Source organism: Candidatus Symbiopectobacterium sp. NZEC151 (assembly GCF_025962655.1).
GTDB lineage: Bacteria > Pseudomonadota > Gammaproteobacteria > Enterobacterales > Enterobacteriaceae > Symbiopectobacterium.
Map to the genome: position 1 here is coordinate 115,343 of NZ_JAGFPE010000008.1, position 115,343 is coordinate 230,685.

Genomic DNA, 115,343 nt, shown 5'->3' on the forward strand with positions numbered 1-115,343 from the left:
GCGCGATCGCATGGTGGAGCGCTGGCTGCGCTCCAATCGGGCGCAGCTCTCGCAGGATGTGCGACAGGTTTACTATCTGTCGATGGAGTTCCTGCTGGGCCGAACGCTGTCGAATGCGCTGCTGGCGATGGGATTGTACGAGGATCTGAAGCAGGCGCTGGACGACATGGGGCTGGATTTGGATGAGCTGATCGAGGAAGAGAACGATCCCGGGCTGGGTAACGGTGGCCTCGGGCGTTTGGCGGCCTGCTTCCTGGATTCGCTGGCGACGATGGCGCTGCCCGGCCGTGGTTATGGCATTCGCTATGAATACGGCATGTTTGCGCAAAAGATTGTTAACGGTCAGCAGGCGGAATCGCCTGACTATTGGCTGGAATACGGTAACGCCTGGGAATTCCCGCGTCACAGCACGCGCTATACGGTGCGTTTTGGCGGGCGCGTGCAGCAGGAAGGGAGCAAGGCGCGCTGGGTGGAAACCGAAGAGATCATTGCCAGCGCCTACGATCAGATAATCCCCGGCTATGACACCGATGCGACCAACACGCTGCGGCTGTGGGGCGCGCAGGCCAGCAGTGAAATCAATCTGGGCAAGTTCAATCAGGGTGACTACTTTGCCGCGGTGGAGGACAAGAACCACTCGGAGAACGTGTCGCGGGTGCTTTATCCCGATGATTCAACCTACTCCGGGCGCGAGTTACGTCTGCGCCAGGAGTATTTTCTGGTGTCTGCCACGGTGCAGGATATCCTCAGCCGTCACTGGATGATGCATAACACCTATGACAACCTGGCGGATAAATTTGCCATCCACCTCAACGATACCCATCCGGTGTTGGCGATCCCCGAGCTGATGCGCCTGCTGATCGATGAACACAAATTCAAATGGCTGGATGCCTGGCAGGTGGTGACGAGCGTCTTCTCTTACACCAACCATACGCTGATGCAGGAAGCGCTGGAAACCTGGCCGGTGGACATGTTGGGCAAGATTTTGCCACGCCATCTGCAACTGATTTTTGAAATTAACGAGCACTTTCTTGAAGAAGTGCAAAAGAAATTCCCGAAAGACAACGGCCTGCTGGCGCGCGTTTCCATCATTGATGAAACCAACGGTCGCCGGGTGCGCATGGCGTGGCTGGCGGTGGTCGCCAGCCACAAGGTGAATGGTGTGTCGGAATTGCACTCCGATTTGATGGTGCAGTCGCTGTTTGCGGATTTTGCGCGTATCTACACCGATCGTTTCTGCAACAAGACCAACGGCGTTACGCCGCGACGCTGGCTGGCGCTGGCGAATCCGTCGTTGTCGAAAGTGCTGGATGACGCGATTGGTAAGAACTGGCGTACCAACCTCAGCCAGTTGGAAGATATCAAGCCGCAGGCGGATTTCCCGGCGTTTGTGCAGAAGGTGCGTAAGGCGAAGCTGGCGAACAAGCAACGTCTGGCGGAGTACGTGGCCGAGCATCTGGATGTGGTTATCGATCCTGAGGCGTTGTTCGACGTGCAGATCAAGCGCATTCATGAGTACAAACGGCAACTGCTCAATCTGTTGCACATCATTACGCTGTATAACCGCATCAAGGATGAACCCAAGGCCAAGCGCGTGCCGCGCGTGGCGATTTTCGCGGGCAAAGCGGCGTCGGCCTACTACATGGCGAAGCACATCATCAACTTGATCAACGATGTGGCGGCGGTGATCAACCACGATCCCGACATGCACGACAAGCTGAAGGTGGTGTTTATTCCCAACTACAGCGTCAGTCTGGCGCAAGTAATTATTCCTGCTGCCGATCTGTCCGAGCAGATCTCGCTGGCGGGGACCGAAGCCTCCGGCACCAGTAACATGAAATTTGCGCTTAATGGGGCATTGACCATCGGTACACTTGATGGGGCCAACGTGGAAATGTTGGAGCACATTGGCGAAGAGAACATGTTTATTTTTGGCAACACCACGGAACAGGTGGAGGCGCTGCGCAAGAACGGCTACAACCCGCGTGAAATTTACGAGAAGGATGAGGAACTGCGTCGGGTGCTTACGCAGATCGCTACCGGCGTTTTCAGCCCAAGCGATCCCAGACGCTACGGCGATCTGTTCGATTCGTTGGTGAATTTTGGCGACCATTGGCAACTGTTGGCGGATTATCGCAGCTATGTCGATACCCATGACCGGGTGGACGAGCTGTATCGCAACCCGGATGAATGGGCGCGCAGGAGCATCCTCAATATCGCCAATATGGGTAACTTCTCGTCTGACCGCACCATTCAGGAGTATGCCGACGATATCTGGGATATCAAACCGATACGGCTGTAACTTCCCCCCACGTCATCCTCGTCTTTTCTCACGTCATCCTCGGCGAAAGCCGGGGATCTCTGTGAGGATAAACGCGTTTCTTCGGCAAGAGATTCCCGCCTGCGCGGGAATGACGGTGGGGGGCGGGATCACCCGCGTGATTACTCTCCTGTACCGTAATACAGTTTCCCGATTTTAATCAGCGGCCTGCCCTGCGATTTGCGGTGCAGATTGCTGTCGCGCAGAGAATAAACGCAACCGCAGTATTCTTGCTGATAAAACTGCTCCCGCTTGCTGATCTCTATCATGCGCGCAGAGCCGCCCCCTTTACGCCAGTTGTAATCCCAGTACACCATGCCCGAGTAATGCGAGGCGGCACGCTGGCCGCAGTCATTAATTTGCTGCATGTTTTTCCAGCGTGAGATGCCGAGTGAACTGCTGATCACGCTAAAGCCGTTTTCCGCCGCATACAGCGCGGTGCGCTCGAAGCGCATATCAAAACACATGGTGCAGCGCACGCCGCGCTCCGGTTCCCACTCCATGCCTTTTGCCCGTTCGAACCAGTTATCCATGTCGTAATCGGCATCGACAAACGGCACCCCGTGCTGCTCTGCGAAGCGAATATTCTCTTCCTTGCGGATGAGATACTCCTTCTGCGGATGAATATTGGGGTTGTAGAAAAAAATGGTGTAGTTAATTCCTGATGCCTGAATGGCTTCCATCACTTCCCCTGAACACGGGGCGCAGCAGGAATGCAGCAGGAGTTTGTCTGCCCCGTTTGGCAGCGTCAGTATCGGGCGTTTCAATGCAGTGCTGGTCATATATTCTTTTATCTGGCTGGCTATACTTGCCTGAAGTGTAGCATTGCATACGTGCAGGATGGCTAACGGCTTCATCCGGTGCGTTTTCTTGCAACGTCGGCTGCGCGTTTTTTGCGCAGGGCGATTTTCATGATCTGTCTCATTTCCAGTGTAAATTCCCACCCTTTTTCTGGGGAAATAGGTAGAATTTCCGGCCCTGATAACCCCCTGTGTTGAAGAGTTGACCGTGTCCACAAGCCTGATTGTTCCTGAACGCCATCTGTTTTCTTACCCGCGCTACTGGGCCGAGTGCTACGGCACTGCGCCATTTTTGCCGATGAGCCGCGCTGAGATGGATGAACTGGGCTGGGACAGTTGCGATATCGTGCTGGTGACGGGAGATGCCTATGTGGATCATCCCAGCTTCGGCATGGCGATCGTCGGCAGGATGCTGGAGTCGCAGGGGTTCCGAGTTGGGATTATTGCCCAGCCGGATTGGACGCAGAAAAACGACTTTATGCGTTTGGGCAAGCCGAACCTGTTTTACGGCGTGACGGCGGGCAATATGGACTCGATGATCAACCATTACACCGCCGATCGCAAAGCGCGCCATGATGATGCGTATACGCCAGATAATATCGCCGGTAAACGTCCGGACCGCGCCACGCTGGTTTATACTCAGCGCTGCAAGGAAGCTTTTAGCGATGTGCCGGTGGTGCTGGGCGGCATTGAAGCCAGCCTGCGCCGCATCGCCCATTACGACTATTGGTCGGATAAGGTGCGACGTTCGGTGCTGGTGGATGCCAAGGCCGATCTGTTGATCTACGGCAACGGCGAGCGGCCGCTGGTGGAAATTGCACACCGCCTGGCGGCGGGAGAACCTATCAGCTCGATTGTGGACGTGCGCAATACCGCCGTGCTGCGTAAAACCGCGCTGCCTGGCTGGACGGGGGTGGATTCCACGCGTCTGGACAGCCCTGGCCGCATTGAGCCTATCCTCAATCCCTACGGTGATGATTTGCCCTGCGTGGCGCACACGGTAAAAGGCTCCACCAGCGGCAAGCCCATCACCGTGCGGGCACACAAGCCAAAGCCGTGGGAAAAAACCTATGTGCTGCTGCCCTCGTTTGAAAAAGTGATAAACGACAAGGTGATGTACGCGCACGCCTCTCGCATCCTGCATCATGAAACCAATCCGGGCAGTGCGCGTGCGCTGATGCAAAAACACGGCGACCGCTATGTGTGGATTAATCCACCGGCCATTCCGTTGCAAACGGATGAGATGGACGCGGTCTATGCCTTGCCGTATCAACGGGTGCCGCACCCCTCCTATGGCACATCGCGCATCCCGGCTTATGACATGATTCGCTTTTCCATCAATATCATGCGCGGCTGTTTTGGCGGATGTGCGTTCTGCTCGATCACCGAACACGAAGGGCGCATCATTCAAAGCCGTTCGCAAGAGTCGATTGTGCAGGAAATTGAAGCGATCCGTGATGAAGTGCCGGGATTCACCGGCATTATCTCCGATCTGGGCGGACCCACCGCCAATATGTACATGCTGCGCTGCCAGTCGCCCAAAGCGGAGCAAACCTGCCGCCGCGCGTCTTGCGTCTATCCTGAAATTTGCGCGCACATGGATACCAACCATGAGCCGACCATTCAGCTCTATCGCCGTGCCCGCGCCCTTAAGGGCATCAAGAAGGTGCTGATTGCCTCTGGGGTACGCTACGATCTGGCGGTAGAAGATCCACGCTATATCAAGGAATTGGCCGAGCACCACGTGGGCGGCTACTTGAAGATTGCGCCAGAGCACACGGAACAAGGGCCATTATCGAAGATGATGAAGCCCGGCATGGGCAGCTACCACCGTTTTAAAGAGCTGTTTGATACCTACTCGCGTCAGGCGGGAAAAGAGCAGTATCTGATCCCGTACTTTATTTCCGCTCACCCCGGCACGCGCGATGAGGATATGGTCAATCTGGCGCTGTGGCTGAAAAAGAACCGCTTCCGGCTGGATCAGGTGCAAAACTTCTATCCTTCACCGCTCGCCAGCTCTACCACTATGTATTACAGCGGTAAGAATCCGCTCAGCAAGGTGGATTATCACAGTGAAGAAGTGGTGGTGCCGCGTGGCGATCGCCAGCGCCGTTTGCATAAAGCGCTGCTGCGCTATCACGATCCGGCTAACTGGGCGCTGATCCGTGAAGCGTTAACCGCGATGGGCATGAAGCACCTGATCGGTAATCGCCGTGAATGTCTGGTGCCAGTGGTAACGGTTGATGAGCGCCGCAATGTCAAACCCGCTCACAAACGAAATGCGGCGCAGGATAAAACCGCGCAGCCCGCGCTCACCCGTTTCACCGGGGAAGGTCGGCGGCCTGCGGTGAAGAAAAGCGTTGGAAAAGCCAGCAATAAGCAGGGGCAGGTCGGAAAGCGGTGAGTGAGCCATTACCTCACGCTTGCGTCACGGCCTGATAAAGCCACTGTAACCGGACGCGCAGAAACTGCACCGCCTGATGTTTGCGTGACAGCAGGGTTTCCACGGGGATGCCGGTTTCCTGCGCCAGCTGTTTGAAGCTGTAGCCCTGCAATTCGGTTTTTTCAAAGGCTTCTCGTTGCAGCGGCGGCATCTCTTCCAGTGCTGCCGCCAACTCTTCCCATACCAGTTGGTACAGATAGGCATCCTCCGCGCTGTCAGGTGGGCTGAACAGAATATCGGCCAGTTCATCGCCTTCCGGCCAGCTCTCCGTTGCCATTTCTGTAAGCGCTATGTCGTGTTGCTTGCGCGAGCGATCGACCAACTCGTTGCGCGCAGCACGAAATAGCCAGGCAGAGACGTGCTCTATCGGGTCGAGGTAGCTGTCGGCTTTGATCAGCCGATAGCTGATTTCCTGAAAGATATCTTCCGCTTCCGCCGTGTTGCGCGTGCGTCGGGCAATAAACGCACGCAGTCGTCGTTGACAGGCTTCCAGCGCGGTGAGCAGAACGTTTTGCCTTTGCATGGCGTTCGCCATTACTCCGTTTTTCCGCTTTGGTCGGCGGGTTTTTCGCTTGGCACCGGGGCGTCATCCTGACTGTCATGACACGCTTGATGTCTACCACGACGGTGCGCGAAAGGGCCGTGATGAAAACGGTGACCGCAGTGGTCCCCCTGTGGGCCAAATCCCCGTTGGTGGAAAAAGGCGTCACGCTGTTCCTGACTCATGGCTAACCAACGCTCACGCATTTCGCGCCCGTGGCGGCCAAAAAATCCGCGATAGCCGATGCCACCAAACAGTATCTTACACAGGATCAGCAGCCCCAGCGCCTGGAAAAAGCCAATGCTTTGGACGCCAAAAATGGCGGGCAGCAAGGCATTCCACAGCAGCATCACCAGTGTGGCAATCGCCACAACCGCCAGCAGCCCAATACCCAGCATTTTAAATTTACGATCGTGCATCTCATCTACTCCGTGTTGTTCTGATAAAGAGGTAGACGAATCAGGCGGAGAAATATTTGCATCAGGAGGCAAATTTTTTAAAAAAAAGGGGCTGGAGCGAAAGGCGGTGCGTCGGAATAGCGGTGTGATGCCGTTAGGCAGAGAGCATTAGCCGTTGACGCAGTGGGCAGGAGCGAGGCTGTTATCCGCGAGCGGATCGTCTAAGGCTTCAATCTTGCCTTGTTCTGTCAGGTGGTAGGTGACACCGGCAACAATGCCGTTTTCCCCTTCGTACACGGTGATAAAACGCAGGCGTTTACCGTCATGGTAGCTGAGTGCTGCACAGCCACCGACGCCCAGCGTGAACTGTTGCACGCTGCCGCTAGAGCAAAACACGCTGTCGGCACCGCTGGCCTGTAGCGTGACGTTATCGCCGCTGTTGGTGATGCGACTGCCTGCCCCCTGCGTGTGGATATGACTGCCATCGCCGGCATTCGCCACGCGCGTTGACGCGCCTTGGCTGGCGAGGTAATTGCGTCTGCCGCTGCTGGTGATGTGAGTGCCGCGACCGGCACTGCTGATTTTGGTCGCATTGCCGCAGTTGGCAATGCGCGCACGATCGCCCAACGCGCTGAGGCGGCAGTTCTGCCCGGTATTGCTCATTTTGGCGGCAAAGCTGCTGCTTACCAACTGGCAGCCGTAGCCTGCGTTGGCGATACTGCCGTTATCGCCAGATTGGCCGATAAAGTTGCCGTTGCCGGTGGCGGCCAGGTTGCTCTGAAAGCCGGAGCAGCCGATATTCAAAGCATGATCGCCGCTGGCAAATTGCAAGGTGCACGACAGCATCGGCGTGAAGCGGCCAGTGGCGTGGCCGCGCGGGGTGATGCGCAACTGCTCTGCCTGACTGTGCGTGAGTTGCGCCGCCATCGCTCTGGCACTGCCGATCTCCTGTTCAAGAAACGCCAGTGCGCCAAAGCTGTGCGCATAGGCATAATCCACCAGACTTTCCAGCCAGGCGCTGTGACCCTCGCCAATCAGCGCCTCATGAATTGCCTGATAGCTGCCGCCCGTTGGAAAACGTCGCAGGAACCAGCGATACACGTCGCGGCTGACGTGCAGCGCGCGCAGCTGTTCACGCGTAATGTGTGGTTCTCCGTGGGTCGGCATCATGGGCGCTCCGTTAGTGCCTGTGGTAGCCATCGACCATACTGCGGAAGGTCTGGGTCGGCGTGCGCCCGGTGGTGCACAGATAGAGATGCCCACAGATAAAGAACACGCTGAGTACCGCCAGCATAAAATGCACCGGCAGCAGCCAGGCTTTCACCAGGACCCATCCGGCGGGCAGCCACAGCGGGTTATGCAACACAACGCCTGAGAGCAGCAGTAGCGGCACCAGACTGTACATCACCCCCAGATAAGCCACCTGCTGTAGCGGGTTGAATTTGGCGCGCGGTGTGGCCGGGAACGGATGGTCTTCGCCTTTGATAATGCCGTAGAGATAAAAGCGCACTTGCAGAAAAGCCCGCTGGCCCCATCCTTGCCGCTCGATAACGTAATGGTGTCCGTTGCCGCCCAGCGCATTAATCAGCACAAACGCCAGCCAGCACACCAGTAACAGATAGCCGCACAGGCTGTGCAGCGACACCAACAGCGCAGTATCGTGCACGCCGAGCAGCGCAAAGTGGTTGATGAAACCGCTCGCCAGCAACAGGATAAACAGCAGCGCGTTGCTCCAGTGCCACAGGCGTACTGCACGCGAGTAGAGATACACCTTCTCCTCGTGTCCGGCGGCATGCGGTGCAGCGAAGCGGTAACGCAGGAAACCGTGCAGCGCCAACACGCCCAGCATGCCGACAAACGCCACGCCAGCCAGAATCAGCCAGATAGGCCAATAGTCGGGGGTGTAGAGATAAACATACTGATACAGCTGGGACTGAAATTGCTCAGCGTTAGCCATGATATTCATACGTTCACCTTCTTCACTTCGTGGGGGCCCGGCCGACGATAGAGGTGCGGTTTGCCCACATTTGGCAACTGATACTCATAGTAGTCGTGTGTTTTCAGCCAGTTTTGCACCACCTCGCTGTCCTCCCGTCCGAAGATCAGGGCATTTTGCGGGCAGGCACTGACGCAAATCGGCGGGAACCCTTTCATCAGGCGCGATTCCAGACAGAAGTCGCATTTATCCGCCACATGGGTCACTGGGTTCAGGTAGCGCACCTGATACGGGCATGCGGAGATGCAGTAGCTGCAACCAATGCACTTGGGCTTATCCACCCGCACGATCCCGTTGCTGTCGTCGCGGTAGGACGCACCCGTCGGGCAGACGGTAATGCACGGCGCATCTTCGCACTGCTGGCAAGAGTGACGGAAAAAGTGATAAGTATTACCGGATTCAGGCGGCGTCATCGCAATGTGCGCAATGCTCATGCGCGCCGCGCCGGTAGGCACCTTATTGACCTTATGACAGGCAACGGTACAGATATTACAGCCGTTGCACTTCACTTCATCATGGATCATGGCATAGCGCACGGGGGCGCCTTTTTCCGCTTTACCCAATGCCGAGAAAACCGGTGCGCTGAAAAAAATCACCGACCCCATGCCGAGGACAAATTTACGGCGTGAGCATGTCATCTTCCATGCCTCCCAGAAAGTACGTTATTCATTGTGATCCACGCATACCGGGCGCGCGGGCTAGGGGTTCTCATATTGTTCCACCTCAATCCATTCACAGAGCCCTTGGGCTTTGCCAACACTCATGTAGCGGTCGCTGTACAGATAGATGGCACCGTTGGAGGCTTCTACCGGGTGAATATCCTGATAAGCCTCGGTGTCGGCGAGAAAGCGCAAGGTGCTTGCGATCTTGTCGTCATCAAATCCATACGGGTGCAGCGCCAACATGCCGGCCTTGAACGGACGCGGATAGGTCTCGCACTCAAAGCGGACGGTCTGCGCCAACGTAGCGCAGGCATCCTGCTCGTGCGTAAAGACCAAAATCCGCGCGTAGTTATGGCTCATGTAACGGTCGGAGTAGTAGAAACAGGTGTCCTGCTGCGCTATTTCGACGATATCTCTGCCTTGTTCTTCGGCACGAATCTGCATCAACAGGACATCCAGCTCCTCTTCGCTTAACGCGCAGGGCGGCGCTAACAGCTCGCACCGATCCACCACCGCACCGTTGGCAGAGCAGCCACGCAGGTAATCCGCCAGAACGAGGTGGGGGGCTTTGGGCTCCTCCTCTACCGGCGTGGTTTCCTGCGCTGTCGGTGCATCGCGCAGTGCGTTGCTTAACGGCAGCAACAACCTGCGCCGGCGCAGGTCCGGTGCATCGCTGTCTGCAACGTCCTCTGTGGCGGCAAGCGCCGCATCCGGCAATTCATCAGCAGGCGTTGTTTGGCTATCCACAACAGTTTTCATGATTGATGCCTTGTACTCAGGCCGGCAACAGGTTGTGCGCCGCCAAATCGTCTGCGATTTCTTTCAGGTCAAGACGCTCCAAAACGGCACGCGTCGGGCAGCCCAGTTCAGGGTCCCAGCCCATGGCGCTGTAGAACATCGTCAACGATTTCTGCACGTCGTCGCGATCCATCTTGTCGGTGCCCTCGCTGAACGCGGGCAGTTTCGGATCCTTATCGAACACCCAGTCACAGATCTGATCGTGCTCACGGCGCATATCCATGGTGTTCATCAACTTGACGGTGTAGGCGCGGTGTAACGTGAAGATGCGTTCTGCCGCCAGATCGAGGCTGGCTTCGGTGGTATCTTCGCCGGTGACGGCAGCAAAGAATTTCGCCTCCATCGCCAGATCGCCGCGGTAGTTACGGCTTTTGTGCGGTGATACCGTCATCGGCCACACCCAGTTACACAGCGTCACGGCGTCGTGCAGGCAGCTTCTCAGCAGCGTCCACTTGGCGTAATCAATCTTGTAGCGGTTGATGGGGGTGTAGCTTTTGGTTTCGTCAAAAGCGTCAGCAGAGCCGAACAGCTCAGCGGCGATCTCTTTTTGCAGCTTGAGCGGCAGGCCGCTGCCAATGTAGTTAATGTGGGTGTGCGTCATGGCATCGCGGTTGAACATGCAGTTGACGATTGTCCCCACCTGCGCCGAGGCTTCGTTGGCATGGTGCACCGGGAAGCCCATGGGCGACCACAGCTTGTTTTTGGCGTAATTCCAATATTCGGGCCCGAGATTCCAGCGCTCTGCGATGAAATAGGAGCCGTCGGACAAATGGCTGAACTCGCCAATGCGGTGGGCCAGACGATGGTAGATATCCTTGATAAAGTTCGGATCGCCTTCTTCCATCAGCTTCCAGGGAATGGACGCATACTCTTCGGCGGGCAATACGCGTTTGAACACGCCGTGGGTATGACAGTAGGTGAAGTCCCGGTGCAATTGACCGTAGTTACACCACAATCCCATGTCGTCGAAGATGCTCAGACCGACCAGGTTTCCGACCACGTTGCCATCGCCTTTTTCCGCGATATCTTTGGGGCCGTTGGGGAAGATGGTGGTGTGTACAAAGTTGGCTACACAGGTGTTTCCGCCGGTGGTCGGGCCGCCAAACTGCTTGGCCTGCGGCACGTTAAGCTGCGACATACAGCGGATCGGGCAGGAGTGGCATCCGCCCATTTTCACCGTGTATTTTTCCGCTGCGGGTCCCAGATCGAAGGTGGATTTCATGGTGCGGAAACCGACGGTGTTCTGGTTGCCCGGCGGGATTTCGCCGGTTTCAATCGGGCCGCCTTCCGCCGCCTGCCAGTACAGGCCTTTACGCGCGGTCCAGCGTGATTTCGGGTCAGAATATTCAGCCCATGCTTGTGGTGTGCTCGGGACAACGTGGTTATTGTTGGCACCGATGAGCTGCGTCATCATGTATTCGTTGAGCGCTTTGAGTTCTTCGCGATTCGCGACGTTAACGCCGTGGCTACCCCACACCGCGATGGCTTTGAGATTTTTGGAACCGAGCACCGCACCTACGCCTGCGCCACCGCTGTGGTTGCGGCTATTTAGAATGCCGGAGAGCGGCACCAGATTTTCCCCGGCCGGGCCGATAGCCGCGACGCAGGTTTCTTCACTGGTGGCGCGACAAATTTCTTCGGTGGTGGCTCGCGTGCCTTTTCCCCATAGGAAAGCGGCATTTTCAATGTTAACTTCATCGTTCTGAATATTAATCCAGACCGGTTTTTCTGCTTTGCCTTCAATAATAATGGCGTCGTAGCCCGCATATTTCATGTAGGCGGCAAAGAACCCCCCCATATGCGCATCAACAACCAGATGGCCCCGGGTAAAGGTCGACAGTGAGGTAATATTGACGCGCGAACTGCACGGTGCGCCGGAGCCGGTCAGCGGTCCGACGGCGAAAACAACTTTATTGCCCTCATCGAAAGGTTTTGTTCCGGCTGGCACCTCGTCGTACATGATTTTATAGCCAAAGCCCATCCCGCCAACCATCTTTTTATATTGGCTGGAATCTTCTTTGCTGATGGTGCCGGTGCTCAAGTTGATACGTAATATATTACCTGTCCAACCGTTAATCATAATTTTTCTTCCTGCGTATGAAACGCCGCGTGAATAAGGGGATAACGCCCGTTGCCGTTATCAGACGGTAATCTCTTTCCACTCGATAATGGATAATGCCCCGGTCGGACATGCCGTCGCGCATTCACCGCACAGAATGCATTTGCCCGATTTTTTGGTCTGCGGGTTAACGGTTGCCATCATCCAGGGGCAGGCGGTGGTACAAGCGGCGCAGCCGATGCAGCGTTTAGTGTCCACGGCGATGCTGCCATGCTCTTCATTGAAGGCGATGGCCTTGATCGGGCAGACCTTCATGCATTCGGGGTCTTTACACTGCCGACAGGTGTCAGTGGTGAAATTGAGATCGCCGTACAGGCCGCCGCCGGAGCCCAGCCCACCGTCGCCGTAGTAGAAATGGCGATGGATTTTGACGCGTGAGAAATAGGAACCAACGCTACCGTCATTAAACGACGTGCAGGCAGTTTCGCAGCGATGACACCCGGTGCAGCGGGCACGGTTTGTCACCAGCACGCCTTTGGGGGTGGTCGTCAGCCCGATAACGCCGCTGTCGATCTGTTCCTGTCGGCATCCCAACAGTGAAAGCAGTGCTGGCGCAATGGTGATCCCTGCCAGGCCTTTGCCTGAAATACGCAGGAATTCGAGTCTTGTTAGTCCCAGATCCAATAAAGGACGCTCAACCTGATTAGGCATTTAATTTTCATCCTCCGCATACCCGAATACATGAGCACGGAAATCAACGCAGTACAAAACACACAACAAGGCGGCAAGAAATAACGTGACAGTGAACACTAACCGTTGTATAAAATAGTTAATAACGATATCTCATCACAACGGCTTATTACCCGCGTCTGTTTTGCGAACTGACTTACGATGCAATGTTGAATAGGACGGAGATCATGACTTGCCATCAGGGCTAATAATATAGTACTTGATATGCAATTTATTACTCCGTTAATCATTAATAAGAATGGGTATTTTATTGTTTTTATTCTGTGAGCTATATCGTAGAAAAATAAATAGCCCTTTATTTTTTGTGGTTATTGATTATTATTCTTATTTACATCCTGCCAGATATAACTCTTATTCATCACTTTTCTTCTTGTGATAAATATATTCCCCGATTTTATATTCTCTTAACAAAATAAATCACATTGTGCGCAATGTTTATTAGCATTCGTTTATTATTTACTGTTATGACCAGAATTAATTCCTGATGGATCGTTCAGTTTTGATTTGAGCGCGAGAGGCACTATTGAGTGGAGTAGCAAAAAATGACCATGGCGATTATTTTGAAGGGAGAAAGACGCCATAAACGACGAAATGTTACCACATGCTGCGTATAAAAAACGAACAGGTTACCTTTCGGTAACCTGTTCGCTGGAGGAGCGGTGTGGCAGGAAAATTATTGTGCGGCAACCTTCGATTGACGATAGGCGCTTAACCAGTCAGTGACGCGCTGTTTCTGCTCATCATTGAGCCACATGCCCAGTTTGGTACGACGCCAGATGGCATCTTCCACGCTGACAACCCACTCTTTATCGGCCAGATAGCGCAATTCAGCTTCGTAGAGATCGTGTCCGAAGTTTTCGCCGAGGTCATGAATGCCGGTGGCGTTCGTCAGGATTAGCTCGCTGTGGGAACCGTAGGTGCGGGCATAGCGACGCGCCAGCGATTCCGGCAGGTTGAAACGACGGCGCAACGCAGCGGCGTACTCATCGCGCGTACCGGCCAAATCGCCACCGGGCAGCACCGCGTTTTGTGTCCAGGCCTGACCACTGTGAGGATAGTATTTTGCCAGCTTCTCCATCGCATGTTCTGCCAGCTTGCGGTAGGTGGTCAGCTTGCCGCCAAACACCGACAGCAGAGGCGCTTTACCGTGCTCATCCGCCACTGACAGCGTGTAATCGCGGGTAATGGCCTGCGGAGAATCCGACTCGTCATCGCACAGCGGGCGTACGCCGGAATAGGTCCATACGATATCATCACGCGTCAGCGTCTTTTTGAAGTGATCGTTGTAGACATCCAGCAAATAGGCGGTTTCTTTGTCGTCGATCTTCACGTCATGCGGATCGCCGTGGTATTCCACGTCAGTGGTGCCGATGATCGAGAACTCATCCTGCCACGGAATCACAAACACGATGCGGTTATCTTTATTTTGCAGAATGTAGGACTGCGGTTCGTCGTGCACGCGGGGCACGACAATGTGGCTGCCTTTGATCAGGCGAATGCCATAAGGGGATTTCAGCTCCAGCCCGTGATCGAAGAACTCTTTCACCCAAGGGCCCGTGGCGTTGACCAGCCCTTTCGCCTGCCAGGTGTGGGTTTCGCCCGTCACGCTGTCGACGGCATCGATGATCCACAGATCGCCTTCGCGACGCGCCCGCGTCACTTTGGTGCGGGTGCGCACTTCGCCACCACGTTTTACCACTTCCTGCGCGTTCAACACCACCAGACGCGCATCGTCTACCCAGCAGTCTGAATATTCGAAACCGCGCGTTAATTCGGGTTTCAGCACCGAGTCTTTGCCGAATTTCAGGCCGTGGCTGGCGGGCAGGCTGACACGTTTGCCCAAATTGTCATACATAAACAGCCCGATACGGATCATCCAGGCCGGGCGCAGGTGTGGCTGATGGGGCAAACGGAAGCGCATTGGGAAGATGATGTGCGGTGCCATCTTCAGCAATTTTTCACGCTCGGAGAGCGCTTCGCTCACCAAACGAAACTCGTAATGTTCCAGGTAGCGCAGGCCGCCGTGGATCAATTTTGAACTGGCAGAGGAGGTGGCGCTGGCGAGATCCTGTGCTTCCAACAGCAGCACCGACAAGCCACGGCCCGCGGCATCGGCTGCTATGCCTGCGCCGTTGATGCCCCCACCGATTACGATAAGGTCTTTGGTTTCCACGCGTTCTCCTCCGTGTCCAAAAAAAGGTCAAAATGTTCGTTTTCGAGCATTATCATAATCGAAAACAAACACCACAGCCAAGGATTAACCAAATAAAAACATTTAGGCGTGATGCAGATAACATATTGTTGAAGGTTGTCACATAAAGTATAGGGGATTGGTGCGAGGAAGGGCGCGTAATTGGCGGAGAATGCGGTCATTTCTCGCGTTGGCGAGGAATGACCGTCGAGGCGCTATTTTTGCCCGTAGTAGGCGTTCGGACCGTGTTTGCGATTAAAGTGCTTATGCTGCAACGCGCTGTCGAGTGGGCGCAGATGAGGGTTCAGCGTGCAGGCGAGCCAGGCCATGCGTGCTACCTCTTCCAGCACCACCGCATTGTGCACCGCTTCTTCAGCGTCTTTGCCCCAGCAGAACGGCCCATGCTGGTAGGCAATAATGCCGGGCGTGTGCAGCGGATTACGCTCTCCCAGCGTCTGGGCAATGACCACACCGGTATTTTTTTCGTACTCCTGCTCCACTTCTTGCGCCGTCAGCGGACGGGTGCAGGGAATATCGCCAAAAAAATAGTCGGCGTGCGTGGTGCCGAGCGCAGGAATATCCAACCCCGCCTGTGCCCAGGCGGTGGCGTGAGTGGAGTGGGTGTGCACAATCCCCCCCATTTGCGGATAACGACGATACAACTCCAGATGCGTCGGGGTATCCGAGGAAGGGCGATAACGCCCTTCGACCTGATTGCCCTGTAAATCGATCACCACCATATCGTCGGCCTGCATCACCTCATAGGCAACGCCGCTGGGTTTGATAACCACCAGACCGCGTTCGCGGTCGATCGCACTCACATTCCCCCAGGTATAAGTCACCAGACCGTGTCGAGGCAGGGCCATATTGGCTTCAAAGACCCGTTGCTTCAGTTGCGCTGTCATGCGGCTTCCTCCACGTGCAAACCGGCGCGTTCCATGCGCTGTTTCACCCAGTCGCGCGCCGCGATCACTTCCTTAATGGGGTCCGGGGCATTTTCGCTCCACATCTCAATCAGATAAGGGCCGCGGTAGCCGCTCTCTTTCAGCGTGGTAAAACAGCGTTCGAAATCCACGACGCCAGTGCCAAAGGGGACGTTTTTGAAGACGCCGGGGCGGGTATCTTTCACGTGCACCGCGACAATGTGGCCCTGGCCCGCGCGCAGTTCCATCTGCACATCGTTATCCCAGGCCGAAAGGTTACCGATATCGGGATAGAGCTGAAACCACGGGTTGTTCAGGTAGTTGGCATAGCCCAGCGCTTTGCTGATGGAGTTCATCAGGGGATAATCCATGATCTCCATGGCCAGCGTAACCTGTGCGCGGCTCGCCATTTCTACCGCTTGTTGCAGACCGTCACGAAAACGCTCACGGGTAATCTCATTGGCTTCCTGATAATAGACATCGTAGCCGGCCAACTGAATCACGCGAATCCCCACATCCTGCGCCAGCGCGATCGCTTTATGCATGATGGCAAGCCCTTGATTGCGAATAGCGTCATCCTGCGAGCCCAGCGGGAAGCGGCGGTGCGCGCTCAGGCACATGGAAGGCACCCGAATGCCGGTAGTGGCGATGGCATTGACCAGCGCCAGACGCTGTTCACGATCCCAATCCAGCCGGGCCAAGCGCGCATCGGTTTCATCCAGCGACATTTCGACGAAATCAAAGCCCAGTTCGCGCGCCAACTGTAAGCGTGCCAGCCAACTTTCACCGGGAGGCAGCGCTTTTTCGTAGATGCCCAGCGGCACCGCTTTTGTCAGCATGTTGCTTCCCTTAGCCCCACAGTTGGGCAATTCGGCGTTTAAACTCACGGGCGGCCTCGACCGGGCTTGCCGCATCGCGGATGCTGCGTCCGGCGATAAAGACGTGAATCGGGATGCCCTGAAACAGCGGCAGATCGTCCAGCGCCAGACCGCCGGTGACGGTGACTTTAAAGCCCATTTCGGCCAGGCGCTTGATGGCGCTGATGTCGGTTTCGCTCCAGGCGACGCCAGCGGCCTGTGCATCCCGGCTGCGGTGATACACCACTTGCTGAATCCCTGCCGTGCGCCAGGCTTCCGCCTGTTCCCAGGTCCAGAAACCGGTCAGTTCGATCTGCACATCGCCGTCGAATTCGCGCGCTACCGCCAGTGCGCCCGCGGCGGTGTTGATGTCAGCGCAGCAGATCACGGTGACCCAATCGGCATTGGCTTCAAAACACATACGTGACAGAATTTTCCCCGCGTCGGCAATTTTGGCATCAGCCAGCACAATCTTGTGCGGATAGAGCGCTTTCAGATCGCGCACGGCGCGCACCCCTTCGCCCACGCATAAAATGGTGCCGACTTCGATAATGTCCACCTCTTCGGCGATCAGACGGGTGGTGTTGTAGGCATCGGACAGCGTCTGGTTATCCAGCGCAACTTGTAACATCGGTAACTGTGGCATCGGGGACTCCTTATTCCGTCGCGGCCAGCGTGGCGCGATCGATCAGATCCAAAACATCCTGCTCGGTGCGGCAGGCGCGCAGGCGATCAAAATTCGCCTCATCCTCAAACAGATTAACGATCTGCATAATGCCCACCTCTTGGTGAGCGGTAGCATCCTCGGCGGCCAGCGTGATCAGCAGATCCACCGGATCGTTATCTTCATGGTTGAACGGCAGCGGGGTTTTTAGTGTCACCAGCGCGAAGCCGGTTTTCTTCACCCCTTCCTCCGGGCGTCCATGGGGCATGGCGAGCCCGGGAGCGATAACAAAATAGGGGCCAAAACGTTCGACGCCATCGAGAATCGCCTGGTAGTAGCGCGGCTCAACCACGTCAGCCGCGACCAGTAGATCGACGCCGATTTTGACCGCTTCCTGCCAGGTGGTGGCCTCCGCTTGCAGGCGGATTGACCGGTTTTCCAGCAGCGAATCGCGCAGCTTCATGGAAACTCCTTACGCTTTGGCGTCCTGAGGGAAGTGGGCATTGATCACCTCCATCAGCTTGGGACCAAACTCGGCGGCAGAGAGCATATTGCGCACCCCGACGACGTACTTGTTGCCGCTCACGGTAATCTCATCCGCCACGTGGGTTGAGGCGATAATGATGTCCGCGCCGCTCAGCTCTGCTTTATATTCCCCGACGGCACAGCTATTGACGGTGTGTGCCACCCCTTGTTGGGTCAGGAACTGATCCACCTTCATCTTCATGATCATGGAACTGCCTTGCCCACAGCCGCATACGGCCAGAATCCGAACTGTCATGGTGCTTTCTCCAGCGTCATTGCGCGGTGGTTTGCGCGAGTTGTTTTTCTGCATCTTCTTCAGCGCGCAGCGTGCGGCTGGCAAAGTACATGTAGGCCACCGCGATGAGGATCACCACGCCCATAAACCACAGGCCCAGCGTCATGCCTTGCATCAGCGGCGGTGCCAGAATTGACCAGTCCGCCATGCCCATCCAGGCCGACAGTCCGGTGAGTTTTATCGCCCATACGCAGCCAAAAATCTCAATCATCCCCATCACCAGACAGATTTTCAGCGCCGCGCGCCAGCCGCCAAAGTGGTTGGCAAACACGCCGATGGTGGCGTTGGAGAAGAACATCGGGATAAAGCCGGGGATGATCATGATGGGCGAACCAATCCCAATCAGAATGCCAACGGCGATCAGCTGGCCGATGGTGCCCCACATAAAGCCCCATACCACCGCATTGGGGGCGAAGCTGTAGATGGCGGCGCAGTCGATGGCCAGCACGGCACCGGGGATCAGGCGCTGAGAGATGCCGTTAAAGGCTTCGGACAGCTCGGCAACGAACATGCGCACGCCCTGCACGATGATGAAAATGGCTACGGCGAATTGGAAACCGGTTTGCAGGATATAAACGGTCCAGTGGGTCTTGCCTGCCATCTTCTGCACCGTATCGATACCGAACGACAGCAGGATTGCGCCAAAGAACACGGTCATCACGATGGCGGTAGAGACGATGTTGTCATGGAAGATATTTAACCAGCCGGGCAGCTTCAGATCTTCGACGCTCTCTTCCTTTTTCCCCAGATAGGGGGCGAGCTTGTAGGCCAGCCAGGAGGCGAACTGCTGCTGGTGGCCAATGGAGAAACCGCAGCCGTCGGTTACTTCCTGCGTCGGCTTGTACATCATGTTGGAGGTGATCCCCCAATAGAGCGACACCAGCACGGCGCTGCACAGGATGGTGGTCCACATCGGGTAACCGAGAATATAGAAGAACACCGCCAGCAAACCCGCCTGCTGAAACATGATATGGCCGGTGAGCATAATGGTGCGAATGCCGGTAATGCGGCGCAACAGGACATACACAATGTTCAGCGCCAGCGCCAGCAACACCGCATAGCCGACCCAACTGTAGGCATCGCCCATGCGTTCGATGGTGGCCATCATCGAGGCGTAGGTGTCAGAGATGGCACCGTTGATTTGGTACACCTCGGACATCTTGGCGACCACGGGTTTGAAGGTGCCGGTCAGGATGCCTGAACCTGCTTGTAACAGCATAAAGCCGATGATCGTCTTGATGGTGCCCTTGATGATCACCGTGGCGCTTTTGCGCAACAGCAGGTAGCCGAGAAAGGTCACAATGCCAAGCAGTAAGGGAGCGTTGGTCATGACCTGATTAAAGAAAATGGTGAAGATGTTGTAGAGAGTTTCCATGGAACACTCCAATCGATTTTTATTATTACCGTTTTACTGCTATTGCCTGCCATCGCAGCCTGCTGACGAGCAGCGGCGTTGTGGCTGGCATAACCGGGCGTAGGGACTTCAGTAATCACGAGTAATCGTATTGAGATTTTTGTTGATTGTTTGTGATTAAACTCGCAATTCTCATGGCGCTTAAGATCATTCGATAATCATCTTTTATTTTTATTATTAAATTCAATGCATTGAGTTTTTATTCTTTTGCGTTATTTGATCTTGGTGTGAATTTTCATGATTTTTTTATCATCTTAAGTGATTGTAAGTGCGATTTAACGGTGATAGATTGACGTTAAGTTGTCGTGTTTAATCTTTTTATGATTACTTGTGATTTATTTAATTGCCGATTAATGATGAGGTCACGCCATGAGCAAGATAGAAACCATTACCCGCGAATCCTGGATCCTGAGCACCTTCCCGGAATGGGGAACCTGGTTGAATGAAGAGATCGAACAAGAGCAGGTTGCCGCCGGCACCTTCGCCATGTGGTGGCTGGGCTGCACCGGGATTTGGTTGAAATCCGAAGGTGGGGCCAATATTTGCGTCGACTTCTGGTGCGGCACTGGCAAGCAGAGCCACGGTAACCCCTTGATGAAAAACGGGCATCAGATGCAGCGCATGGCGGGTGTGAAAAAATTGCAACCTAACTTGCGCACCACGCCGTTTGTGCTGGACCCGTTCGCCATCCGCCAGGTGGATGCCATTTTGGCGACGCACGACCATAACGACCATATTGACGTCAACGTCGCCGCCGCCGTGCTGAAAAATTGCAGCCCGGAGGTTCCCTTTATTGGTCCGCAAAGCTGTGTGGATCTTTGGGTGGGCTGGGGCGTGCCGCGCGAGCGTTGCATCGTGGTGAAACCGGGCTCGGTGATCCGCATTAAAGATATTGAAATCCATGCGTTAGACGCGTTCGATCGCACCGCGTTGATCACCTTGCCGGTGGAACAAAAAGCGGCGGGTGTGTTACCGGATGGCATGGATCTGCGCGCGGTGAACTACCTGTTCAAAACCCCCGGTGGCAACCTGTATCACAGCGGTGATTCCCACTACTCCAACTACTACGCGAAACATGGCAACGAGTATGATATTGACGTGGCGTTGGGCTCATACGGAGAAAACCCGCGCGGTATTACCGACAAGATGACCAGCGCGGATATGCTGCGTATGGCTGAGGCGTTGAATGCCAAGGTGGTTATCCCCTTCCACCATGATATCTGGTCGAATTTTCAGGCCGATCCGCAGGAGATTCGCGTGCTGTGGGAGATGAAAAAAGACCGTCTGCAATACGGTTTCAAACCTTTTATCTGGCAAGTCGGTGGCAAATTCACCTGGCCGTTGGACAAAGACAATTTGGAATACCACTACCCGCGCGGCTTTGATGACTGCTTCACCACGGAACCCGATTTGCCGTTCAAATCTTTCCTGTAATTTGCGATGTAGTGCGCGACGTGGCAAACACGTCGCGCTATGCCTGCCATACTTCGACGCGAATTATTGAGGGCATATGATGATTGCTGCGCATTTATGATAAATTATGATGTAAACTTTTCACGTCGACGCCATGACGCGCCGCTTCTTGTTACCGGACGACTTATGACTGAATCTCAGCGCCATCATGCCATCATTGATTTTCTGCAACGCCAGGGGCAATTCACCGTCTCTGACTTGATCGCCAACTTTGACGTTTCTCCTGCCACTGCGCGACGTGACATCAACAAACTCAATGAATTGGGCAAACTGCGCAAAGTGCGCAACGGCGCTGAAGCCGTTAACCTGCCGCGCCCGTCCTGGACGCCGCTCAATATCTATCAGGCGCAGAATCTGGATGAGAAAATGCGTATCGCGCAGGCAGCGGCGGCACTGTGCCATCCCGGTGACAGCGTGGTGATTAACTGCGGTTCAACGGCGTTTCTGCTGGGGCGTGAGATTGTCGGGCGTGATATTCAGGTGATTACCAACTATCTGCCATTGGCGAATTTCCTGATTGAACAAGAGCATGAAAGCGTGGTGATCATGGGCGGGCAGTACAACAAGAGCCAGTCGATCACCCTGGCACCTCAGGAAGGGGATGCGAGCTTGTATGCCGGCCATTGGATGTTCACCAGCGGCAAAGGGTTGACCACGGAAGGGCTGTACAAAACCGATATGCTGACGGCGATGGCAGAGCAAAAGATGCTGAGCTATGTCGGCAAACTGGCGGTGGTAGTGGACAGCAGCAAAGTGGGCCAACGCGCAGGCATGCTGTTTAGCCGTGCCGATCAGATTGACGTGGTGATCACTGGGAAGCAGGCTGACGCCACTATCGTAGAGCAACTGCGAGCGCAGGGTGTTGAGGTGATACTCGTATAATAGACATTATGTCCGGAGACTGAGTTATCCTTGTATCTCTGTCAGTAGCGTGAGTGTTTCGTGCGCGCTTACCAACGCCAGTTTCTGCAACCGTTGTTGCGCGCCCGACACGAGGCGCTCAATCGCCGCCGCCTCGTGGCTCCAGTCCAGGCTTTTCGCGATAAATCACGCCGCTACGCGGTGCCTTCGGCGTTCGTGTCCGCTGATCGGGCCGTTCCCAACGCGTTCCCGACGCGGTGGGAACTTTCGCCGCATCCCTGCGGCTCACCCGGCGGCCACGCCCACCTCAGCGTGATTCTTTACGCGAGCAAAAGACCAAACCCCATCTTCTGCATCGGCCATTATCAGGATCTTTACTGAGTTAGCGCGTTAGTAATTTTCTCGAAGCCCTCAAATGGGCAGAAGCCTTTGTCATTGGTCGGACACTCGCTAAGCGTTAGCGTTACACGCTGCGGGGGATTGGCGCGGTTGAGCGGTGCCAGCGTGGCGAGCTGTTCAGTCGATTGATACACGTATTCCACTTTCAACAGCGCCTTGTTACTGGCGTTATCGCGCCAGCGTTGGAACACCACCTTGCCGCCGATCGGCGTGGTTTCCAGTTGGTGCGGCAGATGGTACGGCTTCACGCCCAGCGCGGAGAACAGCGACGCGACGTTTGAATCGTGGCCGACCAGGAAGGTGAATTTGGGCTGCTGCTCGCCAAACGAACCGGCCAGCGCTTTGACCAGATTGGCCGAGACCGCTTTGGCAACCACCGGTGCACTAAACACCACGCTGTTGTAGTACTCTTTGATCGACACTAAATCAGCCAGTTGCTTCTCATCTTTGATGCGTCCCCAGCCGATCTGGTTAATCGGTGTGCCTTCGTAGTATTGCAGGATAAAGGCATCGGCAATTGAGGTGCCGGTTCTCAGCGGACCAACCACTCCCGGCTCTTTGCCAGCCTCGATCTTCACGTCAGTTTCCTGCGCCATCAGGTCGCACTGTTTATCCTGCTTGCAGTTGGCGGAATCCTTGTAACGGATGATCTCGGCCATCTGCTGGTATACCGGTTTCAGTCGCTCATTGAGCCCTTTCACCCCACCTTCACCGGCTTTTTGGTTGATGGAGTCGATGGCCTGCTGCTTAAAGCTGGCGCTGTCATTGCGGATGATCGGGTTAAAGGTGGCATCCATCGTGCCCAATTTTTCTTTGTGCACCACGGGCACCAGACAACCGGGGAACGCGCCTACCGCGAAATATTGCGCGGTGGAGATGGTGCGTTGCAGGCTGTTGGCATAGAACGAGACGTCTTTATCCGTCGGGCAGGTATCGGCGGCCAGCAGGCGGTTATCCACCAGCCATTCGTTAAAATAGTGGCCGAAATAGGCTTCCAGCACGCCGCCGCGCGTGGTCAGGTAGCTGCTCGGGGTATCCCACTGTGGCCAGGCATCGGGTGTGACCTTGCCGAGCGCGCTGCTCGGACTGGCTAACGGGGCGCGCAGGCCGTGACGACTAAACACCACGACCTGTTCGAGCGTGTAGCCGTCCTGCGCGGCGGCCGGGAAAGAGAGCGCTGCGGGCAGTAACAGCGGGAGACAAAACAGGACTTTTCGTTGTAAAGACATGGTGATGCTCCTGGTGAGTGAATAACACAGTCGCGCATTACACGCGTAACGGATGCGTGAAAATGCGATCCTTTTCATCATGACTCTTTTTTTGTATAGCGAAAAATGTTTTATTACAGAAATGTGACGATTGACTTACCTTACTGAAACAGTAGCATCTCCCTCACAGTGGCGTGCGCTGTGCCGTAATGCCTTTTTTCTTTGTCCCGAGGTGGTATCCGAATGGAACAGTTTGAGTGTCTCAGCATTGAGCAAGCCCACGAGCGCTGGCAGAAAAGCGGTGTGATGGTGGATATCCGTGATGCGCAAAGTTATACCACCGGGCATGTGCCGCAGGCGGTGCACCTGACGAATGAAACGCTGTCTGATTTTGTGCGTGAAGCCGAACTCGATCAGCCGGTGATGGTGATGTGTTATCACGGTATTAGCAGCCGCAATGCGGCACAGTATCTGTTGAGCCTGGGTTTTGAAGCGGTATACAGCGTGGATGGCGGTTATGAAGCCTGGCAGCGCGATTTTCCGCAGGATGTGGCGTCAGCATCGGATAACGTGTGAGGGGAAATATCCCGACGCGGTTAAGCGTCGGGATAGGGCAAGGTTAAGCGTCGGGATAGGGCAAGGTTATTCAGCCGCCTGAATTGGCTTTTTCACAAAGAAGCCGTAGCTGATAGCTCCCAGCATTAGCAGGAAGGCACCAAACAGGAAGACGTTGGTGAAGGTGCCCGTTGTATCAAGGATGATGCCGGTGACGATCGGTGCGCTGGCTGCGCCGAGGAATCCGCCGAAGTTCTGAATGGCACCCAGTGAAGCCACCTGTGATTTCGGTGCGATATCCGTAGCCAACGTCCAGATAACGCCTGATGGCATCTGAGAACAGAAATAACCCAGTGACAGCAGCGCGATGCACAATGTGGTGTCGTGCACGAAGGGGATCGGTGCCACGAAGCAGGCGGCCAGTGCTGCACCGCACACGATCGGGATTTTACGCGCGGTAATGGTGTTGGTACCGCGACGAATCAATCGGTCAGAAATCACGCCACCCACCAGCACGCCCAGGATCCCGGCAAAGAACGGGATGGACGCCACCCAGCCGGTTTTCATCAGACTAAAGCCGAGCGATCTCTCCAGATAGCTTGGCAGCCAGGTCAGGTACACCCAAATGGTGAACATGATGGAGAAGTTCCCCAGGATCATGAACCAAGTGGTTTTGTGTTTGAACAGCGAACCCCAGCTTGCTTTGGGCTGGCTCGCCTGTTGCTCCGTCGTCGCTTCTTCTACACCGTGAATCTCGACTTCTTCCGCTGGCGTGGGATTGCGATACAGTTTCAGCCACAACAGCAGAATCGGGATACCTGCCAAGCCGATAGCGATAAACATGCCGCGCCAGCCCATTGTTAACAACAGAATAGTCAGGATCGGCGGTGCAACGGCGTTGGCGATCTGAGAGCCGGTGTTGATGATGGCGGTGGGAAGTCCGCGTTCATTACTGGGGAACCAGCGATGAGTGATCTTGATACCGGAGGTAAAAAACGGTGATTCAGAGATGCCCAGCATCATGCGCAGACCATAGAACATGGAGTAGCCGTTAACGAAGCCCGCGAGAATGGTGAAGCCTGACCACAGCCCGAGCGCCCAGGAAAACATTTTTTTCGGCCCGAATTTATCAACCAGCCAGCCCGCAGGCAGGTTGGCTAGCGCATAGGGCCACAGAAAGGCTGAAAGCAGCAGGCCCATCTGGGTGGAGCTAAAGCCGAACTCTTTCGAAATGGTGGTGTTGGCGATACTGAGGTTGGCGCGGTCAAGGTAGTTCACCACGGCGGCGATCAGCAACACCAGAATAATGCTCCAACGCAAACGGGATATTTTTTGCATTGGTGGAGCAACAGCGGCAGGTTGAGATAACGATATTGTCTCTTTCATTTTATTTATTTTCCGTGAGCAGGCTGAGAGGAATCTGCGAATAAACGATTCGCCGTGAGTCTGGCTGTAAGGACGTTGTTGTAGGAGTCAGGGCGTGCTGTTCTTGCGCCCAATCACATTGGTCACACACGATCATGCTGAGAATTCCCCTGGTTTTTTTATTTTTCGTAGCGGGAATCACAAAGTGTTCCCGCTATTTATAGTTATTTTTTATTGCGCAATTTTTTTCTGGTAATGCGCGGTGCCGTGGCTAATCTGGTCGAGGATCACGGTCAATCCCCAGAATTTTTCCAGCACGTCATCCTTGTTGACCCGGCAGTGAATGCTGTCAAAGGTGCCGCGGCGTTGGTGGTAAATCTTGGCGTTTTTCGGGTAACCCAGCGTTTCAGTGACGGCAGCCAGCGACAGGAAATCCGCCAGTTCGTCTGCCAGCGCAGGGTTTTCCTGATGGTGGTGATACAGCCACACGTACAGTTCCGGGTGGAAGTTGGTGAACACGCCGCTGAAACCGCGTGAGCCCGCTTTCATCGCCGGGAACGCAATGGCGGCATTGGCGTTGATGATATTAAGCGGGGTGTCCTGCACCAGCTTGACGCGACGGGTTACGGTGTCCAAATCGCAGCTTACGTCTTTCAACACCACGAAACGGCCGCTGTTGGCGCAATAGGTCAGCTCTTCGTCACTCAGCAGGCGGCGATACGGTGCCGGGCACTCATACAGGCCCAGCGGCAGCGATTCCGGCAGCGCATCCAGCAGGCTGTTCAGCGTACTGAAGAAGGTGTCACTGCCGGTTTTCTGCGGATCGAGGTGGTTAGTTACCAGCACCAGCGCATCGATGCCGGTTTGTGCCATGGCTGACAGCTCTTCGATTTGTGCGCCGAGATCGTCACTGATGTGGCCGGAGGCGATCACCGGGACGCGGCCTTTCACGTGATCGACAACGAAACGGGCCACCGCCACGCGTTCTTCCAGCGTCAGGAATTGCATTTCACTGGACTGGCACACGGCAAACAGCGCATCGACCTTGTTTTCCAGATACCAGTCAATCAGGTTGGCCAGGCCGGGATAGTCTACGTCGTTCTGTTCGGTGAACGGTGTAAGCATGACAGGGACGATACCATCGATTTTTTTCATTTTTTATTTCTCCGAATACAGACTGTGCGGGCGCGGGCCCGCAGGCATTAACGTTGTGATAAACGCGCGATAACCTGTTGATGTTCTGGCATGTTTGAGGCACCTTCCCGCTCAACAGCCAAGGATGCAAAGGCAGAGGCGTAGGTCGCGGCCTGCACCATGCTTTGTCCGTTAGCCAGTGCGGCGGCAAACGCACCGTTGAAGGCATCCCCAGCGCCGGTGGTGTCGACACCGAGCGCCGGAAAGGCCGGAATGTGTTGGAACTGGTGGCCGTCATACAGCAGCGCACCGCGCGATCCCATGGTAATAATGACGCGCTTGGCACCCATACCTGCGATTTTCAGCGCGGCCTCTTTGGTACTGTCAAAATCCTGAATGTCGATACCCGACAGCAGTGAGGCTTCCGTTTCATTGGGCGTGATCACGTCCAGATAATCCAGATAGGGCAGAATCTCGCTGGAATAGGGGGCCGGGTTGAGGATCACTTTTTTGCCCAATGCGTGCGCCAGCTTGATGACGTTCAGGGTGGCGGAAAAGTTATTCTCCAACTGGACCAGCAGTACGTCTGACGTGGTCAATTCCGGCGCGATGGCCGCCACTTCGTCATCGGTGATGGTCTGGTTGGCACCGGGATAAATGGCGATCATGTTCTCGCCGTTTTGCTGCGAGACATAGATGATGGCGTTGCCGGTGGGTTCGGTATCGGATTGATACAGCTTGAACGCGTGAATATCCGATGACGACAGATGGTCGTAGGCAAACTGGCTGAACTGATCGGTGCCTACCTTGGTGACAAAATAGACCTGTGAACCTGCCCGACTGGCGGCCATCGCCTGATTGGCACCTTTGCCGCCGGGGCCAAGGGCGCTGCCCTGCGCCATGATCGATTCACCGCCTTTGGGAAAACGCGCTACCTTGGCGACGATATCGACGTTGAACGATCCTAAAATACACACCTTGCCGTTCATCTTGTTTCCTTTCTGTTTGCTGGTTTGATGCCGGGTCTGCTTTTCCAATCGCTTGAGCAGTACTTCAAAATTTTCACTGCGGGGCGCAATCAGTTCAGATTGCAGACTGCGCCGCACAATAATTGCACCACCGTAGCAGCGCTGAACCAGATTCAGACGCGCCAACTCGTTCAGGTCGCTGCGGATCGTCTCTTTGCTCACGGCAAATGCGGTGGCCAGATAATCAACACTGGCACGTTCGTGTTTGGTTAAATAGGCCAGAATTTGATTACGTCTTTCTTCCAGGAACATGGTCACCTCGCTGCTGGATATGAGCCTAAAGGAGCGGCTATGGTTAAAAAGTGACTATTGTCATAGGATAATGGGCAAAACGGAAGCAAACGGAAGTGTGTATGTGGGTGATGTACAACGAATTGCCAGCATCAGTGGCGTTTGTAGCGCGGGTATCAGGGTAAACCGCCTCTTTATCAGAACAATATTTCAACCCTCTTAATAAAACGATGTGATATTTTTATGGCAAATCAATTTGCTAACGGATAAACCACGATGGCAATTCGCCTAACAGCCTTATCTCAGCCACGCTTGGCACAGGCGTTTGTCGACTATATGCAAACGCAGAATATTCAACTGGAGTTGCGCTTCTCCGGGCAGGAAGCGGAACTCTGGCTGGATGATGAAGCGCGGTTGCCTGAAGTACAGCAGGCGCTTGAGGTGTTCATTCAAGACCCGATGCATCCGCGTTATCAGGCGGCCAGTTGGCAGGCGGGGTCGACCTCATCGCCCTTGCGCTATGCGCGGTTCTCTTATTTGCAGACGTTACAGCAGCGCGCCGGGCCGCTAACGCTGGGTGTGATGATTACCTGCATTGTCGTTTATCTGTGGATGGCGATATTCGGTAACGATCGTGCCATGATGTGGCTCTCTTACCCGGGTGTGGGGCAAAAATTTCAGCTATGGCGTTGGTTCAGCCACGCCTTCCTGCATTTCTCCTTGCTACATATCTTGTTTAACCTGATGTGGTGGTGGTATCTCGGCGGGCCGGTAGAGAAAATTTTGGGGACGCGCAAACTACTGATCTTGGCGCTGCTCTCAGCGGTTGCCAGCGGCTGGATACAATCGTTCTTCAGCGGCATCTATTTCGGTGGCCTTTCCGGCGTGGTGTACGCCCTGATGGGCTACGTCTGGCTATACGGTGAGCGCGTGCCGTCGGGCCCGCTGTTCATGCAGCGCGGATTGATGGCTTTCGCATTGTTGTGGTTGATCGCCGGATATTTCGATATTTTAGGTCTACGTATTGCTAATGCCGCGCACGTCGTGGGTCTGGTTATTGGGTTGGTGCTGGCCTTTTGGGATACGCAGCAGAAAAAAGCATGATCGCAACCCGGTAGCATTGCGGGGTAAGCGTTGCCAGCAGCACAGAGAAGTCTCAACCAGAGGGTTGAGTGGAAACCTGTTTTAGGGGAACAACGTGAGGCAAACACAGCGGCACGACGCCATCATTGAACTGGTGCGTCGGCAGGGATATGTCAGTACCGAAGAGTTGGTAGAACATTTTGCGGTGAGTCCGCAAACCATTCGCCGGGATCTTAACGATCTGGCGGAGCAGAACAAGATCCATCGCCACCACGGCGGAGCGGCGCTGCCTTCCAGCTCGGTGAATACGGCTTACCACGATCGCAAGATGATGTGGTCAGATGAAAAAGCGCGTATTGCACGTAAAGTCGCCAGCCAAATCCCGGATGGTGCTACGCTGTTTATAGATATCGGGACAACGCCAGAGGCGGTTGCCTATGCGCTGTTGCAACACAAGGATCTGCGGGTCGTCACCAACAACCTGAACGTGGCGACGCTGTTGATGGGAAAAGAGGATTGCCGGCTGATTCTGGCTGGTGGCGAAGTGCGCACCCGGGATGGCGGCATTATGGGTGAAGCGACGCTGGATTTCATTTCTCAGTTTCGTCTGGATTTTGGCATCCTCGGCATCAGCGGCATTGACATGGATGGCTCCTTGCTGGAGTTTGATTACCATGAAGTGCGCACCAAACGGGCAATTATCGAAAATTCCCGCTGCGTCATGCTGGTCACCGACCACTCCAAATTCGGTCGCAATGCGATGGTGAATCTGGGCAATATGGACCTGATCGACTATCTTTTTACCGATCAGCTACCACCACCCAGCGTAATGAAAATCATTGAACAACATAAGGTGCAGTTGGAGTTGTGCTGAGCCAGACGTGCCTTTTTCTGATTGATAACAGGGGAGAGGCACGATGGGAACGCTGTCATTCAACCACACGCTGTTTATTGCTGCATTGCACCGCCAACGACAACACTATGGCGTGGCGGCGCTGACCAGCCTCAGCGCGCAGCAACAGTGGCATGTCGTCAGTACTGCGCTGGCGGAGCAGCTTGCCGCGCACCCGATAACCCCTCCCGATTCGCCGCCAGGCCGTCATGTTAACTACCTCTCCATGGAATTTTTACCGGGTCGCCTCACGGGCAACAACCTGATTAATCTGGGATGGCACACTGCCGTGGCAGACGTGCTGGCAGAGCAGGGGCTTAGCCTCAGCGATGTGCTGGAAGGTGAGACTGACCCGGCATTGGGTAACGGGGGATTAGGGCGTCTGGCGTCCTGTTTTCTGGATGCGATGGCGACGGTGGGGCAACCGGCTATAGGTTACGGGCTGGACTATCAGTACGGCCTGTTCCGCCAACGTTTCGAAGCGTGCCAGCAGCATGAGTATCCTGATGACTGGCGGCGCGATGCGTATCCCTGGGGTCGCCCACAGCCGGAGCTTGGCGTGCAGGTCGGTTTCGGTGGCGTTATCGAATCGCGCGATGGAGAGGCAGAAAAATGGCTGCCCGCCTTTTATTTTCGCGGCGAGGCGCGTGATGTGCCGGTGCTGGGCTATGAAAACGGCGTGGTGCAGGTGTTGCGGCTCTGGCACTCTACGGCGGAAACCCCTTTCGATCTCACGGCATTCAACGCCGGGCGCTATCTGGACGCGGAGCGCGCCGGTGTGTCGGCGGCGAGCCTGACGAAAGTACTGTACCCGAATGACAACCACGCCGCCGGTCGGCGTCTGCGCCTGATGCAGCAATATTTTCAGTGCGCCTGCGCCGTCGCGGACATTGTGCGGCGACACCTTCAGGCGGGGCGGGCGTTGTCAGCGCTGCCGGAGTGGGAGGTGATTCAACTTAACGACACGCACCCGACGCTGGCTATCCCTGAATTGTTGCGCGTGTTGCTGGACGAACATCATCTGGGTTGGGACGAGGCGTGGGACATTACCCGGCGCATGTTTGCCTATACCAACCATACGTTGATGCCAGAAGCGCTCGAGCGCTGGCATGATGGCCTGTTCCGTCGCTTGCTGCCGCGCCACTTTGATCTGATCAACATCATTGATACGCATTTCAAAGCGCAGGTGGAGCAGCAGTGGGGCGCTCAGGCGCGGCATATCTGGCCGCGTGTCGCCATCCGCTATCAGCATCAGGTGCGCATGGCAAACCTGTGCGTGGTGGTCTGCTTTGCCGTTAACGGGGTGGCAGCACTGCATTCACGTCTGGTCGTGAGCGATCTGTTTCCTGAATATCACCAACTGTGGCCGCAAAAATTTCATAACGTGACCAACGGCATTACGCCACGCCGCTGGCTAAAGCAGTGCAACCCGGCGCTGTCGGCGCTGTTGGATGAAACGGTTGGAACCGCCTGGACCACAGATTTACCCGCCTTGCGCGCGCTCGAGCCTTACGCCGATGACAGCGCGTTTCGGGCGCGTTACCGCGCCATCAAGCAGCAAAATAAAGAAAATCTGACCAACTGGGTAGGTCAGAATCTGGGGGTGAAACTGGACCCTCACGCCCTGTTTGACGTGCAGATCAAACGCTTGCATGAATACAAACGCCAGCACCTGAATTTGCTCCATATTCTTTCACTTTACCGCCAATTGCGTGATAACCCGCATCTGGATATAGTTCCGCGCGTCTTTGTCTTTGGGGCTAAGGCCGCACCGGGATATGTGCTGGCAAAAAATATTATCTACGCCATTAATAGCGTAGCGGAGATGATTAATCGGGATAAGCATGTCAGAGATCGTTTGCGTATACTGTTTATTCCAGATTATCGTGTGTCGCTGGCGGAACGGATCATTCCCGCTGCCGATGTGTCGGAGCAAATCTCCACCGCCGGAAAAGAGGCCTCTGGCACCGGGAACATGAAGCTGGCGTTAAACGGTGCGCTGACAGTGGGGACGCTGGACGGTGCCAATGTGGAAATGGCGCAGGAAGTCGGGGAAGAAAACCTGTTTATTTTCGGGCATACGGTGGATGAGGTTAAAAGCCTGCTGGCGCAGGGCTACGATCCGTGTGTGGTGCTCAAGCAGGTGCCGCAGTTGGCCCTTTTGCTGGATGAACTGGGCAGCGGTGCGTTTAGCCACGGCGACAAAACGGCGTTTGCGCCGTTACTGGAAAGTCTGCTGGACAAGGGCGATCCCTATCTGCTGCTGGCCGATTTCACGCCCTATTGTCAGACGCAGCAGCGTGTGGATGCGCTGTATCGTGATACGGAGGAATGGACGCGACGGTGTGTGCTGAATACCGCGCGAATGGGTTTTTTCAGTGCCGATCGGGCGATTCATGATTATCAGACGCGCATTTGGCACGCGCGCTGTTGAGGGAAGGAAGATGTCATTCAAGGTAGATAACCTGAAGTTCGCTCCTGTCGGCGTTGCCGATACCTATACTGATGCATACGGTAAAACGCATCTTGTCGATGTTGCAGTGAAAACGCAACTGCTGAGCATGATGGCGACGAGCGGTTGCGAAAATGCACCGCTGCCTTCGGTCCGGGTTTTTCGTCAGGGCAAGGCGGCGCTGATTCCCCTGTCAGGCGACGGCGAGTTTGGTTGGACGCTGATGTATGAAAACGGGGGTCAGGTTCAGGGCAACATTACGGGCGGTAGCGAACTGCTGCTGCCGGATGCCTTACCGCTGGGCTATCACGAACTGATTTTGATGCGCGGTGAACAGCGTTGGACCTGCCGCGTGATTGTCGCGCCGCAGCGCGGCTATGAGCCGGAGCCCTTGAACCAGGGCAAGCGTTGGTGGGGCGTTAACGTGCAGCTTTATACGCTACGCTCGCAGGATAACTGGGGGATTGGCGATTTCGGCGATCTGCGCCAACTGGTGGAGCAAGTCGCGCGGCGCGGCGGTGCCTTTATCGGCGTAAATCCTCTGCATGCGCTTTACCCTGCCGACCCCGAGGCTGCCAGCCCTTACAGCCCCTCTTCCCGTCACTGGTTGAATATCATTTATATCAATGTGAACCGTATTGATGATTTTCAGCAGAGCAAAGAGGCGCAAGCCTGGTGGCGACAGGATGACACGCAGCGTCAGTTAGCGACACTGCGCGCCGGACGTTGGGTCGACTACAGCGGCGTGATGGCGCAAAAACTGGCCGCGCTGCGGCTGGCATACGACTTTTTCAAGACGCGCAGCGTGCTCGATCCGCGCGTCAGTGCGTTTCGTCAATTTGTGGTCAGCGGCGGGCAAAGCCTGCAACGGCAAGCCACCTTTGATGCGTTGCAAACCTGGCTTAAGCGTCAGGGCGAAAATTATGGCGATTGGCAGCAGTGGCCAAAGCGTTATCACGACGTGCATGGCGACACGGTGAAAGCGTTTTGTCAGGAAAATGAGCACGATATTGCGTTTTACTGCTGGCTGCAATGGATGGCTAACGAGCAACTGGCAGAGTGTTTCGCGCACAGTAAACAGCTTGGCATGCCTATTGGCCTATACCGGGACATGGCCGTGGGGGTGGCGCAGGGTGGGGCAGAAACCTGGGATGAGCGTCGACTTTACTGTCTGGACGCCGCCATCGGCGCACCACCCGACCCGCTGGGGCCGCAGGGGCAAAACTGGTCGCTGCCACCGATGAACCCGCACGTGATGCAGGCGCAGGGGTATCAGCCGTTTATCGATGTGCTGCGCAGCAACATGGCGCACTGTGGCGCATTGCGTATCGACCATGTGATGGGGCTGCTGCGCCTGTGGTGGATACCCAAAGCCGAACCCGCCACGCGCGGTGCCTATGTGCACTATCCGCTGGATGATTTACTGGCGGTGCTGGCGCTGGAGAGCCAACGCCAGCGCTGTCTGGTCGTGGGGGAAGATCTGGGGACGGTGCCGGCCGAGATTGTGGATAAACTGCGCGATAGCGGCGTTTACTCTTACAAGGTGCTGTTTTTTGAACAGGATGAGCACCATCACTTTCGCGCTCCGCTCGATTACCCGCGCCAGTCAATGGCGACCATCACCACGCACGATCTGCCCACGTTGCGCGGCTTTTGGCAAAACGTCGATCTGTCATTGGGCAAAGAGCTGGGTCTCTATCCTGATGAACGCGCGTTGCAGCAGCAGATTGAACAGCGCGATAGCGCCAAGCAGGGGCTGCTCGATGCGTTGCATCAGTATCAGCTGTTACCGCAGCGCGTCGGGCGCAATGCGGCGTTAACCGCGATGGGGACGCAACTGAGTCGCGGTGTGCAGCGTTATCTGGCGGACAGTCGCAGTGCGCTGCTGGGGTTGCAACTCGAGGATTGGCTGGATATGGCGACACCGGTCAATATTCCCGGCACCACGCGTGAATACCCCAACTGGCGGCGCAAGCTGAGCAGAACGGTGACGTCTATTTTCAGCGATCGCCATCTGGAACGCTTGATTCGCGATCTCGATCTGCGGCGTGGTCTAGCGTTGCCACCGGAAGCGGCGAGTGAAACCCGTAAGAATTGATGGATTGGCTGACGAGCACTCCCCACACTGGCGTGGGGAGTCGGGCGATAGGATTATCGTGCGATCAATAGTAAGAATGTTCGCCGCGCTGGTGTTCTGTCAAATCGCGCACGCCTTTCAGCTCAGGGAACTTCTCTAACAGCTCTTTCTCGATGCCTTCTTTCAGCGTGTAATCGACCATTGAACAGCCGTTGCAACCGCCGCCGAATTGCAGGATAGCCAAGCCATCATCGGTGATTTCCATCAGCGTTACGCGGCCGCCGTGCCCGGCCAACTGGGGGTTGATCTGGGATTGCAGCACATACTCCACGCGTTCCATCAACGGCGCATTGTCACCCACTTTGCGCATTTTTGCGTTAGGGGCTTTGAGCGTCAATTGAGAGCCCAACTGATCGGTAACGAAGTCGATTTCAGCATCTTCCAGATAAGGCGCGCTCAGTTCATCCACGTAGGCGGAAAGCTTCTCGAACTTCAATTCAGTGTCGGAGGCTTCCACCGCATCCGGCGGACAATAGGAAACGCCACACTCAGCGTTAGGCGTGCCCGGATTGATAACGAAGACGCGAATTTGCGTGCCTTCTTCTTGTTTTACCAGCAGTTTGACAAAATGGTCTTGTGCAGAGTCGGTAATACGGATCATAGTGGATTAACTCAATAGTTGACTACGCTTATCGGTCATAATACGCCCATCGAGGCGTTAACTCCAATTCATTCACGGTAAATGCCATTTATACCCGTCATACTTCAAGCTGCAGGTGCGTTGGCTGCGTTCACTCACCCGAATCACTTACTCAAGTAAGCTCATCGGGATTCATTCACTTGCCGCCTTCCTGCAACTCGAATTATTTAGGGTATATGGCAACAAAGGCGTTCACGCATCGAGCAGCGTGCGGCACAGGCACCACACCTGAATATGCGCGGCACCCTGCGCCTGTAATACGCGGCAGATCTCTGCCACGGTATTGCCCGTGGTCACCACGTCATCCACCAGCGCCACCCGAAGCCCAGAGAGGTCCAGGTTGCAGGCAAACGCATGCCGCAGGTTGTAGCGCCGCTCAGAGGCGCACAGGTGCTGTTGCAGAGGCGTATGGCGCACGCGCGTGAGCGCATGAGGATGATAGCGGCAGCGCAGCCAGCGGGCCAGAGGTTGCGCCAGCAACTCGGTTTGATTAAAGCCGCGCCGCCAGCGCTGACGGCGGTGCAGTGGCACGGTGAGCAGCACATCGGGTTTCTCAACGCGTTGTGGCGCAAGGCGATATTCGCTGAGCCAACGCAGCAGCATCTGTCGCGCGAGCACTTGCCCAAGTTCGATGCGTCCGTGGAATTTAAGCTGTTTCAATAGCGTGGTGAACGGAGGGCGGTAATCGGAGACAAAGGTCAGGCGGTGCCAGCGTGGCGGGCGATACAGGCAGCGACCGCACGGCACCGTGGCATTGCCGGACGGTAACCCGCAGCGCGGGCAGCACACCGGTGGAGCCGGAAGATGACGCTGACAATAGCAGCAAATACCGTGATGGTAATGATAAAGCGGTTGTTGGCATAGCCAGCAATTGGCACTGATGGTTAACATAGCGGCCTCGCAACAAAATTTCGAACGACTAGCAGGAAGATAATTGATGACCACGCTCTATTGGCACACCGAAGGGGAAGGGAAACGCGATCTTGTGTTGCTGCACGGATGGGGGCTGAACGCGCAGGTATGGCAGGGTATTGCAGTGCGACTGGCACCGCATTTTCGACTGCACTGTGTCGATCTCCCCGGTTATGGCCGTAGTGTGGGATATGGGGCGTTATCGCTTGCTGACATGGCCGATATCGTGCTGGCACAGGCACCCGAGCAGGCTGTCTGGCTGGGATGGTCGCTAGGCGGGTTGGTTGCCTGTCAGGCGGCACTCAGTGCGCCTGCGCGTGTCAGTGCGTTGATCACGGTTGCTTCCTCCCCGCGCTTCAGCGCCCAAGCGGAGTGGCCCGGTATTAAGCCTACGGTTTTACAAGGTTTTCAGCAGCAGCTCAGCGAAGATTTTCAGCGCACCGTGGAGCGTTTTCTGGCGTTGCAAACCCTGGGCACCGGCAGTGCGCGTCAGGATGCGCGTCTGCTAAAAAGTGTGGTATTGGAACAACCGATGCCGAGCATTGAGGTGCTTGAGGGGGGCTTGGACATTTTGCGCCAAACCGACCTGCGTGAGGCGATGGCGTCGTTGACGTTACCGATGCTGCGTGTTTACGGGGCGCTGGACGGACTGGTGCCCCGTAAAGTGGCGAGCCTGCTTGATGAACGATGGCCCGATACTGACTCGGTGGTGATGGCGCAGGCGGCACATGCACCGTTTATTTCCCACCCGGATGCCTTTGCCGAAACGGTTTGTGCGTTTGCTGGCGTCTAACGCGTTGTTGAGTAAAGGCACAAAAAAATGTGTCACCAACGTTAATTTACATATTCTCCTCATTTTCTCCACGATGTTGCGTGCGGTGACAGGGTAAAGTAGCGCGTCATACCCGTCATACTTCACGTTGCAGATGCGTTGGCTGCGCTCACTCACCCGAATCACTTACTTGAGTAAGCTCATCGGGACTCGTTCACTTGCCGCCTTCCTGCAACGCGAATTATTTAGGGTATATTAGGGAATTATATGCGCCACGTATAAAAATAGTCTGAAGGAGCGTTGTTTCGATGGCGAATTTTTTTATTGATCGCCCGATCTTTGCCTGGGTACTGGCCATCCTGCTGAGTCTGGGTGGCATGATGGCGATTGCCTCGTTGGCGGTTGAGCAATATCCCGATTTGGCACCGCCCAATGTGCGTATCAACGCTTCTTACCCGGGTGCTTCCGCGCAGACCATGGAAAACACCGTGACGCAGATTATCGAGCAAAGCATGACTGGGCTCGATCATCTGATGTACATGTCATCGCAAAGCAGCTCCGGCCAGTCACGCATTACCTTAAGCTTTGATGCGGGCACCGATCCGGATAACGCGCGTCAGCAGGTGCAGAACCAGTTGCAATCGGCGATGCGAAAACTGCCGCAGGATGTGCAGCAACAGGGGGTCACCGTCAACAAGACGGGGGACACCAATATCCTGATGATCGCGTTCGTCTCGACAGACGGCAGCATGGAGAAGCAGGATATCTCCGACTATGTCGCCAGTAACGTGCAGGAACCGCTCAGCCGCATCAACGGAGTGGGCAGCGTCGATATTTTCGGTTCGCAGTATGCCATGCGCATCTGGCTCGATCCGTCTAAACTCAAATCCTTTTCCCTGACGGCCAGCGATGTGGTGAGCGCCATTCAATCGCAAAACAGTCAGGTGTCAGTGGGTCAGGTAGGCGGTACGCCATCTGTAGATTATCAGTCACTAAATGCCACCGTAAACGCGCGCTCGTTGTTGCAAACCCCCGAGCAGTTCCGCGCCATTACCCTGCGTGTGAATCAGGATGGCTCCGCGGTGACGCTGGGCGACGTGGCGAAGATTGAACTGGGGGCAGAAAACTACGACTCGCTGAGCCGCTTCAATGGTCAGTCTGCCTCTGGCCTCGGTATCAAGTTGGCGTCCGGGGCCAATGAAATTGAAACCGATAAGCTGGTGCGTGCACGGTTGGCCGAACTGGCGCCGTTTTTCCCGCACGGGCTGGAAGCGAAAATCGCGTTCGAAACCTCTCCCTTTGTAAAAGCCTCAATTGAGGATGTGGTGAAAACGCTGCTGGAAGCGGTGCTGCTGGTGTTTTTGGTGATGTACCTGTTCTTGCAAAATTTCCGCGCTACGCTCATTCCCACTATCGCGGTCCCTGTGGTGTTGCTGGGTACGTTTGCCGTGCTCTATGCCTTTGGTTTTAGCCTCAATACGTTGACCATGTTCGCCATGGTGCTTGCCATCGGACTGTTGGTGGATGATGCCATTGTGGTGGTGGAAAACGTGGAGCGCGTGATGAGCGAGGAGGGGTTGAGCCCCAAAGCCGCCACGCGCAAATCGATGCAACAGGTGCAAAGTGCGCTGGTGGGAATTGCATTGGTGCTCTCTGCGGTGTTTGTACCGATGGCGTTTTTTGGCGGCACCACCGGTGCTATTTACCGCCAGTTCTCCATCACCATCGTCTCCGCCATGGTGCTGTCAGTGTTGGTGGCGTTGATTTTAACCCCAGCGCTGTGCGCCACGCTGCTGAAACCGCTGGCGAAAGGTGAACACCACGGCAAACGCGGCTTCTTTGGCTGGTTTAATCGTCAGTTTAATCGGCTCTCTGAACGCTACGAACACGGTGTTGGCAAGATAGTGGTCAAAAGTGGCCGCTGGTTTGTGCTCTACCTCGCGATTATTGGCGTGATGGCGTTCCTGTTCCGCACTTTGCCCACCTCGTTTTTGCCGCAGGAAGATCGCGGCGTCTTTATGACGCAGATCCAGCTACCGCCCGGCTCGACACAGCAGCAAACGCTGAAAGTGGTCGAGAAGGTGGAAGCTTATTACATGACGCAAGAAAAAGAGAACGTGGTATCGGTATTTACCGCCGTCGGTAACGGCCCCGGCGGTAACGGCCAGAACGTGGCACAGCTGTTTGTTCGCCTGAAAGATTGGGATGAACGCCCCGGCGCGCAAAACAGTGCAGGAGCCATCGTTGAACGGGCAACGCGCGCCTTCCGCCGTATCAATGAGGCGCGGGTTTTCGCCAGTACACCACCGGCGATTTCCGGTTTGGGTAACGCATCCGGGTTTGATATGGAATTGCAGGATCGCGCTGGGCTGGGGCACGACGCCTTAATGGCGGCGCGTGACACGCTGCTGGCGCAGGCAGCGGGAGATGCGCGTTTGACCCGGGTTCGCCACAACGGTCTGGACGACAGTCCGCAGATGCAAATCACCATCGATCAGCGCAAAGCAGAATCGCTGGGAGTGTCCATCAGCAACATCAACAGTACGCTGAAGATTGGCTGGGGCTCCACTTACGTGAACGATTTTATCGATCGCGGACGGGTGAAAAAGGTGTATGTGCAGGCGGCTGCGCCCTACCGTATGCTGCCAGACGATCTTAACAAATGGTATGTGCGTAATGACAGCGGGGGCATGGTGCCGTTCTCCGCCTTTGCCCAAACCTCGTGGATGACCGGTTCGCCGCGTCTGGAACGCTATAACGGCTTCTCCGCGCTGGAGATCCTCGGTGAGTCTGCGCCCGGCGTCAGCACCGGTACTGCCATGGATGTGATGGAACAACTGGTGGCTAAATTGCCGGAGGGTTTTGGGCTGGAGTGGACTGGCATGTCGCTGCAAGAGCGCATGACCGGGGCACAGGCTCCGGCACTCTATGCCATCTCCCTGCTGGTGGTGTTCCTGTGTCTGGCGGCGCTGTATGAAAGCTGGTCCGTGCCGTTCTCCGTGATGCTGGTGGTGCCGCTCGGCGTGTTGGGTGCATTGATCGCGACCTGGGCGCGCGGGCTGGAAAATGACGTTTATTTTCAGGTCGGCCTGCTGACAGTGATCGGGCTCTCAGCCAAAAACGCCATATTGATTGTAGAGTTTGCCAACGATCTCAACCACAAAGGCGTGGATATCGTCAAAGCCACGCTGGAAGCTTCCCGCCAACGCTTGCGCCCCATCCTGATGACGTCACTGGCCTTTGTTTTTGGTGTGTTGCCGATGGCAACCAGCACCGGTGCGGGCTCCGCCAGCCAGCACGCGGTGGGCACCGGCGTGATTGGCGGCATGGTCGCAGCTACCGTGCTGGCGATTTTCTTTGTTCCCCTGTTTTTCGTCGTAGTTCGACGCCGCTTCCCATTGAGAGAGAAAACGGAGTAGTGCTTATTGGTCTCTCTTTCCTTATCCCCGTGGGAGTCACGGGGATTTTTTTCCTGCCAACCACGTAATGAATAAACACCTCCATACCTGTCAACATTCATCAAACTGTAAACAAAGGTAACTAGGTTATGTCGTGATTATATTATCGCTCAAGGACATGACCATGAACGCTCGTTGGCTACTGCCGTTGCTTTTTGCTTCCACCCTGCCGGGGTTCGCGCAGGCTCAAGCGATTTACCCTATCGACCGCGCCACCATGCTGGCTGGCGGTAAGTTTGACTTTAAAGTCGAGTTTGATTCTGTAGTGAAACCCGCTGATGTTCGCATTCTGATTAACGGCAAGGATTACCAGCAGGTGCTGGGTAAATCCGCCACCTTTGTTGAGCGCGAAGACGGGCAGGATGTTTCTGCCGTATGGATCCGTGATGTGTTCCTGCCGCAGGCCGGTCAGTATCACGTGGAAGCACAGGCTAACGGCAAAACGGCGAAAGTGACCTGGGATGTCTACCCCAGCGCGGAAAAACGTAAAGCGAAGAACGTCATTCTGTTTATCGGTGATGGCCTCTCTGTGGCGCACCGCACCGGCGCACGCATCCTTTCCAAAGGCGTGACCGAAGGGAAAGCCGATGGTCGTCTGGCGATTGACGATCTGCAATACATGGCGTTTGCCGGTACTTCAAGTACTGACTCTATCGCGGCAGACAGCGCCAACACTATGAGCGCCTACATGACGGGTCACAAATCTGGCGTGAATGCGTTGGGTGTCTACGTGAGCCGCAGCAAGAATTCGCTGGAGCACCCGAAACAGGAAACGCTGGGCGAACTGATTACCCGTTCTTCCAAGATGTCGGTTGGCGTGGTCAGTGACGCCGAACTGGAAGATGCCACGCCAGCGGCGGTGGTGTCTCACACTCGTCGTCGCGCCGATAAAGCGGAAATCGTTGAGATGTTCTACAACGTGAAGCCGACGGTCATGCTGGGCGGCGGCTCTGCCTACTTCCTGCCGAAAAGCACAGCTGGCTCCAAACGTAAGGATGACACCAACTACGTTGAGAAATTCCAGCAAGCGGGCTATACGCTGGTTACTGACGCTGATGGGTTGAAGAAAAATGCTGAGCAGGCCACCAAACTGCTGGGGCTGTTCCACACCGGCAATATGGACGGTGTGCTGGATCGCCGTTTCCTGAAAAATGACGTGACCAAGAAATTCCCCAATCAGCCAGATCTGACCGACATGACGCAGGCGGCGCTGGATGTGCTGTCGAAAAACAAAGACGGCTTCTTCCTGATGGTGGAATCGGCGCTGATCGACAAAGCCTCTCACCCGTTGGATTGGGAACGCGCCTTTACCAACACCATCATGCTGGATCAGTCCGTGGCTATCGCCAAAAAATTTGCTGAGAAAAACCCGGATACGCTGATCATCGTGACCGGTGACCACACGCACGGCTTGTCAATTATCGGTACTATTGATGACAACAAGCCTGGTACCGAGATGCGTGAAAAAGTGGGCGTGTATGAAGATGCGGGCTTCCCGAACTACCAGGATGCCAACAAAGACGGCTATCCGGATGACATCAACGTTTCCAAACGGTTAGCGGTGTTCTTCAACAACTACCCGGATTACTACGAAACCTTCCGCCCGAAACTGGATAATCAGTTCGTTCCTGCCATCAAGAACGAAAAAGACCAGTATGTGGCGAACAAGGCCTATGAAAACGTCCCGGGTGCCGTGTTCCGTGAAGGCATTCTGCCGCGCTCTTCGGACACTGGCGTTCACGCCGTGGATGACATGGTGATTCAGGCCAGCGGCCCTGGCGGTGAGCGGATTCGCGGCTATATGGAAAACACCGAGCTGTTCCGCGTGATTGTTGATGCGCTGGCGCTGAAACCACAAGCCACCAAGTAACGCGCTGTAATGAAGAGCCTTACTTTACGTCCGGCGGGGGAGACCCCGCCGTTGTTCTTCTCGGCGTTGTGGCGCATGGTCGGCGTCGGCGTGTTGATGCTCAGCCTGATCGGTACCGCGCGTGCCGCATTGCCCACACTCTCTTTCGATAAACTCTATGCCTCGTATGGCGTGCTGGGGTTGGAATTTTCCAATGAGGTAAAAAATCTCTCGGGAAAACGCGTCAAAATGCGCGGCTTCATGGCCCCTCCGCTCAAGGCTGAATCCCAATTCTTTGTGTTGACCAAAATGCCGATGGCACTCTGCCCGTTCTGCTCTTCCGACGCCGACTGGCCGGAGGATATCGTGGTGGTCTACCTGTCAAAACGGCAAACCTTCGTACAGAACAACACCATTATCGACGTGGAAGGCGTGCTGGAGTTTGGCTCCTGGACGGATCCGGAAACCGGGTTTGTCAGCCTGTTGCGCCTGCGCGATGCCCGCTTTGATACGCCTTAGGAGCCGCTGTGGCTGATTTGCATATTGAAAACTTAACGATCTCTTTTCCTGATATGCCCAGCGCCGTGCTGGATATCGCCCACTTGCAGATTGCGGCGGGCAGTTGCGTGGCGGTAATGGGGCCATCAGGCTCGGGTAAAACCACGTTAGTGAATGCCATCACCGGCATGGACTGTGAGGGCACTGGCAGTGTGCGTTGGGGCGAGCAGGATATTCGCCAACTGTCAGAAGCCGAACGCGATCGTTGGCGCGCCCGTCATGTTGGTCTGATTATGCAGGATTTTAATTTGTTTCCCGGCCTTGATGCGCTGGAGAACGTGCTGCTGCCGGCACGCTTTCACCATTGGCGCTTGCCTGCGTCGCTGAAGGAACGGGGGAACATGTTGCTGGAGCGCGTGGGTGTGAACACCGGTAATCGCCCGATTGAAGTGCTGTCGCGCGGTGAGAAACAGCGTGTGGCGGTGGCTCGCGCGCTGTTGGCGACACCGGAAATCATCGTGGCCGATGAGCCTACGGCCAGTCTGGATGCACATAACGGCGAGCAGATCGCCGACCTGCTCGTCACGTTGGCCCGGGAACAGCGCAGTACGCTGATTGCCATTACGCACGACAAACGGCTGGCTGCGTTGATGTCGCGCTGTATTCAGTTGGAAAAAGGACAACGTGTGGCGGATAGCTATCAGGAGGTACAGGGATGATCCCATGGCGTTTGATTACCGCAGACTGGCGTCGGCTTTGGCCGGGCGTGGTGGTGGTGGTGATACTGATTGCATTGGCCACGGCGCTGAGTATTTCTGTGAGTTTACAGGAGCGCGCGTTGCGTATGGGCAGCGCCAAGGCGGCGGATCGTTTCGATCTGGTGATTGGTGCGCCGGGGAGCGAAACGCAACTGGTGCTCTCGTCAGTGTTTCTTCAGCCTTCTGCATTGACGCTGATTCCGGTGCAGGTGCTGGATGAGGTACAGAAAAATCCGCTGGTGGCCTGGGCGGCACCGGTGGCGTTTGGCGACTTCTATCAAGGCATGCCGATCGTGGGGACCAACGAAGCATTGGTGACCGATGGCGGGAAACGCCCATTGCAAGCCGGTCGGGTGTTTAACGATGGCTTTGAAGCCGTGGTGGGCGCGGGGACCGGACTGTCGATTGGCAGCACCTTTAGCCCGGTGCACGGCCAGGTCGGGGAAGAGGGAGCCCACGCTCATGCGGAAGTGCGCTATACCGTGGTTGGCGTGCTGCCCGCTGACGGCAGCGCCTGGGATAAAGCCATTCTGGTGCCGGTTAACGCCGTGTGGCGTGTGCACGGCATCCATGCACCGGGTGACCATGACGATGAGCACGAGCATCATGATGGCGAAGAGGGACATGAGCACGCTGAGGGCGATGCGCATGAACATCATGACGACGGTGAAGCGCATTCACAGGATGCGCAACAAGAGCATCATCATGAGGCTGGTGTGCCCGCCATTGTGGTAAAACCGCTCAGCATTGCGGGCGCTTACCAACTGCGCTCACTCTATCGCAGCACGGCAACACAGGCAGTATTTCCGGGAGAGGTGCTGGTGAAGCTCTATTCTATCCTCGGTGATATTCGTGCGTTACTGATGTATATCTCCATTGGCACGCAAGGGTTGGTGGGGATGGCGGTGGCGCTGGTGGCGGTGATGCATTTACGTCAACGCCAGAAGCAAATCGGTGCCTTGCGCGCTTTCGGCGCGCCGCGCACCGGTATTTTCCTGCTGATCTGGAGCGGATTGATGTCACTGGTATTTGCCGGTGTGGCGATCGGTGTGGGGCTGGGCTATGTCGCTGCCCAGGCTGTGGCGATCATCATGAGTGAAAAGAGTGGCTTTGTATTGCCGATTGCGTTGGGTGAAGACGATCTGTGGTTCGTGCTGCTGCTGCTGGCAGTGGCTGCCGTGGTGCTGACGCTTCCGGCGGTGCTCTCCTATCGACAGTCTCCTGCGGCGGCATTGCGCGGGGAATAATGGATATATACCCTAAATACGTCGAGTTGCAGGACAAAACGTTTACGTTTTGAACAGCGCAAGCATCTGCAACGTGATGTATGACGGGTATAACATGGGGCCGCTTGGCCCCTTGTTATCACCTGACAATATGTTCTCTCTGCGATTACCAATGATTGAATAAGGTGATAATGCCTTGTTTTAGTAAATCATTTTCTGAATGCATTCCCTCTCATCTCACCGTTATATTCAGATTCGATTACAGACGTTAATATTTGGCACCTTCATGTTTATAAAATGACTCAGAAAAATGTGTTATCCCTATATTTTTCTGTTTTTGTGCGGGTTCTATTTCGATAAAAATCATTCACGCAATCATTAAGGAATTGTTCATGCAGCAACAATACGTAATTCTCTGCTGTGTTGCCGGGCTGATGACGATATTTTCCGCTCAGGCCGAAAACACCGTTACCTCCGCCACCATAAGCGGGGCGTTGGGATGGTTAGAGGGAGAATCACACGAAAATGTTTACCTGGAAAATGGAGATAAACTCAGCCAATTGGATTGGAAAATAAAGCAAACGCCGATTATGACAATGGCGTTTAACTGGGATATATCCCCGTATTTAACATTGAATGCACGGGGTTGGACGACGCTCGCTGAGCGAAGCGCAAAAATGGATGACTATGATTGGCTCTATGACGATCAAACGCACTGGAGCGAATGGTCCCATCATCCCAACAGTCGCCTGAATCATGCTAATGCGTTTGATATGGAGGTTCAGAGTTGGGTTGTGAGTCAGCCCTATTACCGGCTGGGAGGGCTTGCCGGTTATCAACAGACGCATTTTAGCTGGACGGCGCTGGGGGGGTATTATCACTACGATAACGGTGCAACGGTGGGGGCATTTGAACGGGACCGTAATCTGGGTGGCTACCGGCAACAATTTGATGCCCCGTATCTGGGTATCACCGGGGTATTTCACTATCAGAATTTTGAGCTGAGTGCGCTCGCGAAATTCAGCCCTTGGGTTAAAGCGCGCGATAATGATGAGCACTATTTTCGCCAACTGACCTTTCGCGATGAAGGCAATTATGGGCGTTATTATTCCGTGTTGGTGGACATCGGCTATTATCTGACATCCAGTGCCAGGGTATTTACCGCGCTGAGTTGGAATAAATATGGTGAGAGCCGGGGAGGCACGCAAATTATCGATCAGGTTTCCGGAGAACAAGAATATATTGGCGGCCATGCTGCGGGTATTGCCAATGAGTATTACACGGTAATAGCAGGCCTGGCATATCGTTTTTAATAATCTCAGCGCGGTTTGTACCGTAACGGGACTGTCTTGCACCTCAGCATATGGCGTCAGGATAAAACATCTAAAACAGTAAACTATTTTTGTTCAAAAAAATTGACTTATCACAGCAAATCACTTAGCTATTCATTAGCGAGTAGTGGCGCTATTCTTCTCTCCATCGAAAGCACTTCGTTTTCTTCCTAACCACAGAGATAAGGATTAGCATCATGAAAACCATCAAAACTTTTGCAGCAGTATTGGCCCTGACGTCTCTCTCTTTCGGCACCTTCGCCGCAGAGCAAATCGGTACCGTTTCCGTGAGCGGCGCTAAAACACTGAGCGGTTTTGAATCACAAGTTGCTGCTAAAGCGCAGGCCGCAGGCGCATCTTCTTACCGTATCGTTTCTGCTACTGGCGACAACCAACTGCGTGGCACTGCGGTTCTGTATAAATAAGTGAAGTCGAGCAAACGTTACAAGGGGAGCCAATGGCTCCCTTTGCTTATACCCGTCATACTTCAAGTTACATGTGCGTTGGCTGCACTCATTCACCCGAATCACTTACTTGAGTAAGCTCATCGGGATTCATTCGCTTGCCGCCTTCCTGTAACTCGAATTATTTAGGGTATACAAAAAAGCTAACGTTTTTTAAAAGCGGCGGCCAGTGCATCGCTCATGGCGCTATTACCTGCTGAGCTCTGTTGCTGTTTTGCTCGCGGTGTAGGAGTAGCAGGACGAGACCCGGTGTTACGTTGACCACTGCTGGCGCTACGGCGTGACGCGGTGTCACCCGGTTGTTCATCGAGGCGCATAGTGAGCGCGATACGCTTACGTTGCAGATCGACCTCCAGCACCTTGACCTTCACGATATCCCCGGCTTTCACCACCTTGTGCGGATCGTCGACATAGCGATCGGACAACGACGAGATGTGCACCAAACCATCCTGATGTACACCAATATCCACGAATGCGCCAAAGTTGGTGACGTTGGTTACTGCACCTTCGAGCACCATGCCCGGCAGCAGATCGTTGAGCGTTTCCACCCCTTCGGCGAAAGAGGCTGTTTTGAACTCCGGTCGCGGATCGCGTCCGGGCTTTTCCAGCTCTTTCACAATATCTGTTACCGTGGGTAGGCCGAAACGTGTGTCGGTGAAATCTACCGCCTTGAGTTTGCGCAACGCTGAAGTGTCGCCCATCAGATCGCGCAGCGTCTGGCGTGTGGCTTCCAGAATGCGTTCGACCACCGGGTAGGCTTCCGGGTGAACGGTCGAGGCATCCAACGGGTTATCGCCGTGGTTGATACGCAGGAAGCCAGCGCACTGTTCAAACGCTTTTGGCCCCAGGCGACTGACCTTGAGCAGTTGCTGACGATTGTCAAAGCGCCCGTTTTCATCACGCCAGTTGACGATATTCTGCGCCATCATTTTGCTAAGCCCGGCAACGCGCGTCAGCAGCGCCACCGACGCGGTATTCAGATCGACGCCCACGGCGTTAACACAATCTTCCACCACCGCATCGAGCTTTTTCGCCAGTTGCATCTGGCTCACATCGTGCTGGTATTGGCCGACACCGATGGATTTGGGATCGATCTTCACCAGCTCTGCCAGTGGGTCTTGCAGGCGACGCGCGATAGAAACTGCACCGCGCAGGGAAACATCCAGATTGGGGAATTCCAGCGCCGCCAGCTCCGATGCAGAATACACTGAAGCGCCCGCCTCACTGACGATCACCTTCTGAGCATTAATCGCCGGGAACTGTTTTTGCGTATCGAGGAAGAAACGTTCGGTTTCACGTGATGCGGTGCCGTTGCCGATCGCCACGAGTTCTACCTGATGTTTGACGCACAGCGCCGCAACGATAGGGGCCGCTTTGGCGGCCTGACCGGTATGCGGATAAATGGTATCGGTAGCAACCAGTTTGCCGGTGGCATCCACCACCGCCACTTTCACGCCCGTGCGCAGGCCCGGATCGAGCCCCATGGTGGCGCGCATTCCGGCAGGCGCAGCCATCAGCAGATCGTGGAGGTTGCGCGCAAACACATTGATGGCTTCCTCTTCGGCCTTTTCACGCACGGTGCCCATCAGCTCGGTTTCCAGATGCAACAGCACCTTGATACGCCAGGTCCAGTTGATCACGGCACGACGCCAATGGTCAGCAGGGGCGTTGTTGAGGTGCAAATTCAGGTGTGAAAGGATGATCTGTTCACCCTGACTTTCGCGCGGCGGTTCGTCAAACTGTGGGTCGGCGTTCAGGGCAAGTTGCAGCACCCCTTCATTGCGGCCGCGAAACATCGCCAGTGCACGGTGCGATGGCACGTTGGCGATCGGTTCTTGATGAGCAAAGTAGTCGCGGAACTTCGCGCCTTCATCCTCTTTACCCTCTACCACGCGAGCGACCAGATGGGCGTTTTTCCACAAATAGTCGCGCACCTTGGCTAGCAAGGCGGCATCTTCCGCGAAACGCTCCATCAGAATGTAGCGCGCACCGTCCAGTGCGGCTTTAACATCAGCAACGCCTTTGTCTTCGGCAACATAGGCCAGCGCCGCTGTTTCAGGCACCTGGCTTGGGTCTTGCCATAGGCTGTCGGCCAACGGCTCCAGCCCGGCTTCGATGGCGATTTGTCCGCGCGTACGGCGTTTCGGCTTGTACGGCAGGTAGAGGTCTTCCAGCTCGGTCTTGCTCAGGGTGCCGTCAATCGCCAGGGCCAGCGGCGGCGTTAATTTTCCTTGCTCTTCGATCGATTTCAGAATGGTCTGACGCCGTTCTTCCAGCTCGCGCAAGTAACCGAGGCGGGTTTCCAACTGGCGCAGTTGGGTATCATCCAACCCGCCGGTGACTTCCTTACGGTAACGAGCAATGAACGGTACGGTGTTCCCTTCGTCCAGCAGGCGGACTGCGGCGTCGACCTGCTCCTTTCGCGCCTGCAATTCGCTGGCGATAATCTGGCTCAATGCATCATTCATAATCGGAATTCAATCATCATCATCAAGGGGTGAGTTAACTAATCCGGGACAGTTATACGGATTGCGTAGCAAAAATGCCAGTCGGCATTGTGGCGTCTCAGAAAATTTACCTATGTCAATTTTTCAGCGAATTGTTCGAATATGAAACCTTTTTTCGCGTATTAAGGAAAGGTGCGGTGCGGAGTGTGTTACGTTAATGCGGCGCAGATTCGCGTTATGGGGTGTCATGTTGGTGAAAGGCGCATTCGGACGGGAGAAAGAATAATGACAGTCAAGAAATCCATCCTGACGATGGAAGGAAAAAAGAATATTGCGCTCAATGTGCGCGCGGGCGTGTTGGGCAAAGAGGCCGTAGACATTCGTCCGTTAGGTGCGCAGGGGCTGTGCAGCTACGATCCGGGTTTTAATAACACTGCCGGGTGCGAATCCGCCATCACTTATATTGACGCTGCCAATAGCGTGCTGCTGCACCGCGGGTTTCCGGTGGAGCAACTGGCCGAGAAGTGTGATTTCACTGAAGTGTGTTACATCATGCTGCACGGCGATGCGCCGAATCGTGAGCAATACGATCGGTTCGTCAACAGCATCACCCGACACACCATGATTCATGAGCAGATCTCGCGGATGGTCAGCGGGTTCCGTCGAGACTCGCATCCGATGGCGCTGATGTGCGCGGTGGTCGGGGCGTTGGCGGCGTTTTATCACGACGTGCTGGATATTCATAACGAAGAACACCGCGAGCTGGCGGCGCTGCGTCTGTTGTCGAAGATGCCGACGCTGGCCGCCATGAGCTACAAATTCTCTATTGAGCAACCGGCGGCTTATCCGCGCAACAACCTCTCTTATACCGGCAGTTTCCTGCATATGCTGTTTTCCGTTCCGGCGGAAAAATATGAGGTCAATCCGGTACTGGAACGTGCGATGAACCGGGTGCTGATTTTGCACGCCGATCACGGCCAATGTCCCTCTACCACTGCCGTGAGAGCATCCGGCTCCTCCGGTGCCAACCCCTTTGCGTGTATTGCCGCCGGGTTGGCAACCATGTGGGGGCCAAACCACGGCGGTGCCAATGAAGCCTGTATGCGCATGCTGGAAGAGATCAATACCGTTGAGCGTATTCCCGATTTTGTCCGCCGGGCCAAAGATCGCCGCGACTCGTTCCGTTTGCTGGGCTTCGGTAACTCGGTGTATCACCATTTCGACCCGCGCGCGGCCGTGCTGCGCAAGACCTGTCATGAAGTGCTGAATGAGATGGGGCCGAAAGATAATCTGATGCAGGTGGCGATGGAGCTGGAACATATCGCCATGACCGATCCCTATTTCCTCGAACATCGGCTGTACCCGAGCGTGGATTTCTACACGGCGGTGATCCTGAAAGCCATGGGCCTGCCGCCCTCCATGTTCCCGGTGATCTCCGCAGTAGGCCGTACTATCGGTTGGATTGCCCACTGGAAGGAACTGCACACGCAGGAACCCAAAATCTATCGTCCTTGCCAGATTTACACCGGCCAACCGCGTCGTGACTACGCGTCACAGGTGAAATAAGGCATCCGCCATCCTCCGCGAAAACGGAGGATGGCGGTATTAAAGAAGGGAAATGGCTACGCGTGCTCTGGCGCTGTCGGCTGTGGTTCCGGTAAGAAAGGGGCGACATAACGCTGATAGCGCGACGGTTTGAGCTGCGTCATATCCACCAGCACCAGACCATCGATGCAGTTGTTAAAATCAGGATCGATACCGAAATCGATAAACTGTACGCCACCGGTTTCGCATACTTCCGAATATTGCTTGTACAGCGTGGGAATCGCACATCCCATGTTGTTGAGCATGCTTTTTAGCCGCGTCAGATCTTGTTGATAGTCGGTGCCTTCAAACTGTTTTAACACATCGGGCAACGAGGCCGGATAAGGCCGACGTGAGGTAGCCATTGGCTGACTCGGTGAGAAGTACAGGCGATAAAAGGCGACCAGCAGATCCCGCGCGTTCGGTGGCAGGGTGCCGGAAAGCGAGACCGGGCCAAACAGATAGCGATATTGCGGGTAACGAGCAAGATACGCGCCGATCCCCAGCCACAGATAGTCGAGCCCACGTTTTCCCCAGTATTTAGGCTGGATAAAACTGCGCCCCAATTCAATGCCCTGCGCCAGAATCGGGTCCATTTCTGCCCCATACTGAAACAGGCTGTGGCTATACAGGCCGTTAACGCCTTTATGGGCAATTTGCTGTGCGGTCGGAGTGAAGCGGTAGGCGCCGACAATTTCCAACTCCTTTTCATCCCACAAAATAAGATGCAGGTAGTCGTCGTCATAGCTGTCGAGATCGCGCCGCTGACCGGAGCCTTCTCCGACGGCGCGGAACGCGATTTCGCGCAACCGTCCCAGTTCGCGCAGAATGGGCACATACCCCTCTTCGCCGCGCCGGTAGAGGTAAACCACCTTTCCGTCAGGCGTGGTGCCTAATGTTTCACACACGGCTAAAGCGTGCTTAAGTGCGGCGCGATCTTCCGCCAGAGCAATGGGTTTTTCTCCCAGGAAACTGCCGGGTTTACCCAGGCCCAGCCGATAGACATGGCGGCGGAAACGGGCTGCAACATCGTTGGCATTCCACTCTCCGTGGCTCCAGGTGGCATAGGGGATGCGAGCGCCAATGCGGATCTTGAGTTTCTGACTGCGTTGTTGAAACATTTCTCTGACCAACAGCAGCGTTGAGAGCGGCCGGTAGAGCAAAGAAGAGAGGTAGAACAAGCTGCTGTTGCGTCCGCTGATATGAATGGGAACGACGGGGGCGCGCGCTTTGCTTGCCATGCGAATAAAACCGCTGTGCCAATGCCCATCGCGAATCCCTTGTAGGCTAATGCGTGATACTTCACCCGCCGGGAACAGAATGATGGCACCCTCCTGGCTGAGGTGCTGTTGTATCGCGTTGATTTGTGAACGCTTGGTGCGGTTGTTAACGTTATCGACGGAGAGCAGAACCCCTTTTAGCGGGGTAATGTAGGAGAGCACCTGGCTGGCTAGAATACGCACGTCGGGGCGAACGCTCGCCACCGCACGCAGCAACGCCAGGCCATCCAGTGAGCCGATAGGATGGTTGGCGACCAGCACCACTGGCCCTTGGCTAGGGATATTTTCTAGATCCCCCTCCACCATTTCACAACTGAAATTGAAATAGTCCAGAATTTGCTCGACCAGATCCAGGCCTTTCAAATGGGGGTAACGCTCGGCGAATTGTTGCATTTCGCGCTCAAACAGCAGTGCGCGTAGAAGAGAACGTTGCCAGGATGGCGTTTGACGGTGTGGTGCAAGGTCTTGCAGGATGGCATCTACGCTGAACATATCCGAGTCTCCCGTGACACTTCGAGGCCAAATTAAGCGATCGAAGTGACACATTTATGTCAACACAAAAATAATCTTTTTCGCGCCCCTTTTCATTTTCATCGACGTGGGCTGCGCTCCGGCACTTTCTTCCTATAACGCGAATTATTTAAGCAGATAGCGCACAAGGAAAGGTTTTCGCGGAGGATGAATCCCACGGTGACGCGGATTATGCGTAATAAACACATCATATTGGTAACCAGGGCATGATAATTGCGAATTCATTCGCAGTTATCATGCTGGCGAGGTGAGCAGAACAGCAGAATAAGCCCTACACAAGGAGATGAACCCCAAAGGTGATTTTATCCAAAGGGTATTTAGCTGCATCAGTGCTGTTTTTTGAATACGTTTTTTTGATTATAATTTACTTGCGTTATTGTTCATTGCGGTATTTGCACGTAACCTCTTTTTTCAAATCGTAAAATTTGTTTTTATGGTTTATAGATTAAAACGTTAATTAATTTAATTTTAATAGGTTTGGCGTATCGCATTACGGTGAAGGGAATGCACCTATTCATTTTTGATATCTACTATGTTCAACGTGTTAGCTCTTTTTTATTTTTTTGTTTATCTTTGGTTGTTATATATTTAATCGCATATTCTTTCAAAAAACGCGCTTGTATTTCTTAGGGTAAATAACAATCTAAAACAGCTTTAAATAATCTTTGACAATAAACGAGCAAATTTTTATGCTACGGCTCAACTCTTTTTATGTCGTCGTGTAAAGGTATGGCGTAAAGGTATGGCGTAAAGGTATTGTTTAAACCAATATTCTCATGGGCGTTAATGAGCGATCTAAGATATATGTCGCAGGATTTCCATTTCCTATGTTTCGTGTAAATAAACATATCATCAATAGGGTTAGGTTATTTTTAAAATAATACTTGCTTATCCCAGAGGTTTTTATGGCCTACTTGATTAATCAAACCATCATTTTCAATGATGGAGAGGGAACTTTATCTTGGCGAGATCGTGAAGGTGAAGCCATTTCATTGAGCGCGCCTATTGCACGCATACTCGCTACTCTGATTGATAATCCGGGGGTCACATTAAGCCGTGAATTGTTGCTACGAGAGGCATTAGAAAAGTATTCACTTTCTCCTTCTATCAGTAATCTCAATAATTATATCTCACTGCTTAGAAAGGTATTACGCAATTTTGGTTTGGCTGAGGCGATTGTTACTGTCCCGAAATCAGGTATTGTTTTTCATGTCGACAGTATTGAAGCTTATGCCAGGCAACCAACGGACGTTCGCACGGTGGGGAATGCGGTGGAAACATCGATGAACGCGCAGACCCGTGGTGTCAATCCCCGATTGGCTGCGCCAGACCATTCGACGCACCGGTTCCAGATAGGTTATACGACCAAGATTATTTTTATCATCGGTATGATTCTGTTATTTATTTTGATTATGGTGTCATTTTCTGGTCGTTTCCCTTATCGGCCTTTTGTCAGAGTCAATGTGATAAATAAGTGCGATGTTTTTGCATTACAGGATGCGGTCAACCGCGAGTCGATAGCAGGTTATCAGGAACTCTGTGGGGATAACGTCTTGTTTATTTCATCAAAGACGACACCGTTACATGGTTCAGGAATGAAAAGAAATCGCATCATCATTGCATGCAGCAAACGTGGAAAAGGATGCACAACCTATGTTGAAAAATAACCTTGGCAATAAAATGGTATGGTTCAGCCTGTTATTATTGGTGACGGTTTTATTCGTGGGGCCCTATTATTTTAAGCGTCAGTCTTTTCACAAGCCGGTGATTTGTTGTGGCGAGGTGAGAGTCAGAGAGGGGAATGAAAAATATAGAATAAGAAAAGAATACGATGTCAATGTTTATTTAAGCGATAAAAACCGCGCATTAATTTTTATTGATGGTGTGTTTATTGGTGAAGACGATATTCCTCGTACTATACAGCGCACGTTTAGTTTTGACTCCGTTTGGAATGAAAATCGCCTGTTAGTCAAGAATGTCACTCTGGATAAAAACCCGGAGGATAATGCACCTGATGACGCGGTTACGATGATTGGGGAAAATGACATCCTGGAGTTCGAAATGCTGACCCGCGATGTCTATCTTATCAGCACGGCGTGGTCAAAATTGGCCTGCAATATCCGTTAATGTCGCGCCCTGCAGCCCCGTAACACCACGGTGACGAGGTAGGTAATAAGCGGCCAGGCGATCATTCCGCGGGCGCGGTATAGGTTATCAGGTTTACATACCAGGTTTTTTCGCCCGACGGTGTTTTCACTTTCACCTCTTCGTCGCGTTCTTTTTTCAGCAATGCCCGTGCCATTGGGGCGTCGATTGAAATATAGTCTTTACGGCCATAGATCTCATCAGGACCAACGATGCGAAAGCGCATCTGGTCGCCTTGCTCGTTTTCGACTTCAACCCAGGCACCAAAGAACACTTTGCCCTCTTGCTGAGGGGAGTAATCGACGACGCGAACGATTTCCAGACGTTTGCGCAAGTAGCGCACCCGTCGGTCTATTTCGCGCAACAGCCGCTTGTTGTATTGGTAGTCGGCATTTTCACTGCGATCGCCTAAACTTGCCGCCCAAGCCACTTTTTCTGTAATTTCTGGACGACGTTCTTTCCAAAGATAGTTAAGCTCTTTGTAGAGCATGTCGTAACCTTCACGGGTGATAAGATCGGTTTTCATCGTTTGCTTTCATCATCGGTTATTGCGGGTACGCATAGCACGGCGTTGACACACTGTGAGCAGTATAGGCGTTGCTGCATCCTAAGGCGATTGCGCCTGTAAAATGAAGGAAATGATTGATTAATCCCTGTTTTATTATGCTTTGTAACAATTTTGCCTGCAATATATACCAGAAACGACTGTCAGTAATTCACGGGTTTTTGAACAATACGGGCATCGGCAGCGATTACGCTTTTGGAGAATGAAAATGCAAGAGAATTATAAAATTCTGGTAGTAGATGATGATATGCGCCTGCGCGCACTGCTGGAGCGTTACCTGACGGAGCAAGGTTTTCAAGTACGTAGCGTAGCCAATGCTGAACAGATGGATCGTTTACTGACGCGTGAGTCCTTTCACCTGATGGTGCTGGACCTGATGTTACCGGGCGAAGATGGGCTCTCGATTTGCCGCCGCCTGCGCAGCCAAAGCAACCCGATGCCGATTATTATGGTGACGGCGAAAGGGGAAGAGGTTGACCGTATCGTTGGTCTGGAAATTGGCGCTGACGACTACATTCCTAAGCCGTTTAACCCACGTGAACTGCTGGCGCGCATTCGTGCCGTGCTGCGCCGCCAGGCGAACGAGCTGCCGGGGGCACCGTCGCAGGAAGAGGCGGTGATCGCGTTTGGCAAGTTCAAGCTGAACCTCGGCACGCGCGAAATGTTTCGCGATGACGAGCCGATGCCGTTGACCAGTGGGGAATTTGCGGTGTTGAAAGCGTTGGTCAGCCATCCGCGCGAACCGTTATCGCGCGATAAACTGATGAACCTGGCACGTGGTCGTGAATACAGCGCCATGGAGCGCTCCATCGATGTGCAGATCTCGCGGCTGCGTCGCATGGTGGAGGAAGATCCGGCGCATCCGCGCTATATCCAAACCGTCTGGGGCCTGGGATACGTCTTTGTGCCGGACGGCAGTAAAGCATGAGACGATGGCGCTTTTCTCCGCGCAGTTCGTTTGCCCGGACGCTGTTGCTGATTGTTACCCTGTTGTTTGTCAGCCTGGTCACCACCTATCTGGTGGTGCTCAATTTTGCCATTTTGCCAAGCTTGCAGCAGTTCAACAAAGTCTTGGCCTACGAAGTGCGCATGCTGATGACCGACAGGCTGCAACTGGAGGATGGCTCTTCGCTGGAAGTGCCACCGGCGTTCCGGCGTGAAATCTATCGCGAGTTGGGGATTTCCCTGTATACCAACGCCGCGGCGGAGGAGAGCGGGCTACGTTGGGCGCAGCACTACAAGTTTTTGAGCCAGCAAATGGCGCAACAGCTTGGCGGCCCGACGGATGTACGCGTTGAAGTCAGCAAAAATACCCCCGTGGTGTGGTTGAAAACCTGGCTTTCACCCGATATCTGGGTGAGGGTGCCCCTGACGGAAATCCATCAGGGCGACTTTTCTCCGCTCTTCCGGTACACGCTGGCGATCATGCTGCTGGTCATCGGCGGGGCGTGGCTGTTTATTCGTTTGCAGAACCGGCCGCTGGTGGAGTTAGAGTATGCGGCGCTGCAAGTGGGGAAAGGCATTATTCCGCCCGCGTTGCGTGAGTATGGTGCTTCCGAGGTGCGTTCAGTAACGCGCGCTTTCAACCAGATGGCGTCGGGAGTCAAATTGCTGGCCGACGATCGTACGCTATTGATGGCGGGCGTCAGCCACGATTTACGCACGCCGTTAACGCGTATCAGGCTGGCAACGGAGATGATGAGCAAGGATGACGACTATCTGGCGGAGTCCATCAATAAGGATATTGAAGAGTGTAATGCCATTATCGAACAGTTTATCGACTATCTGCGTACCGGTCAGGAGATGCAGATGGAAGCGGCGGATCTGAACACTATTCTGGGCGAAGTTGTGGCGGCTGAGAGTGGCTATGAGCGCCAGATTGACAGCGATTTCTCCGAAGGCGAGCTGATGGTGCGCATCAGTCCGCTCTCGATCAAACGGGCGGCGTTGAATCTGGTGGTCAATGCGACGCGCTACGGTAACGGCTGGATCAAGGTCAGCAGCGGACGAGAACTGCAACGCGTCTGGTTCCAGGTGGAAGACGATGGTCCAGGCATCGATCCTGCGCAGCTGGCGCATCTGTTCCAACCGTTTGTGCGCGGCGACAGCGCGCGTACCACCAGCGGTACCGGATTAGGGCTGGCGATTGTGCAGCGCATCATTGATGCGCATGACGGCGCGTTAGACGTGGGCACCAGCGAACGCGGTGGGCTGTGCGTGCGCGCTTATCTGCCTTTACCCTACGATCGAGCCAAAGAAGGGCCGTCTGCCGCTGAGAAAGAGGCGTCAGAAGGGTAAAACACGGTGGTTAACGCAGAAGAAAAAAGCGCGGGCAAGCCCGCGCTTTTGCGTTTTAGGGGATGATTTCCGCCCCAATTTCTGGCCCGGCGCTCACCAGCGCCTGACCAGCAGGGGTATCGGTATATTTGTCGAAGTTGGTGCAAAAACGCTGCGCCAAATCTTCGGCTTTCTCTTGCCATTTCGCCCGGCTGGCATAGGTGTTGCGCGGATCCAGAATCTGAACATCGACGCCGGGCAGTGAGCGCGGTATCGCCAGATTGAAGATCGGCAACGTATGCATTTCGGCGTCGTCAATGCTGCCATTCAGAATGGCATCAATGATGGCACGGGTGTCTTTAATCGAAATGCGTTTTCCTGAACCGTTCCAGCCGGTGTTGACCAGATAGGCTTGCGCGCCAGCGGCTTTCATACGTTTTACCAGCACTTCGGCATAGCGCGTGGGATGGAGCGACAGGAACGCCGCACCAAAGCAGGCAGAAAACGTCGGCGTAGGTTCGGTGATCCCGCGTTCTGTGCCCGCCAGTTTGGCGGTGAAGCCGGACAGGAAATGGTACTGCGTCTGGTCAGGCGTAAGGCGCGATACCGGCGGCAGAACGCCGAAGGCATCGGCCGTCAGGAAAATCACCTTACGCGCGTGTCCCGCTTTGGAAACCGGTTTGACGATGTTGTGAATATGGTAAATGGGGTAGGAGACGCGGGTGTTCTCCGTTTTGCTGCCATCGTTGAAATCCACGCTGCCATCTTCCCGAACCGTGACATTCTCCAGCAGCGCATCGCGTTTGATGGCACCGTAAATATCCGGTTCAGCCTCTTTCGACAGTTTGATGGTTTTGGCGTAGCAGCCGCCTTCAAAGTTGAACACGCCGTCATCATCCCAGCCGTGCTCGTCGTCGCCAATCAACTGGCGTTTCGGATCGGTGGACAGCGTGGTTTTTCCGGTGCCGGACAGGCCGAAGAAGACGGCAACATCCCCTTTTTCACCGACGTTGGCGGAACAGTGCATCGAGGCGATGCCTTTCAGCGGCAGCAGGTAGTTCATGATCGAGAACATCCCTTTCTTCATTTCGCCGCCGTACCAGGTGCCGCCGATCAGTTGGATCCGTTCCGTCAGGTTGAACGCGACAAAATTCTCCGAGTTCAGCCCCTGTTCCTGCCACTGTGGATTGGTGCATTTCGCCCCGTTCATCACGATAAAATCGGGCTCAAACTGCTTGAGCTCATCGTCATCAGGGCGAATGAACATATTTTTGACGAAGTGGGCCTGCCAGGCAACCTCGGTGATAAAACGCACTTTCAGACGGGTATCGGGGTTGGCTCCGCAGAAGGCATCGATGACAAACAGACGTTTGCCGGACAGTTGCTCGGTCACCAGCTGTTTCAGGTGGCTCCAGACTTCTTGTGTCATGGGGTGGTTATCGTTCTTGCCTTTGCCTTGATCCGACCACCACACGTGCTCACGCGAGGTATCATCACGAACGATATATTTATCTTTGGGCGAACGACCGGTAAAAACGCCGGTGTCGACGGCGATAGCGCCCAGTTTGGTTTCTCTGCCGCGTTCATATCCCTCCAGGCCGGGAGCAACCTCTTCCTGGAAAAGTACTTCATAACTCGGATTGTAGACAATCTCGCTGACATCGCGGATTCCATAAGCGGCGAGGGCTTGTGGTGCAATACCTTTGATCTGCATATCGCTACTCCTCAATAGTTATAGTCATACTGATAATCATTGTACGGAGTAAGCCTATTTTAGCTGGGATAACAATCATAAAATTAAATAATTTAAGACATGGTTTTGTTTAATTTTCGTTAAGTGAAACGATTCTTCTCCCGTAGGGGCGAAAAATGAAAACGGGCACCGAAGTGCCCGCTTAGTCAGGAATATTATGTCAATGTCTTAAGCGATCAATGCCTTGTGGCGTCTAGGCTGGCGTGACGAATATCACTGATTTCACCGGCGCTGAACAGGTAGTGCGTACCACAGTAATCGCAATGCATATCGATTTCTTCTTCCTGCTCCAACATCTCATGCAGATCGGCATCCGACAGCGTCATTAAAGCATCTGCGCAGCGTTCACGCGAGCAGTGGCAGTGAAACGATACCGCCTGCGGCTCGTAGAGCGTCACCGATTCCTGATGATAAAGGCGGTACAGCACCTCGTTCGCGGGCAGGGTAAACAGCTCTTCGTTTTTGATGGTTGTTGTCAATTGCACCAGATGGTCAAAATCGTCGTGGCCGACGTGCTGCGCGGGCAGTATTTGCAGCAGCATGCCAGCGGCAACCGGGTGGCCTTCATGCTCTCCGCTGCGAATAAACAACCGGGTAGGCAACTGCTCGGATTGTTGGAAATAGTTTTCCAGACAGCTGGCAACCGAATCGCCTTCCAGACCCACCACCCCTTGATAGCGCTCACCTTCCTCGGGCGTAATGGTGATCACCAGATAGCCGTTACCTACCATGTCACGCAGCGTCGCATCGGGCGCAATCTCGTCTTGCAAGCGGGCAACACCGCGCATTTGCTGCTGATTATTGCCGTTGATAACGGCAAGTTTCAGCGGGCCGTCGCCCTGAAGCTGTACGGTAATATCGCCATTGAATTTCAACGTCGCCGTCAGCAGACTGGTGGCGGCCAGCATATCACCCAGCAGCAGGCGCACCGGAGCCGGGTAGTCGTGGTTTTCCAGAATTTGCTGGTAGGTATTACTGACCGTCACCAACTCGCCGCGAACGGCATGATTTTCAAACAGATAACGGTGTAGTTGGTCGTGGTTGGACATGGTTTCTCTCTTAATGGTCAGTGCTACTCTGCATCATTGTATTTAAATTTTATCAGATCGCGCCGTTCTTTTTTATCGGGCCGACGATCCGGGTGCGGCATGGTCAGCGCGTTCATCTTGCGTGCCAAAGCGACCTTTTCGCGTTTTTCGACGCTTTGCTCGGTCTCCCGATACAGCAATTGCGCTTCGGGTGCCGAGCGGCGTTGTGAACTGAGGGCACAGACCAACACGGTGCGCTCGTCGTTGCCCTGACGCAGTTTGATTTCAGCATCCAGTTCTACCAGCTTGCTGGGCTTGGTGCGCTGCCCATTGTAATGCACCTTGCCGCCGTCGATTGCCTCACGCGCGACAGCACGGGTTTTGTAGAATCGAGCGGCCCAGAGCCATTTGTCCAGGCGAATACTGTCATCTGACTCGGTCTTCTCTTTCATATCAACCTCTTGCTTATAAACGCCTGGAGCATAAAACGCCCTATCAGGACCCGAGTTGCGCCGTGCGTAAGGCAGGCAGGAACGCCAGATAATCATTCATGGCCGGATGGCGCGCAAAGGATTTCTCCTGCTGTCCCGAGTCCGGGTTAGTGACTCCCAGGCAGTAGCGCAGGCCAAACGCTTTGGCGGCATCCAAAATCGGTTCGCTGTCATCGATAAACAGCGTGCGTTCGGGATCAAACCCCACCTGCGCGTGCACCTGTCGCCACAGTTGCTGATGCTCCTTCGGATACCCATACGTATGGGTGGAAAGTAATAAATCAAGGTGTCTGTCGAGTCCGGTATGCGCCATTTTGACCGCCAGACCGTGTGGGTGAGCATTGGTGAGCAATACCCGCTGCTTGCCACTGGCGGCTAATGCGGTGAGAAACGGTTCGGTATCGGCACGCAAACGGGCGCGTGCGCCTATCTCACTGGTCATCTGATAGATATCAAGACCGAGGCGTTCGCTCCAATAATCAAAGCAGTACCAGTTCAATGTGTGTTGAACGGCGTGATACTCTTTCTCTATCACTTTTTTGGCTTCACTCAGGGAAATCTTTCTCTCTACGCTGAGTTGTTCTGGCACCCGTTGCAGCCAGAAGTAGCTGTCAAAGGCCAGGTCCAGCAGGGTGCCATCCATGTCCAGGATAACGGTATCGATGTCATTCCAATTGAGATCGTGCTGCATCTGTACTCCGGTAGCGGCGGTGGGGTGGGGTCGTGCAGGGAAACGCCGCGTCGCAAGGCGTCGGCGGCATGGTCAGTGCGATCGTCAGCAACGGGCCGTTTAGACGCGCCTAATCGTTCATCCGGTAGGCGCGGCCTTCCATCACGATAGGCGTAGCGAGCCGGGTTGAAAAGCACGCATCGTAGTACTGTTTGATATCACGTTCGCGCTGCTGGCTTTTGCGCATTTTTACCAGCATCAGCACCAGATTGGCAACCAGTGCCACCGAGAGCACCAGCATCAATAAACCGGTGCCGAAATAGCGCCACAGGGTGATGGCGTCAGGATCGCTGCGTAAATTGATGTGCTGCGTTCCGTTGGCATCGGTGGAGAGTTGAGTGATCACCCCTTTGGCGCTAAAGGGCGTGTGCAGCAGCATGGCGGAAAGCCGTTGCAACTCTTGCCATTGCTCTGTTGCATGATATTCATTCAACGGTTTGGGCGGCAGCGGGTAGTTCACGAGCTGGCGGCCTTCGTCGCTGCGGATCAAAAAGCCGCTGGGGGGCGGGCTGTTCAGCGAGTCGGTGGCCGCGTTAATCTCTTGATAGAAAAAAGACTCCGTGGCGCTGACCACCAGCGATTCCAGAGATTCAGCATTAACCGAGCGCAGCAGAACGTTCATCCCCTTGAGCGAACCTGACTTGGCGCGTCTGACCAAAGCATCCCAGGTTTTCACATTGCCCAGATTGACCAGGGCGTTTTTCAGCCGGGTGCAGTCCTCTTCACGCGTACACAGCTCCTGAGTTTTCAACACGATATCAGAGAAGTTGTTGAGCAGTACCATGCCTGATTTCTGAATGGCGGACGCGAGCTGGGTGCTGACCTTGCCTTCATCGTTGGTCACGGGATGCAACTGGGCATTGACCACGGACAGCAGCGCCGAGGCTTTTTCGATCACGTCCGACTCGGGCAGCGGTAATGAACCGGCCTTGTTCCAGTAGATGGCTGAGCAGTCAAACGGGGTAAAGGCATAGGGCTTTACGTTGCCGGGATAGCGGTTGCCCGCAGGCACATCGCACATACCGGTGCTTTGAATGTCCAGCTTATCGCCGATTTTCAGGTGGGCGTTTTGTAATTCTTCAACCTGCACCACTTTGATATTCTGTGCGCCTTGCAGCCAGCTCATGCTCAGGTTGAGCGGTAGTTCCAACGGCAAGAAACTGAGCAGCAAGATAAGAGGCAGTAGCGCACCCGCAGAGAGAATCAGGTTTTTTCCAAAGCGCTGGAGGGGGAACCGGCTGACCTCCTCGTGGAGCGAGAGAAATTCGCCCTGACGGACCACCTGACGATTCAGATAGATATCGACCTGGGTTTTCTGCGCCAGATCGTAGGCGATATAAGGTTGCCAATGGGGCGGATAGATAAGATCGATATTGCCCAGCGAAATATTGCCAATCTGCTCCTGGTTTGATTCGCCAAACAGGCCGAGGCACTGTGGCGTGCCATTCAGGCAATGTACTTCTTGCAGTTCACGCTCAGAGGGCGCGCGAAACAGCTGCCAGCAGCTCCAGGCGGCCAGCAGCACGGCGGCAATGGCGAGCCAGGGCATCACCGCCAACGGCGTCATCAGGCTGATAAACAGCAGCAGAAAAGCCGATGAAATCAATAGCGCTTCGCGAATGCCCGAGGCGTGATGCATCGCGAACTCTTCTCGCGTCTCTTTGCGAACGGCAACCAACTCGGCGCGTTCATTCCCTTCTTCACGAATCGAGGCATTACGCTCAGGCATTAACGGCGGCGGTAAAACGCCCTGATCGCTGTGCTCAACGCATTCACTCAAGGAATGTCCGTTGAGCGCAACGACCAGCGGAATTGAGCGGGTGTTGATCAGCTCGATATGGTTATTCTCGGTGATGTACTGTTCCCAGTCAGCAGGCAGGTGTATTTCTTGCGTATCAATGAAATAACGCCATTTGTTCGCGGTGCTGGTATTGAGCCCATAACGCGTAATGCTGTGGGTGAGCACATAGACGCGCGGATCCTGGCGGGTACGCGGTAGCACGGGCAACGCGCTGGACGCTGACAGTTGCAGATTGGCCATCGTCAAATAGCGTTCAATGGCGGCACGCTCATCGTGCGTTAATGTGCGTTCTCGCGCGTGCATGACGGCGAATGACGGTTTTGTAAAGGGCAAATGGCGACGCATACGGTATCCAGTGTAACTTCCGATGACGATAAGACAGGCAAACAATAGGGATAAAAGAATAACTATTGTGCTCATGCCATCCTCATTCCAACGCTGATAATTCGGATACTAGCAAACTTATCCCGAGAGTGATAATCCGTATGTCATTGTTAATCAGCTTGAATCACTCATTAACGCAATAAATTTTTCCTATATTTCCTCGATCTTACCAAGAGAAAATCAGAAGAAAACATGGGGAAAATCTGAATTTATTGTCACGTGTTGACTTTTATTTTTTTCCAGGAAAAACCGTGATGTTTGTTATTTGTTGCGATTGCGTAAATTGAGTCGTATCAGAGTTGCGGTAAGATAGCCTGTTAACGCACAATGTGAGCAATATCAAAGAAGAAAATTAACGTTTTTTTTGCATTCTGCGGCGTTTCCGTTGCGAAAAAGAGGTACCCGTTCTACATGTTTTTCATCTCTTTTTTTTTGACGGGTATCAGATTTTTTTTGTTGCCACAGGAATGCCTCGTAGGGCGAATATAGTGATGAATAACAATCTGAAAAAACCGAAAATTCTGAACGTGGAGACGGTGGCCCGTTCGCGCCTGTTTAATGTGGAATCGGTTGATCTGGAGTTCAGCAACGGCGTGCGCCGCGTGTATGAACGGATGCGCCCCTCGGGGCGAGAAGCGGTGATGATCGTACCGATTATCGACAATCAACTGGTGTTGGTGCGCGAATACGCCGTCGGTATCGAACAGTATGAATTAGGCTTCCCCAAAGGGCTTATCGATCCGGGGGAAACCGTTTTTGAAGCGGCGAACCGTGAATTGATGGAAGAAGCGGGGTTTGGTGCACACCAGATGTCGCTGTTGGCGACGCTGACGCTGGCACCTTCCTATTTCTCCAGTCGCATGAATATCGTGGTCGCGCGTGACCTTTATCCCCAGACGCGAGAAGGGGATGAGCCTGAGCCGCTGATTCCGGTGCGCTGGCCGTTGGATAATCTGTTGGGCTTGTTACAGGAACCTGATTTTCGCGAAGCGCGTAATGTCAGCGCGTTGTTTTTAACGCGTGAGTGGTTGGCGGGGCAGACACCTTAGTCGTCCCCGGCCTGGGCCGGGGATTTCTTGCAGAAATAACGCGTTTCATCTGTAAGAGATTCCCGCTTGCGCGGGAATGACGGGAAGGTGCTCGTCCTGGGCGAAGAGGTAAACAGGTTACGCGTTAAAACAGCTCTTCGCTCTGACCGTTTTCCATCAAGGTGGTGCCTGCCTCGTGGACTTCAAACTCCGTAGGCTGCGTGCCATCGACAAAATATTCCGCACGGCTGTTGCCACCGCCGCTGGAGAGTTTGCCGGTATAGCGATCGATGGTGACGGTGACGACGCCCGGCGGCGGCGTCAGTGGCTGCTCGGCAACGCCTTGCAGGGCGATCTTCATATAGTCATCCCACGCAGGTTGGGCGCTCTTTGCGCCGCCCTCATAGCCCGAAATCTGATCTTTAATCGCACCCGAAACCGTGCTGCGGCCCAAATCGCGGCGATGGTCATCAAAGCCAATCCACACCGAGGTGACAAGGTTAGGCCCGTAACCGGAGAACCAGGCATCTTTGGAGCTGTTGGTGGTGCCGGTTTTGCCGCCGATGTCATGACGCTGTAAATCTTTACCGGCACGCCAGCCAGTGCCCATCCAGCCGGGTTCGCCAAACACGTTGCTGTTGAGCGCGCTCTTTATCAGAAACGACAACGGCGTGCTGATGACATGCGGCGCATACGGCAGCGTGCTGACCTGCGCTTCGGTCGGCGTGACGGCGTCAATCTGTGGCTGAGGCACGGTGCCTTGCTGCTCTAGCGAGGTGGCGACGTTTTCCATGCTGTCCGTTGATAGCACGGCAGAGCGCGGCGTTTCGCCATAAACCAGCGGCAGATTGCAGGTGTCGCACACGGTTTTCGGCGTTGCGTTGAAAAGCGCGTTGCCCGTGTCATTCTCGATACGGGAAATGAAGTAAGGGTCAACCAGGTAGCCCCCGTTGGCCATCACCGCATAGCCTCTGACCACCTGGAGCGGCGTGAAGGACGCGGCACCCAGCGCCAGCGATTCGGTACGCACAATGTTTTGTTGTGGGAAACCGAAACGCTGTAAGTAATCAGCCGCGTAATCGACGCCCATGGCGCGCATCGCACGCACCATCACTACGTTTTTGGACTGCCCCAGTCCCTGACGTAAACGAATCGGACCGTCGTAGGTTGCCGGAGAGTTCTTCGGACTCCAGTCTGAGCCTGCGCCTGCATCCCAACGGGTAATCGGCACGTCGTTAAGGATGGTAGCCAGCGTCAGCCCCTTATCCATGGCGGCGGTATACAGGAACGGTTTGATATTGGAACCAATCTGACGCAGCGCCTGCGTGGCACGGTTAAACTTGCTCTGATTGAAATCAAAGCCGCCCACCAGCGCTTCGATGGCACCGTTGGTCGGGTTCATGGACACAATCGCGGAGTTGACGTCCGGCGCTTGTCCCAGCCACCAGTCATTGCCCACCTTGCGTACCCACACCTGCTGGCCGGTTTGCACCACATCGGTGACGCGGCGCGGCATCGCCCCTTGCAGTACGTCGGATTTAAACGGACGCGCCCATTTCATCCCAGCCAGTGGCAGCATAACGTTGCTGCCATCGGCCATCAGCGCGGTGGCTTTGTCGGCATCGCTTTGGGTGATAACGGCGGGGTTTAGCGGGCCGTAGTTGGGGGTATTTTTCAGTTCATTGATGATGCGCGTTTGATCCCAGGCGCTTTCACCCACTTTCCACAGCACTTTTTCCGGGCCGCGATAGCCATGGCGCATATCATAGGCCATGACGTTATTGCGCAGCGCCTCTTCTGCGGCCAACTGACGTTTCTTGGTGATGGTGGTGTAGACCTTGTAGCCATCGTTATAGGCGTCTTCACCGTAGCGTTTCACCATCTCCTGACGCACCATTTCTGCCAGATAGGACGCGGAGAAAGCAATTTCCGGCGCATGATAATCGGCCACCAGCTTCTCGTTACGTGCCTGATCGTACTGTGCCTGCGTGATGTAATTTTCATCGCGCATACGTGCCAGCACCACATTGCGACGCGCCACGGCGCGATCGTAGGAGTAGAGCGGGTTAAAGGTGGACGGGGCTTTGGGCAAACCGGCGATGGTCGCCATTTGGCTCAACGTCAGTTGTTCAACCGAGCGGCCAAAATAGACGTGTGCGGCGGCGCCCACCCCGTAGGCACGATACCCGAGGTAGATCTTGTTGAGATAAAGCTCAAGGATCTCATCTTTGGTCAGCAACTGCTCAATGCGGATCGCCAGAAACACTTCTTTGATCTTACGGATCAGCGTGCGTTCCGGGCTCAAAAAGAAGTTACGCGCCAACTGTTGGGTAATGGTACTTGCCCCTTGCGACGCGTGCCCGGAGGTCAACGCAATGGTGGCGGCGCGGATAATCCCCACCGGATCGACCCCGTGGTGATCGTAAAAACGGCTGTCTTCGGTGGCGATAAACGCGTGGACCATCTCAGGGGGAACCTGGCCCAACTTCAGCGGAATGCGGCGCTTCTCACCGAACTGGGCAATCAGCTCACCGTCGGCGCTGAACACCTGCATCGGCGTTTGTAAACGGACATCTTTCAACGTTGCGACATCGGGCAACTGAGGCTCGATATAACGATATAGCCCATATATCGATGCGGCTCCAAGCAGAATGCAAGTCACTGCAAGGATGAATAAATACTTTACGAACTTCACCGGGAATTTTCCATTCAGTAGCGGGTGGACAGTTTCTAAACAATTGCCCGCTAGTATAAAGGTAAGCCTGCACTGTGGATACGTTCTTTTATTCAGCACACGTTTTCAGCAACGCGTGCCCTTCTCAACGACGAGGGAGAGGTCGCATTGAACATGGCTTATCACCATTGGCAGGTCGGATTAGATATACAAAACGGATGTCTGCGTGCCCTGGCCGTGCAGCGCCGCCGTCATGGCTGGCAACTGCGTCAGTGGTGGCAAATCCCACTGCCTGCGGACACCTTAAGGGAGGGGAGTTTACAGCATTCCGACGCATTGTGCGATGTCCTGACGCAATGGCGGCGGGTGCTGCCGCGCCGACTATCGCTGCGCGTTGGCTTTCCGGCCCAGCGCGTGCTGCAGCAGCTTATGGCGGCCCCTGACAGCCGTCTGCGGGAGCCGGAGCGCGGCTGGTATATCGACCATCAGGCGGCGCGCCAGTTTCCCATTGGCCGCGACTCGCTGGTGCTCGACTATCGCAGTGAGCCCCAGTCGCCGGGCTCCTTGCTGATCACCGCCGCCAAACGTGAAGAGGTAGCGCAGTGGCAACACTGTCTGCATCGCGCCGGGCTAACGCCGGATGTGCTGGATATTGTGCCATGCGCGTTGCGCACCATGGCACAACTGGCGGGGGTGGCTTCCGATTCCCTGCTGTTGCATCGACTGGATACCGAGCACTGGCTGTGGGTTTCGCCGTTATCCCAGCCGCTGTCGTTTGGTGTTATCTCGCAAGACGCGGTGACAGATTCTGGCGATATCGTCACCTGTGTGAGCAATCACTATCCGGGAAAGCGCGGTGAAATAACGTATTACAGTGGCGAGTGGGGCGAGGACACTCCGCTTTCAGTGCACCCGCTGGCGTCGTGGTCGCCGTTTGACATCTTGCATCAAGCCTATCCGCCGCTGCCGATCAATCCGTCCCAGTTTGTGGTGGCGGGCGGTTTGGCGCTGCGGGCGGACGATTAATGCCCCCTTTTCGTGTCAATCTGTTGCCGTGGCGTCAACGCCGACGAGTCCGTGATACTCGCCGCTGGTGGCTGTGGCTGCTGTTTTTTTCGGGGGGATTGCTGCTCACGCTGGCCGCGTGCCGTGAGCGGCTTGACCAACAGCGTGGCGCGATGGAGGAAACGTTGCGCACGCTGCAACAAAAGCAACTCGCGGACAGCGCACAACTGCGTGAGGTTCAACGGTTAATGGCCGCGCTGCGACAGCGGCAAGCGCAGTTGCAGGCAGAAGAGCAAACGCGGGCGCATAACCAGGGTTATGAACAGCTGTTAAAACAGCTGGCGCAGTGGGTGCCTGATGGGCTGTGGCTTACTGCCCTGACAGTGCAGGATGGCAAGGCCCATCTGACGGGCAGAAGCCATGATTATGCCGACATCGTGCACTTCAGCTCCCGGCTCGAAACCGAAACAGCGCTGACATCGGTGCGTCTGATGCAAACACGGCAGGAAATAATGGCGTCACCCGAGGGGGACGTGCCGGTGTTGACGTTTCACCTTCAGGCCGATTGGCGCGTTGAGCGGCTTTCGTTGCCGGACGTGTCCCATGATGAATAGTGTGCGCTCCCTGTGGCTGGCGTTTATGGCGACCCCTCGATGGGTACGGTGGTTGGCGCAAGGTCTGGTGATGGGCATGTTAGCCGCGTTAGGTTATTACACCGTGCTGCAACCGGAGCGTGCCGCCGTGGAGCGCTTGCGGCACGCTCTTTTGCACTCGAGCGAAGCGCACGCGGCGCTGGTACGGCGTTTTGATGATTTCCCGGCGCTGGCGACGTTACAACAACAGTGGGATGCCTTGCCGGATAAACCGGTTTATCACGCCGCGCTGGCGCTGACAGAGCGCCTGTTGCCGCCGCTCTCTGCATCCAATGCCGCGTTGATAACCTTACAACCCCCGATTACCGCCCCTCTACAGCCGTGGAAAATGATAGTAAGCACTGACTTTTTTGGTGGATTGACGCTCATTCAACACATCACCGCGTCCGCGCAGCCGCTGCATATTCACTCACTCTCCATTGAGACGCTACACGAGGTGTTACACCTGGAATTGCGGTTTGCCGTTCCCAACTCCGGTGAGGAGGCGCAATGGTGAAAGTGACTTATGGATGGATGCTGGTGTTGGCGCTGTGCTCACCGCTGGCGCACAGCGATAGCGCGCCCACAGGGCGTAATCCCTTTCAGCCAGCCGCCAGCCACGCAGCCGGTGGGGATGAAATTACGCGATGGCGACTGGAAGGTGTGATTGGGGATAGCGCAGGGTGGTCTGGCTGGCTTTCTGTGCCAGGGGAGCGCTGGCTCATGGTGAACGTGGGCGATACGCTGGCATCCACGGGGTGGACGGTTAGCGCCATCGACCAGCACAGCGTTCAGGTGGAAAAGTCGGTGGTGGATGCAGCAGGACAAGCACGTCACTGGGTGCGGACGCTGCCTGTGGCGCGGTCGTCGCGTAACGACGCGATACGTTGTGTTTTTCAGCGCTGAGCACGGAGGAAAGCCAGATGAAAAGGACAGGGACGCTGAAGCGCGTGGGGGTGTTACTGTGCGCCTTGCTGGGAGAGCATACGGCCTTTGCCAAGGCGCAGACGCCGATCATTTCATTGGCGTTTGACGATGCGCCTGTGCAGAAAATCGTGCAGGCGCTCGCCGAGCATCAGCGGTTGAATGTGGTGGTTGCGCCTGACGTTAACGGTGTGATGAGCCTGCGCTTGAACCATGTTCCCTGGCAGCAGGCGCTAGACATTGTCGCGCTGCAGGGCGCGCTGTCGATTGAACGCAAGGGCAATGTATTGCTGGTGTCTTCTCGTGCGGTCGATGTACGTCAGACGGTATTGGAAAACCGTTTTTTCACCCTGCAATACGCCGATGCGCAAGAGGTTGCTTCCAGCGTGCTGGCACAGCGCAGTACGCTGTTATCGGATCAGGGTAGCGTGAGTGCGGATACGCGCACTAATGCCCTTTTGGTGCGCGATACCCCCGCGATAGTGCAGTCGTTACAGACGTGGATTGACACGCTGGATAGGCCTGTTGCTCAAGTGCAATTAGCCGCACACATCGTCACCATCAGCAGCGACAGTTTACGGGAGCTGGGCGTGAGCTGGGGCATGGGTGAACCGGCGCACGCGGGCCGAACGCTGCGTCTGAATGACTTTACCGTTAACCTGCCGGTGGAATCGCCCGCGGGCAGCGTGGGGTTCAATCTGGCCCGTTTGAATGGCCGCCTGCTCGATTTAGAACTGTCAGCGCTTGAGCATGAGAATCAGGTTGAAATCATCGCCAGCCCGCGTCTTTTTACTGCCCATAAGCAGATGGCCAGCATCAAGCAGGGCACGGAAATTCCCTATCAGGTGTCCAGCGGTGCCAGCGGTGCTACCGCCATTCAGTTTAAAGAAGCGGTACTGGGGATGGAAGTGACGCCCACGGTGCTGCCTGAGGGCAAGATTACGCTTAACCTGAAAATCAGCCAAAACATGCCAGGGGTGGTGATTAAACAAAGCGACAATGGAGAAACACTCGCGATCGATAAACAAGAAATTCAAACCCAGGTTACGGTGTCTGATGGTGAGACGATTGTGTTAGGCGGGATTTTTCAACAACAAAAAAATCGAGGGGAACGAAAAGTGCCGCTGCTGGGGGATGTTCCGTTGCTGGGTTCACTGTTTCAACATCAAAGAACTGAGCGTAAGCGGCGTGAACTGGTGATTTTTATCACCCCAACCTTGGTCGCCACCTCGCCGTGAGAGGCGCATAACGGTGCGCTTTGTGATCCACGTTTTACCCGTTTCCGCTTTCTCAGTTTGACGCTGCGCTGGATTTAGCATACAAGGTTAGCCCATTGAGCGCTGCGGTCTGTCGAAGCGGAATTATCTTACCGGAAGATGCCTAATTAATACGCTTTTTGCTGTTTGACGCGGGGCGAGACATTTTATTCGGTTGCCAAATGCCCCTGAGTATTGAGATAATTTTCTGTCTGATTCTCGAACTATCGCTCATGAGGTTTCAGTTTAGGTCCCGCCGCTGGGTTGATTGGCGGGGCGGGTTATCATTAACGAATAGTCTTAGTAACACCAAAAAACATGGCAGAGAAACGCAATATCTTTCTGGTTGGGCCTATGGGTGCCGGCAAAAGCACTATTGGCCGTCAGTTAGCTCAGCAACTCAATATGGAGTTTTTCGACTCCGATCAAGAAATTGAGCGACGCACCGGGGCTGATGTGGGCTGGGTTTTTGATCTCGAAGGCGAAGAAGGTTTTCGCGAACGCGAAGAAAAAGTCATCAACGAATTGACCGAAAAACAGGGTATCGTACTGGCTACCGGAGGTGGCTCGGTAAAATCACGCGAGACGCGCAATCGCCTGTCTGCGCGCGGCGTTGTGGTCTATTTGGAAACCACCATTGAAAAACAGTTGGCGCGCACGCAGCGTGACAAAAAGCGTCCTTTGCTTCAGGTAGAGGATCCGCCGCGCGAAGTGCTGGAGGCGTTAGCAAGAGAGCGTAACCCGCTGTATGAAGAAATTGCTGACGTCACCATTCGCACGGATGAGCAGAGCGCCAAAGTGGTTGCCAACCAGATTATCAGTATGTTGGATGGCAACTGAGTAACAACATCGCCCTGAGCTCCGGGGCCAAGCGGGTGAACCACGCGCATGGAAAGAATTACCGTAACATTAGGGGAACGCAGCTATCCCATTACGATAGCTGCCGGGTTGTTTGCTGACCCGGCTTCTTTTATGCCGCTGGCCGCGGGCGAACAGGTGATGTTGGTGACCAACCAGACGCTGGCACCGCTCTATCTTGAAGCGGTGAGTCGTGTGCTGGAACAGGCAGGCGTGAAAGTCGACAACGTCATATTGCCAGACGGCGAGCAGTACAAATCGCTAACGGTATTGGACGACGTCTTTACCGCATTGCTGCAAAAACCCCATGGTCGAGATACCACGATCGTTGCCTTGGGGGGTGGTGTGATTGGCGATCTGGCGGGCTATGCTGCCGCCAGCTATCAGCGTGGCGTGCGCTTTATTCAGGTACCCACAACGCTGTTATCGCAAGTTGACTCTTCTGTCGGCGGGAAGACGGCGGTCAATCATCCTCTCGGTAAAAACATGATTGGCGCGTTCTATCAGCCCGCCTCTGTGGTTATCGATTTGGACTGTCTTCGCACCTTACCGGCCCGGGAGTTTTCCTCCGGCCTGGCTGAGGTGATCAAATATGGGATTATTCTTGATGGCGAGTTCTTCGTTTGGTTAGAGAATAATCTTGACGCGGTACGTGAACTGGAGCCAGCGGCGCTCTCTTACTGCATTCGCCGTTGCTGTGAACTGAAAGCCGAGGTGGTAGCTGCGGATGAACGCGAAAGCGGGGTGCGTGCGCTGCTTAACCTGGGTCATACTTATGGTCATGCTATCGAAGCTGAAATGGGGTATGGCAACTGGTTACACGGTGAAGCGGTGGCGGCGGGCATGATGATGGCCGCGCATGCGGCGAGAAGGCTGGGTCAATTCAGCGCGTCGGACATCGATCGTATTCATGCATTGCTGGTGCGTGCAGGGCTGCCGGTTCAGGGCCCGGAGGCGATGTCACCAGAATCTTATCTTCCCCATATGATGCGTGATAAAAAGGTACAGGCAGGTGAGCTGCGCCTTGTTTTACCCACTGCGATTGGGCGCTCGGAAGTGCGTGGCGGCGTATCACACGATATTGTGTTGGCGTCGATCGCTGATTGCCGGGCGTGAATGCAGTTTTTCGGGTATTTGCAGACATATTCACGCTGATGGTTTATGGTTAATAGAAGATAATGTCTTATAATTCAACAATTCGCTTCGCCAACCGCGCAGCGGGTATGTGTTTTTTATAGTTGGAGGGGTTTAAATGGACGAATTTAAACCAGAAGATGCGTTAAAACCGGATACCAGCGATCGACGGCCACAACGTCAGCAACGCAGTCCCCGTCTTTCTGCGCCGCAGTTAGCGCTCTCTCGTCAACATTTGATGATTGGTATCGGGATCGTGGTGCTGGTGTTGTTGATCATCGGCGTGGGCTCCGCCTTGCAATCGCCGTCTAAACCGGCAGAGGGCGCGCAAACGGCGGCATCGGGCAACGGTGAGAAGAGTATCGATTTGTCCTCTTCTTCTGCGATGACGCCGGGGGCATCCGCGCAAGGGGACGCTGCATCAGGTAATGCGCTTGTATCAGGAAACGCTACCGCGCCAGGGCAGCCGCAAACCTTGAATGCGCCGCCGGTCGCGGGCTCACCGACCCAAGCGCAAGTCACGCCTCCGCCTGCCGGGCAGCAGCGTGTTGAACTGCCGGGTAACATGACGGATGCGCTTTCGACGCAGCAAGAGAAGGTTAACGCGTTCTCTCAAGGGGCGACGTCAGGCTCCTCACCGGTAACCACTTTGCCGATTGCGCCTGCTACGGTGGCGCCTTCAGCGAAAAATCCGCCGCACGTCTCAGAGAAGACGGCGCAGGAAAAGGCCGCACATGCTAAAAACGCTCAGGATAAGGCCGCGCAAAGCAAATCAGCCCTAACGCCAGCGCAAAAAGTGCCGATGACATCAAGCAAGCCGACATCCTCTGGGGACAAGGCGACGGTTTCAGGGCAGGGGGGATCGATTCAAAATGCGCCCGCCAGCCATTTCACACTGCAATTGAGCAGTGCATCACGTTCAGATACGCTGAAAGCTTACGCCACACAGCACAACCTACCCAACGCTTGGGTTTATGAAACCAAGCGAGACGGTAAGCCCTGGTATGTATTGGTGAACGGTGTTTACGCTTCTTCCGCTGAAGCGAAGCAGGCGGCGTCATCGCTTCCTGCGGCCGTGCAGGCACAAAAACCATGGGTTAAGCCGATCCGTCAGGTGAAGCAGGACTTGAATAAGTAACACCAATTTTAGCCCTGATGTGCTGTCTGACACAGAGTACAATCCGCGGCTCTGAAATGTAATGAGTAACTAACGACGGCATGAAGAAGAACCGCGCTTTTTTAAAATGGGCTGGTGGGAAATATCCGCTGGTAGAAGAAATTCGCCGCTATCTACCTGAAGGAGACTGTTTGATTGAGCCGTTTGTCGGGGCCGGTTCGGTATTTTTGAATACGGAGTACGACCGTTACATCCTGGCAGACATTAACAGCGACCTCATCAATCTCTACGATATCGTTAAGACGCAAACCGACGATTTCATTCGTGACGCGCGCGAACTGTTCACTGACGAATACAACGTGGCGGAAGTGTTTTATCAGCTGCGTGATGAGTTTAATCTTTGTACACTTCCCTATCGTCGCGCGGTGCTGTTTTTGTATTTGAATCGTCACTGTTATAACGGATTGTGCCGCTATAACATGCGGGGCGAATTCAACGTGCCATTTGGCCGTTACAAAAAACCGTATTTTCCCGAAGAAGAGTTACGCTGGTTCGCCCTCAAAGCGCGCAATGCCATTTTTGTTTGTGAGCATTATCAGCAGACTTTGCTCAAAGCAACGCAAGGTGCCGTGGTCTATTGTGATCCCCCTTATGCGCCGCTTTCTGCAACGGCGAATTTTACGGCGTATCACACGAATAATTTCAACAACATCGATCAACAGAGCCTGGCGACGCTGGCGTATCGGTTATCGGTGGAGAGTGCCATTCCCGTGCTGATATCCAACCATGATACCGAGCTGACTCGAGCGTGGTATCAGGATGCGGCGTTGTATGTGGTGAGGGCCAGACGCACCATCAGTCGCAATATCATGGGGCGGAGCAAGGTCAATGAGCTGTTGGCGCTCTACGGTGCGCCACTACGTTAATGCCCGATGCGTGCGAAGAGTTCGGGTTATCCTATAAACTGTTTGGAGATACGAATGAAGCCTTTCCTGATCGCTCCGTCCATCTTATCGGCCGACTTTGCCCGGTTAGGGGAAGACACCGCCAGCGTGCTGGCTGCCGGAGCCGATGTGGTTCACTTCGATGTCATGGATAACCACTATGTTCCCAACCTGACCATCGGGCCGCTGGTGCTTAAAGCACTGCGCAATTATGGCATTACCGCCCCTATCGATGTTCACCTGATGGTGAAGCCGGTAGACCGCCTTATTCCTGATTTCGCCGAAGCCGGTGCCAGCTTTATCACCTTCCATCCGGAAGCTTCCGAGCATGTCGATCGTTCGCTGCAACTGATCAAGGACCACGGCTGTAAAGCCGGGCTGGTACTGAACCCGGCGACGTCGCTCAGCTGCCTTGATTACGTGATGGATAAGCTGGATATCATTCTGTTGATGTCGGTAAACCCTGGCTTTGGCGGGCAATCTTTTATTCCCGGCACGTTAGATAAGCTGCGTCAGGTGCGCCAACGCATCGATGAGAGCGGTTATGACATTCGACTGGAAGTGGATGGCGGCGTGAAAGTCGACAACATTGCCCAGATTGCGCAAGCCGGCGCGGATATGTTCGTGGCGGGTTCTGCCATTTTCGGCCATCCCGATTACCGCGCCGTGATTGATAACATGCGCAGTGAATTGAGTAAGGTATCTCATGGCTAACATCAGTACGGTTCGCGGGTTGGCTTTCGATCTGGATGGCACGCTGGTCGACAGCGCGCCGGGGTTGGCGGATGCCGTTGATATGGCATTGCAGGCACTGAATCTGCCTGCGGCGGGCAACGCGCGCGTTGCCACCTGGATCGGCAACGGTGCTGATGTGCTGGTGGAGCGGGCGTTGCGCTGGGCAGGAATGACGCCCACGGCGCAAGATATCCGCACCGCGCGTGAACTGTTTGATCGCTACTATGCGCAAACGGTGGACAGCGGCAGTACGCTGTTTCCCGATGTGCACGCCACGCTGACCCAACTGGCTGACTGGGGCTACCCGATGGCGCTGGTCACCAATAAGCCGACGCCTTTTGTCGCGCCGCTGCTGGAGACGCTGGGTATTGCCGGGTTGTTTAGCCAAATCGTTGGCGGTGATGATGTCAAAATGAAAAAGCCCCATCCTGCACCACTCTATCTGGTGTTGGCGCAGCAGGGGCTGCTGGCATCCGAATTGCTGTTTGTCGGCGATTCGCGCAACGATATTCAGGCGGCACAGGCGGCGGGTTGTCCGAGCGTGGGCATGACCTATGGCTATAACTACGGAGAAGCCATTGCACTGAGTCAACCCGATGTGGTGCTCGAGCGCTTCTCACAACTTTTGCCCCTGGTGGGGCCACTTACGTCAAAAAATCAGGAAGCGTCAGCATGAATAAGCCCATTGTGTTTAGCGGTGCACAGCCGTCCGGTGAACTCACCATTGGTAATTACATGGGTGCATTACGTCAGTGGGTGAACATGCAGGATGATTACGATTGCATATACTGCATCGTTGACCTGCATGCCATCACTGTGCGTCAGGATCCTCAGCAGTTGCGCAAAGCGACGCTGGATACGCTGGCGCTCTATCTGGCCTGCGGTATCGATCCGCAGAAAAGCACCATCTTCGTTCAGTCTCATGTGCCGGAGCACACGCAGCTGAGTTGGGTGCTAAACTGCTATTCCTACTTCGGTGAACTGAGCCGCATGACGCAGTTCAAAGACAAATCGGCACGCTATTCCGACAACATCACTGCCGGTTTGTTTGACTATCCGGTGCTGATGGCGGCCGATATCCTGCTGTACCAAACCCATCAGGTGCCAGTGGGTGAAGATCAGAAACAGCATCTGGAATTGAGCCGCGATATTGCTCAGCGCTTTAATGCGCTCTACGGTGATGTTTTCAAAGTGCCCGAGCCGTTTATTCCCAAATCCGGTGCGCGCGTGATGTCGTTGCTCGATCCCACCAAAAAAATGTCCAAGTCAGATGACAACCGCAATAATGTGATTGGGTTGTTGGAAGATCCGAAAGCCGTAGTGAAAAAGATCAAACGCGCGGTGACGGATTCCGATGAGCCGCCAGTGGTGCGTTATGACATCGCCAACAAGGCGGGGGTATCTAACCTGCTGGATATTCTGTCTGGGGTGACGGGAAAACCGATTCCTGAACTGGAAAAAGCCTTTGAAGGCCAGATGTATGGCCACTTGAAGGGCGCGGTCGCTGACGCCGTTTCCGGCATGCTGACCGAGTTGCAGGCGCGTTATCACCATTTCCGTAACGATGAAGCTTTCTTGCAGCAGGTAATGCGTGACGGCGCTGAAAAAGCGCGGCTCAAAGCCACTGCAACGCTGAAGAAAGTGTACGACGCGGTGGGCTTCGTCGCTCATCCGTAATCTGTGTCTCGCTGATTATCTGGCGGTTTGCGCCGCCAGATAATGGCATATCAATTATGCTATATCGATAGCGTTATATTGATGACTTCACACCTGAGGAATTGGCGGAACCACGCCGTCGGGAATCGGGTTCTCAAACGGCGTAACGCTCAGTTTCTCGGCCAATTCCGCTTTTGCCTGTGCCACCAGCGCCGGGTTCTGGAGCAAATCCACGGTTAATGACGCCATGGCTTCAGCCGCATAGGCGGTGCCTTTGTGCGCCGCAGGTGCCTTGCCCTGCGCCACCAACTGCCAGGAGTGGGCGGGAGTGCCGATGGCGTAGGTGGCGGCACGAATTTGTACGGTAGGCACTACCCAACTTACCGTGCCGACGTCGGTGGAGCCGATAAAGCTGTCATCCGGGCTGTAAAGCGGGTAGATGCCTTCATGCAGCGATTCACCGGCTTTGGCTTTCACCCCAAAGCGCGCGTAGGAGTTGGCAATATCTTCTGCGCTCATGGCGGTTTGGAATGTGGCGGCAAAAGCGCGATCCGCATCATCGAACTGAATTGGGCCAAGCGCCAGCAGATGTTCATGCATGCGCTGTTCCAGCGTTGCGTTACCCAGCAAGTTGGCATCGCCGCTGATCACTTCCCAACTCACTTCTGTTTCGGTCATCAGCGCTGCACCTTGTGCGATTTTCTTCACGCGCTTAACCAACTGGTGGAGTTCGGGTAACTGACGTGCCCGTACCAGATAGCGTACCGTTGCGTTGGCCTGAACTACGTTCGGCGCATGACCGCCGCTGTCGGTGATGGCGTAGTGTACGCGCGCCGATGATGGCATGTGTTCGCGCATGTAGTTAACGCCAACGTTCATCAGCTCTACGGCATCGAGCGCGCTGCGTCCCAGATGTGGGCTGCTGGCGGCGTGCGAAGCGCGGCCTTTGAAATAAAAATTCAGTTCGTTGCAGGCCAGAGAATCTGGACTGTTAACGCCGGTAAAGGTGGCCGGGTGCCAGCAGATAGCAATATCCACATCGTCAAACACGCCCTCTTTGACCATAAAACCTTTGGAAGAGCCGCCCTCTTCCGCCGGGCAACCGTAGAAGCGCACGGTGCCGGGCAACTGATGCTGTTGCAGGTAATCTTTTACCGCCGTGGCGGCCTGCAATGCAGCGGTGCCAAGCAAATTGTGGCCGCAGCCGTGACCGTTACCACCCGCATCGATAGGGCAAGGCTCAGCCACGCCCGCTTGCTGGCTCAGCCCTGGCAGCGCATCGTATTCGCCCAGCAAGGCAATCACCGGTTTACCGGAACCACATTCGCCCAGCAAGGCGGTTGGCATCCCGGCAATACCTGTTGTCAGGCGAAAACCTTCCTGCTTGAGCACCGCTTCATGCAGTGCGGCGGAGCGGATTTCTTCATAGTTGAGTTCCGGCACATCCCAGATGCTGTCGCTAAGCGCAGTGAACTGTGGATTTTTGGCGGCAATAAGCTCGCGCAGGGCTGCGACGGTGTGCGTATCGATAGCGGGTAAGGTGTGTTGTTCTGATGGCGATGTCATGGATCAGGCGCTCCTGCGGTTATAACCGTGAATGCGGTGGGGAATGAAGAAGACGTGGCGTCAATCAGACGCCACGTTCGTGGTTCAGGTTAGGGTCGCGAGAGGGCGATCAGAGCGGGGTGGTGTCCATGCCAAACCATTTTTCACTCAGCTTCTTGATGGTGCCGTCTGCTTTAGCCTGATCGATGGCTTTATCAAACAAGGCTTTCAACTCAGGATCGCTTTTACGCAGGCCGATGGACGAGCCGCTGCCTAAAATGCCGCCGATAAACTGAGGGCCGGCCATCAGGATTTCGCCGTTTGATTTGTCAGCGGTATTTTTCATGTAAGGCGCTGAACCGATAACCAGATCGACGCGACCGGCTTTGAGATCCAGATCGTGCTCTTGCATGGTTTTGTATTCGCGTACGGTCATCATGCCTTTGAAGTATTTATCCAGCAGCGTGCTGGCGATCGAGGCAGACTGAACGCCAATGGTTTTGCCTTTCAGCAGCGGGCGCAATTTTTCCACTTCAGCGATGGCAGTGGCTTCATCTTTCTCATTGAGGGAGAAACGGGTGCCCAGATCCGGCAGCGATGCCAGCGGGCTGGATTTCAGCACGGCAAAGGTTTGGCCCGCCTGGGTGTAAGGCTGGCTGAAATCGATCACTTCACGGCGCTTTGGCGTGGCGGACATGCCGGAGATGATGGCATCAAACTTACCGGCGTTCAGCGCTGGGATGCTGCTGGCAAACGGCTGCACCATGATCTCGCATTTTACTTTCATGTTGTCGCACAGCACCTTGTACAGTTCAATTTCCATGCCATCCAACGTACCGTCCGGCTTGGTGAAGTTGTACGGGTGGTAAGCGCCTTCAGTGGCGATGCGCACGGTGCTCCAGGTTTTACCGGCTTCTGCCGCAGCGTTGAATGACGTAGAGAGTGCGCCAGCCAGACAAAGCGCATAGGCAGCGGCAGCGAGTTTGGTTTTTATCATCGAGGTATCTCCTGGTGGTTGTCTGTTGTGTTCTAAAGCATTGTGTTGATAAGCGTAGCGTTCTGTTACCAACTGGCAATAAACTGACGGAAACGGGCGGACTGGCTGGCGGTAAACATCTGTTCCGGCGTGCCTTGCTCTTCGATCTCGCCCTGATGCAGGAACACCACGCGGTTAGAGACTTCACGCGCAAAATCCATTTCATGGGTGACGACCAGCATGGTCATGCCTTCATCGGCCAGTTGGCGCATCACGCGCAGCACTTCCCCGACCAACTCTGGATCCAGCGCCGACGTGGGTTCATCAAACAGCATCACTTTGGGTGACATGGCCAGCGCACGCGCAATCGCGGCACGCTGTTGCTGCCCGCCGGAAAGGTGGGAAGGGTAGTAGTGACGTTTATCGGCCAGCCCAACCTTCTCAAGCAGTTGCTCTGCATGTGCTTTGGCGTCCTGTGGGGCGTGTTTGAGCACGTGGATCGGCGCTTCAATCACGTTTTCCAGCACGGTTTTGTGCGACCACAGATTGAAGTTTTGAAACACCATGCCGAGCTGGGTACGGATACGGTCGATCTGTTTCGGGCTGGCCGGACGGTTTTGCCCTTGGCGATTCGCTTTCATCGCGATGGTTTCGCCACCGACAATAATCTCGCCCTGATCGGGAATTTCAAGCAGGTTGGTGCAGCGCAGCAGGGTGGATTTGCCCGAGCCGGAGGAACCCAGAATCGAGACAACCTCGCCCTGACTGGCTTCAAACGAGATCCCTTTCAGGACTTCCAGTGAGCCGAAACGCTTGTGAATGTTGCGCAGGCTGATAGCGGCGGTACTCATGATGGGTTTCCTTTCATATTCTTAACTTCAGCCAGCGACTGCGGTGCGCGCAGATACGGCGTCATACGGTGTTCGACAAAAGCCAGCAAGCGGGTGAGCACCAGATTGATCAGCAGGTAGATGGCGCCGGCCACCAGAAACACTTCGAGCGCGCGGTAGGTTTCCGCAATCAAGCGTGCTGCAATGCCGGTGATTTCCATCAGCGTGATGATGGACGCCAGCGAGGTGGATTTGATCATGGAGATCAACTCGTTGCCGTAGGCAGGCAGCGCCTGGCGAATGGCGAGCGGAAACACGATGCGGGTAAATATTTTCCAGGATGGCATGCCACAGGCGCGTGCCGCTTCGATCTGCCCGGCGGGCACCGATTGCAAACCCCCGCGAATGATTTCGCTGGCGTAAGCACCGGTACAAAGCGTTAACGACAGCAGCGCACACCAGTAAGGCTCACGCAGTATCGGCCACAGGACGCTTTCACGCACCCAACTGAATTGCCCTAAACCGTAGTAGATAAGGAACAGTTGCACCAGCAACGGTGTGCCACGGAAGAACAGCACATACAGACGTGCGACTGATTGCAACAGTCGGCTGCCAGAAAGCTGCATCGCGGCCAGCGCCAGGGCTAAAAAGAAGCCGATCAGCACTGAACCTACCGCGAGTTGGAGTGTAAGCGGTACGCCGGGAATAATTTCCAGGAAGGTTTCGTAGAAGAAATTAACATCCATTACCGTCTTACACCTCGCGAATAGTGTGCCTCCGCGCGGCGCATCAGCCAGCCGGAAAAAATCGAAATCACCAGATAAATCATGGCGGCAGCCATGTAGAAATCAAACGGTTTGCCCGTGGAACCCGCACCGGTCTGTGACTGGGTCAAGAGTTCTGCCACACCGGTAACTGACACCAGCGCCGAAGCTTTCAATACCAGTTGCCAGACGTTGCCGAGCGCAGGAATGGCATGGCGCAGCAGCAGCGGAACAATAATGCGGCGCAGACGCAGCAGGGTAGGCATGCCGCAGGCTTTGGCGGCCTCTATCTCACCTTTGGCTACGGCGTAGAAGGCGCCGCGAAATACTTCGGTTTGCTGTGCGCCTGAGGCGATGCCGACGGCAATCACCCCGGCGATATAACCGGGAAAACCGATAAAACCGTTGTGTCCAAACAGGCTTGCCAGCAGCGTCAGTGCAGAGCTACCGCCAAAGTAGAGCAGGAAAATAATCAGCAGATCGGGAATACCGCGCGTTACCGTGGTATAGCATTCCGCCACAAAGCGAAGTGGCCGATTGCCCGCTATTTTTGACCAGGCACCGAGGGTGCCGATGAGTGCGCCTAATAAAAAACCGCCTACTGCCAATGCCAGGGTCATTCCTGTCCCCATCAGCAGCAATCTTCCCCAGCCATTCTCACCAAAACTGATGAGCTGCCAAAATGTCATTTGTTCCACGTATTACTCCGATTTTCTTTTTGCAGGCATAGCTCCGCGCGCGGCCTGAACGCTGCGGGTGGCCCTTGGCTGGGCATCCCTCGCATTGAGCAGAGTACTTAGGATACAAAGCAATATTCAGGCCACGTTTTTATTATTGTTGAAACGATTAATTATGCATATAAATTGCTTATTAATCAGTATTTCATTTTATTGTTTTGGTGGCGACTCACAATTTAGGGGCAGGTAGCGGTGATAAAAGGCATGTCAGCACCAACATGGTGCGCCTGAATGCACTGTGTTGGTGCGTTGTGTGGTTTTGGTGCGGTATCACCGTCTGACTGTCAGGTTGAATGGAACCCGTTGAACGTCTCGCACAGGCTTACCCTCTCACCCATGATCATCAAATTGGGATTGCTGGCGGTTGTGCAGCACACCAAAAGTGGCGGCATTATCCTCGCTCATTGTGCGGGTAATCCCAACCGTTGGTGATGTTGTTCACAGCTTTATGTGCATTTGCACAAATATTTGCGTCGGATTTTCTGCATTTGAAAGAAATTGCCTAATGACTCACCAGGTTGTAACACCAATAATTACAAATAATAAAACGATATTTTTATTTAATTAATACATCATTTCTTTTGTGATCGCGGTCTCAGTCGCACTGGCTGGGCGGCGATAGTACAAATCGGGTTTGTCGCTCGCCGTCGATCCGGTCGTTGTTTTTTCTATGTTATTGAATTTCAAGGTAGGTATTCGCGTGAAAATAGAATCTATTGATGTCACCGTTTTTACGTATCCCACTCGTCGCGTGTCCGACAGTGCGGGACATTCGCATCCAGGAGAAGAGAATCAGGCCAAGATGGCCCTCTTGACGCTGACCACCGACGATGGGCATCAGGGCTATGCATTTGCACCACCCGAAGTGGTTCGTCCGCATATTATCAACGCGTTCTTTCGCAAGGTGCTGATCGGTCAGAACCCGTTTGACAGAGAACGTCTGTGGCAGGATCTGGTGCATTGGCAGCGCGGCAGCGCCAACCAACTGACCGACCGTGCCATCTCTATCGTGGAATCCGCGCTGTGGGATCTGCAAGGTCGCTTCCTGAATATGCCGGTGCACAAACTGCTGGGTGGTTTCCGTGAAAAAGTACCCGCTTACGGCAGCACCATGTGCGGCGATGAGCTGGAAGGCGGCCTCTCGACGCCGGAAGAGTACGGCCAGTTTGCCGAGAAACTGGTGGCACGCGGCTATAAAGCCATCAAGCTGCACACCTGGATGCCGCCGGTATCCTTCGCACCGAGCCCGCAGATGGACGTCAAAGCTTGTGCCGCCGTGCGTGAAGCGGTAGGTCCGGATGTCTGCCTGATGCTGGATGGTTACCACTGGTACAGCCGCAGCGACGCGCTCTACATCGGTCGTGAATTGCAAAAGCTGAACTTCACCTGGTTTGAAGAGCCGATGGAAGAGCAGAGCATGGCCTCCTACAGCTGGCTGACCAAGAGCCTGGATATCGACGTCATCGGGCCTGAAAGCCTGTCAGGCAAATACTTCAGCCGCGCCGACTGGGTGAAAGAGGGTGCCTGTGACATTCTGCGCGCGGGCGTGCAGGGCGTGGGTGGCCTTTCTCCAACCATGAAGGTCGCCGCATTGGCGGAAGCCTTTGGTATGGATTGCGAAATCCACGGTAACGGTGCACCGAATCTTAACGTGGTGGGGGCAATCAAAAACTGCCGTTGGTATGAACGCGGCCTGCTGCATCCCTTCATGAACTATGAAGAGCCCGCCGCTTACCTCAACAGCATCATCGACCCGATGGATGACGACGGCTTTGTTCACCTGCCACAGCGTCCGGGCCTGGGTGAGGACATCAACTTTGATTGGATCGAGGAGCATACGCTGAGTAAAGAATAACCGCAGTAATAATAATAAATAGCAGTAATAACAAAGCAGTGCTGAAAGAAAGAGCCCTTACAAATAGCCCCTAGATAGTTCGAGTTGTAGCAAGGTGGCAAGTGAATGAATCCCGATGAGCTTACATAAGTAAGTGATTCGGGTGAATGAGCGCAGCCAACGCAGATACAGCTCGAAATATAACGGGGAAAAACGTTTCGTCTTCCATTCTTCACACCTGGAGAAGCTAAATGAAAGCACGAGCAATAATCCGTACCCTGCTACTGAGCTGTTTCTGTATGGCCGCAACACCGGCCTTACTGTCTGCAAAAACGCCCGACGATCAACTGATCGTCGGGATGAACATGAATAACATGCTGTCTCTCGATCCGGCCGCCATGACGGGCAACGAGGTGGTCGGCATTATCGTTAACCTTTACGACTCGCTGGTCGAGCTCGATCCTGAAAACCTCAGCCGCGTGCTGCCCTCGCTGGCGAAAAGCTGGGAGATCAGTCCAGACAACAACCTGATTACCTTCCATTTGGTGGATAACGCCAAATTCCACTCCGGCAATCCGGTCACTGCCCATGATTTTTCCTGGTCGATGAAACGGTTGCTGACCCTCAACATGGCGCAGGCCACCACCTGGAAATCCTACGGCTTTACGGCGGAGAATGTCGAAAAGCTGATCCGCGCCAAAGATGACAAAACGGTAGAGATCGAACTGCCTAAACCGAACGATCCCAAACTGGTGATCTATTCCCTTGCCACGCTCGGCAGCGGATCGGTACTGGACAGTAAAACCGTGATGAAGCATGAGAAAAACGGTGACTGGGGTAACGGTTGGTTGACCACCAACGAAGCCGGTTCCGGTCCGTTCAAGCTGGACGTGTGGCAGGCAAAAGACGTGCTGCGCGTTAACCGTGCCGACGGTTACTGGCGCGGTGATGCCAAAATGCGCCGGGTGATCTTCCGTCATATGACCGAATCTCAGGCGCTGCGTCTGATGATCGAAAAGGGCGATATCGATGTAGCAACCGGTATGTCGGTGCCGGACATCAATGCCCTGAAAGCCAACCCGGAGGTGAAAGTCGAAGAGGTGAAGAAAGGCACGCTCTATTACGTTGCCATGAGCCTGAAGAACGACGAGTTCGCCAAGCCAAAAGTGCGTGAAGCGGTGCGCTACCTCATCGATTACGACGGCCTCAACAAGACTGTGATGCCAGGCTACGGCTTCTATCATCAGCGCCCGATTCAGGCAGGAATGGATGCCACGCTGCCTAACCCCGGTTACAAGCTGGACGTGCCGAAGGCCAAGGCGCTGCTGGCGGAAGCGGGCTATCCGAACGGCTTTGAAACCACGCTGCGGGTGCTGTCCGATCAGCCTTTCCTTAATCTGGCGACCTCGGTGCAATCAACGCTGGCCCAGGCCGGTATTCGCGCCAAGATCATTTCCGGCACCGGCAATCAGGTTTACGGCGCGATGCGCGATCGTAAATTCGACATGCTGGTCGGGCGTGGCGGCGGCGGGGTCGATCCCCATCCGCACTCCAGCCTGCGCTCCGTGGTGTACAACCCGGATAACAGCGATGAAGCCAAACTCACCAACTTCCAAGGGTGGAGAACGTCTTTCTACGACGCGCAATTGAACGAGATGATCGATCAGGCGCTGCTGGAAAAAGATCCTACCAAGCAGAAGCAGCGCTATGCCGAGATACAGGACCGCTATGAGGCGCTTTATCCTGCCATCATTCCGGTCTCGCAGATGGTCGACTCCGTGGTACAACGCAAAGATGTTATAGACTTTGTGTCACATCCGTCATCGACCACCCGCTTGTATCTGGTGCACAAGCAACGCTGAAGTTTGAGTAAAGCGTGGGGGGTATTTCCCCTCACGCCGTCATCCTACGAGGTAAGTCACGGCATCAGCGGCGCTGAAGAGCGCGGCGCGGGTGTCGGACGGGGAGAAAGAACATGGTTTTCTCTGATTGGCTCAAACCGGGGGCGTTACCCTATCGCGTAGCCAAGCGGCTGTTACAGGTTGCCTTCACGCTGTTTGGGTTGTTGATTCTGACCTTCATTATCGGTCGGGTAATGCCGATCGATCCGGTATTGGCAATTGTCGGTCAGGATGCTGACCAAAGTACCTATCAGCAGGTCTATCAGCAGTTAGGCCTGGATAAGCCGCTGTATGTTCAATTCGGTATCTACTTCAATTCACTGCTGCACGGCGATTTGGGCAACGCGATGCTCACCGGTCGCCCGGTGGTGGATGACATCATCCGCGTGTTCCCTGCAACGATAGAGCTGGCAACAATGGCGATTATCGTCGGTGCCGGTCTGGGCGTACCGCTCGGTGTGATGGCGGCGGCGCGGCGCGGCAAGCTGGCGGACTATATCGTGCGTTTTATTAGTCTGGCGGGTTACTCCACGCCGATTTTCTGGGTCGGCATGATGGGGCTGTTGGTGTTTTACGCCTGGCTCAACTGGGTCGGAGGCGCAGGACGCGTGGATATGGCGTGGGATGGCATGGTGGAGAACCGTACCGGCTTACTGCTGGTGGATTCCCTGCTGGCGCGCGAGTGGGCGGTGTTCTTCAGTGCGCTGAACCACCTGGTGTTGCCCGCCACCATTCTTGGCTTCCACTCGCTGGCCTATATCAGTCGTATGACGCGCAGCTTTATGCTGGCGCAACTGTCGCAAGAGTACATCATCACCGCACGGGTCAAAGGGTTGTCTGAGTTTCGGGTGATTTGGGCGCATGCGTTTCGCAACATTCTGGTGCAACTGCTGACAGTAGTGGCGCTGGCGTATGGCTCACTGCTGGAGGGAGCGGTGTTGATTGAAACCGTGTTCTCCTGGCCGGGCTTTGGTTCCTATCTGACGGGCAGCCTGCTGCTGGGGGATATGAATGCGGTGATGGGCTGCGTGCTGCTGGTCGGGCTGATTTTCGTCACCCTTAACCTGCTCTCCGACATGTTGTATCAAATCTTCGATCCGAGGACCCGCGTATGAGTATGTCTTCTGAACCGGTAATCGGCTCCTCGCCGGACGCCAAAAATGGGCGAATTCGAGTACGTGGCGCGCGGCTGTTCAATTTCCTGCGCCTGCTGGCGAAAAACCCACTGACGGCCATTGGCTCGCTGATTGTGCTGTCGCTGATTGTGATTGCGATTTTTGCCCCCTGGCTGGCAACGCACGATCCCTTAGTACAAGACCTGGAAAATGCCCTGCAAGCGCCGGGGGCCGCCCATTGGTTTGGTACCGATGAGTTCGGGCGCGATGTGTACAGCCGTCTGGTGTATGGCTCGCGTATTACGCTGTACATTGTGGCGCTGGTGTCGGTCACTGTCGGCCCGATCGGCTTGATGCTCGGCGTGGTGGCGGGCTACTACGGCGGCATTGTCGATACCATCCTGATGCGCATCACCGATATCTTTATCTCCTTCCCCAGTTTGGTGCTGGCGCTGGCGTTTGTTGCCGCTTTGGGGCCGGGATTGGAGCACGTGGTGATTGCCATTACCCTCACCGCCTGGCCGCCCATTGCGCGTCTGGCGCGTGCTGAAACGCTGTCGCTACGTCAGGCAGATTTCGTTTCTGCGGTGAAACTGCAAGGCGCATCGTCGCTGCGTATTTTGGTGCATCACATTGTGCCGCTGTGTCTGCCTTCGGTGATTATCCGTATCACCATGAACATGGCGGGCATCATCCTGACGGCTGCCGGGCTTGGCTTCCTGGGGTTGGGCGCACAGCCGCCCGATCCAGAATGGGGAGCCATGATCTCTGCCGGTCGTCGCTACATGATGGAGTGCTGGTGGTTAGTCACCATTCCTGGGTTGGCTATTCTGATGAACAGCCTGGCGTTCAACTTTCTCGGAGACGGCCTACGTGACATCCTCGATCCCCGCACCGAATAAAGGTGCAACTCAGGGCGCGCCGCTGCTGGAGGTGGAAAACCTCAAGGTGAGCTTTGTTAACCACGGCGCAGTGACGGATGCCGTGCGCGGCGTCTCGTTTAACCTCGGCTGCGAGAAGCTGGCGATTGTCGGCGAATCCGGCTCGGGCAAATCAACGGTTGGACGCGCGCTGCTGCATCTGCACCCGCGCAGCGCACGGGTGACGGCCGATAGGCTGCGCTTCGGTCAGACTGATTTGCTTAATGTGTCTGAAGCGCAGATGCGCCAGATCCGCGGTAAGCGCATTTCCATGATCATGCAGGATCCGAAATATTCGCTGAATCCGGTGGTGTGTGTCGGCGATCAGATCGCGGAAGCCTATCTGGCGCACCACAAGGTGCCAGCGCGCGTGGCGAAAGAGAAAGTCATGGCGATGCTGGATGTGGTGCGCATTCGCCAGCCGGAGCGCGTGTACGCGCTCTATCCGCACGAAGTCTCCGGCGGGCAGGGGCAGCGCATCATGATCGCCATGATGTTGATCACTGAGCCAGAGATCGTTATCGCCGACGAGCCGACTTCGGCGCTTGATGTGTCGGTGCGTTTGCAGGTGCTCTCGATGCTGGATGATTTGGTGTCGGAGCGCGGATTGGGGCTGATCTTTATCAGCCACGATATCAATCTGGTGCGCAGCTTCTGCGACCGGGTGCTGGTGATGTACGCCGGACGCGTCGTGGAATCCATCGCGGCGTGCGATCTCGATAACGCGCAGCACCCCTACACGCGTGGGCTGCTCAATGCGTTGCCGGACATCGATCATCCTCGCGTGCGTCTGCCGGTCATGCAGCGCGATCCTGCCTGGCTGGGTGAATAAGGAGTGACTATGAGCACACAAAATAGCGCGGCGATGATCGAGGTGAAAAACCTCAACCTCTCCTTTGGTCAGGGTAGCCAGCACAATCAGGTGCTGTTTGATGTCAATTTGGCGGTGCGCAGTGGGGAGATCTTTGGTTTGGTGGGGGAATCCGGCTCGGGCAAAACCACGGTGCTGAAATGTCTGGCAGGGCTGTTCAACCACTGGCAGGGCGAGCTGTGCATTGATGGCCAACCGCTGGCGCACCGTATCGATAGGGCTCGCTGTCGTCAGGTGCAGATGGTGTTTCAGGATCCCTACGGATCGCTGCACCCACGCCACACGGTTGAGACCATTTTGGAGGAGCCGTTGCTGATCCACCGCTTTGAACAGCGCGATCGGCGCATTAACGCTTTGTTAGATAAAGTGGGGCTGGGACCGCAGTTTCGTCGCCGCTACCCGCACCAACTCTCCGGCGGGCAGCGCCAACGCGTTGCTATCGCTCGCGCGCTGATTCTCGAGCCGCGAGTCCTGTTGTTGGATGAACCGACTTCGGCGCTGGACGTGTCGGTGCAGGCAGAAATCCTCAATCTGCTGGCTGAACTGCAACAGCAGGACAACCTGACCTACCTGATGGTAACGCACGATCTGGGGGTGATTGCTCATTTATGCCACCGCGTGGCGGTGATGCAGTATGGCCGTATTCTGGAAACGCTGGACACGGCAGAGCTGACGCGTTCGACGGAGAAAACGGCCTATACCACCATGCTGGTGGATGCCAGCCGACAGTACAGCCGCGATTTGGCCGTGCGTTCGGAGCGAATGGGCTAACAGTTCGGGTAAAAACCGCATGATGTGCTGACAAGACGGGTAATTTACCCGTCTTTTTTTACGATCGTCGCCGATACTACACTGGTATGCTATACCTAATGGCCGTAACGTTGTGGCATATCCGTAAGTAAAAAAAAGTAAAAGGGTAGCGTTAAGGAGTGCGGGTATTTACAATCGTTACGCTTTCTTGTAGCCCCCGATCAAAAAGGAATTCTCATGTTCAAACGTACTCTGGTTGCGGCAGCAGCCCTGGTTTCACTGACAATGTTTTCATCTTCGGTCATGGTGTCATCGGCGATCGCCGCCCCTACCGCCACAACGCGCGTTTTACTCACCACGTCTGAAGGCAACATTGAGTTAGCGCTGGATAACCAGAAAGCGCCGGTGTCAGTGAAAAATTTCGTCGAGTACGTTAACAGCGGCTTCTACAACGGCACCACCTTTCACCGCGTGATCCCAGGCTTTATGGTTCAGGGCGGCGGCTTTGTGGATGAAATGAAGCAAAAAGCCACTAACCCGCCGATCAAAAACGAAGCGGACAACGGTTTACGTAACGTGCGTGGCACCATTGCCATGGCGCGCACCGCTGAAAAAGACAGCGCTACCAGTCAGTTCTTTATTAACATCGCGGATAACGCGTTCCTCGATCACGGTCAGCGCGATTTTGGCTATGCGGTATTTGGTAAAGTGGTGAAAGGGATGGATGTTGCCGACAAAATCTCTCAGGTACAAACCAGCAATGTCGGCCCTTACCAGAATGTGCCAAGCAAACCGATCGTGATTAAATCGGCCAAAGTGCTGCCGTAAACGTTGCTGAGAATTTCTGGGTTATATATCAAGGCCACATTGTGTGGCCTTGATGGTTTCTGGTGATATATACGGTGTGTTATTAATATGATGCTATGGTTGGTTATTATTGGTTTGGCTAATTATTCCCATGCTTTTTTTCGTGTGGATTAGGAAAAATAGTACAGGGAGGATGAATGCATATTAATGGTGTTATTAAATAATAATCATGACGTTATGACTTATTTTATATAATGTGTACAATTTAAAAATATCAGTTATGCTTAATCAAGATAATGACTCCTGAATCAATGCCCCACTATTGGTTGACTAATTATAATTAGTCTGCGATGTGGCTATTGTCTCTCTTTACCAAAAAAATCTTATTATTCGTCAGCTAATATTATTGCTTCATATGTTTTTGATGCTTTTTTTGGTGAGTGATTTTTGTATTATAAAATGGCTTTTCTGTATGTTGAGGTTCTATTAATTTCTTTAAATTAATGGGCGATAGCTCATTGGTTTTTTAAATAACGACAGGTTTTGTGTTTGGAATATTATTGATGTCATTCATTTATGGAGCAGTAAAACAGGCCATAACGTATTGTTTTTTACCTATGGCTACACACTTATTCTCATTCCGCTATTTATCATGATGACAATGGAGTAAGAAATGAAAAAATTCCTACTTCTGCTAAGTATGCTACTTGGTTGTGCTCAAGTAATGGCTGAAGCAGAAAATATCACTGTTGATCATAATCCGCCGCAACCTCCTGTTGAAATTGTCCCAGCACATGGCTTTGTCAGTTCGCCAGCAAGTCGAGCCACCTTATGCCGTACGGCTATTCCAGCACCACAACACAATACGGGTTGTGGTGCTGTTCAATGGGAGCCGCAATCGATTGAAGGACCACAAGGGTTTCCTAGCGGCGGTCCCCCTGATGGTCAAATCGCCAGCGGAGGAAACGCCAGATTTCCTGAGATGAATCAGCAAACAGCTACTCGCTGGGTACGCGTTCCGATGCAAGCGGGAAACAGGACATTTACCTGGACACTGACGCAAACGCATATTACACGCGCCTGGCAGGTCTTTATCACACAGCAGAACTGGAACCCCAATGCACCTTTAACGCGTGCCAGTTTTAATCTGTCGCCTATCTGCCAGCAAATATTCTCACCGCCCTATCCTCGGCCGCCAATGTCGTTCTCTATGAATTGTACCATACCGGCGCGTACCGGATATCAGGTACTGCTGGCGGTATGGACAGTGGGAGATACCCCAAATGCCTTCTATCAAGTGATTGATGCTCAGTTCTGATGGTTATCAGTCATGATGCTATAGGCTAAAAATGCTTACTATATAATCTGGAGTAAGAAATGAAACACATCGTCTTGCTGCTATTAACGCTGTTTACCAGTTCCTATGGGGTTGCTGAAGAGCTGGCCTTAGATTCACAGCCTGTGCTTCCAGAAAGCCCATACAGTGGATATATTTCATCACCCCCGAGCCGTGTGGTGTTGTGTACCGGCGACCTTGGTGGGATTAATAACGCAAACTGTGGACCGGCAAAGTTTCAATCTCAATATATTGAAGGGCCGAGAGGATTTCCGACAGAAGGTCCTCCGGACGGAAAAATTGCAAGCGCTGGAAATCCTGTGTTTTCTCAGTTGGATGCTCAAAGTGCTAATCGATGGTATAAATCACCGATGACAGCGGGGTACAATACGTTTACCTGGACGCTGAAAGCACCGTATAACACCTATAGTTGGCAATTCTTTATCACCAAACAGAACTGGAACCCTAATGCGCCGCTGACGCGTGCCAGTTTCGAGTTAGAACCCTTCTGTATCAACTATGTTCCGGTAGATTCAACCCCGTTGGAGAATATGAGTACCGACTGCGTGGTGCCACAGCGCACGGGTTATCAGGTCATATTGGGGGTATGGACAGTTTCTGATAAAGCAGATGCTTTCTATCAGGTACTGGATGTGAATTTTGGTTCTTAAAATAGCGGTAACAGTAGACATCAAGGCCACGCCATGTGGCCTTGATGTTGTTTAGTGGTTAGTTACAGGACGTCGTTTTCAGCACCGCCAGACCTTTACCCTAACCCGCGAATTGGGCCAGCTTCGCTTTCACGCACTGGGCAGCGACGGGAAAGTGCTGGTGTCAGTGAAAAGTTTCATCGAGCACGTTAACAGCAGCTTCTATAATGGAACCTCCTTTCACCGCGTGATCCCTGACTTTATGGTTCAGGGCGGCGGCTTTGTGGATGAAATGAAGCAAAAAGCCACTAACCCGCCGATCAAAAACGAAGCAGACAATGGTTTACGTAACGTGCGTGGCACCATCGCCATGGCGCGCACCGCTGAAAAAGACAGCGCCATCAATCAGTTCTTTATTAACGTCGCGGATAACGCACTCCTTGATCACGGTCAGCGCGATTTTGGCTATGTGGCATTGATGATTTTTGGCGAGATAAACAGTGTGTCATTAATGTGGTGCTAAGGTTGGTTATTATTGGGTTGGCTACGTTTTTAACTGAAAAATGCAGATGCTAAAAAATAAATGACAGGTAAATTAAAAAACAATTCCATGCTATTATCAATAGGTTTTTTTAAGGATGTCCTACGTCAGGATTTATTTAAAAATAAGATGTGCGCAAGAATGATATCGCCGACTGCTAATACATCACAGTCAGCGGTATCATATAATTGTCTCATTTTGTATGTTATCTAACGTGAATATTTAAGATGTTATAACATATGTGATTAAACAAAATTGAGGTCGAACGCTTGATAAAAGCCCATTGGCGTATCAGCCACGATCCATATCAGCAGAAGCACGTGGTGACCGGTTCTTTGAGGCAATTGTAAGCTATGGCTAACCCGTGGGGGCATTTGCGCCAATGTGAAATTCCAAAAAGGTGCCAATAGTGTAAAGTCATTGACTATCCCATTTAAATTAAAGCTGCCACGATTCAGACGTTGTGACGGGTTCCAGTTCGGATAAGTCAGAAACCATCGATAACCACGAGTTCTATGCTGTGCGGTATATACCCAGTTTACATTGAAGGTTTGCCCACTTGTGACGGTGGTTCTAGGCCATGTTGTTCCGCGCGCCGCTTGCAACTCTGCATCCGTAAAATTCACAATATCTCGATTCCCAGTGCGACCACCGCTGACGATAGAGCCATTTGCTGGAGGTGCCGCACTCGGGGTGTCGGTCAAAAAAGCATCACCAAATCCGAGGGGCTGAAATGGGCCACCGATGAAGTCTGGGAAATTTTTTCCCCCTTCCATTTCATTAGCTTCCCATGCACCAATCCATCCGCGAGAAGCAGCAAAGGCACTGCGCGACATAGGACTCGTCACCTGACCATGATAAAGATCGCCAAAGTAATATTTATCCTCAGGTACACAGCAGCAATTATCGTGTTCCGGTCTAGGTGGACAAGGTTTAGGTGGACAAGGCTCAGGGTGATACTCATTACAAGGATCGGGCTGGGGCTCATTACACTGCGGGTCGTAATTAGCAGGCTTAGTCATGACGAATACCCTCATTATGAATAAATAATGACATCTGAAAATAGATTAGAAAAAATCTCTAATCATTCTTTTCTTTTGAAAAAATCAAAAGAAAAAGTATGTTGTAGATTTTTTTCTGGTGAATAAATAAAAATGAAGTGAAAGGAGTAGATGCGTCATCATATAATCGTAACGCAATGCTAATAATTAGCTGGCTGATGATTAATATTATCGTAAAGTCACAACGACAAAACACAATGATGATGTTAGTCGAATTATAAAAAAGAGTCATAATCTTTTTGTGATAACGACGTAAATATTTTAATAGTGGTGTCTATGTGTTAATAAATCATCATCATAATAAGTTGTTTTTAGAAGAAAATAATATTTAAATTTCGTTTTTTGTCATCAAAATCCTAAAGGCTCATATGATAACCGATCAAAAAATATCATCAATAAAAACAATGGTGTATTGTATGTATAAAACGAAGCGATGAACAAAAATAAAACACTTAGCAACAAAAATAATCGAGGATTAATTATTATATTCTGTGCATGATTTTTCTTACATTTTGGATATGTATATTAAAAGTGACTTGCATTGATATGTTCTAATTTGAACCACGTTCATCGTGAGCGGCTCAAGCAGTAGCGATACCGGCCAGGGTGTTTACGTGGACGCTGACGCAAACGCATATCACTCGCGCCAGAACCCTTCAGTGTGAACTCTATTCCGGTAGAAAATACGAGTACCGACTGCGTGGTGCCACAGCGCACGGGTTATAAGGTCATATTGGGGGTATGGATAGTTTCTGATAAAGCAGACGCTATCAGGTATTGGATGTGAATTTTGGTTCTTAAAATAGCGATAACAGTAGACATCAAGGCCACGCCATGTGGCCTTGATGTTGTTTGGTCGTTAGTTACAGGACGCCGTTGTCAGCACCGCCAGACCTTTGCCCTGACCCGCGAATTGGGCCAGCTTCGCTTTCACGCACTGGGCACTGACCGGTGAATAGCTGTAAGGCAGCGACGGGAAAGTGCCGGTAGAGGTCCAATCCTCAGCGTTAACGTAAGCTTTGGAATCGCTGGTCCAGGTGATGTTATACGTGGCGTTTTGAGCAGCGCTGGTGACATTGTTATCACGCAGAACCCAGGTACCAAAGTTAGAGCCGTCATAGCGCGATGTCACGGGGTTAACGGCATTTTCGAACCAGTTGCGTTCGATCAGTGCCAGCCCTTTCTGGCGCACATTTATTCCTGAACTGGTAATACCGGAATAAAGGTTGTTATAGGCGTGCACTTGCCCCCCACGCTGTAATGGCAAGCGGGCGTTCACATCGCTGTAGACGTTGTGGTGGTATGTCAGGTTACGGCCCGTATCGCTGCTGCTCGAGCCGCTTAATCCCACTTTTTTGATACCGTGAATGTAGTTATAGGAAACCGTCACGTTGGTCGATGCTTTCTTGATATCGACTGCGGATTCAAACGTGGTATCGCCATCCGGTGTGCCGGGGCACTCATAGTTCTTGGCGTAGATCTCGTTATGGTCAACCCAGACGTTCGGCGTGTTATCAACGCGGATGGCATCGCCGTCACTTGCACCGCCCGGCATGTAGCCGAAACGCATATTACGAATCACTACATCGGAAGATTTCACTAACCAGATACCAAAATTGGCCGAGGAGCCATTGGTGCCGAGGATCGTTATCCCTTTGGTGAACTCCTTGATTTCAACCCCACGCGCGGGTTTGCTCCATTGGCTACAAACATCGGCAGCGGCGGCGTTGATCAGTTTATCTTCGTTGCCGTCATAGGTAATGACCAGCGGATACGCGCCGGTTTTCACTTTTTTGCCGCTGCTGTCCACGCGGGCAGCTTCGATGATATCAATAATATCCTGCATGGAATGGGCGGTTTTTTTGACGGCACCAGAGATATCGCCACCGTCGGTAGTCGCATAGCCGCCGGTATTCGCGGCAAACGCGCCTTGTACGGTTAACGTCAGCAGCCCTGCGGTCAGTGAAAGTAAAACGTGTTTCATTCCTGTCATCTCCTGAGGGAGTTATGGTTTTGCGCCGGCATACGGTTTGCTATGCCGATGGTAGGGGTTATTCTTGTTTCAATAAAAATGAAAAGCGCTTTTACTGTGTTGCGGTGTCATTTAAGCAAAAAATGTGAAAAAAACAAATAAAAGGTAATTATTGAGGGTGGAATGATTGATTATTATTTTAATTGTTTTTACGGGGTGTTTCTATTTCCATGAAACATAAAAAGTTATTATGATTCATGGTGTTGTTTTTTCTTATGACGTGTTGGTTTTCTGGCAAAATGGCAATGGTTTTTTTAATTCGACGATTGGTGTGATGCTCGACTGGTTTTTATCAGTATCTCTGCGATTTTAATTCTAAAAATTTAATGTGTGTCACACTTTAATGTACGTTAATGGATGTTATGAATAGAGGTATAGAACATTAATAATTAGCGCGATCATTAACTATATTGTTAAGTGATCTTTGGTTAAAAAATCCATTTTTAAATTTAATTATTAACCAACTGTTTTCTTTGGGGATAAAAATCGCATGTTATTTTTTTAAATAAATTATTTCTCTTTAAGATTTTGCTGACAGGGAATTAGTTACTTTTTCCATCCATATAAAACAATTGCTTATGGGTGATTTCATGGTTTGGATTATTGTATTCATTCTCAGACTTACAATGCCAAAAAGAAAAGTGATTTTTTTAAAGAAAATGAGCTAATATCATTATTGTGCTTTTCTTCTAATTTTTATTAAAGATACTAATCGTTAGGCAGTCAATCATTATCAACGCCTAGCGTTTGTGTAATGGGTACTTGTCTGAACACTTGTCCCGCTTTGCGTTTTTAACCCCACCAGAGTGAATTTATTAACCTTTTTTATACTTTCTGTGTAACCATTTTTCTGTAGGAAAAAGGAGGTCTTATTGATTGTGTTATCTATTTTCCATGAAGGTTAATTCTTAACTGAATGATTTGATCTCGAATTATATTTGAGAGGCGCGCTTTTGTTCTTTTCGCCCTGCTCTCAGTATGCTTTCGAGTTTTCTATTTTATTTATTTGGTTTGAATTTAACTGAGTAATGATACGAATAAAACACATGCATCGCTATGGTCAACTATAGCGTTGAGCGAATTTTATTTGTCAATATATCGTTATTTTATAAATAATGAGAGGTGAATAATGGCTAAACATGATGACGAGCATTATCATGATCAACCCGACGAACATGGTGATAAACATATCGTGCCTCCGGTTGATCACTGTGGTGAGTTTCCTTTACCACCTGTCGAACACTGTGGTGACCATCCATCACTGCCACCTTACTATCCCTGTGTGGAGGATCCACCGCCACCACCTTACAATCCTTGCGGCCAGTACCCGCCACCCTACAACCCCTGTATCCCCGATAACCCCTGTAGTGAGTATCCACAACCTGAAACTTACGGTGAACCAGAGGAATGTGGTTGCCATCATGATCCCGATGGTATTGCGCCGTTTCATGGATATGTCGTAACGCCTCGTTCCCGAGCCCATTATGCGCGCTCCAGGGGATGGATTAGTAACCACCAAGCAACGGAAATGGAAGGGCAAAAAAATTTCCCGGCGTTTAATAATGGTACTCACAGCAGTAATCTCCTTTGGTTTCCTGGGGAGGCTGGGCCTTTTCCTGACGAAACACGGGTCGCTCCCCCAATACCATTAACTCTCCCGGATGGCGTTATTCTGAGCGGTGGTCGTACCGATGCCCGTGATATTGTGAACCTTTCTGATAGCGAATTACTCACCGCGCGTGGCGCTGTGTGGCCAAAATTCCCTGTACGGCCAGGCCAACTGATTCCGATCAATTGGAACCACACGGTGCTTCACAGAACACGCGGTTATCGCTATTTCATTACCCGCCCTACCTGGAATAGAAATCATCGGCCAACGCGTGCAGATTTTGAACCGGCACCGTTTGAAAGTAATTTCCACACAAACCGATATTTTTGGAATGAATCGCTACAATCAATGGGGCCAATGGGTAATCAAGCTATTATGATCCCATCAGCGCCCAGAACGGGCCATCATATTATTTTAGCGGTATGGCTGGTCGCGGACTCTGGGGCCGGTTTTTATGGCGCACTGGATGTTGATTTTGGCGGTGGCGGCGGTGGCGGAGGAGGTGGTGGTGGTCCTATTGATCCGCCGCCACCGCCGCCGCCGCCGCCGGGAGGTTATCCCCAATGGCAGTTGGGTACACGGTATGAAGTGGGAGACCGAGTGACGTTTCAAGGCCTGAACTATCAATGTATACAAGGGCACCGAGCAGACTCACCCGCATGGAATCCGGCGCAGGCTCGCACTCTGTGGAGGCTGATATAGCGGCAGGTTTCTAATCAGAACACATTAATACCGGGCAACCTGTTGCCCGGTATTTTGACTTGTGGTGCGGCAAGCACCTGTCACTTTGTTCGGTGATGATTCAGGTGAGTCAGTTATCCATTGCCTAACCTCACACAATCACAGTAGCCTACCGCCTATCTCTCTATCTTAAGACGCGTCCCGCATGCTACTACTCATCGACAACTACGACTCTTTCACCTACAACCTCTACCAGTACTTTTGTGAGCTGGGTGCCAAGGTGCTGGTTAAACGCAACGACGTCCTGACGCTAGCGGATATCGAAACGCTGGCACCGACACATCTGGTGATCTCCCCCGGTCCCTGCACGCCGGATGACGCAGGCATTTCTCTGGCGGCGATTCGCCATTTTGCTGGCAAGTTGCCCATTCTTGGCGTGTGTCTCGGCCATCAGGCGCTGGGGCAGGCATTTGGTGCGCGCGTGGTGCGGGCACGTCAGGTGATGCATGGCAAAACGTCCTTGATACAGCACACCGGGAACGGCGTTTTTAGCGGGCTGGCAATGCCATTAACCGTGACGCGCTACCACTCTCTGGTGATCGACCCCGCCTCTCTGCCCGCCGAGTTTGACGTCACGGCCTGGACGGAGCGTGAAGGTGAGCGTGATGAAATCATGGGAATACGCCATCGCACCTTGCCGTTAGAAGGGGTGCAGTTTCATCCTGAAAGCATTCTGAGCGAGCAAGGGCATCAACTGTTGCAGAACTTCCTTAATACCTGAGGTTATCAGCATGCGCTGCGATAAAACGGACTGTCATAACGCGCTATTTTATAATCCTGCGTATTGATTTTTTATGCATATTTGGTGATTATATTTTCACTTTAAGCGGTGTGGACGAAAGCAAATGACAACAGATTCAAAGGCGGTAACGCGGGCGACGCATGACAAGGTGATTCTACCCGTATACGCACCGGCGCAATTTGTGCCTGTTAAAGGCAAGGGTAGCCGCGTATGGGATCAGCAGGGGCGCGAGTATATCGACTTTGCCGGTGGGATTGCGGTAACAGCATTGGGTCATTGCCACCCGGCGCTGGTGGCGGCGTTAAAGCAGCAGGGAGAAACGCTGTGGCACACCAGCAATATCTTCACTAACGAACCCGCGTTGCGTCTGGCCAGCAAACTGATTGACGCCACCTTTGCCGAGCGCGTGTTCTTTGTTAACTCTGGTGCGGAAGCCAACGAAGCGGCCTTCAAGCTGGCTCGTCACTATGCGATTAAACGCCACAGCCCGTATAAAACCAAAATCATTGCGTTCTACAATGCGTTTCATGGCCGTACGTTGTTTACCGTTTCTGTCGGTGGGCAGGCGAAATACGCCGATGGTTTCGGGCCCAAACCGGCCGATATCGTGCACGTGCCGTTCAACGATCTGGCCGCAGTGAAAGCGGTGATGGATGACCACACCTGCGCCGTGGTGCTGGAGCCGATTCAGGGCGAAGGTGGCATTACACCGGCCACGCCGGAATTCCTTAAAGGCGTGCGTGAGCTGTGCGATCAGCACCATGCACTGCTGGTGTTTGATGAAGTGCAAAGCGGCATGGGGCGTTCCGGCAAGCTGTTTACCTATATGCACTATGGCGTGACGCCGGATATTCTCACCACGGCGAAAGCGCTGGGCGGCGGTTTCCCCATCAGCGCCATGCTGACCACCGAAGAGGTCGCCTCTGTGATGACCGTCGGTGTGCACGGCACCACCTACGGCGGTAATCCGCTGGCCTGTGCGGTGGCTGAAGCAGCATTGGACACCATCAATACCCCGCAGGTGCTTTCCGGGGTACAAGCGCGCCACGAGCGTTTCGTCTCGATTCTTCAGGCGATTAATGAAGAGCACGGTATTTTTGAGCAGATTCGCGGTATGGGCCTGCTGATTGGTGCAGAACTGAAGCCGAAATGGCACGGTCAGGCAGGCAAGTTCCTTGCCGCAGCGGCGGAGCAGGGCGTGATGGTGCTAGTGGCTGGGCCTAACGTGATTCGTTTTGTGCCGTCGCTGGTGATTGATCTGGAAGATATCGATCAGGGCATGGCGCGGTTTGCGCGGGCGGTTGAAACGGTGGTTAACGCGGAATAGTGCTGGCTCGTCAAAAGCACGCTGCGCAGCGCGCAACGTGCTTTTGTCTAAACGGTGCTGCTGATATCAGCGTGTGCCGTACACCACGATAGTTTTGCCGTGCGCCGAGATCAGGCTCTGATCTTCCAGCATTTTCAAAATACGGCCTACCGTTTCGCGGGAACAGCCAACAATCTGACCAATTTCCTGACGCGTGATCTTGATTTGCATCCCATCCGGGTGCGTCATGGCATCGGGCTGCTTCGCCAGGTTCAACAGCGTCTGCGCGATACGGCCCGTGACATCCAGGAAGGCCAGGTTGCCCACCTTCTGGGAGGTCACCTGGAGGCGACGTGCCATCTGTGAGGAGAGACGCATCAGAATATCCGGGTTGACCTGGATCAGCTGACGGAATTTTTTATAGGAGATTTCAGCGACTTCGCAGGCTGTTTTTGCCCGCACCCATGCGCTGCGTTCCTGACCCTCTTCGAACAGGCCCAGTTCCCCAATAAAATCCCCCTGGTTGAGGTAGGAGAGGATCATTTCCTTGCCTTCTTCATCCTTGATCAGCACAGCCACTGAGCCTTTCACGATGTAGTAAAGCGTTTCTGCCTTTTCACCTTGGTGAATCAGCGTGCTCTTCGATGGATACTTGTGAATATGACAATGAGAAAGGAACCATTCAAGAGTCGGGTCTGTCTGCGGTTTGCCGAGAACCATTCGCTGTTATCCTCTGTTGTAATTCACTGCGCAAATTACAGGGGTCAGAGTTCCCTGTACGGCGTATTAACGTGCTAGTAGTAAAAATTCCGTGTTGGCGGACTGACGTCAGGGAATATACTGGCTTCTGTATGGCGACGTCACGACCCGTTCTGACCGTCAGTATCAAACTGAAGGAACGGATTCTATTCCTGTTTGTAACACAGCTTGACGAGCCTGTCTTGTGTTGTCTCGCTTCAGCATGATTAAGCTCTAGTTATCGGCGGTTTTTATATATAACAGTGAGTAATTTTCAAATAAATTTGAGGAGTTGTGGATGCAAGCGCGCGTAAAATGGGTCGAAGATCTGACCTTTCTCGGTGAGTCGTCATCCGGGCATCAGATTCTGATGGATGGTAATGCTGGCGATAAAGCCCCCAGTCCGATGGAGATGGTGTTGATGGCGGCAGGAGGCTGTAGCGCCATTGATGTGGTGTCCATTTTGCAAAAAGGTCGCAACGCGGTCACTGGGTGTGAAGTCAAATTATCCTCCACGCGTCGTGAAGAAGCGCCGCGTCTGTTTACCCATATCAACCTGCACTTTGTCGTTACGGGCGTGGGACTGACGGATAAGGTGGTTGAACGGGCGGTATCGCTGTCGGCGGAGAAGTATTGTTCAGTGGCGCTAATGTTAGAAAAGGCGGTGAAGGTCACTCACAGCCACGAAATCATCGCCGCCGCATAGTTTTCCGGCGGGCTGTATGCGTTATTTCAGCCCGCGCGACGCCCTTCTGCCAGCCGTTTTACCAACGGTGCCATGATCAGTTCCATGGCCAGCCCCATTTTTCCTCCCGGCACCACCAACGTATTGATGTGTGAGATAAACGAGCCTTGCAGCATCGCCAGCAGGTAGGGATAGTCAATGTTTTCGACGCCCTGGAAATGGATCACCACAAAGCTCTCATCCAACGAAGGGATAGCCTTGGCCGCAAAGGGATTTGAGGTATCAATAGTCGGTACGCGCTGGAAGTTGATATGGGTACGAGAAAACTGCGGGGTGATGTAAGTGATGTAATCTTCCATAGAACGCACCACCGAATCCATCACGGCTTCACGCGAGTGACCGCGTTCGTTGATATCGCGAACCAGCTTTTGAATCCATTCCAGATTGACGATAGGCACCACGCCGACCAGCAGGTCAACGTGCTGAGCAACATCGTATTGATCGGTGACCACCGCACCGTGCAACCCCTCATAAAACAGCATATCGGTAGGATGTTGCATCGGTTCCCACGGGGTAAAGGTGCCGGGCACCTGATTGTAGGGAATCGCCTCATCGTAGGTGTGCAGGTATTTGCGCGTTTTCCCGGTGCCGTTGCGGCCATAGTCGATAAATGCTTGCTCAAGCAGGCTGAAATCGTTGGCCTCTGGGCCAAAATAGCTGATATGGCGGCCCAAATCTTTCGCTTTGCGAATCGCCATGTCCATCTCTGGCCGGGTATAACGGTGAAAGCTATCGCCTTCCAGCGAAGCGGCTTTTATCTGCAACTGCTGGAAGATCTTCCTGAACGCGAGGCTGGTCGTGGTGGTGCCTGCACCACTGGAGCCGGTAACGGCAATGATCGGGTGTTGTTGCGACATGCGGTTGCACTCCGTCGGATTAGGCGTTTGAGTAACACGGATCTCACTGTATAGCAGACCCAGTGACGCAAGACGACCCCCCGCGCGTCAGGAAACGGTGATTTTTCACGTTACGGCGTATTTTCGTTTAGCTGGGTGCGCGGCATGATATTCAGCGTTTCATGCAGCTCTGACCACACCAGCACCACCTCGCCCGAGGCAAGCTGGCGGCGTATATCCCGGACTTTTTCCTCCAGTGAGCGCTCCTGCTCGCCGTAATCCGTGCCTTCGCGCAACACAAAGGATTCAATAATATTTTGCAGCGTATCGCTATCAAGCTGCTGCCAGGGAATCATCATGCTGTTGCCTCCGCGGTGTCCGCCGATAGAAAGCGCGTGAACCAGGCTGGAATGCGTTGTTCCAGCCACATTTCCGGTTTCAATAATGTTCCGCCGACAAACCCGACGTGCCCGCCGTGCGCCGTCAGTTGGTATTCGATGGTTGCCGGCAGACGGGTGATATCCGGGATCACCTCGGGGGTCATGAACGGATCGTCTTGTGCATGGATAATCAGCGTCGGGGTGCGAATGGTGGGCAGTAACGCCAATGCACTGCACTGATGATAGTAGTCGGCAGCATCCTGAAAACCATGGATACGGGCGGTGATCGCATCATCGAACTCGCGCAACCCCGTGATGCGTTGCAACTGCGCCGGGACAATCGGTAACGAACCCGGATAGCGCGCCAGCTTACGCCGGGCATTCTGTTTCAGCTGTCCTACCAGATAGCGCTGATAAATACGGGAAAACCCGTGCTCGATCCTGCGGCTACAGGCATCGAGGTGAAACGGCGCGGAGACAATCGCCGCAGCGGATAACAGCCGGGCTTCTTCCCGTTTAGCCAGCAGGCAAGCCAGCATATTGCCGCCCAGAGAAATGCCGATGGCAGCGGTCGGCACCTCGCCTAGCGTATCCCGCATCCAGCGCAGCAGATAGCTGCCATCATCCGTTTCACCGGAATGGTAGATACGGTTCAGACGGTTGGGGCGGCCGCTACAGCCGCGAAAATGCATAATCACCGCCAGCCAGCCTTGCTCACGGCACGCTTGCAACAAACCGTGTGCATAGGGGCTGTGAAAGCTGCCTTCCAGACCGTGAAACAGCACCACGCGGGGTTTATGGCGCGCGCCTTGTGGCGCTTCGCTCCAGGCCAGATCGACAAAATCGCCGTCAGGCAGATCGAGTTGTTGCCATACCGGCTGTAAACGGGCACGGCGGCGAATCAGGCGCGGCAACAGCGTTTGTACATGCGGGTTATCAGCCCCGCGTAACGGGCGAAATGTTGAGGACAACATGGGAATCGAAACGACCTCGGGAAATAATTGTGCGATATTCATCACACTGCGCTAACCTGCTTGCGCCGCTCAGCGAGCAGTGCGGTGTAACAGACAGGCTAACGTTCAGTCAGGTCAATAAATCATACCGTAACGGTGGGGACAAGGGGCAGTCAAAACGTGGAACAGGGCTTATTTTTATCGATGTTGGCTTTTCTCTGGGTGGCGGCAATTACGCCTGGCCCGAATAACATGCTATTGACGACTTCCGGTGCCAACTTCGGTTTTATGCGATCGCTGTGGCTGATGGTCGGTATCATGCTCGGTATGCAGAGCATTTTGCTGCTGGTGGCATTTGGCGTGGGCGGCATGATCCTGCTCTACCCCTCATTGCACCTGATACTCAAAGTGCTCGGCAGTCTCTACTTGCTGTGGCTGGCGTGGAAAATTGCGACGGCAGCCTATGAACGGCTGGAGGCCAGCGCACCGCCGCCGCAACCGCTGCGCCTGTATCAAGGCTGGCTGCTTCAATTTCTCAATCCCAAAGCCTGGCTGATGGCGCTGGGTTCGGTCGCCAGTTTCAGTCTGGCGGGCAGCGGCTATAACCATTCGGTGCTGCTGATAAGTTTGGGCATTGTGCTGGTTAATCTGGTTTCAGGCGTTATCTGGCTGGGTTTCGGCACGGCGATTGGCCGCTTGTTGCGCAGCCGCAGAGCATGGGTGATTTTTAACGTCTCGATGGGGGTGCTTACCGCGGCCTGTGTACTGCTGATCTGGCACTGATGATGGCCTGATTTTAGCCTGTTGTTTTTTGCCATTAATCGCGTTCAGAATCTCGCTGAGGTGGGCGTGTCCGCCGGATGAGCGGCATGGATGCCGCGAAAAGCAGCGCCGCGCCGGGAGCGCGTCGCTGGTGGTCCGAGATGCGGACACGAACGCCGAGGGGACCGCGTAGCGGCGTGATTCCTCGCGAAAAGCCTGGAGCCACGAGGCGGCGGCGATTGAGCGCCTCGTGTCGGGCGCGGCTACAGGGGCGCAGAAATCAGAGCCTGTTAACGCGCACGAAATATGCACGGTGTTAACAGATATCCCCTTTCAGGGAACCTGAACTACCCCTCATTCAGCATCTGTTCCAACTGCTCTTGCGCGTCCAGCCAGGCCATTTCTGCCTCTTCCTGTTCGCCTTTGAGTTTGGCCTGCTGTTGCAGACAGTCCGTCAGTTCGGCTTTGCGGCTTTGGTCGTACAGTTCGCTGTCCGATAAACGCGCTTCGACGTTTGCCAACGCCTCGGAGAGTTTCTCCATCTGCTGCTCATACTGAGCAATCTTTTTACGCAACGGTTGGGTTTGGGTGCGCAGCTCAGCTTCGCGCCGTTTTTGATCTTTGCGTGCCTGTGCGTTGTTGGTGGATGCAGGCTTATCGACGGATTCAGCGGCGCTGTTTTGGCGCTGCACGTCCGTCAGCCATTGCTGGTAATCCTCCAGATCGCCATCAAACGGCTCCACCTTGCGATCGTGCACCAGATAGAGATCGTCCGTGGTGGATCGGATCAGGTGTCGATCGTGGGAAACCACCACCAGCGCGCCTTCGAAATCGATCAACGCTTCTGTCAATGCCTGGCGCATATCCAGATCGAGATGGTTGGTCGGTTCATCGAGCAGCAGCAGGTTAGGGCGCTGCCACACGACCAGTGCCAGCACCAAACGGGCCTTTTCGCCGCCCGAGAAACGCTCGGTTACTTCTGTCACTTTGTCGCCCTGAAAACCGAAGCCACCGAGATAATCGCGCAGCTGTTGCTCGGTTTCCCGCTCTGCCAGACGGACCAGGTGTTGCAGCGGGGATTCATCCGCGCGCAGAAACTCAAGCTGATGCTGGGCGAAATAGCCGAGCTTAACGCCCTTCGCCAGCCCGATTTCGCCGTGCAGCGGGGCCAGTTCACCCGCTAACAGCTTAATCAGCGTCGATTTACCGGCACCGTTGTGCCCCAGCAGGCCAATGCGCGAACCCGGCACCAGATTGAGCTTGATGGATTCCAGAATCAGTTTGTCACCGTAGCCTGCGCTCACCTTCTCCATGCGCAGCAACGGGTTCGGCAAAGATTCTGGCGCGCGGAAACTGAAGCGGAACGGATTATCGACGTGCGCTGGGGCAATAAGCTCCATGCGCTCCAGCATTTTAATCCGGCTTTGCGCCTGCTTGGCTTTGGTAGCCTGTGCGCGGAAGCGATCGATATAGTGCTGCAAGTGCGCCACGCGCTCTTGCTGGTGTTCATACAACGCCTGCTGCTGTGCCAAACGCGTCGCGCGCTGGCGTTCGAACGAGGAGTAGTTGCCGGTGTATTCGAACAGCGTCTCTTGCTCGATGTGCAGGATCTTGTTGACGATAGGATCGAGGAAGTCGCGATCGTGAGAGATCAGCACCAGCGTCCCCGGATAGCTTTTCAGCCATTTTTCCAGCCAGATCACCGCGTCCAGATCGAGGTGGTTGGTTGGCTCGTCGAGCAGCAGCAGATCGGAGCGGCAAATCAGCGCCTGGGCCAGATTAATGCGCATGCGCCATCCGCCGGAAAAATCACGTACCGGCTGCTGCAATTGGGTCTGGGTAAAGCCAAGGCCATCGAGCAGGCTGGCGGCGCGCGCAGGAATGCTCCAGGCTTGAATCGCATCCAGCTTGCCGTGCGCGCGGGCGATGGCATTACCATCGTTAATGTCGTTGGCGTGCTGAAGTTCAGCTTCTAACTGGCGAAATTCACGATCGCCGTCAATAACATAGTCAATGGCAGGCACATCCAGCGCAGGTGTTTCCTGATTGACCCAGGCCAACGCCCAGTTACTCGGAAACGTGGCGCTGCCGCCATCGGCACCGATCTCGCCTTTTAACAACGAGAGTAGCGTGGACTTGCCGCAGCCGTTTTTACCGACTAACCCAACCTTCTGGCCTGGATTGATGGTGGCGGTGGCGTTATCAAGCAAGACACGCACGCCACGCCGAATTTGCAAAGCGGAGAAAACAATCATAAAGCGTCACATGTTCAGAGTATGTTAAATTATCACGGTTATCTCGGGACCGTGAATGTCCCGTTTGTCGTATCGTTATCGCGCAGCATGGTAGCGGAAAACCGCGCTCATGACGACGCTTTGGAGGGGAATGATGTCGCAGCCACCGAAGATTTTGCTGCTGTATGCCCATCCGGAATCGCAAGACTCGGTCGCGAACCGGGTTTTGCTGCAACCGGCGCACCAGTTAGCCCATGTTACCGTACACGATCTGTACGCTCACTATCCGGACTTTTTTCTTGATATTCACTACGAGCAACAGCTGCTGCGCGAACATCAGGTGATTGTGTTTCAGCATCCACTCTATACCTACAGCTGCCCGGCGCTGCTAAAGGAGTGGTTTGACCGTGTGCTGTCGCGCGGATTTGCCAACGGTATTGGCGGTAATGCGCTGGCGGGCAAATATTGGCGTTCGGTAATCACCACGGGTGAGCCGGAAGAGAGCTATCACCTGGAGGGCAATAACCACTTCAGTATGGCAGAGGTGCTGCGCCCGTTCGAAATGACGGCGGCCATGTGTCGTATGCACTGGTTAGCGCCGCTGATGGTCTATTGGGCGCGCCGACTGCCTGCTGATGTGCTGGCAAGCTATGCCGACGCGTACGGTGAATGGCTGGCTTCCCCGTTACCCAAAACGGAGGGTGAGTGATGGAGAGTTCCCCCCTGTTGAGTGCCGGCATTCTGTTTTTGTTTGTCGCCGTACTGATGGTGCCCATCGCCAGCCGGCTGGGTATCGGTGCGGTATTGGGTTATTTGATTGCGGGTATCGCCATTGGTCCTTGGGGGCTGGGCTTTATCCGCGATGTTGACGCTATCCTGCATTTCTCTGAGCTTGGCGTGGTTTTCCTGATGTTTATCATCGGGTTGGAGTTGAATCCGCAAAAGTTATGGACATTACGGCGCTCCATCTTCGGTATCGGTGCCGCGCAGGTTGGGTTTAGCGCGGCGGTGCTTGGCGGTTTGCTCTATCTGACCGGCTTTTCCTGGCAATCGGCGCTGATTGGTGGCGTTGGTTTGGCGATGTCTTCCACCGCGATGGCGCTGCAACTGATGCGCGAGAAGGGGATGAATCGCAGCGAATCCGGTCAGTTGGGTTTCGCGGTGCTGCTGTTTCAGGACTTGGCGGTTATCCCCGCTTTGGCGCTGGTGCCGGTGCTGGCCGGTGTGCAGGGCGAAGTGACCGACTGGAAAGACGTTGCCATCAAGGTCGCGGCCTTTATCGGTATGTTGATCGGCGGACGCTATCTGGTGCGCCCGCTGTTCCGCTTTATCGCTGCTTCCGGCGTGCGTGAGGTGTTTACCGCGGCGGCGCTGCTGCTGGTGCTTGGCTCCGCGGTCTTTATGGATGCGCTGGGCTTCTCCATGGCGCTGGGCACCTTTATCGCAGGTGTGTTGCTGGCGGAGAGTGAGTACCGCCACGAACTGGAAATTTCCATCGAGCCTTTTAAAGGATTGCTGCTCGGGTTGTTTTTTATCTCCGTCGGCATGGCGCTCGATCTGGGCGTATTGTTTACCCATATCGACGAAGTGTTGCTGGGGGTCTTCCTCCTGGTTATGGTCAAGGGCGTTGTGCTGTACGTACTGGCGCGCGTGAACCGGATGCGGCGCTCTGAACGGCTTCAGTTTGCCGGGGTGCTCAGTCAGGGCGGGGAGTTTGCGTTTGTGCTGTTTTCTGCGGCGGCGGCGCACAAGGTGTTACAGGGCGAGCAGCTCCCGTTGCTGCTGGTCACGGTAACCCTCTCCATGATGACCACACCGCTGCTGATGCAGGGGATCGACCGCATTCTGGCGCATCGATATAACGCCACGGAGGAGCATGACGAAAAGCCCTATGTGCAAGATGACGAACCGCAGGTCATTATTGTCGGGTTTGGTCGCTTTGGACAGGTGATTGGGCGTTTGTTGATGGCGAACAAAATGCGCATCACGGTACTGGAGCGTGATATCAGTGCCGTCAGCCTGATGCGCAGCTATGGTTACAAAGTATACTACGGTGATGCCACCGAACTGGAACTGCTGCGGGCCGCCGGAGCGGAACAGGCGAGTGCAATTGTGGTTACCTGCAATGAGCCGGAAGACACCATGGCCATCGTGCACCTGTGCCAAAAGCATTTTCCCAATCTGGAAATTCTGGCGCGGGCGCGCGGACGTGTTGAAGCCCATGAATTATTGCAGTCTGGCGTGAAGCATTTCTCGCGTGAAACCTTCTCGAGTGCGCTGGATCTGGGGCGCAAGACGTTGATGTCGGTGGGGATGCATCCTCACCAGGCGTATCGTGCCCAGCAGCATTTTCGGCGTCTGGATATGCGCATGCTGCGCGAACTGATGCCGATTCGTCAGGGGGATGGCGACGTGGCGCAGGTTTCGCGCGTCAAGGAGGCACGACGTGAACTGGAAGACATTTTCCAACGTGAAATGCAGCACGAGCGCCGTCGTCTGGATGACTGGGATGAGTACGAATAGCACGCATCGCGTGCAGCGAGGAAGGCAAGATGCAACGTAAACGATTTATCGCGGGTGCTGTGTGTCCTCAATGCCAGACGCAGGATACGCTGGCCGTAGGGCAGGAAGAGCAGGTGGAGGTGGTCACCTGCGTCAAGTGCGGCTATCGTCAGCGCCAGTCCGATCCACCGCCTGCTGCGTCAGAGCGGCAGGGTGAGGGCATCATCGGCATCTTCCATCCTGATTGATCGTTGGGTCATTTTTTTATCCCAGACGGTACATGGGGATTTTTTTCAGCTACAATTTGCGCCAGTTTTGATTTCCAACGGTAGGAGATGTCATGAAAGTTGCAAAAGATCTGGTGGTCAGCCTGGCCTACCAGGTACGTACAGAAGATGGTGTATTGGTTGATGAGTCTCCGGTGAGCGCGCCGTTGGACTACCTGCACGGTCAAGGTTCCCTGATTTCTGGTCTGGAAAAAGCGCTTGAAGGCCGCGAAGTGGGTGAGAAGTTTGACGTTGCTGTCGGCTCTAACGACGCCTACGGCGAATACGACGAAAACCTGGTGCAACGCGTGCCGAAAGACGTCTTCATGGGCGTTGATGAGCTGCAAGTGGGCATGCGTTTCCTGGCTGACACCGATCAGGGTCAGGTACCGGTTGAAATCACCGAAGTGGAAGATGACCACGTGGTGGTTGACGGTAACCACATGCTGGCAGGCCAAAACCTGAAGTTCAACGTGGAAGTGGTTGCTATCCGTGAAGCTACGGAAGAAGAGATCGCGCACGGTCACGTACACGGCGAGCACGATCACCACCACGAGCACGGTGAAGGTTGCTGTGGCGGTCATGGTCACGACCACGACCACGATCATGAACACGGTAAGGGCGGCTGCGGCGGTCACGGCGGCTGCGGTTGCCATTGATTTTCGGCTTATGCCCGTGAGGCGTATCCTCACCGTTAAAAACCCGGAGCGCCAGGCGCTGCCGGGTTTTTTTTCGTTTCACAACCGGTGCCATTAGCACTGATCGCATTGATTTTACTGTCTTTCATCGTGCGATTTTCTTATCACGCATTCCTGCTTTTCTGCCCAACTAGGGATGTTCATCACATAACAGATTAAAAGCGCCAGGGGTGTTATTGACACTTATCGGTGCTTTAGCGAACAATCTGCAAACGTTCCCGAGAACGTTATATTAATAAAATACATCATAGAACATCCAGGAAAGAGAACCTTTACCATGACCAACATGAATATCGAGTTACGTGGCCTGAACCCTACACCCTTCACGCCCTTTCATCGTAATGCTGAACTGCCGCGCGTCGGCTAATGGCATGCAGAGCCGCTGCGCACGCGTATCGCGGCTCACACACTATCCTTTTTGGAGAACAAACTATGTCAACGCATGACATGAGTGCCGGTGTGGTCAATGCAAACGCCAGTACAGCCGCCGCAAGCGGGACATCCAATGCCGAGTTGGTTGCCCGTCTTGAACGGATGCCGATCACACGTCAACTGCTGACCATTCGCGTGGTGGTCGGTCTTTCTACCTTTTTTGATGCTTACACCGTACTGGCTATCGCCTTTGCCATGCCACAGCTTGCCGCAGAGTGGGGATTGAGCGCCGCGGATATCGGTCTGATTATTGCTGCCAGCTATGTTGGACAACTGTTTGGTGCCGTTTTCTTCGGTTCTCTGGCTGAGAAAATTGGGCGTTTGGGTGTATTGAAGATCACCATCATCCTGTTTGTGATCATGGATGCGGCGTGTCTGTTTGCCTGGAGTGGGCTGTCGATGATGGTCTTCCGCTTTCTGCAAGGGGTAGGGATTGGCGCGGAAGTGCCGGTGGCGAGCTCCTATATCAATGAATTTGTTGGTGCAAAGAAGCGCGGGCGCTTCTTCCTGCTGTATGAGGTCATATTCCCTATCGGTATGATGTTTGCCGGCATTGCGGGGTATTTTCTGGTCCCTGTCTATGGCTGGAAAGCCATGTTCATTGTTGGTCTTATTCCTTCGATCATCACCGTCCCTCTGCGTTGGTTAATGCCTGAATCGCCGCGTTGGCTAGCCTCAAAAGGGCGTTTGGCCGAGGCGGATAAGATAGTGAGTAAGCTGGAAAATGAGGTGCTACGCCGCGGGGGAACGTTACCTGAACCCGTGATTCGCACCATAGAGAAAAAACCGGTCGCCAGTGAAGGGTGGCGTGAGCTGTTTACGGGTATCTACCGTAAGCGAACCTTCACCATTTGGGCGCTGTGGGTATGTGGCTATATGATCAACAACGGTCTGGTGACCTGGCTACCTACGCTCTACAAAAATGTATTCGGATTACCGATTCAAACGGCACTGGCCTACGGTTGGACGACATCGGCGTTTGGGGTGTTAGCCTCGATCGTTTGTGCGTTGTCAATTGATAAGGTTGGGCGTAAAGCATGGTATGCCACCGCCTTCCTGCTGGCGATTGTGCCGCTGGTTACCTTGACGGTACTGGGCGCAACCAATCCGTTGCAAATTGTGGTATGTGCCACTGCGGCTTACGCCATATTGCAAACCATTACCTTCTCGCTTTACCTCTATTCTTCAGAGCTTTACCCAACTCGGTTGCGTGCCATTGGCACCGGTTTGGGCAGCGCCTGGCTGCGAGCGGGTTCTGCCGTGGGGCCGATCCTGGTTGGGTTTATTGTCGGTAACTTTGGTATTCGCTATGTATTTATCGCTTTCGCGCTGATTGCCCTGATAGGGGCGGTAGTAACAATGCGTTATGCCATTGAAACCAAAGGTCAAGTGTTGGAGGAGTTGTCACCGTAGCCGAATGAGGACGGGCAAATCTTGAATTGCCGCTCGGCATAGGCGTAGCCAACGCTGCGCCTATTCTGCTGGCAGGCAATGCGCACTGTGTTTCACCGTTGAGGTACAAAATGAAATTAGCAAGCTTTAGAGTCGGTCAGAAAGAGACCTATGGTTTAAAGGTAGAAAACGGGATTGTCGATTTAGGCAAAAGGCTAGGCGCGCGCTATGCCGATCTTCGGGCATTGATTGACGGCGAGGGTATTGCAGATGCCAAACGTTTCTTGCAGGCCAAGCCTGATTATCAAGAAGATGAGGTGGAATTTCTTCCGGTGATTAATAATCCCAGGAAAATTTTCTGTGTCGGAATGAACTATGCGGAGAAGCGTGCCGAGTTTGGTGAAGTAAATTCGGCGCCTACCTTATTTATTCGCTTTGCTGATTCTCAGGTTGGGCATAATTGCGGTGTGGAAAAACCGGCCCAGTCGAACGAATTTGACTATGAAGGAGAATTGGCCGTCATTATTGGTAAACGAGGCAAGGAGATTTCAGCATCAAACGCCTTCTCTTATATTGCCGGGTACAGCTGTTATATGGATGGCTCCGTGCGCGACTGGCAGCACTCCTGGTTCACGGCAGGCAAAAACTGGCAAAACACCGGCGCTTTTGGTCCGTGGTTGGTGACGTGTGATGACGTGCCAGAACCGCAAAATTTGCATATTGAGACCCGACTTAATGGCAATACTGTGCAGAATGACACGACCGCCAGCATGATTCACCCCATCGAAGAACTGATCGAGTATATCAGCACCTTCAGTGAGTTATCACCTGGTGATGTCATCATCACCGGTTCTCCCGGCGGCGTCGGGAAAAAACGCACACCGCCGCTGTTTTTGCATGAAGGCGATATCGTGGAAGTTGAAATTGAACGCATTGGCTGTTTGCACAACTGTGTTACCACTCGAAAAGTGGTTTGCAGTGCAGCGTAACCGCGCTCATTAAAAAATAATATCACTATGATGCTTAGCCGGATAAATGCGGTGATATGCCGGTTATCCGGTTTGTCTATTTTAGCTCGTATTCAGATTTTTTAATCGGTGACGGAAAATTATAATCAGGAGGAAAGAATGCGTGCGCTATGGGAAAAAATGCTTCAAGCCAGTATCGCAAAGAAACTCTACGGTGGTTTCTTTATCGTATTATCATTAATTATTGTTGCCGTGTTCTTCAGTGCATTACGTTTTTCTGAAATTCGTGATTTATATACCAAGACAGCGCTGGTGTCTGAGATAAACCATTATCTCGATCAGTCAAAAATTGCCCGAGTGAAGCTCTTTTATACGTTGGAGGAAGAGAACGCCAACAATATGATGAAGTACGTTTCACAGATAATGGCGCAGCAGGAAAAAGCGCGCCAATTGCGTTGGCAAGAGAGTGATGTGCAGCATTTCCAACGCCTGAATGAACAACTGACGCAATATCAACATGAACTGGAGGAGATCGCGCTCGCCGTGTCTGCGTTGCATGGGCAGAAGCAGGTCGTTCCCGCCGGGGAGAGCATGCAGAATACCGCACAGTGGCAGCGCCTCAAGGTGGCCGATGCGCAGTCCATTAAAACGGGGTTTGCCGTGACCGACACCCTTAGCCGTATCGCGAGCCAGCTTGATGAGAGAAACCAGCTCGTTATTAATCGTTCAGTTGTGGAAATCGTGGTTATCGGGATTTGCGCCGTTTTACTGGGCGTGTTGATCGCCGTATCGGTAACTCGTCTGATAGCGAGGTCGATACGCGCCAACCTGGAACTGGCGCAACGCATTGCACAGGGCGATCTGTCCGTGGTGGTAGGGCAAGTGCGACGTGACGAACTGGGCATGTTGACACACGCCATGATGGAGATGACACAAAAACTGTGCGGCCTGATGGTGGATATTCGGGACAGTGCGTATCAGGTGGCTGCGGCCTCTTCCGCCATCGCCGACGGTAACCGTAATTTGTCCTCACGTACCGATCAACAGGCGGCTGCGATGGTGGAAACGGCGGCCAGCATGGAGGAGTTGACCGCTACCGTGACCAACAATGCGGATAACGCGCGGCACGCCGGACAACTCGCGCGTCAGGCATCAGGCAACGCCAATCGCGGCGGTGAGATCATTAAGCAGGTGGTGACAACCATGTCGGAGATTACCGGCAGCTCGCGAAAAATCGCGGATATCACGTCGGTCATCAACAGCATTGCTTTTCAAACCAACATACTGGCGCTGAATGCGGCGGTGGAAGCGGCGCGGGCCGGAGAACAAGGGCGCGGGTTTGCCGTGGTCGCCAGCGAAGTGCGTAATTTGGCACAGCGCAGTTCACAAGCGGCCAGAGAAATTGAAGCCTTGATCGCAGAATCCGTCACGCGGGTGGATGAAGGTTCTGTGTTGGTTGAAAAAGCGGGTACCGCTATGCATGACATAGTGATGTCAATTGGCGCTGTTGATAACATCATGAACGATATTTCAGTGGCATCGGACGAGCAGAGTCGCGGCATTGCGCAAATTGGTGATGCGGTGACGGATATGGATCGTACCATTCAGGAGAATGCAACGATGGTCAGTGATTCCACCTCGGCGGCATTAGCATTGGAAGCGCAGGTCGCGCGGCTTGCCTCACTGATTGCGGTATTCCGTTTGCCAGGAAACGCGGTTTGCGAGCCAGAGGCTGCACAACGGCCAACCGGTTTTGCTGCTTTACCCGTTAAGGTGGCGCAGGGCGATTGGGTGTAGCACACACATTAGCGGGCTGCGTCGGCCCGCTAATGCATCAGCGATTACCTGAGCGGTGCGCTGGAGCTGCGTGGAATAAGGCTTGGCATAACGCGCCGAATGGTATCGACGGGCTCGGTGCCGGCCAGCAGCAATTCAACAGCAATAGAGGCAACGTGGTCGAACGGAATATGTACCGAAGAGAGCGGCACCGGCAAACGGGCGGACAGTGGAATATCGTTATAGCCGACC

102 protein-coding genes and 1 pseudogene (2 of these 103 running past the window's edge) are annotated in these 115,343 nt (G+C 54.0%); 59 read left to right on the forward strand and 44 right to left on the reverse strand.

The window, feature by feature from the left end:
- Positions 1 to 2,302, forward strand: the 3' portion of a protein-coding gene (glgP, locus tag J5067_RS20105; protein WP_264645602.1) for a glycogen phosphorylase. Its footprint begins 146 nt before the window's first position; 2,302 of the gene's 2,448 nt are visible here — the last part of the coding sequence; its start codon lies off the left edge, out of view; its stop codon occupies positions 2,300 to 2,302.
- Between the two features lie 140 nt (positions 2,303 to 2,442).
- Here glgP and J5067_RS20110 read toward each other — a convergent pair whose 3' ends face one another.
- Positions 2,443 to 3,102 (reverse strand): epoxyqueuosine reductase QueH, encoded by a 660-nt coding sequence (locus J5067_RS20110; RefSeq protein WP_264645729.1) that lies wholly within the window; start codon positions 3,100 to 3,102, stop codon positions 2,443 to 2,445.
- A 226-nt stretch (positions 3,103 to 3,328) separates the two neighbouring features.
- Here J5067_RS20110 and J5067_RS20115 point away from each other — a divergent pair, with 226 nt between their 5' ends.
- Positions 3,329 to 5,524: a YgiQ family radical SAM protein gene (locus tag J5067_RS20115; RefSeq protein WP_264651867.1), complete on the forward strand. Its 2,196-nt coding sequence runs from the start codon at positions 3,329 to 3,331 to the stop codon at positions 5,522 to 5,524.
- 13 nt (positions 5,525 to 5,537) lie between these two features.
- On the opposite strand, the gene J5067_RS20120 is transcribed toward J5067_RS20115, so the two are convergent.
- From J5067_RS20120 to ulaA, 15 genes are all read right to left on the reverse strand, one after another.
- Entirely contained in the window at positions 5,538 to 6,086 is a 549-nt protein-coding gene (locus tag J5067_RS20120; RefSeq protein WP_264651868.1) for an RNA polymerase sigma factor, read from the reverse strand.
- An 11-nt stretch (positions 6,087 to 6,097) separates the two neighbouring features.
- The gene (locus J5067_RS20125; RefSeq protein ID WP_264651924.1) at positions 6,098 to 6,502 is read right to left on the reverse strand and encodes a hypothetical protein; all 405 of its coding nucleotides are present in this window, start codon (positions 6,500 to 6,502) and stop codon (positions 6,098 to 6,100) included.
- Positions 6,503 to 6,670: 168 nt separating this feature from the next.
- A complete protein-coding gene (ydhT, locus tag J5067_RS20130) occupies positions 6,671 to 7,672 on the reverse strand; it encodes a protein YdhT (RefSeq protein WP_264651869.1) in 1,002 nt (333 codons plus the stop codon).
- A gap of 10 nt (positions 7,673 to 7,682) precedes the next feature.
- Entirely contained in the window at positions 7,683 to 8,468 is a 786-nt protein-coding gene (gene phsC / locus J5067_RS20135; RefSeq protein ID WP_264645606.1) for a thiosulfate reductase cytochrome B subunit, read from the reverse strand.
- Positions 8,465 to 9,136 carry a 4Fe-4S dicluster domain-containing protein gene (locus tag J5067_RS20140; protein WP_264625047.1) on the reverse strand — a complete coding sequence of 224 codons (672 nt, stop codon included), beginning with the start codon at positions 9,134 to 9,136 and terminating at the stop codon, positions 8,465 to 8,467. Before J5067_RS20140 ends, phsC begins: the two co-directional genes overlap by 4 nt.
- A 60-nt stretch (positions 9,137 to 9,196) precedes the next feature.
- A complete protein-coding gene (locus J5067_RS20145; protein ID WP_264651870.1) occupies positions 9,197 to 9,919 on the reverse strand; it encodes a YdhW family putative oxidoreductase system protein in 723 nt (240 codons plus the stop codon).
- Positions 9,920 to 9,935: 16 nt separating this feature from the next.
- On the reverse strand, positions 9,936 to 12,038 hold the full coding sequence (locus J5067_RS20150) for an aldehyde ferredoxin oxidoreductase (protein WP_264645608.1): 2,103 nt from the start codon (positions 12,036 to 12,038) through the stop codon (positions 9,936 to 9,938).
- Positions 12,039 to 12,098: 60 nt separating this feature from the next.
- Positions 12,099 to 12,728 (reverse strand): ferredoxin-like protein, encoded by a 630-nt coding sequence (locus J5067_RS20160; RefSeq protein ID WP_319801692.1) that lies wholly within the window; start codon positions 12,726 to 12,728, stop codon positions 12,099 to 12,101.
- Positions 12,729 to 13,440: 712 nt separating this feature from the next.
- The gene (gene glpD / locus J5067_RS20165) at positions 13,441 to 14,940 is read right to left on the reverse strand and encodes a glycerol-3-phosphate dehydrogenase (protein WP_264651872.1); all 1,500 of its coding nucleotides are present in this window, start codon (positions 14,938 to 14,940) and stop codon (positions 13,441 to 13,443) included.
- A 233-nt stretch (positions 14,941 to 15,173) separates the two neighbouring features.
- The gene (locus J5067_RS20170) at positions 15,174 to 15,863 is read right to left on the reverse strand and encodes an L-ribulose-5-phosphate 4-epimerase (RefSeq protein ID WP_264645611.1); all 690 of its coding nucleotides are present in this window, start codon (positions 15,861 to 15,863) and stop codon (positions 15,174 to 15,176) included.
- Positions 15,860 to 16,720 carry an L-ribulose-5-phosphate 3-epimerase gene (locus J5067_RS20175; protein ID WP_264645612.1) on the reverse strand — a complete coding sequence of 287 codons (861 nt, stop codon included), beginning with the start codon at positions 16,718 to 16,720 and terminating at the stop codon, positions 15,860 to 15,862. Before J5067_RS20175 ends, J5067_RS20170 begins: the two co-directional genes overlap by 4 nt.
- A gap of 10 nt (positions 16,721 to 16,730) precedes the next feature.
- Positions 16,731 to 17,384: a 3-keto-L-gulonate-6-phosphate decarboxylase UlaD gene (locus tag J5067_RS20180; RefSeq protein WP_264645613.1), complete on the reverse strand. Its 654-nt coding sequence runs from the start codon at positions 17,382 to 17,384 to the stop codon at positions 16,731 to 16,733.
- A gap of 10 nt (positions 17,385 to 17,394) precedes the next feature.
- Complete coding sequence (ulaC, locus tag J5067_RS20185; RefSeq protein WP_264645614.1) at positions 17,395 to 17,865, reverse strand: PTS ascorbate transporter subunit IIA; 471 nt, start codon at positions 17,863 to 17,865, stop codon at positions 17,395 to 17,397.
- Positions 17,866 to 17,874: 9 nt separating this feature from the next.
- Complete coding sequence (gene ulaB / locus J5067_RS20190) at positions 17,875 to 18,183, reverse strand: PTS ascorbate transporter subunit IIB (RefSeq protein WP_222158820.1); 309 nt, start codon at positions 18,181 to 18,183, stop codon at positions 17,875 to 17,877.
- A gap of 16 nt (positions 18,184 to 18,199) precedes the next feature.
- Positions 18,200 to 19,597 carry a PTS ascorbate transporter subunit IIC gene (gene ulaA, locus J5067_RS20195; RefSeq protein ID WP_264645615.1) on the reverse strand — a complete coding sequence of 466 codons (1,398 nt, stop codon included), beginning with the start codon at positions 19,595 to 19,597 and terminating at the stop codon, positions 18,200 to 18,202.
- A gap of 408 nt (positions 19,598 to 20,005) precedes the next feature.
- Here ulaA and ulaG point away from each other — a divergent pair, with 408 nt between their 5' ends.
- Complete coding sequence (gene ulaG / locus J5067_RS20200; protein ID WP_264645616.1) at positions 20,006 to 21,070, forward strand: L-ascorbate 6-phosphate lactonase; 1,065 nt, start codon at positions 20,006 to 20,008, stop codon at positions 21,068 to 21,070.
- Positions 21,071 to 21,235: 165 nt separating this feature from the next.
- Positions 21,236 to 21,991, forward strand: coding sequence for an HTH-type transcriptional regulator UlaR (ulaR, locus tag J5067_RS20205; RefSeq protein ID WP_264645617.1), 756 nt, complete (start codon positions 21,236 to 21,238; stop codon positions 21,989 to 21,991).
- A 353-nt stretch (positions 21,992 to 22,344) separates the two neighbouring features.
- On the opposite strand, the gene agp is transcribed toward ulaR, so the two are convergent.
- Positions 22,345 to 23,598 carry a bifunctional glucose-1-phosphatase/inositol phosphatase gene (gene agp, locus J5067_RS20210; protein ID WP_264651873.1) on the reverse strand — a complete coding sequence of 418 codons (1,254 nt, stop codon included), beginning with the start codon at positions 23,596 to 23,598 and terminating at the stop codon, positions 22,345 to 22,347.
- Positions 23,599 to 23,820: 222 nt separating this feature from the next.
- Here agp and glpE point away from each other — a divergent pair, with 222 nt between their 5' ends.
- Positions 23,821 to 24,153 carry a thiosulfate sulfurtransferase GlpE gene (gene glpE / locus J5067_RS20215; RefSeq protein WP_264651874.1) on the forward strand — a complete coding sequence of 111 codons (333 nt, stop codon included), beginning with the start codon at positions 23,821 to 23,823 and terminating at the stop codon, positions 24,151 to 24,153.
- 66 nt (positions 24,154 to 24,219) lie between these two features.
- Here glpE and J5067_RS20220 read toward each other — a convergent pair whose 3' ends face one another.
- The 3 genes from J5067_RS20220 to rbsK form a co-directional block, all read right to left on the reverse strand.
- A complete protein-coding gene (locus J5067_RS20220) occupies positions 24,220 to 25,518 on the reverse strand; it encodes an MFS transporter (protein ID WP_264651875.1) in 1,299 nt (432 codons plus the stop codon).
- 210 nt (positions 25,519 to 25,728) lie between these two features.
- On the reverse strand, positions 25,729 to 26,652 hold the full coding sequence (locus tag J5067_RS20225) for a dihydrodipicolinate synthase family protein (RefSeq protein WP_264645621.1): 924 nt from the start codon (positions 26,650 to 26,652) through the stop codon (positions 25,729 to 25,731).
- Positions 26,653 to 26,699: 47 nt separating this feature from the next.
- Entirely contained in the window at positions 26,700 to 27,911 is a 1,212-nt protein-coding gene (gene rbsK / locus J5067_RS20230; RefSeq protein ID WP_264645622.1) for a ribokinase, read from the reverse strand.
- A gap of 255 nt (positions 27,912 to 28,166) precedes the next feature.
- Between rbsK and glpG the strand changes: the two genes are divergently transcribed.
- The 4 genes from glpG to malQ all read left to right on the forward strand — a co-directional run bounded on the left by glpG (position 28,167) and on the right by malQ (position 34,415).
- On the forward strand, positions 28,167 to 28,994 hold the full coding sequence (gene glpG / locus J5067_RS20235) for a rhomboid family intramembrane serine protease GlpG (RefSeq protein WP_264645623.1): 828 nt from the start codon (positions 28,167 to 28,169) through the stop codon (positions 28,992 to 28,994).
- Between the two features lie 94 nt (positions 28,995 to 29,088).
- Positions 29,089 to 29,847 carry a DeoR/GlpR family transcriptional regulator gene (locus J5067_RS20240; protein WP_264645624.1) on the forward strand — a complete coding sequence of 253 codons (759 nt, stop codon included), beginning with the start codon at positions 29,089 to 29,091 and terminating at the stop codon, positions 29,845 to 29,847.
- A 43-nt stretch (positions 29,848 to 29,890) separates the two neighbouring features.
- A complete protein-coding gene (gene malP, locus J5067_RS20245) occupies positions 29,891 to 32,299 on the forward strand; it encodes a maltodextrin phosphorylase (RefSeq protein WP_264651876.1) in 2,409 nt (802 codons plus the stop codon).
- A gap of 10 nt (positions 32,300 to 32,309) precedes the next feature.
- On the forward strand, positions 32,310 to 34,415 hold the full coding sequence (gene malQ / locus J5067_RS20250; protein ID WP_264651877.1) for a 4-alpha-glucanotransferase: 2,106 nt from the start codon (positions 32,310 to 32,312) through the stop codon (positions 34,413 to 34,415).
- Between the two features lie 64 nt (positions 34,416 to 34,479).
- Here malQ and nfuA read toward each other — a convergent pair whose 3' ends face one another.
- Positions 34,480 to 35,055: a Fe-S biogenesis protein NfuA gene (nfuA, locus tag J5067_RS20255; protein ID WP_222158810.1), complete on the reverse strand. Its 576-nt coding sequence runs from the start codon at positions 35,053 to 35,055 to the stop codon at positions 34,480 to 34,482.
- A 231-nt stretch (positions 35,056 to 35,286) separates the two neighbouring features.
- Entirely contained in the window at positions 35,287 to 35,985 is a 699-nt protein-coding gene (gene gntX / locus J5067_RS20260; protein ID WP_264651878.1) for a DNA utilization protein GntX, read from the reverse strand.
- Between the two features lie 46 nt (positions 35,986 to 36,031).
- On the opposite strand from gntX, the gene bioH reads away from it, so the two are divergent.
- The 8 genes from bioH (at position 36,032) to J5067_RS20300 (ending at position 46,323) form a co-directional block, all read left to right on the forward strand.
- On the forward strand, positions 36,032 to 36,799 hold the full coding sequence (gene bioH / locus J5067_RS20265) for a pimeloyl-ACP methyl ester esterase BioH (protein WP_264651879.1): 768 nt from the start codon (positions 36,032 to 36,034) through the stop codon (positions 36,797 to 36,799).
- Between the two features lie 287 nt (positions 36,800 to 37,086).
- On the forward strand, positions 37,087 to 40,197 hold the full coding sequence (gene acrD / locus J5067_RS20270; protein ID WP_264651880.1) for a multidrug efflux RND transporter permease AcrD: 3,111 nt from the start codon (positions 37,087 to 37,089) through the stop codon (positions 40,195 to 40,197).
- A gap of 163 nt (positions 40,198 to 40,360) precedes the next feature.
- On the forward strand, positions 40,361 to 42,106 hold the full coding sequence (locus J5067_RS20275) for an alkaline phosphatase (protein WP_264645630.1): 1,746 nt from the start codon (positions 40,361 to 40,363) through the stop codon (positions 42,104 to 42,106).
- Positions 42,107 to 42,115: 9 nt separating this feature from the next.
- Positions 42,116 to 42,604 carry a hypothetical protein gene (locus J5067_RS20280; RefSeq protein ID WP_264645631.1) on the forward strand — a complete coding sequence of 163 codons (489 nt, stop codon included), beginning with the start codon at positions 42,116 to 42,118 and terminating at the stop codon, positions 42,602 to 42,604.
- Positions 42,605 to 42,612: 8 nt separating this feature from the next.
- Entirely contained in the window at positions 42,613 to 43,302 is a 690-nt protein-coding gene (locus J5067_RS20285; protein ID WP_264651881.1) for an ABC transporter ATP-binding protein, read from the forward strand.
- Positions 43,299 to 44,588 carry an FtsX-like permease family protein gene (locus tag J5067_RS20290; protein WP_264651882.1) on the forward strand — a complete coding sequence of 430 codons (1,290 nt, stop codon included), beginning with the start codon at positions 43,299 to 43,301 and terminating at the stop codon, positions 44,586 to 44,588. The genes J5067_RS20285 and J5067_RS20290 overlap by 4 nt, the downstream gene beginning before the upstream one ends.
- A gap of 371 nt (positions 44,589 to 44,959) precedes the next feature.
- Positions 44,960 to 45,880 carry an omptin family outer membrane protease gene (locus tag J5067_RS20295; RefSeq protein WP_264651883.1) on the forward strand — a complete coding sequence of 307 codons (921 nt, stop codon included), beginning with the start codon at positions 44,960 to 44,962 and terminating at the stop codon, positions 45,878 to 45,880.
- Between the two features lie 215 nt (positions 45,881 to 46,095).
- The gene (locus tag J5067_RS20300) at positions 46,096 to 46,323 is read left to right on the forward strand and encodes a YdgH/BhsA/McbA-like domain containing protein (RefSeq protein WP_264625087.1); all 228 of its coding nucleotides are present in this window, start codon (positions 46,096 to 46,098) and stop codon (positions 46,321 to 46,323) included.
- Positions 46,324 to 46,505: 182 nt separating this feature from the next.
- On the opposite strand, the gene J5067_RS20305 is transcribed toward J5067_RS20300, so the two are convergent.
- Entirely contained in the window at positions 46,506 to 48,830 is a 2,325-nt protein-coding gene (locus J5067_RS20305; protein ID WP_264651884.1) for a Tex family protein, read from the reverse strand.
- 264 nt (positions 48,831 to 49,094) lie between these two features.
- On the opposite strand from J5067_RS20305, the gene J5067_RS20310 reads away from it, so the two are divergent.
- Positions 49,095 to 50,375 carry a citrate synthase gene (locus J5067_RS20310; protein ID WP_264645636.1) on the forward strand — a complete coding sequence of 427 codons (1,281 nt, stop codon included), beginning with the start codon at positions 49,095 to 49,097 and terminating at the stop codon, positions 50,373 to 50,375.
- Positions 50,376 to 50,431: 56 nt separating this feature from the next.
- Here J5067_RS20310 and J5067_RS20315 read toward each other — a convergent pair whose 3' ends face one another.
- On the reverse strand, positions 50,432 to 52,165 hold the full coding sequence (locus J5067_RS20315) for a lysophospholipid acyltransferase family protein (protein WP_264651885.1): 1,734 nt from the start codon (positions 52,163 to 52,165) through the stop codon (positions 50,432 to 50,434).
- A gap of 944 nt (positions 52,166 to 53,109) precedes the next feature.
- Here J5067_RS20315 and J5067_RS20320 point away from each other — a divergent pair.
- Positions 53,110 to 53,871, forward strand: a complete 762-nt coding sequence (locus J5067_RS20320; RefSeq protein WP_264651886.1) for a winged helix-turn-helix domain-containing protein — start codon at positions 53,110 to 53,112, stop codon at positions 53,869 to 53,871.
- Positions 53,858 to 54,331: a FidL gene (locus tag J5067_RS20325; RefSeq protein ID WP_264629118.1), complete on the forward strand. Its 474-nt coding sequence runs from the start codon at positions 53,858 to 53,860 to the stop codon at positions 54,329 to 54,331. The genes J5067_RS20320 and J5067_RS20325 overlap by 14 nt, the downstream gene beginning before the upstream one ends.
- Positions 54,332 to 54,392: 61 nt before the next feature.
- Here the strand turns inward: J5067_RS20325 and greB are convergent, their stop codons facing one another.
- On the reverse strand, positions 54,393 to 54,875 hold the full coding sequence (gene greB, locus J5067_RS20330; RefSeq protein WP_264651887.1) for a transcription elongation factor GreB: 483 nt from the start codon (positions 54,873 to 54,875) through the stop codon (positions 54,393 to 54,395).
- Positions 54,876 to 55,122: 247 nt separating this feature from the next.
- Here greB and ompR point away from each other — a divergent pair, with 247 nt between their 5' ends.
- Together ompR and envZ are read left to right on the forward strand one after the other, a co-directional pair.
- The gene (gene ompR / locus J5067_RS20335; protein ID WP_001157747.1) at positions 55,123 to 55,842 is read left to right on the forward strand and encodes a two-component system response regulator OmpR; all 720 of its coding nucleotides are present in this window, start codon (positions 55,123 to 55,125) and stop codon (positions 55,840 to 55,842) included.
- Entirely contained in the window at positions 55,839 to 57,212 is a 1,374-nt protein-coding gene (envZ, locus tag J5067_RS20340) for a two-component system sensor histidine kinase EnvZ (protein WP_264645640.1), read from the forward strand. The genes ompR and envZ overlap by 4 nt, the downstream gene beginning before the upstream one ends.
- Positions 57,213 to 57,267: 55 nt before the next feature.
- Here the strand turns inward: envZ and pckA are convergent, their stop codons facing one another.
- From pckA to J5067_RS20365, 5 genes are all read right to left on the reverse strand, one after another.
- A complete protein-coding gene (pckA, locus tag J5067_RS20345) occupies positions 57,268 to 58,905 on the reverse strand; it encodes a phosphoenolpyruvate carboxykinase (ATP) (RefSeq protein WP_264645641.1) in 1,638 nt (545 codons plus the stop codon).
- Between the two features lie 215 nt (positions 58,906 to 59,120).
- Positions 59,121 to 59,993, reverse strand: a complete 873-nt coding sequence (gene hslO / locus J5067_RS20350; protein ID WP_264651888.1) for an Hsp33 family molecular chaperone HslO — start codon at positions 59,991 to 59,993, stop codon at positions 59,121 to 59,123.
- Positions 59,994 to 60,016: 23 nt separating this feature from the next.
- Positions 60,017 to 60,424 carry a ribosome-associated heat shock protein Hsp15 gene (hslR, locus tag J5067_RS20355; RefSeq protein ID WP_264645643.1) on the reverse strand — a complete coding sequence of 136 codons (408 nt, stop codon included), beginning with the start codon at positions 60,422 to 60,424 and terminating at the stop codon, positions 60,017 to 60,019.
- 43 nt (positions 60,425 to 60,467) lie between these two features.
- Positions 60,468 to 61,154 (reverse strand): GMP/IMP nucleotidase, encoded by a 687-nt coding sequence (gene yrfG / locus J5067_RS20360; RefSeq protein ID WP_264645644.1) that lies wholly within the window; start codon positions 61,152 to 61,154, stop codon positions 60,468 to 60,470.
- A gap of 109 nt (positions 61,155 to 61,263) precedes the next feature.
- Positions 61,264 to 63,414, reverse strand: a complete 2,151-nt coding sequence (locus J5067_RS20365; RefSeq protein ID WP_264651889.1) for an intracellular growth attenuator family protein — start codon at positions 63,412 to 63,414, stop codon at positions 61,264 to 61,266.
- A 455-nt stretch (positions 63,415 to 63,869) separates the two neighbouring features.
- On the opposite strand from J5067_RS20365, the gene nudE reads away from it, so the two are divergent.
- Positions 63,870 to 64,427, forward strand: a complete 558-nt coding sequence (nudE, locus tag J5067_RS20370; RefSeq protein WP_264651925.1) for an ADP compounds hydrolase NudE — start codon at positions 63,870 to 63,872, stop codon at positions 64,425 to 64,427.
- A 124-nt stretch (positions 64,428 to 64,551) separates the two neighbouring features.
- On the opposite strand, the gene mrcA is transcribed toward nudE, so the two are convergent.
- The gene (gene mrcA, locus J5067_RS20375) at positions 64,552 to 67,101 is read right to left on the reverse strand and encodes a peptidoglycan glycosyltransferase/peptidoglycan DD-transpeptidase MrcA (RefSeq protein ID WP_264651890.1); all 2,550 of its coding nucleotides are present in this window, start codon (positions 67,099 to 67,101) and stop codon (positions 64,552 to 64,554) included.
- Between the two features lie 153 nt (positions 67,102 to 67,254).
- Between mrcA and pilM the strand changes: the two genes are divergently transcribed.
- From pilM to trpS, 12 genes are all read left to right on the forward strand, one after another.
- A complete protein-coding gene (gene pilM / locus J5067_RS20380; protein WP_264645648.1) occupies positions 67,255 to 68,106 on the forward strand; it encodes a type IV pilus biogenesis protein PilM in 852 nt (283 codons plus the stop codon).
- Positions 68,106 to 68,699, forward strand: a complete 594-nt coding sequence (locus J5067_RS20385) for a PilN domain-containing protein (protein WP_264651891.1) — start codon at positions 68,106 to 68,108, stop codon at positions 68,697 to 68,699. The genes pilM and J5067_RS20385 overlap by 1 nt, the downstream gene beginning before the upstream one ends.
- Positions 68,689 to 69,234 (forward strand): hypothetical protein, encoded by a 546-nt coding sequence (locus J5067_RS20390; RefSeq protein WP_264645650.1) that lies wholly within the window; start codon positions 68,689 to 68,691, stop codon positions 69,232 to 69,234. The genes J5067_RS20385 and J5067_RS20390 overlap by 11 nt, the downstream gene beginning before the upstream one ends.
- A complete protein-coding gene (locus tag J5067_RS20395; RefSeq protein WP_264645651.1) occupies positions 69,228 to 69,623 on the forward strand; it encodes a DUF2531 family protein in 396 nt (131 codons plus the stop codon). The genes J5067_RS20390 and J5067_RS20395 overlap by 7 nt, the downstream gene beginning before the upstream one ends.
- Positions 69,624 to 69,640: 17 nt before the next feature.
- Positions 69,641 to 70,879, forward strand: a complete 1,239-nt coding sequence (gene hofQ / locus J5067_RS20400) for a DNA uptake porin HofQ (RefSeq protein WP_264651892.1) — start codon at positions 69,641 to 69,643, stop codon at positions 70,877 to 70,879.
- 336 nt (positions 70,880 to 71,215) lie between these two features.
- Complete coding sequence (gene aroK / locus J5067_RS20405; protein WP_222158785.1) at positions 71,216 to 71,737, forward strand: shikimate kinase AroK; 522 nt, start codon at positions 71,216 to 71,218, stop codon at positions 71,735 to 71,737.
- A 48-nt stretch (positions 71,738 to 71,785) separates the two neighbouring features.
- Positions 71,786 to 72,871: a 3-dehydroquinate synthase gene (gene aroB, locus J5067_RS20410; RefSeq protein ID WP_264651893.1), complete on the forward strand. Its 1,086-nt coding sequence runs from the start codon at positions 71,786 to 71,788 to the stop codon at positions 72,869 to 72,871.
- A 136-nt stretch (positions 72,872 to 73,007) separates the two neighbouring features.
- Positions 73,008 to 74,027 carry an SPOR domain-containing protein gene (locus tag J5067_RS20415; protein WP_264645654.1) on the forward strand — a complete coding sequence of 340 codons (1,020 nt, stop codon included), beginning with the start codon at positions 73,008 to 73,010 and terminating at the stop codon, positions 74,025 to 74,027.
- Positions 74,028 to 74,107: 80 nt separating this feature from the next.
- Complete coding sequence (gene dam, locus J5067_RS20420; RefSeq protein WP_264645655.1) at positions 74,108 to 74,932, forward strand: adenine-specific DNA-methyltransferase; 825 nt, start codon at positions 74,108 to 74,110, stop codon at positions 74,930 to 74,932.
- A gap of 54 nt (positions 74,933 to 74,986) precedes the next feature.
- Positions 74,987 to 75,664, forward strand: coding sequence for a ribulose-phosphate 3-epimerase (gene rpe / locus J5067_RS20425; protein WP_264651894.1), 678 nt, complete (start codon positions 74,987 to 74,989; stop codon positions 75,662 to 75,664).
- Positions 75,657 to 76,361, forward strand: coding sequence for a phosphoglycolate phosphatase (locus J5067_RS20430; protein WP_264651895.1), 705 nt, complete (start codon positions 75,657 to 75,659; stop codon positions 76,359 to 76,361). The genes rpe and J5067_RS20430 overlap by 8 nt, the downstream gene beginning before the upstream one ends.
- Positions 76,358 to 77,362 (forward strand): tryptophan--tRNA ligase, encoded by a 1,005-nt coding sequence (gene trpS, locus J5067_RS20435; RefSeq protein WP_264645658.1) that lies wholly within the window; start codon positions 76,358 to 76,360, stop codon positions 77,360 to 77,362. The genes J5067_RS20430 and trpS overlap by 4 nt, the downstream gene beginning before the upstream one ends.
- An 87-nt stretch (positions 77,363 to 77,449) precedes the next feature.
- Here the strand turns inward: trpS and J5067_RS20440 are convergent, their stop codons facing one another.
- The 5 genes from J5067_RS20440 to J5067_RS20460 form a co-directional block, all read right to left on the reverse strand.
- A complete protein-coding gene (locus J5067_RS20440) occupies positions 77,450 to 78,907 on the reverse strand; it encodes a M20 family metallopeptidase (RefSeq protein ID WP_264651896.1) in 1,458 nt (485 codons plus the stop codon).
- A 109-nt stretch (positions 78,908 to 79,016) separates the two neighbouring features.
- Positions 79,017 to 79,883, reverse strand: coding sequence for a transporter substrate-binding domain-containing protein (locus J5067_RS20445; RefSeq protein ID WP_264645661.1), 867 nt, complete (start codon positions 79,881 to 79,883; stop codon positions 79,017 to 79,019).
- 65 nt (positions 79,884 to 79,948) lie between these two features.
- A complete protein-coding gene (locus tag J5067_RS20450; RefSeq protein WP_264645662.1) occupies positions 79,949 to 80,713 on the reverse strand; it encodes an ABC transporter ATP-binding protein in 765 nt (254 codons plus the stop codon).
- Complete coding sequence (locus J5067_RS20455) at positions 80,710 to 81,438, reverse strand: ABC transporter permease (RefSeq protein ID WP_264645663.1); 729 nt, start codon at positions 81,436 to 81,438, stop codon at positions 80,710 to 80,712. Before J5067_RS20455 ends, J5067_RS20450 begins: the two co-directional genes overlap by 4 nt.
- Positions 81,438 to 82,154 carry an ABC transporter permease subunit gene (locus J5067_RS20460; protein WP_319801693.1) on the reverse strand — a complete coding sequence of 239 codons (717 nt, stop codon included), beginning with the start codon at positions 82,152 to 82,154 and terminating at the stop codon, positions 81,438 to 81,440. Before J5067_RS20460 ends, J5067_RS20455 begins: the two co-directional genes overlap by 1 nt.
- Before the next feature lie 270 nt (positions 82,155 to 82,424).
- On the opposite strand from J5067_RS20460, the gene J5067_RS20465 reads away from it, so the two are divergent.
- The 11 genes and pseudogenes from J5067_RS20465 to J5067_RS20515 all read left to right on the forward strand — a co-directional run.
- Complete coding sequence (locus tag J5067_RS20465; RefSeq protein ID WP_264651897.1) at positions 82,425 to 82,625, forward strand: hypothetical protein; 201 nt, start codon at positions 82,425 to 82,427, stop codon at positions 82,623 to 82,625.
- A gap of 268 nt (positions 82,626 to 82,893) precedes the next feature.
- Positions 82,894 to 84,048 carry a mandelate racemase family protein gene (locus J5067_RS20470; protein ID WP_264651898.1) on the forward strand — a complete coding sequence of 385 codons (1,155 nt, stop codon included), beginning with the start codon at positions 82,894 to 82,896 and terminating at the stop codon, positions 84,046 to 84,048.
- Between the two features lie 230 nt (positions 84,049 to 84,278).
- Positions 84,279 to 85,889, forward strand: a complete 1,611-nt coding sequence (locus tag J5067_RS20475; protein WP_264651899.1) for an ABC transporter substrate-binding protein — start codon at positions 84,279 to 84,281, stop codon at positions 85,887 to 85,889.
- A 113-nt stretch (positions 85,890 to 86,002) separates the two neighbouring features.
- Complete coding sequence (locus J5067_RS20480; protein ID WP_264645668.1) at positions 86,003 to 87,043, forward strand: ABC transporter permease; 1,041 nt, start codon at positions 86,003 to 86,005, stop codon at positions 87,041 to 87,043.
- Positions 87,040 to 87,945 carry an ABC transporter permease gene (locus J5067_RS20485; protein ID WP_264645669.1) on the forward strand — a complete coding sequence of 302 codons (906 nt, stop codon included), beginning with the start codon at positions 87,040 to 87,042 and terminating at the stop codon, positions 87,943 to 87,945. Before J5067_RS20480 ends, J5067_RS20485 begins: the two co-directional genes overlap by 4 nt.
- Positions 87,917 to 88,795, forward strand: a complete 879-nt coding sequence (locus tag J5067_RS20490; protein ID WP_264645670.1) for an ABC transporter ATP-binding protein — start codon at positions 87,917 to 87,919, stop codon at positions 88,793 to 88,795. Before J5067_RS20485 ends, J5067_RS20490 begins: the two co-directional genes overlap by 29 nt.
- Positions 88,796 to 88,828: 33 nt before the next feature.
- Positions 88,829 to 89,605, forward strand: coding sequence for an ABC transporter ATP-binding protein (locus J5067_RS20495; RefSeq protein WP_264645731.1), 777 nt, complete (start codon positions 88,829 to 88,831; stop codon positions 89,603 to 89,605).
- A 216-nt stretch (positions 89,606 to 89,821) separates the two neighbouring features.
- The gene (gene ppiA / locus J5067_RS20500; protein ID WP_264645671.1) at positions 89,822 to 90,412 is read left to right on the forward strand and encodes a peptidylprolyl isomerase A; all 591 of its coding nucleotides are present in this window, start codon (positions 89,822 to 89,824) and stop codon (positions 90,410 to 90,412) included.
- A gap of 652 nt (positions 90,413 to 91,064) precedes the next feature.
- Positions 91,065 to 91,709 (forward strand): lytic polysaccharide monooxygenase, encoded by a 645-nt coding sequence (locus tag J5067_RS20505; protein ID WP_264645672.1) that lies wholly within the window; start codon positions 91,065 to 91,067, stop codon positions 91,707 to 91,709.
- A 59-nt stretch (positions 91,710 to 91,768) separates the two neighbouring features.
- Positions 91,769 to 92,398 carry a lytic polysaccharide monooxygenase gene (locus J5067_RS20510; RefSeq protein WP_264651900.1) on the forward strand — a complete coding sequence of 210 codons (630 nt, stop codon included), beginning with the start codon at positions 91,769 to 91,771 and terminating at the stop codon, positions 92,396 to 92,398.
- Between the two features lie 160 nt (positions 92,399 to 92,558).
- Positions 92,559 to 92,873, forward strand: a pseudogene (locus J5067_RS20515) (peptidylprolyl isomerase); the annotation flags it as partial.
- Between the two features lie 290 nt (positions 92,874 to 93,163).
- Here J5067_RS20515 and J5067_RS20520 read toward each other — a convergent pair.
- Both J5067_RS20520 and J5067_RS20525 read right to left on the reverse strand, forming a co-directional pair.
- A complete protein-coding gene (locus tag J5067_RS20520) occupies positions 93,164 to 93,955 on the reverse strand; it encodes a lytic polysaccharide monooxygenase auxiliary activity family 9 protein (protein ID WP_319802402.1) in 792 nt (263 codons plus the stop codon).
- Between the two features lie 883 nt (positions 93,956 to 94,838).
- Complete coding sequence (locus J5067_RS20525) at positions 94,839 to 95,963, reverse strand: polysaccharide lyase (protein ID WP_264645675.1); 1,125 nt, start codon at positions 95,961 to 95,963, stop codon at positions 94,839 to 94,841.
- Positions 95,964 to 97,140: 1,177 nt separating this feature from the next.
- Between J5067_RS20525 and J5067_RS20530 the strand changes: the two genes are divergently transcribed.
- From J5067_RS20530 to J5067_RS20540, 3 genes are all read left to right on the forward strand, one after another.
- A complete protein-coding gene (locus tag J5067_RS20530; protein ID WP_264651901.1) occupies positions 97,141 to 98,322 on the forward strand; it encodes a lytic polysaccharide monooxygenase in 1,182 nt (393 codons plus the stop codon).
- 184 nt (positions 98,323 to 98,506) lie between these two features.
- Positions 98,507 to 99,082, forward strand: a complete 576-nt coding sequence (locus J5067_RS20535; RefSeq protein WP_264628515.1) for an aminodeoxychorismate synthase component II — start codon at positions 98,507 to 98,509, stop codon at positions 99,080 to 99,082.
- A gap of 124 nt (positions 99,083 to 99,206) precedes the next feature.
- Positions 99,207 to 100,430, forward strand: a complete 1,224-nt coding sequence (locus J5067_RS20540; RefSeq protein WP_264651902.1) for an aspartate aminotransferase family protein — start codon at positions 99,207 to 99,209, stop codon at positions 100,428 to 100,430.
- Positions 100,431 to 100,496: 66 nt separating this feature from the next.
- On the opposite strand, the gene crp is transcribed toward J5067_RS20540, so the two are convergent.
- Entirely contained in the window at positions 100,497 to 101,129 is a 633-nt protein-coding gene (gene crp, locus J5067_RS20545) for a cAMP-activated global transcriptional regulator CRP (protein ID WP_264645679.1), read from the reverse strand.
- A 316-nt stretch (positions 101,130 to 101,445) separates the two neighbouring features.
- Between crp and J5067_RS20550 the strand changes: the two genes are divergently transcribed.
- Positions 101,446 to 101,853 (forward strand): OsmC family protein, encoded by a 408-nt coding sequence (locus tag J5067_RS20550; protein WP_264651903.1) that lies wholly within the window; start codon positions 101,446 to 101,448, stop codon positions 101,851 to 101,853.
- 26 nt (positions 101,854 to 101,879) lie between these two features.
- Here the strand turns inward: J5067_RS20550 and J5067_RS20555 are convergent, their stop codons facing one another.
- The 3 genes from J5067_RS20555 to J5067_RS20565 form a co-directional block, all read right to left on the reverse strand.
- On the reverse strand, positions 101,880 to 102,749 hold the full coding sequence (locus tag J5067_RS20555) for a phosphoribulokinase (protein WP_264645681.1): 870 nt from the start codon (positions 102,747 to 102,749) through the stop codon (positions 101,880 to 101,882).
- Between the two features lie 110 nt (positions 102,750 to 102,859).
- Positions 102,860 to 103,087 carry a YheU family protein gene (locus J5067_RS20560; RefSeq protein ID WP_264628494.1) on the reverse strand — a complete coding sequence of 76 codons (228 nt, stop codon included), beginning with the start codon at positions 103,085 to 103,087 and terminating at the stop codon, positions 102,860 to 102,862.
- The gene (locus tag J5067_RS20565; RefSeq protein ID WP_264651926.1) at positions 103,084 to 104,079 is read right to left on the reverse strand and encodes a hydrolase; all 996 of its coding nucleotides are present in this window, start codon (positions 104,077 to 104,079) and stop codon (positions 103,084 to 103,086) included. The genes J5067_RS20560 and J5067_RS20565 overlap by 4 nt, the downstream gene beginning before the upstream one ends.
- 32 nt (positions 104,080 to 104,111) lie before the next feature.
- Here J5067_RS20565 and J5067_RS20570 point away from each other — a divergent pair, with 32 nt between their 5' ends.
- The gene (locus J5067_RS20570; RefSeq protein WP_264645734.1) at positions 104,112 to 104,312 is read left to right on the forward strand and encodes a hypothetical protein; all 201 of its coding nucleotides are present in this window, start codon (positions 104,112 to 104,114) and stop codon (positions 104,310 to 104,312) included.
- The gene (locus J5067_RS20575; protein ID WP_264645682.1) at positions 104,242 to 104,844 is read left to right on the forward strand and encodes a LysE family translocator; all 603 of its coding nucleotides are present in this window, start codon (positions 104,242 to 104,244) and stop codon (positions 104,842 to 104,844) included. Before J5067_RS20570 ends, J5067_RS20575 begins: the two co-directional genes overlap by 71 nt.
- A 326-nt stretch (positions 104,845 to 105,170) precedes the next feature.
- On the opposite strand, the gene J5067_RS20580 is transcribed toward J5067_RS20575, so the two are convergent.
- Positions 105,171 to 107,078, reverse strand: coding sequence for an ABC transporter ATP-binding protein (locus J5067_RS20580; RefSeq protein WP_264651904.1), 1,908 nt, complete (start codon positions 107,076 to 107,078; stop codon positions 105,171 to 105,173).
- Between the two features lie 133 nt (positions 107,079 to 107,211).
- Between J5067_RS20580 and kefG the strand changes: the two genes are divergently transcribed.
- From kefG to J5067_RS20615, 7 genes are all read left to right on the forward strand, one after another.
- Positions 107,212 to 107,766 carry a glutathione-regulated potassium-efflux system ancillary protein KefG gene (gene kefG / locus J5067_RS20585; RefSeq protein ID WP_264645733.1) on the forward strand — a complete coding sequence of 185 codons (555 nt, stop codon included), beginning with the start codon at positions 107,212 to 107,214 and terminating at the stop codon, positions 107,764 to 107,766.
- Positions 107,766 to 109,580, forward strand: a complete 1,815-nt coding sequence (gene kefB, locus J5067_RS20590) for a glutathione-regulated potassium-efflux system protein KefB (protein ID WP_264651905.1) — start codon at positions 107,766 to 107,768, stop codon at positions 109,578 to 109,580. Before kefG ends, kefB begins: the two co-directional genes overlap by 1 nt.
- Before the next feature lie 29 nt (positions 109,581 to 109,609).
- On the forward strand, positions 109,610 to 109,807 hold the full coding sequence (locus tag J5067_RS20595) for a YheV family putative zinc ribbon protein (protein WP_264645685.1): 198 nt from the start codon (positions 109,610 to 109,612) through the stop codon (positions 109,805 to 109,807).
- Between the two features lie 92 nt (positions 109,808 to 109,899).
- Complete coding sequence (gene slyD, locus J5067_RS20600; protein ID WP_264651906.1) at positions 109,900 to 110,484, forward strand: peptidylprolyl isomerase; 585 nt, start codon at positions 109,900 to 109,902, stop codon at positions 110,482 to 110,484.
- Between the two features lie 471 nt (positions 110,485 to 110,955).
- Complete coding sequence (locus J5067_RS20605) at positions 110,956 to 112,368, forward strand: MFS transporter (protein WP_264645687.1); 1,413 nt, start codon at positions 110,956 to 110,958, stop codon at positions 112,366 to 112,368.
- Between the two features lie 110 nt (positions 112,369 to 112,478).
- Positions 112,479 to 113,336: a fumarylacetoacetate hydrolase family protein gene (locus tag J5067_RS20610; protein WP_264651907.1), complete on the forward strand. Its 858-nt coding sequence runs from the start codon at positions 112,479 to 112,481 to the stop codon at positions 113,334 to 113,336.
- 138 nt (positions 113,337 to 113,474) lie between these two features.
- Positions 113,475 to 115,112, forward strand: a complete 1,638-nt coding sequence (locus tag J5067_RS20615; RefSeq protein ID WP_264651908.1) for a methyl-accepting chemotaxis protein — start codon at positions 113,475 to 113,477, stop codon at positions 115,110 to 115,112.
- 44 nt (positions 115,113 to 115,156) lie between these two features.
- Here the strand turns inward: J5067_RS20615 and J5067_RS20620 are convergent, their stop codons facing one another.
- A protein-coding gene (locus J5067_RS20620; protein ID WP_264651909.1) for a LacI family DNA-binding transcriptional regulator crosses the window boundary here: on the reverse strand, positions 115,157 to 115,343 show its 3' portion. 857 nt of this gene lie beyond the right edge of the window; 187 of the gene's 1,044 nt are visible here — the last part of the coding sequence; the start codon falls outside the window, past its right edge; it ends in the stop codon at positions 115,157 to 115,159.

Bases quoted from the DNA above. Each gene is read 5' to 3' on its own strand.
- J5067_RS20440 (WP_264651896.1), bottom strand. From the start codon at position 78,907: ATGACATCGCCATCAGAACAACACACCTTACCCGCTATCGATACGCAC.
- J5067_RS20595 (WP_264645685.1), top strand. From the start codon at position 109,610: ATGCAACGTAAACGATTTATCGCGGGTGCTGTGTGTCCTCAATGCCAG.
- J5067_RS20390 (WP_264645650.1), top strand. From the start codon at position 68,689: ATGATGAATAGTGTGCGCTCCCTGTGGCTGGCGTTTATGGCGACCCCT.
- J5067_RS20560 (WP_264628494.1), bottom strand. From the start codon at position 103,087: ATGATGATTCCCTGGCAGCAGCTTGATAGCGATACGCTGCAAAATATT.
- J5067_RS20525 (WP_264645675.1), bottom strand. From the start codon at position 95,963: ATGAAACACGTTTTACTTTCACTGACCGCAGGGCTGCTGACGTTAACC.
- ppiA (WP_264645671.1), top strand. From the start codon at position 89,822: ATGTTCAAACGTACTCTGGTTGCGGCAGCAGCCCTGGTTTCACTGACA.
- J5067_RS20325 (WP_264629118.1), top strand. From the start codon at position 53,858: ATGTTGAAAAATAACCTTGGCAATAAAATGGTATGGTTCAGCCTGTTA.
- ydhT (WP_264651869.1), bottom strand. From the start codon at position 7,672: ATGATGCCGACCCACGGAGAACCACACATTACGCGTGAACAGCTGCGC.
- J5067_RS20540 (WP_264651902.1), top strand. From the start codon at position 99,207: ATGACAACAGATTCAAAGGCGGTAACGCGGGCGACGCATGACAAGGTG.
- J5067_RS20140 (WP_264625047.1), bottom strand. From the start codon at position 9,136: ATGACATGCTCACGCCGTAAATTTGTCCTCGGCATGGGGTCGGTGATT.
- J5067_RS20280 (WP_264645631.1), top strand. From the start codon at position 42,116: ATGAAGAGCCTTACTTTACGTCCGGCGGGGGAGACCCCGCCGTTGTTC.
- bioH (WP_264651879.1), top strand. From the start codon at position 36,032: ATGACCACGCTCTATTGGCACACCGAAGGGGAAGGGAAACGCGATCTT.
- J5067_RS20580 (WP_264651904.1), bottom strand. From the start codon at position 107,078: ATGATTGTTTTCTCCGCTTTGCAAATTCGGCGTGGCGTGCGTGTCTTG.
- envZ (WP_264645640.1), top strand. From the start codon at position 55,839: ATGAGACGATGGCGCTTTTCTCCGCGCAGTTCGTTTGCCCGGACGCTG.
- aroK (WP_222158785.1), top strand. From the start codon at position 71,216: ATGGCAGAGAAACGCAATATCTTTCTGGTTGGGCCTATGGGTGCCGGC.
- J5067_RS20385 (WP_264651891.1), top strand. From the start codon at position 68,106: ATGCCCCCTTTTCGTGTCAATCTGTTGCCGTGGCGTCAACGCCGACGA.
- J5067_RS20110 (WP_264645729.1), bottom strand. From the start codon at position 3,102: ATGACCAGCACTGCATTGAAACGCCCGATACTGACGCTGCCAAACGGG.
- yrfG (WP_264645644.1), bottom strand. From the start codon at position 61,154: ATGCAGCACGATCTCAATTGGAATGACATCGATACCGTTATCCTGGAC.
- J5067_RS20150 (WP_264645608.1), bottom strand. From the start codon at position 12,038: ATGATTAACGGTTGGACAGGTAATATATTACGTATCAACTTGAGCACC.
- dam (WP_264645655.1), top strand. From the start codon at position 74,108: ATGAAGAAGAACCGCGCTTTTTTAAAATGGGCTGGTGGGAAATATCCG.
- J5067_RS20310 (WP_264645636.1), top strand. From the start codon at position 49,095: ATGACAGTCAAGAAATCCATCCTGACGATGGAAGGAAAAAAGAATATT.
- J5067_RS20535 (WP_264628515.1), top strand. From the start codon at position 98,507: ATGCTACTACTCATCGACAACTACGACTCTTTCACCTACAACCTCTAC.
- J5067_RS20295 (WP_264651883.1), top strand. From the start codon at position 44,960: ATGCAGCAACAATACGTAATTCTCTGCTGTGTTGCCGGGCTGATGACG.
- J5067_RS20505 (WP_264645672.1), top strand. From the start codon at position 91,065: ATGAAAAAATTCCTACTTCTGCTAAGTATGCTACTTGGTTGTGCTCAA.
- J5067_RS20550 (WP_264651903.1), top strand. From the start codon at position 101,446: ATGCAAGCGCGCGTAAAATGGGTCGAAGATCTGACCTTTCTCGGTGAG.
- J5067_RS20125 (WP_264651924.1), bottom strand. From the start codon at position 6,502: ATGCTGGGTATTGGGCTGCTGGCGGTTGTGGCGATTGCCACACTGGTG.
- J5067_RS20555 (WP_264645681.1), bottom strand. From the start codon at position 102,749: ATGTCGCAACAACACCCGATCATTGCCGTTACCGGCTCCAGTGGTGCA.
- J5067_RS20315 (WP_264651885.1), bottom strand. From the start codon at position 52,165: ATGTTCAGCGTAGATGCCATCCTGCAAGACCTTGCACCACACCGTCAA.
- greB (WP_264651887.1), bottom strand. From the start codon at position 54,875: ATGAAAACCGATCTTATCACCCGTGAAGGTTACGACATGCTCTACAAA.
- J5067_RS20510 (WP_264651900.1), top strand. From the start codon at position 91,769: ATGAAACACATCGTCTTGCTGCTATTAACGCTGTTTACCAGTTCCTAT.
- hofQ (WP_264651892.1), top strand. From the start codon at position 69,641: ATGAAAAGGACAGGGACGCTGAAGCGCGTGGGGGTGTTACTGTGCGCC.
- ulaG (WP_264645616.1), top strand. From the start codon at position 20,006: ATGAGCAAGATAGAAACCATTACCCGCGAATCCTGGATCCTGAGCACC.
- J5067_RS20610 (WP_264651907.1), top strand. From the start codon at position 112,479: ATGAAATTAGCAAGCTTTAGAGTCGGTCAGAAAGAGACCTATGGTTTA.
- nfuA (WP_222158810.1), bottom strand. From the start codon at position 35,055: ATGATCCGTATTACCGACTCTGCACAAGACCATTTTGTCAAACTGCTG.
- glpG (WP_264645623.1), top strand. From the start codon at position 28,167: ATGGCAATTCGCCTAACAGCCTTATCTCAGCCACGCTTGGCACAGGCG.
- J5067_RS20145 (WP_264651870.1), bottom strand. From the start codon at position 9,919: ATGAAAACTGTTGTGGATAGCCAAACAACGCCTGCTGATGAATTGCCG.
- J5067_RS20175 (WP_264645612.1), bottom strand. From the start codon at position 16,720: ATGCTGACAAAAGCGGTGCCGCTGGGCATCTACGAAAAAGCGCTGCCT.
- malP (WP_264651876.1), top strand. From the start codon at position 29,891: ATGGGAACGCTGTCATTCAACCACACGCTGTTTATTGCTGCATTGCAC.
- rbsK (WP_264645622.1), bottom strand. From the start codon at position 27,911: ATGTTCCTGGAAGAAAGACGTAATCAAATTCTGGCCTATTTAACCAAA.
- pckA (WP_264645641.1), bottom strand. From the start codon at position 58,905: ATGCAGATCAAAGGTATTGCACCACAAGCCCTCGCCGCTTATGGAATC.
- rpe (WP_264651894.1), top strand. From the start codon at position 74,987: ATGAAGCCTTTCCTGATCGCTCCGTCCATCTTATCGGCCGACTTTGCC.
- J5067_RS20290 (WP_264651882.1), top strand. From the start codon at position 43,299: ATGATCCCATGGCGTTTGATTACCGCAGACTGGCGTCGGCTTTGGCCG.
- J5067_RS20275 (WP_264645630.1), top strand. From the start codon at position 40,361: ATGAACGCTCGTTGGCTACTGCCGTTGCTTTTTGCTTCCACCCTGCCG.
- phsC (WP_264645606.1), bottom strand. From the start codon at position 8,468: ATGAATATCATGGCTAACGCTGAGCAATTTCAGTCCCAGCTGTATCAG.
- crp (WP_264645679.1), bottom strand. From the start codon at position 101,129: ATGGTTCTCGGCAAACCGCAGACAGACCCGACTCTTGAATGGTTCCTT.
- hslO (WP_264651888.1), bottom strand. From the start codon at position 59,993: ATGTCCAACCACGACCAACTACACCGTTATCTGTTTGAAAATCATGCC.
- kefB (WP_264651905.1), top strand. From the start codon at position 107,766: ATGGAGAGTTCCCCCCTGTTGAGTGCCGGCATTCTGTTTTTGTTTGTC.
- J5067_RS20430 (WP_264651895.1), top strand. From the start codon at position 75,657: ATGGCTAACATCAGTACGGTTCGCGGGTTGGCTTTCGATCTGGATGGC.
- J5067_RS20160 (WP_319801692.1), bottom strand. From the start codon at position 12,728: ATGCCTAATCAGGTTGAGCGTCCTTTATTGGATCTGGGACTAACAAGA.
- glpE (WP_264651874.1), top strand. From the start codon at position 23,821: ATGGAACAGTTTGAGTGTCTCAGCATTGAGCAAGCCCACGAGCGCTGG.
- J5067_RS20170 (WP_264645611.1), bottom strand. From the start codon at position 15,863: ATGACAGCGCAACTGAAGCAACGGGTCTTTGAAGCCAATATGGCCCTG.
- J5067_RS20605 (WP_264645687.1), top strand. From the start codon at position 110,956: ATGTCAACGCATGACATGAGTGCCGGTGTGGTCAATGCAAACGCCAGT.
- ompR (WP_001157747.1), top strand. From the start codon at position 55,123: ATGCAAGAGAATTATAAAATTCTGGTAGTAGATGATGATATGCGCCTG.
- aroB (WP_264651893.1), top strand. From the start codon at position 71,786: ATGGAAAGAATTACCGTAACATTAGGGGAACGCAGCTATCCCATTACG.
- nudE (WP_264651925.1), top strand. From the start codon at position 63,870: ATGAATAACAATCTGAAAAAACCGAAAATTCTGAACGTGGAGACGGTG.
- J5067_RS20450 (WP_264645662.1), bottom strand. From the start codon at position 80,713: ATGAGTACCGCCGCTATCAGCCTGCGCAACATTCACAAGCGTTTCGGC.
- J5067_RS20300 (WP_264625087.1), top strand. From the start codon at position 46,096: ATGAAAACCATCAAAACTTTTGCAGCAGTATTGGCCCTGACGTCTCTC.
- ulaR (WP_264645617.1), top strand. From the start codon at position 21,236: ATGACTGAATCTCAGCGCCATCATGCCATCATTGATTTTCTGCAACGC.
- J5067_RS20320 (WP_264651886.1), top strand. From the start codon at position 53,110: ATGGCCTACTTGATTAATCAAACCATCATTTTCAATGATGGAGAGGGA.
- agp (WP_264651873.1), bottom strand. From the start codon at position 23,598: ATGTCTTTACAACGAAAAGTCCTGTTTTGTCTCCCGCTGTTACTGCCC.
- J5067_RS20475 (WP_264651899.1), top strand. From the start codon at position 84,279: ATGAAAGCACGAGCAATAATCCGTACCCTGCTACTGAGCTGTTTCTGT.
- J5067_RS20445 (WP_264645661.1), bottom strand. From the start codon at position 79,883: ATGATAAAAACCAAACTCGCTGCCGCTGCCTATGCGCTTTGTCTGGCT.
- J5067_RS20615 (WP_264651908.1), top strand. From the start codon at position 113,475: ATGCGTGCGCTATGGGAAAAAATGCTTCAAGCCAGTATCGCAAAGAAA.
- J5067_RS20495 (WP_264645731.1), top strand. From the start codon at position 88,829: ATGATCGAGGTGAAAAACCTCAACCTCTCCTTTGGTCAGGGTAGCCAG.
- J5067_RS20365 (WP_264651889.1), bottom strand. From the start codon at position 63,414: ATGAGCACAATAGTTATTCTTTTATCCCTATTGTTTGCCTGTCTTATC.
- ulaC (WP_264645614.1), bottom strand. From the start codon at position 17,865: ATGAAGCTGCGCGATTCGCTGCTGGAAAACCGGTCAATCCGCCTGCAA.
- gntX (WP_264651878.1), bottom strand. From the start codon at position 35,985: ATGTTAACCATCAGTGCCAATTGCTGGCTATGCCAACAACCGCTTTAT.
- ulaB (WP_222158820.1), bottom strand. From the start codon at position 18,183: ATGACAGTTCGGATTCTGGCCGTATGCGGCTGTGGGCAAGGCAGTTCC.
- J5067_RS20225 (WP_264645621.1), bottom strand. From the start codon at position 26,652: ATGAAAAAAATCGATGGTATCGTCCCTGTCATGCTTACACCGTTCACC.
- hslR (WP_264645643.1), bottom strand. From the start codon at position 60,424: ATGAAAGAGAAGACCGAGTCAGATGACAGTATTCGCCTGGACAAATGG.
- J5067_RS20530 (WP_264651901.1), top strand. From the start codon at position 97,141: ATGGCTAAACATGATGACGAGCATTATCATGATCAACCCGACGAACAT.
- J5067_RS20305 (WP_264651884.1), bottom strand. From the start codon at position 48,830: ATGAATGATGCATTGAGCCAGATTATCGCCAGCGAATTGCAGGCGCGA.
- kefG (WP_264645733.1), top strand. From the start codon at position 107,212: ATGTCGCAGCCACCGAAGATTTTGCTGCTGTATGCCCATCCGGAATCG.
- J5067_RS20415 (WP_264645654.1), top strand. From the start codon at position 73,008: ATGGACGAATTTAAACCAGAAGATGCGTTAAAACCGGATACCAGCGAT.
- J5067_RS20520 (WP_319802402.1), bottom strand. From the start codon at position 93,955: ATGAGGGTATTCGTCATGACTAAGCCTGCTAATTACGACCCGCAGTGT.
- pilM (WP_264645648.1), top strand. From the start codon at position 67,255: ATGGCTTATCACCATTGGCAGGTCGGATTAGATATACAAAACGGATGT.
- malQ (WP_264651877.1), top strand. From the start codon at position 32,310: ATGTCATTCAAGGTAGATAACCTGAAGTTCGCTCCTGTCGGCGTTGCC.
- J5067_RS20120 (WP_264651868.1), bottom strand. From the start codon at position 6,086: ATGCAAAGGCAAAACGTTCTGCTCACCGCGCTGGAAGCCTGTCAACGA.
- J5067_RS20220 (WP_264651875.1), bottom strand. From the start codon at position 25,518: ATGAAAGAGACAATATCGTTATCTCAACCTGCCGCTGTTGCTCCACCA.
- J5067_RS20465 (WP_264651897.1), top strand. From the start codon at position 82,425: ATGCACTGTGTTGGTGCGTTGTGTGGTTTTGGTGCGGTATCACCGTCT.
- J5067_RS20180 (WP_264645613.1), bottom strand. From the start codon at position 17,384: ATGCCACAGTTACCGATGTTACAAGTTGCGCTGGATAACCAGACGCTG.
- J5067_RS20480 (WP_264645668.1), top strand. From the start codon at position 86,003: ATGGTTTTCTCTGATTGGCTCAAACCGGGGGCGTTACCCTATCGCGTA.
- slyD (WP_264651906.1), top strand. From the start codon at position 109,900: ATGAAAGTTGCAAAAGATCTGGTGGTCAGCCTGGCCTACCAGGTACGT.
- J5067_RS20395 (WP_264645651.1), top strand. From the start codon at position 69,228: ATGGTGAAAGTGACTTATGGATGGATGCTGGTGTTGGCGCTGTGCTCA.
- trpS (WP_264645658.1), top strand. From the start codon at position 76,358: ATGAATAAGCCCATTGTGTTTAGCGGTGCACAGCCGTCCGGTGAACTC.
- J5067_RS20455 (WP_264645663.1), bottom strand. From the start codon at position 81,438: ATGGATGTTAATTTCTTCTACGAAACCTTCCTGGAAATTATTCCCGGC.
- acrD (WP_264651880.1), top strand. From the start codon at position 37,087: ATGGCGAATTTTTTTATTGATCGCCCGATCTTTGCCTGGGTACTGGCC.
- ulaA (WP_264645615.1), bottom strand. From the start codon at position 19,597: ATGGAAACTCTCTACAACATCTTCACCATTTTCTTTAATCAGGTCATG.
- J5067_RS20485 (WP_264645669.1), top strand. From the start codon at position 87,040: ATGAGTATGTCTTCTGAACCGGTAATCGGCTCCTCGCCGGACGCCAAA.